The organism is Nonomuraea maritima (assembly GCF_900100395.1).
Classification (GTDB): domain Bacteria; phylum Actinomycetota; class Actinomycetes; order Streptosporangiales; family Streptosporangiaceae; genus Nonomuraea; species Nonomuraea maritima.
On the sequence record NZ_FNFB01000032.1, the window covers coordinates 1 to 83,914 of the forward strand.

Consider the following 83,914-nt stretch of genomic DNA (forward strand, 5'->3'; position numbering starts at 1 on the left):
CCTTGGCCAACCGCCGGCCGGAGCCGTCCATCACCTCCACGTCGTGGTGGTCTTCGGCCCAGTCATCACCCACGAACAGTCGCAACGGTCCTCCCGTTCTCGATGCCGATCACCTTCAGCAGCCTGCGGGAGAACCATCAGCGACCTAATCAAGCAGTGCTCACGCCTCTGCGGGCGGGCACGACATCCCATCAGCGATCAACTCTCCCGGCCGACCGGCAGGGGCACGGTCTTTCACCAGGACTCGATGTCCAGGAACCCAGAGTGCTCACCTGTCAGCGGCTACCACCAGGAGTCTGCCGGATGGCTTACTCCCAGAACTGATTAGGACCCACCGCCACGGAAGACCCGCCGTCAAGAAGGGGACCGCTGTAGGCGGAGGGGGTGTCAGCGTGGGTGGTAGTTGATCGTCTCGATGGGCCATTGGGTGGACAGCCAGGTTGAGATGGCTTTGTACAGGGGTGCGTCCAGGTGGGCTCGGTCGGCTCGGACCCAGGAATGCACGTTGGTGTGGGTGCCGGTTCGGGAGGGGTAGATGTAGACGCATCCGATCACCTCACCGCCGTCCGGATCGAGGACGGTGTAGGTGAAGCCGCGACGCCGGGCGAAGTCTTTCGCGTGGCGCTGGAGGTCGGCGAGGTTCGCCTCCAGGGTCATGCCGCCCGCTGGAGGCCAATTCCCGTACGGAAAGCCCGGGGTGGTGGTGCGGATGTGCTCGATGCTGCTCATCCAGGCGGCGTGATCGGAAGCGTTGTGCTGAGGGCCCAGGGGTTCCAGGCGGAACTGTGGCGTGACCAGGTGCGGGGGGACGGTGAAATCGTCAGGGACGAAGGCACGATCGGTCATGAGGCGGAGGCTACGCGGCTGCACGCGTGGCCGCATCCGAATATGGTCCCGCTCGCTATCCGGCCCGTCCGGATTTCGGCGAGAGAACTCCGTTTCCGTTGGAGAAGTCACCGCTGTTGATGACATTTCCAACGCTGTAGTACTGGTTGCTGCCGGTGGACGTTCCGGAATTCAGCGGACCGCTGACGGTCGTCGGCGAATCACGGCTGGGCGAGTTGTAGGAGATCACCCGATCGTCGAACATCGTTTCGAGCCCCCGTCCGAGCAACCGCATTTCGCGTGGCGTGTCGGCCGACGCTCCGGCCTGGACGGCGAAAGCCAAGCCGCATACGACCGACGCGACAACGGTGATCCGTACGAACACCTTCACCATGTCCCCCCTTCACGAAGCTCGACCGTAGCAGCGGACGGCCGGAAGAATACGTAGCGTCGCCCGTCACTGCACGGCTTCGGTTCGGCGCAGGATCTCGTCCACGACGTGCGCGAGCGGCACGGTGGCGTCGACGGGGACGCCGTTCCTCGGGACGTCTTCTTTCGTCCGGTGCAGTCGCACGATGAGTTCGCGCTCCGCTTTCCTGCTCCCCCACTCGCCTTCCAACCGCTGGTCGAGTCGCCGGTGCAACGTGTCGAGGTCGACTTCCAGCACGAAAACCCCGTCGAACACATGAATGAACCGGGAGAAGTTCCTGGAACCGCCACAGAAGAATGTCACCGGCCTGTCGCGGTCGGCGACCAGGGCAAGTACCTTGTCCACCCGCCAGAGGTGGTTCTCGTGCGTCAGTCCGCTCGTCGGCACACCCGTTACCGGATCGCCCTGATAGGCCAATTCGAAGTCGCCGTCGACGGCGTGATGGCCGCGCCGCCGTAATTCCTTGCAGACCGACGTCTTGCCGGTGCCGGAAACTCCTTCGATCAAGTAGTTCCTGATGCCCATGGATGGAGGGTTCCTTCGCGGCCAGGTTTATGCCAGGATCACCGGCTGCCAGTCGGGCACCTCGTGGTAGCGCCGCAGCTCGGCCAGGCCCGACAGGATGCCGCCCCACGCCGCGTACGGCGGACGCGACTCGTCGAACCCGCTCTGCACCAGCGTCAGCCGCGTCTTACCGCCCGACCCCTCGAGCTCCCACGTGCCGACCCCTGCGCCGCCCCAGTCGATTGAGAACTTACGGTCGGGCACCAGGTCGACCACCTTGGCCGGATTGGGGTCGTTGGCGAGGCCGCCCATCGCGAACCGGCCGCCCACGTGCGGCTCGATCTCGATCGGGAAGCCGAACCACCGCGTGACGGTCTCCGAGTCGGTCAGCGAGGTGAACACCGTGGCCGGCTCGGCGTCGATCACAACGGAAGCCCGCAGGTCGGTGGCGGTGTAGTCGACCCTGGGCGTCAGCTCGCGGCCCTCGCAGTGCTCGGCCAGGTTGGCCAGCGCCTGGCCCCAGTACGTCTCGAGCACCCCGCGGATGCTCTTACCGGTGATGACGTCCTGGAAGTCGAAGTGCGTCTGCGACACGGTGACGATCGTCGCGTCGCCGTCGGCCTCGACGCTCAGCTCGGAGGTCGTCTCCTCGCCGTCGAGCAGCCAGGCGAAGCGGATCGTACGCTCGTCCGTGTGCAGCGGCCGCTGGTGCGGCGCGTCGCCCTCCGGCGTCGTACGTCCCAGAAGGCATACCGCTCGGGGAGGTCCACCTCGGCGTGCTCGGCCAGCCAGACGCGCATGGCCGCCGGGTCGGTCAGCGCCTGTCGCACCTCCTTGACGGGCGCGGCGACGCGGGCACGGATGGTCATGGGCTCACTCATCGTCTCGTACTCCTTCTGGCTGTTGATCGGCTTTGGGGTAGCAGGCGACCGCGAGCTTGAACGCGTCGCCTTCGGCTCCGCCGTATCGGGTGAACAGGTCTTGGAGCAGGCCCTGCAGATCGTTGAGGAAGTCCTGCCGGTGTTCGGGACGTACGTGGATCTCGCCCGACAGCCCGATGGACGGGAGTTCCGGCGCGTTCCTGTCGAGGGCGGCGACGTCGGCCTGCACCTCTTCCATGAGGTCGAGCAGGTAGCCGAGGCTCAGCTCGTCGCGCGCCCGGCGCAGCCCGATCCGGCCGACCAGGCGAGGCGACAGCCAGTACGAGCGGGCGCCGGCCTGGTAGATGCCCTCGTGGATGCCGCGCACCTTCCGCTCGGCCACCTGGTCGACCAGCCCGGCTTCCACCAGGCGTTTGACGTGGTAGTAGACCCGCTGCGGGGTCTGCCCGAGCCGCTCGGCAACCTCTGAGCAGGTGCGCGGCTCGGCGAGCTGCCGCAGCACCTCCACGCGCTGCGGCTTGAGCAGTGCCTCGGCCTGCTCGATCTCTTCCAGGTACAGGACGTCTCTCATCGCAAAAACAATCCTTTACGTAAAAAGCCTTTTTGTCAATGGGTCACGAAAAAGCGCCGCCCGAGAGGGGCGGCGCGGCGGGTACGGGGCGTGGGCAGGCGGGGATCACGTGTGGCGCGCGCCCGTCACGACAGGGGGTCAGGGCCAGGAGCTGTCCTGGTCGGGGTCGCCGCCGTCGGCGAGGAGGCGGAGGTCGGACTCGACCATCATGGCCACCAGCTCGTCGAACGACACCCGCGGCTCCCAGCCGAGCTGCGTGCGCGCCTTCTTCGGATCGGCGCACAGCAGGTCCACCTCGGCGGGCCGGTGCAGCTTCTGGTCGGTCACCACGTACTGCTCCCAGTCGAGGCCGACGGCGTCGAAGGCGGCCTCGGCGAGCTCGCGCACCGACTTCATGTGCCCGGTGCCGATCACGTAGTCCTCGGGTACGTCGGCCTGCAGCATCAGGTGCATGGCCTTGACGTAGTCGCCGGCGTACCCCCAATCGCGCCGGGCCTCCAGGTTGCCGAGGCGCAGTTCGGTGGCCATGCCGAGCTTGATGCGGGCCACCGCGAGCGACACCTTCCTGGTGACGAACTCGGCCCCGCGCCGCGGCGACTCGTGGTTGAACAGGATGCCGGAGACGGCGTACATGCCGTAGGACTCGCGGTAGTTCTGGGTGAGGAAGTGTCCGTACGCCTTGGCTACCCCGTACGGCGAGCGCGGGTGGAACGCGGTGCGCTCGTTCTGCGGAGTCTCGGTGACCTGGCCGAACATCTCAGACGACGAAGCCTGATAAAAGCGGATCTGTCCGGACGGCGCCGCAGCCCCGCGCGACACTCCGGAACACACCCGGATGGCCTCCAGCATCCGCAGGACGCCCATCCCGGTCACCTCGGCCGTGAGCTCCGCCTGCTCCCACGACATGGGCACGAACGAGATCGCCCCCAGGTTGTAGACCTCGTCAGGCCGAACACGTTCCACGGCGGAGATCAGTGACCCCTGGTCCAGCAGGTCGCCGCGGACCACCTGCACGTCGGAGAGCAGCTTGCGCATCCGGGAGACGCGCGGGTTCGCCTGCCCCCGGGCCAGCCCCCACACCTCGTACCCCTGATCGAGCAGGTGCTCCGCCAAGTACGAGCCGTCCTGGCCGGTGATGCCGGTGATCAGAGCACGCCTGGCCAAGGATCCTCCAAATATCGCCTTCCGCATCCCTTTGGGACGGGAATGTACAACCAAGCGCCTCGACGGGACACCAAAGCCTGATAGAACGCGTTCCACCGAACCACGCTCGGTTACGGTAACGTCGCAGTTCGCGCCGCATATGACCGGCGTTGTGGACAATTCCAGCAGACCTACCGAGTGGTAGCCTTCTCGGACTAAGGTCATCTTTCACGGTACACGCCCGGCTCAGGGCCATACCGGCGGAGAAAGGGGTGTCCGTGCAGGAGCGAACGCTGCGGATCGCGCTGCTGTCCTACCGCAGCAAGCCCACCTGTGGCGGACAGGGTGTCTACCTCCGCCACGTGAGCCGCGAGCTGGTAGCGCTCGGGCACCACGTCGAGGTCTTCTCCGGCCAGCCCTACCCCGAACTGGACGAGGGCGTCATCCTGCGGAAGGTCCCGAGCCTCGACCTCTACCGCGACGAGGACCCGTTCAGGACGCCGAAGCTGCACGAGTACCGCGACTGGATCGACCTGCTCGAGGTCGGCACCATGTGGACCGCCGGCTTCCCCGAGCCGCTGACGTTCACCCTGCGCGCGTACCGCGAGCTGAAGAAGAGGGTCGGCGACTTCGACGTCGTCCAGGACAACCAGACCCTCGGCTACGGCCTGCTCGGCATCCAGAAGCTGTTCCCGGTGGTCGGCACCATCCACCACCCCATCAGCGTCGACCGCCGCATCGAGCTCGAAGCCGCGCAGGGCGCCAAGAGGCTCTCCATGCGCCGCTGGTACGGCTTCGTGAAGATGCAGTCACGCGTCGCCCCCCGGCTGAGCCCCATCCTGACCGTCAGCGAGTCGTCGCTGGCCGACATCCACCGCGACTTCAACGTCCCGCAGGCCAACATGCGCCTGATCCCGCTCGGCGTCGACACCCGCTACTTCCACCCCCGCCCCGACAAGCCGCGCCGCAAGGGCTCGATCGTGGCCGTGGCCAGCGCCGACTCCCCGATGAAGGGCGTCGCCACGCTGCTGCGGGCGGTGGCGAAGCTGGCCACCGAACGCGACGTCAACCTCACCGTCGTCAGCAAGCCCACCCCGGGCGGCCCGACCGAGCAGCTCGTCCAGGAGCTCTCGCTGCACGACCGCGTACGGTTCGTGCACGGCATCTCGGACGACGAGCTGGGCGAGCTCATCGCCACCTCCGAGATCTCCGTCGTGCCCAGCCTCTACGAGGGCTTCTCGCTGCCCGCCGTGGAGCACATGGCCTGCGCCACCCCGCTGATCGCCAGCAACACGGGGGCGCTGCCCGAGGTCGTGGGCGACGCGGCCGTGCAGGTGCCGCCGGGCGACGCCGAGGAACTGGCCGCGGCGCTGCGCCGGCTGCACGACTCGCCCGAGGAGCGCGAGCGCCTCGGCCGGGCCGGATACGACCGCGTCATGGAGCGCTACACCTGGAACGTCGTCGCGAAGCGAACCGTCGAGGCGTACCACGAGGCCATCGCGGCCCGGACCAAGCGCTGAACCGAAACCCCCCGACCGCGCCGAATCGCGAGGAGAGAGCTACCAAGTGCTGACCGTGGACTTCGACCGGCTGCCCGTCGGCCCCGGCGTGCGCGTACTCGACCTGGGTTGCGGCGGCGGCCGGCACGCCTTCGAGGTGCTGCGCCGCGGGGGCGACGTCGTCGCCTTCGACATGGACCAGTCCGAGCTCGACAGCGTGACGGCCATGTTCGCGGCGATGGAGAAGGAAGGCGAGGTGCCGCCCGGCGCCGCCGGGCGGACCGTCCAGGGCACGGCGCTGGACATGCCGTTCGAGGACGGCGGCTTCGACCGCGTCATCGCGGCCGAGGTGCTGGAGCACATCCCCGACGACATGGCGGCCATGCGGGAGATCTTCCGCGTGCTCAAGCCGGGCGGAACGGCCGCGGTGACCGTCCCGAGCTTCCTGCCGGAACGCATCTGCTGGGCGCTGGACGAGGCGTACCACACCGCGCCCGGCGGGCACGTGCGCATCTACACGCTGGCCGAGCTGTCGGCCAAGCTGAAGTCGGTCGGGTTCGAGATCGGCCCGCACCACCACGCCCACGGGCTGCACGCGCCGTACTGGTGGATCAAGTGCGCGGTCGGGGTCAACAACGACGGCCACCCGCTGGCGAAGGCGTACCACGAGCTGCTGGTGTGGGACATCATGAAGCGGCCGGCGGCCACCCGCATCGCCGAGAGCCTGCTCAACCCGATCATCGGCAAGAGCGTGGTCCTCTACGTCCGCAAGCCATGATCTCGCGCGAGCAGGTCGCGCGAACGGCCGAGAGCATCGCGGCGATCCAGCAGGAAGACGGCGGCGTGCCGTGGCCCGAGGGCCACGTGGACGCCTGGAACCACGTCGAGTGCCTGATGGCCATGTCCGTCGCGGGCCTGCGGGAGCCGGTGCGCCGCGGCTACGCCTGGCTGGCCCGCCACCAGCGCGACGACGGCTCGTGGCCGATGAAGCTGATCGACGGCGCGCCCGCCGAGCGCGGCGGTGAGACCAACCACGCCGCGTACGTCGCCGCCGGGATCTGGCACCACCACCTCGTCACCGGCGACCAGCGCTTCACCGAGGAGAGCTGGCCGATGGTCAAGGCCGCGCTCGACTTCGTGGTGGACATGCAGACCGAGCGCGGCGAGATCGTGTGGGAGCGCGACGCGGAGGGCACGCCCGCCACGTACGCGCTGCTCACCGGCTGCTCCTCGATCCACCAGGGGCTGCGCTGCGGCGTACGGCTGGCCGACCACCTGGGCGACCCGCAGCCGCACTGGGAGCTGGCCGCCGACCGGCTGGCGCACGTGCTGAACGACCACCCCGAGGCGTTCGCCGACAAGAGCCGCTTCTCGATGGACTGGTACTACCCGGTGCTCGGCGGCGCGGTGCGCGGCCGGCGGGCGGCCGAACTGCTCGAACGCGAGTGGGACACGTTCGTGGTGCCGGGGCTCGGCATCCGGTGCGTGTCCGACCAGCCGTGGGTGACCGGGGCCGAGACGTGCGAGCTGGTGCTGGCGCTCGACGCCGTGGGGGACAGGGAGCGGGCGCTCGCGCTGTTCGCCGACATGCAGCACCTGCGGCACGAGGACGGCTCGTACTGGACGGGCTGGCAGTTCGTGAACCGCCGGCACTTCCCGCACGAGCGCTCCGGCTACACCGCGGCCGCGGTCGTCCTGGCCGCCGACGCGCTGTTCGGGTACTCCCCCGGCTCGGGACTGTTCCGCGACGTCGACGGCGCCTGCGTCTCCGACCCGGACGTGTGCGGCTGCGCCGCCGGTACGGGAGGCCGGCTGCCCCCGAACGCGGCCGACGAGATCCTCTGACGTCAGGCCTCGAAGACAAGCGCTTTTGCGGGTTCTTTGCCGGGGAAATCCGGTGTGCCGCCGGTCAGCCGCGCAAGAGGGTCACTAGCTTCGTGGGTGGCCGTACGAGGCGTCTTCGGGGGAAGCGTGGGCGACACGGGCACAACATCGTTCTTGGACCAGGGCAGGACCGAGCCGACACTGTCCCCACCGCGGGGGCTGCGGAGGTTGCTGGCCAAGGATCCACTGGAGTCCGACCTGAGCCGCCGCCGCTTCCGGCTCCGGGGCGGGCCCGTCCGGTCGGTCTTCATCGCGGCGGAGCGGTCGTACGTGCTCGGCTTCAACGCGGTGATGTCACGCGAGATCGAGAAGGTCGAGGAACTGCCGGAGGACCAGCGGCACTTCGGTTACGAGGGCGCGGCCGCGGGCTGCACCGTGCTCGACCTGCTCACCATGACCCGGGGCCGGCGCCTTCACGAGCTACTGGCCGGCCCCGCCCAGCATCACCGCCACGCCGCCTACCTGGGCGCCGGCCGCGCGTACGCGCAGCTGCGGCTGCGCCCGGTACGCGGGGCCCGCGGGGCCCATCCGCTGCTGCGCTGGCTCGCCGTGGACGGCTTCGGGTTCCAGTGGAGCCTGTCCAGGGCGGACCGCATGATCGGTGAGCGGACGATGCCCGATCTGCTCACGCGGGCCCACTGCGCGGTGTTCGACCAGGGGCTCGGCCGCCTGCTCTGGTACCACGACTGCGGCTCGCCCGACGACGTCGCCGCCAGGATCGGCGCGTACCCGCCGTCGCGGCGGGCCGATCTGTGGAGCGGGGTCGGGTTCGCCGCGACGTACACCGGCGGGGCCGAGCCCGACGAGCTGTGGTGGCTGACCGAGCAGGCGGCGGCCGACGGGTTCCGCGCCTACCTGGCGCAGGGGTGCGCGTTCGCGGTGTCGGCCCGGATGCGCGCCGGGACGGTGCCCGGCCACGTGGAGCGGGCCGTGCCGATCCTGGCGGGCGCCGAGCCCGACGAGGCCGCCTCGTGGACGGACCGGGCACTCATCGCGCTCGGGCACGAGGCGCACACCCACGAGGACTTCCAGAGCTGGCAGAGCCAGATCCGCCGCGCCTGGACCCGCCGCCACCACCACCACTAGACGTCAGACGCGCTCCAGCACGCGGAGGGAGCCCGTCACGGACACCTCGGTGAACTTCCCCGACTCCAGCGCCCGCAGGTAGACGCGGTACGGCGCCTGTCCGCCGTCGGCCGGGTCGGGGTAGATGTCGTGGAAGACCAGCGCGCCGCCGGTCATGACGTGCGGCGACCAGCCCTCGTAGTCGAGCGTGACGGGCTCCTCGGAGTGACCGCCGTCGATGAAGAGCATGCCGAGCGGCGTGTTCCAGAGCCCGGCGACGCGCTCGGACCTGCCGACGATCGCGATCACCTCCTCCTCCAGCCCGGCCGCGGCGATCGTCGCGCGGAACACCGGCAGGGAGTCCATCTTCCCGAAGCGGAGGTCGACCAGGGTGGGGTCGTGGTAGGCCCAGCCCGGCTGGATCTCCTCTGAGCCGCGGTGGTGGTCGACGGTGAGCACCACGGACCCGGCCTGCCGCGCGGCCGCGCCGAGGTAGACGGCCGACTTTCCGCAGTAGGTGCCGATCTCGCAGATGGGGCCGAGTTCGCCGTAGCGGCAGGCCGTCTCGTACAGGGCGAGGCCCTCGTCGTCCGGCATGAAACCCTTGGCGTTCCTGGCCGCGTACAGCAGCTCCGGCGGCATCGTCATGGGCATGCACCCTAGCCCAACCGAATAACATTCCGGCGGGCTCTTGCCGGGCCGTTCTGCAACCTGTTCTACTTGGCACGTGAATCAGCGCGCTCGCATCTCGATGTCGGACGACGACGTCACCTCCTTCCTGGAGGGCTCACGCAAGCTGCAGCTCGCGACCATCAACCCGGACGGCACGCCGCACCTCGTGACCATGTTCCACGCCCTGAGCGAGGGACGGATCGCGTTCTGGACGTACGCCAAGTCCCAGAAGGCCCGCAACCTCGAGCGCGACCCGCGCGTGAGCTGCCTGGCCGAGGCCGGCGACGAGTACACCGAGCTGCGCGGCGTCCTCGTGTACGGCACGGCGCGCCCCGTGGGGTCCCGTGACGGCGTCCTCGCCGTCGGCATGGCCATCGCCCGCCGGATGACGCCCGGCGTGCCGGACGAGCTGCTCCTGCCGTACGTCGAGAAGACCGGGCTCAAGCGGCTCGCCTACGTCGTCGAGAGCACCAAAGTGGTCTCATGGGATCACAGGAGGCTCACATGAAAGTCAGTGTGGACGAGCTGGTCTGCGAGGCCAACGGCGTGTGCGCGGGGCTCGCACCCGAGGTGTTCGAGCTGGACGACGACGACCAGCTGCACATCCTTCTTCCCGAACCACCCCCCGAACTGCGGGACCACGTCCGCCACGCGGTCAGGTCCTGCCCCAAAGCCGCTCTCTCGCTTGTGGAACGACCCTGACCCCGGGTACGAGGAGGAATCCATGCGCGCCGCGATCCTGCACGCCGTAGGCAGCGACAAACTCGACATCCGCGATGATGTCACCCTGGCTCCGGTCGGGCCGGCCGACATCCGGGTCCGGATCAGGGCCACCGGCGTCTGCCACTCCGACCTGTCGGCCATGTCGGGCGTGCTGCCCATGCCCGTACCGCTGATCCCCGGACACGAGGGCGCGGGTGAGGTGGTGGAGGTCGGCGAGCACGTCACCGCGCTCGCGCCGGGCGACCACGTGGTGATCAGTTGGACGCCGGCCTGCGGCGCCTGCGACTCGTGCACGCGCGGGCAGCCGTACCTGTGCAAGCGGTACCTGATGGAGTCGTTCACCAAGGGCAACTTCCGCTTCGGCGGCGACGGCGCGACGGCGTTCGGGATGGCCGGGTGCGGCACCTGGGCCGAGGAGATCGTGGTGCCCGCGCACGCCGGGATCAAGATCGACGACGACGTCCCGTGGGAGGTCGCGGCCCTCATCGGCTGCGGCATCACCACCGGCGTCGGCGCGGTCTTCAACACCGCGAAGGTACGCCCGGGCTCCACGGTCGCGGTGATCGGCTGCGGCGGCGTCGGCCTGTCGGTGATCCAGGGCGCGCGCATCTCCGGCGCCAGGACGATCCTCGCGGTCGATCCCCTGGAGTCGAAGCACGAGCTGGCCAGGAAGGTCGGGGCCACCCACGCGGTGACGCCCGACCAGGTGCCCGGCGCGATCGCCGAGCTCACCGGCGGCGCCGGCTTCGACTACGGCTTCGAGGTGGTCGGCAAGGCCGCCACCATCCAGAGCGCGTGGCAGATCACCCGGTCGGGCGGCGACGTCATCGTGGTGGGTGCGGGCGCCATGGACGACATGGTGTCGTTCTCGGCGTTCAGCCTGCTGTTCGAGGGCAAGAACCTGCTGTCCAGCCTGTACGGCGAGTCCGACGTGCGGCACGACTTCCCGTACTTCGCCAAGCTGTACAAGGCCGGGCTGCTCGACCTCGAATCCATGATCAGCGCCCGCATCCGCCTCGGCGACCTCAACGACGCGGTGGCGGCCCTGCGCGGCGGCGAGGCCCTGCGTCAGATCGTCCTCATCGACTAGTCAGCGCCGGTCGGGCGAGCCGCCTCAAGCTCTGGGCAGCTTGAGGCGGCCCTGGGCTGCTCTGGCGGCTCGCCCGATCGCGCGTCACATCACGCCGGTTCGACCGGCATCCACAGCTCGCACGTCGCGCTGCTGAAGTCGGCGGCGCGCTCCAGGACTGCGACGATCGACGGTCCCGGCCGCAACCGCCACGGGTTGGACGGGAACCACTCGGTCGCGGTCGCGGCCCAGGCCGTCTGCAGCGCCTGCGGATACGGCCCTGAGGTGCGGAAGACCGCCCACATGCCGGCCCGCACCTCGATGGCGTCGAGGTCGCCGGGCTGCGGCGTCTCCTGGGAGACGGCCACCCCGTGCAGGTACGTCAGCTCGGTGCCCTCGGGGGCGTCGGGGTCGATGTCGTCGGTGACCTGCAGCAGCCCGCCAGGCTCTGCGTCGCCGAGGTCCTTCAGCCGTTGGTGCTCCTCCTGCGGCAGCGCGGCGATGTGCCGCTGGATGTGCGGGTTGACGCCCTGGTAGATGAGCGGGACGCGGGTCGCGTGCCCGATCAGCCGGAACGCGGGGCGTTCGACGATGCGGGTGTCCATGGGGATGCTCCCTTCGACGGTCAGGCGGAACCTGAGCTGCGGTTGTGTGCGAAGGGGGCCTCCGTCGCGGCGCACGTCACCAGGACCGGCGCCGTGGACGGCGCGGAACGCGCGTCCGAACGCCTCGGCCGAGCCGTACCCGTACCGGACGGCGATGCTCAGCAGATCGTCCGCACCCCGGACGACGTCGGCGGCGGCGACCGTCATACGGCGCCGGCGCACGTACTCCGACAGGGGCATGCCGGCCAGCGACGAGAACATCCGGCGCAGGTGGTACTCGGTCGTGCCGAGCTCCCTGGCCAGCGCGTGCACGTCGAGCTCCTCACCGAGATGCTCCTCGACGAGGCTGACCAGCCGGTTGAGCGCTGAGATCACAGGCCCTCCTTCCGTCCTCAACCCTGCCGAAGAACCCCCCGACCGTACCCGACCACCGAGAACCGTTCCGATCAGGCGCCCGTACGCACTTGTCCGGATATGGACACGCGCGAAGGCCAACCGAACGGACTTTTGGAACGTCCCATTGCGTCATTCTCTCTAGTCTCAGGAGTGTCGCCATGGGTTACCCGCCTCAACCGCCGTACGGATACGGCCCCGCCGCTCCGCCGCCGCGCCAGAGCAACACGGGTTTGATCCTCTTGCTGGCGATCGGTCTCCCGCTGTTGCTTTTGGGAGGGTGCGGGGCTGTCGTGTTGGTGGTGGCGAACGCCGGCCAGGAAGCGGTGCGGGAAAGAGTGGCGGTGCTGGAGGCGGAACCGCCGACCATGGTGCTGCCGTCCCACCCGCCTGCGTCGCCGCCTCCCACCGCGGGGCAGCAGTCGACCACGGCGGCCGTTGGCGGCTCTCTCACGCTGGCGGGCAACGACCCTGGTCTCAAGGTGACAGTGACGGTGGCACGGGTTGTGGACCGTGCCACGCCGGAGCGGTTCTCACAACCTGACACCGGTAAGAGGCTCGTCGCCGTCGAGGTGACGCTGCAGAACTCCGGTCAGGCGGTCTATGACGACTCTCCCTCGAACGGAGCGATCCTCATCGACGGGGAAGGCCAGCAGTACCGGACCACTCTGCGTACCGTGCAGGAAGGGCAAGGTCTCGGCGGGGGTGTCACCATCAACACGGGCGACATCCGCAAGGGAGTGATCGTGTTCGAGCTGCCCGAGTCGGCGAGCCCGGCGAAGTTCCAGTTCACCTTGAACAGCGGGTTCGCCGACCAGACGGGCGAGTGGACGCTCGCGTGAAGGCGAGACGCCTCTCGCGGTGAGCCGCGAGAGGCGTCGGACGGGGTGGTGGGGGTTTACGTCGTGGAGAAGGCGGCGTCGAAGGCCGTGGTGGGCGGGGTGATGGAGTTGAGCTTGCGGATGTAGCCCAGGGCCTCCTTGGCGCCGTCAAGACGGTCCATGCCGGCGTCCTCCCACTCGACCGAGATCGGGCCCTCGTACCCGATCGCGTTGAGGGCGCGGAAGCAGTCCTCCCACGGGACGTCGCCGCGGCCGGTCGAGACGAAGTCCCAGCCCCGGCGCATGTCGGCCCACGGCAGGTGCGACGACAGGCGGCCCCTGCGGCCGTCGCCGACGCGCATCTTGGTGTCCTTGCAGTCGACGTGGTAGATGCGGTCCTTGAAGTCGAGGATGAACCCGACGGGGTCGATGTCCTGCCACACCATGTGGGACGGGTCCCAGTTGAGGCCGAACGCGGGCCGGTGGCCGACGGCCTCCAGCGCGCGCACGGTCGTGTGGTAGTCGTAGGCGATCTCGCTCGGGTGCACCTCGTGCGCGAACCGCACGCCGACCTCGTCGAAGACGTCGAGGATCGGGTTCCAGCGGTCGGCGAAGTCCTGGTAGCCGGCGTCGACCATCGAGGCGGGCACCGGCGGGAACATCGCGACGGTGTGCCAGATCGACGATCCGGTGAAGCCGACGACGGTGTCGACGCCCAGCAGCGCCGCCGCCCTGGCGGTGTTCTTCAGGTCCTCGGCCGCGGCCTGGCGCACCGACTCGGGGTCGCCCGAGCCCCAGATGCGGGCCGGCAGGATGGCCTTGTGCCGCTCGTCGATGGGGTGGTCGCAGACCGCCTGGCCGACCAGGTGGTTGGAGATCGTCCAGACCTTGAGGCCGTGCTTGTCGAGCTGGGCGCGCTTCTGCTCGACGTACGACGGGTCGTTCACCGCCTGGTCGACGTCGAAGTGGTCACCCGAGCAGGAGATCTCGAGTCCGTCGTAACCCCACTCGGCGGCGAGCCGGCACACCTCCTCGAACGGCAGGTCGGCCCACTGCCCGGTGTACAACGTGACAGGTCTCATCAATCCTCCACAGTGGTGTAACGGCTGCCCTCAGCCGCGCTGCGCTCGACCGCCTCCAGCACCCGCTGCACGCGCAGCCCGTCGGCGAACGACGGCGTGGGGTCGACGCCGGTGGCGACCGCTTCCAGGAAATCTCTGATCTCGTGGGTGAAGGTGTGCTCGTAGCCGAGGCCGTGCCCCGGGGGCCACCAGGCGCCGACGTACGGGTGGTCGGGCTCGGTGACGAGGATCCGTTCGAAGCCGCCCCCGCCCGCGCTGAACCACAGCTCGTTCATGGCCTCGAAGTCGAACGCCAGGCTGCCCAGCGAGCCGTTGATCTCGATGCGCATCGCGTTCTTGCGCCCGGCGGCGAACCGGGTGGCCTCGAACGAGGCCAGGCCGCCGCCCGACAGCCGCCCGATGAACAGGGCCGCGTCGTCGACGGTGACCTCGCCCTTCTCGCTGGACGCGGTGGCGCCGAGCCCGGCCGAGGCGGCCGCGAGCGGGCGTTCCTTGATGAACGTCTCCGTCAGCGCCGAGACGCCGAGGATGCTCTCGCCGGTGATGAACTGGGCGGCGTCGATGATGTGGGAGCCGATGTCGCCGAGCGCACCGGCGCCCGCCTTGTCCTTCTGCAGCCGCCACACCAGCGGGAACTCGGGGTCGACGATCCAGTCCTGCAGATAGGCGGCGCGCACGTGCCTGATCTCGCCGAGCCGGCCCTCCTCGACGTACCGGCGGGCGAGCGCGATCGCGGGCACCCGCCGGTAGTTGAAGGCCACCATGCTCTTGCCCGGCGCCGCGGCGGCCGCGGCCGCCATGATCTCGGCCTCGGCCACGGTGTTGGCCAGCGGCTTCTCACAGAGGACGTGCTTGCCGGCCTCCAGCGCGGCGATGGCGATCTCCGCGTGGGAGTCACCGGGCGTGCAGATGTCGACGATCTGCACGTCGTCGCGCTTGACCAGCTCTCTCCAGTCTGTCTCGACGGCGGCCCAGCCGAGCTGCGCCGCGGCGGCCTCCGTGTGCTCCTTGGACCTGCCCGCGATGGCCGCCATGCGCGGCCGCAGCGGCAGGTCGAAGAAGGCGCTGACGCTGCGCCAGGCCTGGGAGTGGACGCGGCCCATGAAGGCGTAGCCCACCATTCCCACGCCGATGGTGGTGTTGTCTGACATGCAACCCCCGATCAGGATTCGAAGCCGAGTGACATGTAGTCCGCGACGTTGTCCTTGGTGATGGTCTCCGACGCGAGCGTGATCGACTGCGGCACCTGCTTCTCCAGCAGATCACTCATGCCCTTCCCCTGTGCTATCAGACGGGCGAGCTTGATCGCGGAGGAGGCCATGGTCGGGCTGTAGGTCACGGTCGCCTGCAGCACGGACGTCCCCGACTGGATCTCGCGCATCGCGTTCGCCGAGCCGGCGCCGCCGACCATGATGAACTCGCTGCGGTTCGCCTCCTTGATGGCGGCGAGCACGCCGACGCCCTGGTCGTCGTCGTGGTTCCACATCGCGTCGATCTTGCTGTGCGCCTGGAGCAGCGACGTGGCCACCTCGTTGCCGGTCTCGACGGTGAACGCCGCGTCCTGCTTCGCGGTGACGCTGAAGCCGTACTCCTTCAACGCGTCCGCGAAGCCCTGGCTGCGCTCCTGGGTGAGCGGGAGCGTGGCGATGCCCTGGATCTCAACGATCACGGGGTTGGACACGTTCTTCGACTTCAGCTGCTCGCCGATGTAGTGGCCGGCGGCCACGCCCATGCCGTAGTTGTCGCCGCCGATCCACGTCCGGTACGCGAGCTTGTTCGGGAAGACCCGGTCGAGGTTGACGACGGGGATGCCGGCGGCGGTCGCCTGTAACGCGACCTGGTTGAGCTGCTGGCCGTCGTTGGGCAGGATCACCAGCGCGTTCACCTTGGCCGCGATGAGCGACTCGACCGCGGAGATCTGCTGGTTGATGTCGTTCGTCGGCTCGACGGGTTTGAACTCGACATCGGAGTACTGCTTGGCGGCCGTCTCGGCGTTCTTGGCGATGGCGGCGATCCAGCCGTGGTCGGCCGCGGGGGCCGAGAAGCCGATCACCACCCGGTCGCCTGGCTGGTCGTTGCCGCCGGCCGCCGCCGTGGGCGCGGGGGCCGAGCTCGTGGGCGCGGCCGCGGGCTCGTTGCTCGTGCAACCCGCCGCAAGGAGGGCTGCTCCGCCGACGAGGAATCCCCGGCGCGCGACGTTCTCGCTCATGGTGCTCTCTCCTTCAAGTTCCGCCGCTGGAGAAGGACGGCGATGACGATGATCAGGCCTTTGGCGATCAGCTGGTCGCTGGTGTTGAGGCCGTTGAGAATGAACAGGTTGGTGATGAGCGTGAAGATCAGCAGACCCAGGATCGAGCCGATGATCGTCCCGCGGCCCCCGGTGAGCAGCGTGCCGCCGATGATGACGGCGGCGATGGCGTCGAGTTCGTACAGGTCGCCGTGGGTGGACGACCCCGTCGTCGTACGCGCCATGATGATGATGGCTGCGATGCCGCAGCACAGCCCCGACAGTGCGTAGAGCAGCATCGTGTGCCGGCGCACGTCGATGCCTGCCAGGCGGGCGGCCTCGGGGTTGCCCCCGACGGCGTAGGTCCGCCGCCCGAACGTCGTGCGGTTGAGCAGCACCCAGCCGAGCACCACGACGAGCGCGAAGATGTAGACCAGCAGCGGGATGCCGAGCACGCGCGTGGTCGACAGGTCCACCAGGGCGGAGTTCTCCGGCTGGATGAGCTGCGTCTTGCGGTCGGACATGCGCTGCGCGAGGCCGCGCGCGGCCACGAGCATGGCGAGGGTGGCGATGAACGGCACCAGCCGCCCGTAGGCGATGAGCCAGCCGGTGACCAGCCCGGCCCCGGTGCCGACGATGACGGCGCAGATCGCCATCACCACCGGACCGTACGACTGGGTGGCGAGCGTCGTCGCCCAGACCGAGGCGAGCGCCATGACCGCGCCGACCGACAGGTCGATGCCGCCGCCGATGATCACGAACGTGGCGCCGACGGTGATGACGCCGATCGTGGCGGCCAGCGACAGGATGCTGATCAGGTTGGAGGCCGTGGCGAAGTTGTCCGGGCGGGTGACCAGACCGACGACGACCAGGATCGCCAGCGCTCCGATCAGCCCCACGTGGCGCATCTCGCCGAGGCCGCGCAGTGCCGGAACTGTCGCGCCGAGGGGGCCGGCGCGCCCCTCGCCCACTGGCGCCTGCGATTTCGTGGGCTCGCTCATCACGCCGCCTCCCCATTCATGATCATGTCCAGTACGCGGTGCTCGTCCAGTTCCGTCGCCGCGCCCTCGTGGATGACCCGGCCCTCGCGCAGCACGAGCACCCGGTCGGCGAGGCCGAGCACCTCGGGCACCTCGCTGGAGACCAGCAGCACGCCGATGCCCTTCTTCGCCAGGTCGTGGATCACCGCGTACAGCTCGGCCCTGGCGCCCACGTCGACGCCCCGGGTGGGCTCGTCGAGCAGGAGCAGCCGGCGGCTGCCGAGCAGCCAGCGGGCGAGCACGGCCTTCTGCTGGTTGCCGCCTGACAGGGTGCGGATCGGGCGTTCGGGGTCGGGCGGCCGGATGTCGAGCAGGTCGGCCAGCCTGCGGGCCTCCGCACGCTCGCGCCCGCGGTCGAGCCAGCCGAGCCTGGCGAACTCCGGCAGCGTGCCGAGCGTGATGTTGGCGGTGACGCTCTGGTCGAGGAGCAGGGCCTGCGCCTTGCGCTCCTCGGGGGCCAGGCCCATGCCGTTCCTGACCGTGCCGACGACGCCGCGCCGCACCGATCTGCCGGAGAGCAGGACGCTGCCGGAGGCGGGACGGGCGCCGTAGACGGCCTCGAGGATCTCCGACCGGCCGGAGCCGACGAGCCCGGCCAGGCCGACGATCTCGCCCGCCCGCACGGAGAACGACACGTCGGAGAAGACGCCCGGCGCGCTCAGGTTCTCCACGCGCAGCACCTCCTCGCCTGGCTCGCGGCCCTGCCTGGGCGGGAAGACGTACTCGACGTTGCGGCCGGTCATCAGGGAGACGATCTGGGACGTCGGCGTGTCGCGGGCGGGCAGGCCGACGGCGACCGTACGGCCGTCCTTCAGCACGGTGACCCGGTCGCCGATCTCGCGGATCTCCTCCAGGCGGTGGGAGATGTACACCACGGCCACGCCCTCGGCGGTGAGCTCGCGGATGATCCGGAAGAGGTTGGCGACCTCGTCGTGGGCCAGGGCGGCGGACGGCTCGTCCATGATGATCACGCGGGCCTTGTGGGAGAGCGCGCGGGCCATCGAGACGACCTGCTTGGCGGCCGGCGAGAGCCGTCCGACCTCGGTCGCCGGGCGGATCTCCGGATGCCCGAGGCGGGCGAGCACCTGTGCGGCGGCGCGGTTGGCGGCGGCCCGGTTGACGAACCCCAGGCGGGCGTGCTCGTGGCCGAGGAAGATGTTCTCGGCCACGCTGAGCCCGTCGACGAGGTCGAGCTCCTGGTAGATGGTGGCGAAGCCCAGTCTGATGGCGTCGATCGGGCTGCCGGGGCGCACGACCGCTCCGTCGAAGGTGATCGTGCCCTCGTCCGGCTGGTGCGCGCCGGCCAGGACCTTGATCAGAGTCGACTTGCCGGCGCCGTTCTGGCCGAGCAGGCAGTGCACCTCTCCGGCCCGTACGTCGAGGTCGACTCCGTCCAGCGCGCGAACGCCGGGGAACTGCTTGACGATGCCTTGCATGACCAGCATCGGGAGGTCCCTTTCAGGCGGTCGGTCAGGCGTTGACGATGCGGTTGATGTTCTCGGGTGACAGGTAGTGCTCGATCGCGAGGATCCCCGCGCCGAGCGTGGCGGCGTTGATCCCCGTACGGCTCGGCGTGATGGTGAGGTGGTTCGTGGCCAGCGGGAGCGACCTGCGGTAGACCGTCTCCCTGATGCCGGCCAGAAGGTGCTCGTGCACCCGCGACAGCGCGCCGCCGATCACGATGACCTCGGGGTTGAAGAAGTTGACGAGGCTGGCGAGCACCTCGCCGATGAGCCGGCCGGCCTCGCGGACTAGCCGCAGCGCCTGGGTGTTGCCCGCCTGCACGAGCTCGACCACGTCGCCGCCTGACTCGGCGGGCAGGCCCAGCTCGGTCAGCCGGCGGGCGATGGCGGCGCCGCCGGCGACGGCTTCGAGGCAGGCGCTGTTGCCGCACCGGCAGCCGGCGTTGTCGTGGCCGCTGACCCGGATGTGGCCGATGTCGCCGGCCGAGCCCTGGGCGCCCCGGTGGAGCCGGCCCTCGGCCATGATGCCGCAGCCGATGCCGGTGCCGACCTTGACGAACAGCAGGTGGGCGGCCTCGGGGAAGGCGCCCCGGTGCTCGCCGAGCGCCATGACGTTGACGTCGTTGTCGACCAGGACCTCCACGCCCTCGAAGTACTCGGGGACGGGGTAGTCGTTCCAGCCGGGCATGATCGGCGGGTTGTTCGGCCGCCCGGTGGCGAACTCGACCGGGCCTGGCACCCCCATGCCGAGGGCCCGTAGCGCCTTGCGCGGCCTGCCGACCTGGGCGAGCAGGTGGTCGATCCGCTGGTCGACGTGGGCGAGCACGGTCTCTGGGCCCTCGCCGATCAACAGGCTGTCCTCGCACTCGGCGAGCACGCTGCCGGAGATGTCCATGAGGGCGATCCGGCAGTGCGTGGCGCCCAGGTCGACGCCGGCGAAGGCGTGGTCCTCGGTCTGCAGGCGCAGCTGACGCGGCGGACGGCCGCCGGTCGACTCGCCGCTCTCGGTCTCCTCGATGAGCCCGCGCTCGATGAGCGCGTCCACACGCTGGGAGATCGTGGATCTGGCCAGGCCGGTGAGCCTCGCGAGATCGGATCGGGTCGTCGCGGAGCCCGCGCTGATGAGCGTCAGCACGTCGCCGGCAGAGCCCGGCTGGGGGGTCATGCCGCGAGAATAAGATCACCGATGCGGCAATTCAAGGGGTTACATCGACCAAACTCCCAGAACTTCCGCCGAAGATCGAACAAACCTCTGACTCGGGCCGTGGATATATGGTCATCCGCTCCGTCCGGGCGGCGGTGGACGTACCCGGAAAAGAGCAGGTCCCCGCCGCTGGGGCGGCGGGGACGGGCGCGCTCTAGAGCATCGCCTTCAGGGAGTCGGTGGCCGACTGGACGTACGGCTGCTCGGCCATCACCGACTGCCAGTTGTCGGCGATCGCCTCGGGCGTGAGGTCGTCGGTCTTCCAGCCGGGCCCCTCGGCGACGAAGACGCGGGCCACCCGCCCGGCGCCGACGCTGAACACCTCGCCGCTCACCTCGCACGACTCGTGCACGAGGTACGCGACCAGGGCGCTGACCCGCTCGGGCGTGAACTTCGCCTCGAACTCGGCAGGGAGCAGCGACTCGGTCATCCGGGTCCAGGCGATGGGCGCGATGGCGTTGGCCCTGATGCCGTTGCGCGCGCCCTCGATGGCGATCGTCTTGGTGAGGCCGACCAGGCCCATCTTGGCGGTGGAGTAGTTGGCCTGGCCGAAGTTGCCGAACAGGCCCGCCGGGCTCGTCGTGTTGACGACCCGCCCGTACCCGGCCGCCTTCATCAGCGGGTACGCGGCCTGGCTGACGAGGTAGGAGCCGCGGACGTGGACGGCGAGCACGCTGTCGAAGTCCTCGACCGTCATCTTGCCGAGCGACCGGTCGCGCAGGATGCCCGCGTTGTTGACGACGATGTCCACCCGCCCGAAGGCGTCGACGGCGGCCTGGACGACGGCCCGCGCGCCTTCCGGGGTGGATATGTCGTCGGTGCTGGCGACCGCCTGGCCGCCGTTCTTCGTGATGAGACCGGCGACCTCGGCGGCGGGCCCGGCGGAGGCTCCGCTGCCGTCGAGCGCGCCCCCGAGGTCGTTGACGACGACCTTGGCGCCCCGTTCCGCGAGCAGCAGGGCGTGGGACCTGCCGAGTCCGTGCCCGGCGCCCGTGATGATCGCGACCCTGTCATCGAACCGCAGCATCGAACCTCCCACAGGAGAACATCATTCTGGTACGAGTACGATAACCGCCCTCATCCCAGGCGCCACAGGTCCGGCTCGCCCGGTTCCCTGACCACCCGCCCCTTGGCCTCCAGCCAGACCAGGTGCGCCAGTGTCTCGTTGTTGGCCGAGCGGCGCATGTACGGCGGGATCGTCTCCCACGGGCGCGACCAGGTGAGCCGCGTGGCGACCGTCCAGCAGTCGATCCCGTCGTGGGCGCCGACGACCCGCTCGACCTCGGCCAGCCGCTCGTCGTGGTGCGCCGTCACGTAGTCGACCCGCTCGGTCAGCTCCAGGAACCGGTACTCGTGCGCGGGCAGCACCTCGTCCACCTCCAGCTTGCGCACGACGGCCAGCGAGTCGAGGTAGTCGGCGAGCGGGTTCGGGCCGGACTGCGGGTGCACCGCCACCATGGGCGTGATCTTCGCCAGCACGTGGTCGCCGGAGAACAGCAGCCGCCGCCCGGGCGAGACGAAGCACAGGTGGCCGGGCGAGTGGCCGGGCGTCCACAGGGCCCTGAGGTCCCAGCCGGGCAGCCGCAGCTCCTCGCCGTCCTCGACGAGCCGGTCGGGCGTCGCCATGGACACCATCCGCCGGATCATCATCGAGGCGCCCGCCAGCTCCTCCAGCGTCGCGGGCGGGACGCCGCAGCGCAGCAGCAGCGTGCGCTCCCTGGCGACCAGGGTGTCGACGGCCTCGTCGTCGTAGCGGTCGCGGAGCAGGCGGGCGTCGGCGGGGTGCAGCGCGATCCACGCGCCCGACGCCTCGCGCACGCGCCCCGCGAGGCCGTAGTGGTCGGGGTGGATGTGGGTGACGAGCACGCCCTTGACGTCGGTCACCGCGTACCCGGTCACGCCCAGGCCGGCGACGAGCGCGTCGTACGCCTCGTCGGTGTTCCATCCGGCGTCGATGATCGCCACACCGTCGGGGAGTTCCAGGGCGTAGACGAGCACGTACCGGAGGGGGTTGATCGGGATGGGCACCGGGATGGACCACAGCCCGGGGCGCACCTGCTCGACGTCGGGGAACCCGCCCCCGGTCCACGCGTCCCGCTGGGCCTCACTGGCCGGGGTCACTACGAATTTCGCCACGTACCGAATATAGTTCTGCACCCGGATCGCGCGGCACCCGGCCCAAGGGCATGCGGAAGAACAGGCCCGCGGACGCGAGCACGACCATCGCGGTGACCGCCCAGGCGGCGACGAGGCCCGCACCGGAGGCCAGGGCGCCGAGACCGAGGTTGGCCGCCGCCGCCCCCGCCTGCAGCGACAACGAGCTCGTCGATGAGACGGTGTTGCGCTCGGCCGAGGTCACCGCCCGGTGGGTCAGCTCCAGGCAGAGCAGCCCGGTCACCGAGACCCCGGCGAACAGCGCGACGTACGCGAGCGCCGTGCCGGCCAGCGCGGCGGGGCCGTCCAGTCCCGCGGTCGCGGCGAGCGCGCCGACGGACAGCGCGGTCATGACGGTGCCCGCGACGGCGCCCCGCGCCGAACCGCCGGCCGCCCGCGCCACCCGGGGGGCGAGTGCGCTGCCGAACGCGCTCCCGGCGAACCCGAGCGCCGCGACCACGGCGTAGGCCAGGCCGCCGCGCTCGGCCGTACCCGCCAGCGCGGCCAGCCGGCCCGGCGTGAGCAGCTCGACGGACGTCAGCACCACCCCGGAGGCCGCGGCGGCGAGCGTCAGCCGGCGCAGCACGGCGCCGCGGACGGCCAGCCGCACGCCCCCGGCCACGGTGGCGGGCACGCCGCGCAGCACGCCGGCGAGCGAACGCCGCTCTCGTGCCGGCGCCGGCAGCGCGAACACCACGACGACCAGCAGGACGGCCGCCGCCACCGCCCCCAGCAGGGGCGGGGCCGCGAGGGGGAACATCACCGATCTCGGCACCAGCAGCGGGGCCGCGCCGCCCGCCAGCACACCGAGGCACAGCGCCACAGACCCGCTCGCGCTGCCCCTGGCCAGGCCGGGCTTGAGATCGGCGCCGGGACCCTCGGCGCGGTGGAGCGTGTCGACGTACCAGGAGTCGGCCGGGCCACTGGACAGCGCCCTGGCCACGCCCATGAGCACGTTGCTCACCAGGAACATCCCGAAATTTGTGAACATGGTCATCAACGCGAGCCCGGCCACGGTGAACGCGGCCGAGGCCGCCAGGACCACCCTGGGGCCGATGACGTCGGCGAGCCCGCCCGTGGGCAGTTCGAGGCCGACCGTCACGATCGAGTACGCGGTCACGGCGACCCCGATCTCGCTCAGCGTCAGCCCGCGCTCGGTCATCAACAGCACCATGGAGGCCAACATGAGCCCCGGCGGCAACCAGGTCAGGAAACTGACGACCAGGTACCGCCGTAAGGCCGAACGCGCGCTCACGCCGCCCGTCACGCCTGTTCCTCGGGGCGGCGGGGGAGGCCGCCGATCCAAAGGTGGACCTGCCGGGCGTCCGGGTCGCCCGCGTGGCGGGCGGCCAGCTCGGCCAGCACCTCCCCGGCCCGGGCCATGAACTCGCCCAGCGCGGCCGGGGGCAGCTCGTGGAGGTGGTCGCTCATGCCGGCCACCTCCACCCACCCGGGCTCCCAGTCGCTCTCGTCGAACTCCTGGACGGCGTGCGCGAGCTCGTCGACCTGTCGCAGCCGCATGATCCGGACCGCTTCCCTGCCCTCGGCCGTGCCGGACAGCTCGCGGCTGTTCCACGAGGTGTAGCGATGGCGGGCCCGCCAGCGGCGCTCGCGGCCGTCGTGCCGGTCGGCGTCCTCCTCGATGAAGCCGTACTTGAACAGCTCGCGCAGGTGATAGCTGGTCGAGCCGGAGCTCTCCCCCGTCCTGCGGCCGAGCTCGCTGGCGGTGGCCGGGCCGTCGGCGCGCAGCAGGCCGAGCAGCCGCACCCTCAGCGGATGGGCGACCACTCTGAGGACCTGCGGATCACTGATCTCGTAGCTGTACTCCATGCGACCCGACCCTAGACCGCAAAGGCAATTTTGCAAAGGGAATTCTGCTGTTCCGCGGCTTCTAGACTGTGGGGATGCTCGACGACATCTGGGTGGACGACTCCGTCCTCGCGCTGCGACCCGACTTCGCGGTGCTGGTCATGACCGCGCACGGCCTGCGCAACGGGCCGAGCGACGACCGCTCCCGCGCCTGGCTGACCGCGGCCTCCGCGTGCGAGGTCCAGACGGAGAAGATCGACGCGTGGAAGGACGCCTACCGCGCCTTCGGGGCCAAGCCGCAGCGCACCCGCCCCTCGGTCGACGCGCTCACCCGCCGGATGCCGCTGCCGGAGATCAACCGGGCCGTCGACGCGTACAACTCGATCAGCGTCAGGCACGCGCTGCCCATCGGCGGGGAAGACCTCGACCGCTACGTCGGCCCGGCGCGGCTGGTCAGGGCGAGCGGCGACGAGGCATCGGAGGAGGCGCTGGGGCAGCCCGAGCCAGGCGAGGTCATCTGGCGCGACGACGCCGGGGTCACCTGCAGGCGGTGGAACTGGCGCCAGGTGGCGCGCACCCGCCTCACCGAGGAGACCACCAACGCGATCTTCATGCTCGAGCGCCTGGAGCCGATGTCGCTGGAGGAGCTGAAGCAGGCGGGCGAGGAGCTCGCCGACCTGCTGGCCGAACTGTCCCCTGAGGTGCGCATCACCAGCAGACTCCTGCTGAACGGGAACTAAACCCAAGGTATGAGCGTTGATACGAAACAGTAATAAAGGCCGCACCACCGGGCTTGACGAGCAGGACGTGACCTCGCACGTCAGTCCTGGCAGGATCGTTCGGGGCGGCACGGGCGCTTCTGCGCGCGGTGCCGCTGCGGGCGAGTAGCCTTGGACAGGTTCTCTAACATCAACGCCGATCTGCGGAAGAGGGCGATTTCCGCCGTGTCGTCTGAGTCGTCGCGGACAAACCCGCTGGCAAGCTTCGGTCAGAACGAATGGCTTGTCGACGAGCTGTACCAGAAGTACCTCCAAGATCCCGAGTCTGTCGACAAGGCCTGGTGGAACTTCTTCGCTGACTACAACCCTGATTACGGACCGGGCCGGACCCCGGTCAGGGAGGCGGCGAACGGCACAGTCACCGCTCCCTCTCCCGCTCCCCCTGCTCCACCCCAGCCGGCGCCGCCGAAGGCTCCCGCTGCCCCGGCCGCCGAGAAGCCGAAGCAGCCCGCCACCCCGGCCCCCAAGGGCGCCGAGGAGGTCAAGCTGCGCGGCGCGGCGGCCCGCACGGCCGCCAACATGGACATGTCGCTGTCGGTCCCGACCGCGACCAGCGTCCGTGCCATCCCGGCGAAGCTGCTCATCGACAACCGCATCGTGATCAACAATCACCTCAAGCGGGGTCGTGGCGGCAAGGTCTCCTTCACCCACCTGATCGGTTTCGCGATCGTCAAGGCGCTGAAGGCCATGCCGGAGATGAACCACTCCTACACGGAGGTCGACGGCAAGCCGACGCTGGTCAAGCCCGAGCACGTGGGCTTCGGCCTGGCGATCGACGTGCAGAAGGGCAACGGCGAGCGCCAGCTCCTCGTGCCGTCCATCAAGGCCGCGGAAGAGATGGACTTCCGGCAGTTCTGGATGGCCTACGAGGAGGTCGTCCGCAAGGCTCGCGCCGGCAAGCTCGCCGTCGACGACTTCGCCGGCACGACCATCTCGCTGACCAACCCGGGCACGATCGGCACCGTCCACTCCGTGCCGCGTCTCATGCCCGGTCAGGGCACGATCATCGGCGTCGGCGCGATGGAGTACCCGGCCGAGTACCAGGGCGCCTCGCCCGACACGCTCTCGCGCCTGGCTGTCTCCAAGGTCATGACGCTGACCAGCACCTACGACCACCGGATCATCCAGGGCGCCCAGTCGGGCGACTTCCTGCGCCAGATCCACCGGCTGCTGCTCGGCGAGGACGGCTTCTACGACGAGGTCTTCGAGTCGCTGCGCATCCCGTACGAGCCGGTCCGGTGGGTGCAGGACATCTCGGCGTCCCACGACGACGACGTGGCCAAGTCCGCGCGCGTGATCGAGCTGATCCACGCCTACCGCGTACGCGGCCATCTCATGGCCGAGACCGACCCGCTCGAGTACAAGCAGCGCAAGCACCCCGACCTCGACATCCAGTCGCACGGCCTGACGCTGTGGGACCTCGAGCGTGAGTTCGCCACCGGCGGTTTCGGCGGCCGCCCGCTGATGAAGCTGCGCGAGATCCTCGGCGTGCTGCGCGACTCCTACTGCCGTACGGTCGGCATCGAGTACATGCACATCCAGAACCCCGAGGAACGGGCCTGGATCCAGGCGCGGGTGGAGAAGCCGCACGCCTCTCCCGAGCGCGCCGAACAGCTCAACATCCTCAGCCGGCTCAACACGGCCGAGGCGTTCGAGACCTTCCTGCAGACGAAGTTCGTCGGCCAGAAGCGCTTCTCGCTCGAGGGCGGCGAGTCCCTGATCCCGCTGCTCGACTCGGTGATCAGCGACGCCGCCGACGAAGACCTCGACGAGGTCGTCATCGGCATGGCCCACCGCGGTCGCCTCAACGTGCTGGCCAACATCGTGGGCAAGTCGTACGCCCAGATCTTCGGCGAGTTCGAGGGCAACATCGACCCGCGTACGGCGCACGGCTCCGGCGACGTGAAGTACCACCTCGGCGCCGCGGGCACGTTCACCGCGCCGAGCGGCAAGACGATCACCGCCTCCGTGGTCGCCAACCCCTCCCACCTGGAGGCGGTCGACCCGGTGCTGGAGGGCGTCGTCCGCGCCAAGCAGGACCTCCTGGAGCGCGGCGAGGAGGGCTTCACCGTCCTGCCGGTGCTCGTCCACGGTGACGCGGCCTTCGCCGGCCAGGGTGTCGTGGCCGAGACGCTCAACCTGTCGCAGCTGCGCGGCTACCGCACCGGCGGCACCGTGCACGTGGTCGTCAACAACCAGGTGGGCTTCACCACCTCGCCGGCCTCGTCCCGCTCGTCGGTCTACGCGACCGACGTGGCGCGGATGATCCAGGCGCCGATCTTCCACGTCAACGGCGACGACCCCGAGGCCGTGGTGCGCGTGGGCCAGCTGGCCTACGAGTACCGCCAGACGTTCCGCAAGGACGTCGTCATCGACCTCATCTGCTACCGCCGCCGCGGCCACAACGAGGGCGACAACCCCGCCTTCACCCAGCCGCTGATGTACGACCTCATCGACGCCAAGCGCTCGACCCGCAAGCTCTACACCGAGGCGCTGATCGGCCGGGGCGACATCACGGTCGAGGAGGCCGAGCAGGCGCTGCGCGACTACCAGGCCAAGCTCGAGCAGGCGTTCACCGAGGTCCGCGAGGCGGCCAAGAAGCCTCAGGAGGCCGCCGCCATGCGCGTGCCGCCGACCGAGGTGGTCAAGTGGACGCACTCCGAGACGCCGACGGCGATCAGCCACGAGGCACTCAAGCGCATCGTCGACACCCAGCTCAACCTGCCCGAGGGCTTCACGGTCCACCCACGTCTCGCGCCGGTGCTGCAGCGCCGCGGCCAGATGGTCGAGCACGACACGATCGACTGGGCGATGGGCGAGACGCTGGCGTTCGGCTCGCTGCTGCTCGACGGCCACCCGGTGCGCCTGGTCGGCCAGGACTCCCGGCGCGGCACGTTCACCCAGCGCCACGCCGTGCTGGTCGACCGCATGACGGGCGCCGAGCACACGCCGCTCAAGGCCTTCAACGAGGGCACGACGAAGTTCTACGTCTACGACTCCCTGCTGAGCGAGTACGCCGCGCTCGGCTTCGAGTACGGCTACAGCTTCGTCCGCCCCGACGCGCTGGTCCTCTGGGAGGCGCAGTTCGGCGACTTCGTCAACGGCGCCCAGACGATCATCGACGAGTTCATCTCGTCGGGCGAGCAGAAGTGGGGGCAGAAGTCCTCGGTCGTGCTGCTGCTGCCGCACGGCTTCGAGGGCCAGGGCCCCGACCACTCCTCCGCCCGCATCGAGCGGTTCCTCCAGGTCTGCGCGCAGGACAACATGACCGTCGCGCAGCCGACCACTCCGGCCAACTACTTCCACCTGCTGCGCTGGCAGGTCGAGTCCGAGCGGCGCAAGCCGATGGTGGTCTTCACGCCGAAGTGGCTGCTGCGGCACAAGGCGGCAACGTCGAAGTCGTCCGACTTCACCTCGGGCACCTTCCAGCCGGTGCTCGGTGACACGACGGTCGACCCGGCCAAGGTCACCAAGGTCGTGCTGACCTCGGGCAAGCTCTACTACGAGCTGGCCGCGCAGCGCGACAAGCTGGACCGCGGCGACGTCGCGATCGTCCGGCTGGAGCGGCTCTACCCGTTCCCGACCGACGAGCTGGCCGCCGAGCTGGGCCGCTACGGCGACCAGGTGCAGCTGCTCTGGGCGCAGGACGAGCCGGTCAACATGGGCCCGTGGCCCTACCTGACGCTCAAGATGGCGGAAGACCCGCAGGCGCTGGGCGGCCGCCCGGTGACGCGGGTGTCGCGCCGGCCCAACAGCTCTCCGGCTACGGGCTCGCACAGCACCCACGACCAGGAGCTCGAGGAGATCCTGGGGCAGATCTTCGCCTGAAGCCGTCCATGAGCGAGCCCCCGGCCCGGCGGCCGGGGGCTCGCCCGTTTCCTGGCAGGCTGAAGCCAGGCATGTTCTCGCGGAAGGAAAGAAAGAGCGATGTACTTCACCGATCGGGGGATCGAGGAGCTCGTCGAGCGGCGCGGCGAGGAGGAGGTCAGCCTCCTGTGGCTCGGTGAGCGCCTGCGCGAGTTCGTCGACCTGAACCCCGAGTTCGAGACGCCGGTCGAGCGCCTGGCCACCTGGCTGGCCCGCCTCGACGACGAGGACGACGACTGACGGAGCCGGTCCCGTCGAAGCCCTATCGCGATACATCTTGAGTTTGCCGCGAACACGACATATCGTGTTCATGGCAGGGGGCGTATCCCCAGAAAGGGCGACGATCATGCAGCGGACCATCGACCGGCCAGAACACCTGACCTTCCCTGACGTGGCGTCACTCGACGTCCGCATCGTTTCCGGCCGCCTCGACGTGCTGGCCGGCGACGGGCCTCCCACGCTGGAGGTCACCGACGTCGACTCGGTCTCCCCGCTCGTCGTCACCTACGACGAGGAGACCAAGGAGCTCACCGTCGCCTACCGCGACCTCACCTGGGACGGCATGCTCGGCTGGCTGCGGCGCGACCGGCGCCGTACGGTGCTGTCGATCTCCGTGCCGAAGACCTGCAAGGTCAAGGCCGGCGTGGTGTCGGCCCCCGCGGTGGTCGCCGGCTTCGAGCGGACCACGCAGGTCAAGAGCGTCTCGGGCGACATCGTGCTCGACGGGGTCAGCGGCGACGTGAGCGCCACCACCGCCTCCGGGGCCGTCGAGAGCCGGTCGATGGCGGGCGACCTGTCGTTCAACAGCGTGTCGGGCGACCTCACGGTGGCCGACGGCACGCCGCGCCGGCTGCGCGCCAAGACGGTCTCCGGCCGCATCATGACCGACCTCACGCTCCGGCCGACCTCGCACGTGACCTTGAACAGCGTCTCCGGTGACATCCTGGTCAGGCTCCCCGAGCACGCCGAGGCCGACGTCAGCGTCAAGGCCACCTCCGGCAGGCTGGTGAGCGCGTTCGAGGAAGTGTTCCACACGAATGGCCCCGGCTCGAGATCGATGGCGGGGCGACTGGGCGGCGGCATGGCCGCGCTGTCGGCCATGACGGTCAGCGGCGATGTCACGCTGCTCAAGAGGGAGAGGAAATGAGCCCTGTCTTCGGTCACGGCCGCCTGCGGCTGTACCTGCTGAAGCTCCTGGAGGAGAGCCCCCGTCACGGGTACGAGGTCATCCGGCTGCTCCAGGACCGCTTCCTCGGTGTCTACTCGCCCTCCCCTGGCACGATCTACCCGCGCCTGGCCCGCCTGGAGGAGGAGGGCCTCGTGACCCACGAGGTCGTCAAGGGCAAGAAGGTGTTCTCGATCACCGACAAGGGCCGCGAGGAACTCAACGCCCGGCTCGACGAGCTCGACGACCTGGAGCAGGAGATCTCCGCGTCCGTCCGCGACATCGCGCGCGAGGTCAAGGAGGACGTGCGCGACACGGTCCGGTCGCTGCGCGACGAGCTGACGAGGATGGCCAAGGACGTCCGTTCTGGCGCGGGCGAGGAGAGCCGCCGGCTGCGCCAGACACAGGACGACCTCAAGCGGCTGCGCGACCAGCAGAAGATGCAGTGGATGGAGTCCGCCGTCCACTGGCAGGACGAGGGCGAGCGGCTGAGCGGCGAGTGGCGCCGGATCTGGTCGGAGGTGTGGTCGACGCTCGGCGGCGCGCCGCCCAACCGGGCGGATCTGGACGCCCAGCTCGGCGAGCTGCTGGCCGACTTCGTCGCCTCGGCGCGAGAGGAGGCGTCCGACGCCCGGCTGACCCCGGCGAAGCTGGCGGAGCTGCGGACGACGCTCGACGAGGCGGCCACCCGCGTCCGCACCATCCTCGAACGCTGAGACCGGCCCCCGGGCGGTCGCCCTGGAGGCCGGCCCGGCGGCTCAGCGGGTGAAGACGATCTTTCCGAAGACGTCGCCCTCGGCCATGGCCGCGAACCCGTCGCGCGCCTCGGTCATCGGCAGCACGCGGTCGATCTCGGGTCGCAGCCCGGTCTGCTCGAGGAACACCGCGAGCCGCCCGAGCTGGTCGCGGGTGCCCATGGTGGAGCCGATCACCGACAGCTGCAGGAAGAAGACCCGGTTGAGGTCGGCGGGCGGGGCGGCTCCGCTGGTGGCGCCGCAGACGACGATGCGCCCGCCCGGTTTGAGTGACTTGAGCGAGTGGTCCCAGGTGGCCTGCCCGACGGTCTCCATGACGGCGTCCACCCGCTCGGGCAGCCGCGCGCCGGGCTCGAAGACCTGGTCGGCGCCGAGCTGCCGGGCCCGCTCGCGCTTGGCCTCCGTCCGGCTGGTGGCCCACATCCGGTAACCGGCGGCGCGACCGAGCGCGATCAGCGCGGTGGCGACCCCGCCGCCCGCGCCCTGCACCAGCACGGTGGAGCCGGGCTGCAGCCCGGCCTTGTCGAACAGCATCCGGTACGCGGTCAGCCACGCCGTCGGCAGGCAGGCCGCGTGCTCGAAGCTGAGCCCCGCGGGCTTGGGCACCAGGTTGCCGCGCGGAACGGCGACCCGGTCGGCGAACGTGCCGTCGTACACCTCCGACAGCAGCGACCGCCTGGGGTCGAGCGTCTCGTCACCGCCGGAACCGATCACGGCGTGCACGATGACCTCGTTGCCGTCCTCGTCGACGCCGGCGGCGTCGCAGCCGAGCACGATGGGCAGGCGGTCCTTCCTGATGCCGACGCCCTTGAGCGTCCACAGGTCGTGGTGGTTGAGCGCGGCGGCGCGGACGGTGACCGTCGTCCAGCCGTCCGGGGGCTCGGGATCGGGGTGCTCGCCGAGGGTCAGTCCGGCGAGCGGGTTGTCGGGGTCGGTCTGTGTGGCGGTTACCGCGAACATGGCCGCACCCTACTTCAGGGTGATCGATTCGCCGACGACCGCGGGCCGCCTCATTTCAACGTGACGCGGATGCTCTTGACGGCCTTCTCCCGGAACTCCTCGGGGCCCGAGGCCACCACCAGCACGTTCCCCCGGCACGCCATGTCAGCCCACTGGCGGCGTCCCTCGCTCTCGCCGGGCGGGCGGAACTCCTTGCCGCACGTGGGCGTGGGCGCGAGCATCACCGTCTTGCCGGCCCCTCCCCCGAACCACAGCTGCGGCCCGACCGGCTCGCCGCGTTCGATCTCTCCTGGCTTGGCGAGCCGTACTCCCTCACCGGCCGACAGCACGAGGTAGCCCTCCTTGGTGACGTCGCCCTTGAGGTTCTCGGCGGCGGTCACCCGCTGGTCGAACGTGAGGCCCTGGCCCCGGTCGTACATGGCGAGCCGCCACGAGCCGAACGAGAACAGCAGCACCTGCCCGTACGCGCCGGCCTGCCGGGGCCACAAGGTGACGTTGGGGGCGTAGTTGCGGATCGGCTCGCCGCCGCGGGTGATCTCGACCTCGCCACCGTACGGGGCGATGAGCTGCCGGTGCCGGCCCTCGACCCACATGCCCTGGAACGGCCGCGAGCCCAGCTCGTCGATGTTGAGCTCGGCGGGGTAGCGCACCTCGGCGCGGGTGCCGTCGGGGAACACCACCGGCAGCACCTCGTCGCCGCCCTTGGCGGTGGCGGCGATGGTGAGGTTGTTGGGCGGGGCGTCGATGCGGGTGAGCGACCTGATCGGCGCCGGCACCTGCCGCGTCGTCACTTCCGCGGCGGCCGGATCGGCGGGCGCCGGATCGACGTCGGCCGGGGCCGCGACCGGGTCGCGGCTGGCGAGCAGGCTGACGGCAGGAATCAACAGGAGCGCGAGGACCACCGCCAGTCCGATCCAGCGGCGCCGGCCGTCGCGCTCGCCTGCCTCGATCACGTCGAACTCTTTCGCCACGACGTTCCTCGCCGAGTAGTGCCGGCTTGCGCCCTTGGCGTCCAGTTCAGTTGACCGGCGGCCTCCCGCGCAAGACCTGGGGCCGGAGAATTCGTCACGATATCTCCACTGGAGTGCCGGGACGCGGGTGATGAGCGGCACCGGCGTGGGCCGAGCGCCAGGCGGACAACCCCGGTGCCGCCGGGCTTCCCGGCCGTGGAGTGACCAGCGGTGAACGCCGTTACCGGTGATTCTCACTGCGCTTCATCAGGTCGCCGACCTGGGGAGATGCCGATTGAGAATACATGCGTATTCGCTATTTCGATACCGGGTCATGCTTTTTCGCATTGTTTCCTGGCCGGTGTATTGCGCCCTTCATTAACGTTCCGAGCGTTTTCCTGGCCCACCGGGGCGCCGTACCCCGCTCTGGGCCGCCGAAAGCCGAGAGGAGCTCCATGTACCCCCGAGCAAGGCGCATCGCGACCCCGCTCGCCGGCCTCGCGGCCGTCGCCCTGACCGCGGGAGCGGTCAGCGGCGCGGCGAGCGCGGCCGCACCCTCCGACACCGTCTCCAGGAACGCGGCGACCCCCGCCGAACAGGCGATCCAGTTCTGGACGCCCGACCGCATCCAGAAGGCCACCGACTACGACGCCGCCCTCGACATCTCGACCGAGGGCCTCAAGGCCCGCGCCGACAAGCCCGACGGCCCTCCAGGATCGGTGCCGCCGATCGGCGCGCAGAAAGGCTCGTCCACGAAGAGCAAGCAGGTGAGCCTGCCCAACACGGTCGGCCGCGTGTTCTTCACGCTGCCGCGGACCGACCCCCGCAACCCGAAGAACTGGCGGTACTGCTCGGCCACCTCGGTGCAGGGCAAGTACCGCAACCTCGTGGCGACCTCCGCCCACTGTGTGTACGACACCAAGCAGAACACCTTCTACGACAACTGGGTGTTCATCCCGTCGTACTGGGACGGCGACAACGCCTGGAACGGCAAGGCGCCGTACGGCATCTACGCCGCCAGGACCTTCAACGCCCACGACGACTTCGTGGTGAAGGAGGACTACGACTACGACTACGCCTTCGTCAACGTCCACAACGGGATCAAGGTCCAGTGGGAGAAGGTCGGCGGCCGCTGGAAGTGGACCAAGAAGAACGTCGGCCGGCTGGGCGACAACGTCGGCGGCCAGGGCTTCACCTGGAACAGGAACCCGAAGGCGAACGTGTTCTCCTTCGGGTACCCGGCCGGTGAGCACCCCGACGGCGACAAGCCGTACACCGGCCGCACGATGAAGTGGTGCTACGGCACGACCAAGCCGATGCCGGAGGCCCAGAAGTACAACCTGCAGGAGCACGTCGGCTTCAAGTGCGCCTTCACCGCGGGTGCCAGCGGTGGACCGTTCCTGTACCAGTACAAGAACGCCTCGCGCACCGGCTACCTCGTCGGCGTGAACAGCATCGCCTGGGACACCGACGGCAACGACCGCTACGACCACATCTCCTCGCCGTACTTCAACGGCGACACCTACACGGTCTACAAGGCCGCGGCCAACCGGTGGACCGGCAACATGCCGTGATCGACCGGCCCCCGCAGGCCCCGGTTCCCTCTGGGAGCCGGGGCCTTCCCCCGATGTTCCCAGGATGTTCCCAGGCGGGGGAATAACGTGGCGTACGCCACTGGATCGGTCCCGAAAGCGTTGGGGAATGACGGGATATTGCGCGCGCACTACCCGCCAGAAATCGGCCCTGACCTGCGGGAACGCTAGTCAGGTAATGATCATTTTCGGCGCCCTGGAGCCAGAGACTCACGTCGCTCTTATCGTTCGTCCGCCACTCTAGATCAGGTAACGAATCTCTCTACGAGCTGCAATAGAGCCTTCCCATCTGGAAAAATCCTCCCTTACGACCCAAAAGAAAGGCAATTCATGATCTCCCGAGCCAGGCGCCTCGCGGCCGTCGCCATCGGCGGCGCGCTGCTGTGGCTGCCTGCTCTCACGGGGATCGCCCACGCCGCGCCATCGAAGGTGTACGCCGTCCCGCTGGCCAAGACCGCCGCGGACGTCAAGAGGGTCGCCGAGTACTGGAAGCCCGACCGGCTCAAGCTGGCCGACAAGTACACCCCCGCCACCCCCGGAGCCTCCGGCAGGAACGGCTCGGCCGCCGCGGGCACCGGCGCCCCGACCTCCGTCGCCTCGGTCAGCAAGACACTGGCCGCGCAGAGCGTGGCCGCCGTGGCGCCGCGCACGGGCACCGCCCAGACCATGGGGAAGGTCTTCTTCCGGTTCGGCGACAAGGAGTACTGGTGCTCCGGCAGCGCGGTCGCGGCCAAGAACCGCAGCGTCGTCGCCACAGCCGGCCACTGCGCGTACGACGCCCGTCAGACCAGGGCCGCCGACTACTGGATCTTCGTCCCCAACCCCGGCCCCCACGGTGAGACGCCCGAGGGCATCTACGTGGGCGCCTCGATCAGCATGCACGAGGACTGGGTCGGCAAGGGCGACTACGACTACGACTACGCGTTCGTGACCGTGCACCGGGGATTCACCTGGACCGCCAAGGACGGCGACTACGTCATGACCGACGCCGGCAGGCTCCAGGACAACGTGGGCGGGCTCGGCATCGAGCTGAACAAGAAGCCGGGCACGTACACGGTGGCCCCGTTCGGCTATCCGGCGGGGGCGCAGCCCAACGGCAGGACTCCGTTCAACGGCAGGACGCTGGCCAAGTGCCCGGCCGGCCCCACCCACTTCAGGGAAGCGCCCACCCGCGACGTGCAGAAGGGCGTCGAGCTGCGGCCGTGCGACTTCAGCGCGGGCGCCAGCGGCGGCCCCTGGGTGATCGGGTACGACGACACCCGCCGGCTCGGGCTGCTCAACGGCGTCGTCAGCCTGACGTGGCGGAACCCGGCGGGCTACTACGAATCGGTGTCGTCCCCGTACTTCGACACCGTCACCGGAGAGGTCTACCGGCGGGCCGCCGGACTCACCACCCCGTCGAAAGTGACCTAAGTCACGGCAACCGGGCAGTCACGAGGAGTGATCAGCCAGTTCTTCATCTCGGAACGGTCACGGCCGCCGGTTGGAACGTTCGACAGGTACGTCCGCGGATTCCCGGACCAAGGGCACACTGTAGGTTCCGGGCTGTCCGTTTGCTGAGTTACGGAGGTGCGTGACGTGCCTCCGGTCAGCGCAACCTGGAGTTAGCTTGCAGCGAATCCTTCTCCCCGCCGGTGGTGCCCTCCTGGTCACCGGTCTGATCGCCTCCGGACTGTCCGGCACGGCCGCCCAGGCCGCCGCCCGGGTCGCGCACGACCCGATGGCGCGCAGCAACGCCGAGGCCGTCTCCGTCGCCTCTTTCTGGCTCGCCTCGAACGGCGCCGCCCTCCGCCGGGCGACCCAGTACACCTGGGACTCGAAGGAGGTCCGCAAGGTCGTCTCCAAGGGCGGCTACAGCCCTGACGGCCGTCCCGGCATCGCCGCCCCGATCGGCGGGTCGAGGCCGACCGGCTCCGCCCAGAACGTCAACCTGCCCAAGACCGTCGGCAAGGTGTTCTTCGTCGACGGCTCCGGCAGGTACCGCTGGTGCACGGCCACCGCTATCCAGTCGAACTACCGCAACCTGGTCGCCACGGCCGGCCACTGCGTGTACGACACCGACAGCAACGCCCCGACCCTGGACAAGTGGGTCTTCGTCCCCGGCTACTACCAGGGCAAGGCCCCGTTCGGCATCTATGTGGGCAAGCAGGCCTTCACCCACTACGACTTCGACGTCTACGAGGACTACGACCGCGACTACGCGTTCGTGACCGTCTACAACGGCATCATGTTCAACGGCGTCAAGCGGGTCAGCGGCAGGGAGTACGCGCGGTTCACCGGGCCGAAGCGCTCGTGGGGCGGGCGTAACTACATCCTGCTGTCGAAGGACGCGGGTCGCCTCGGCGACAACGTGGGCGGGCAGGGCGTCGCCTGGAACCAGCCCACCGGTAAGCCCGTACGCACCTTCGGCTACCCGGCGGCGCCGCACCCCGACGGCGACAAGCCGTACAGCGGCGTGACGCCGAAGTACTGCTACGGCCGGCCCTCCGGCAAGAGCGTCGGCGCGCCCTGGCTCAAGATCAACGAGCATGTGGGCCTCAAGTGCGCCGTGACGCCCGGCTACGACGGCGGACCCTGGCTGCTCAACTACAGCAACGCCAAGCGTCTCGGCTACGTGAACGGTGTGACCAGCACGTTCGCCGACCAGGACGGCAACGACCGGATCGACCTCATCACCTCGCCGTACTTCGACGGGGAGACGGCGTCGGTCTACAACGCGGCCCGCAACGTCGCGTCCGGCAAGATCGTCGGCCCGCACGGCGAGCTGTACAGGTAAGCCCTACCAGGGGAAAGCGAGGGCCTCCGGCACCATGCCGGGGGCCCTCGCCTTGTTCCCGGCACGGGCGCTACCGGCCGATCGGAGCAATTTAGACGGAGATAGTTCCCATCCGGTTCCTGTGATCTGAGGCACATTTGACCGACTACGGTATGTGGCGCGCCGCTAACGACACTTTCGTCCCGGCAACAACATCACCGGCACACACTGCAAAAACGTGATTTGTTGATCACTCGCCGCGAAAAGGTCTGACATGTCACGGAATGGTAACGCCGCCAGAGGGCCTTACCGGATGCGTCAAACCGGGTTCCACCTGCGGAGATCACCACGCTATGTTCCTTGCTATCCCTTTACTGACGCATGGGACGCCCGTTGCGACCCACGACAGACCAAGGAGCAGTTCCCTTGAAGCGCATCCTCATCCCCGCCGGTGGCGTCGTCATGGCCACCGGTCTTCTGGCCGCCGGCCTGGCCGGCACCGCCACCGCTGACACGGTCGTCGCCAAGGACACCATGGCGTCCTCCGCCGCCAACGCGAAGGCCATCGCGCAGTTCTGGGCGGAGAACAACGGTGCTGCCCTGAAGGCCGCCAAGGAGTCGAACGTCTGGGACAACTCCGACGTCGCCAAGCTGCAGAGCAAGGGTGGCTACAGCTCCGACACCAAGCCGGGCTCCACCGCGCCGATCGGCCAGGAGAAGAAGACCACCACCAAGGTCCAGAACGTCAACATGCCGAAGACCATCGGCAAGGTGTTCTTCGTCAACAGCAAGGGCGAGAAGAAGTGGTGCTCCGCCACTTCGATCCAGTCGAAGTACCGCAACCTGGTCGCCACGGCCGGCCACTGCGTCTACGACACCGCCACCAACTCGGATGTCATGGACAAGTGGGTCTTCGTCCCCGGTTACTACCAGGGCAAGTCTCCGTTCGGCATCTACGTCGGCAAGCAGGCCTTCACCCACTACGACTTCGACGTCTACGAGGACTACGACCGCGACTACGCGTTCGTGACCGTCTACAACGGCGTCAAGCTCGACGGTGGCCAGTCCAAGCAGGTCTCCAAGGCCGAGTTCGACAAGTACGAGGGCGTCAAGGACGCCAAGGACGTCGAGATCACCCGCGAGGAGTTCCGTCGCGGCAAGCTCGACCCCACCTCCACCGAGGCGTACTGGGCCAAGCGCGGCAGCAAGGCCGAGCTGACCGGCCCCGACTACCCCGGCGCCGAGGTCATCAAGGTCGAGGTCACCGAGGGCGTGTGGAAGCAGGCCCGGGTCGGCAAGGGCAACGGGCGCAAGTTCGGCACGCCGATCACCGAGATCGTGACCGAGAGCCAGGCCGTCGCCTACGCCAAGAAGCAGGACCGGCACTTCGACCTGGGCGAGCGCTGGCCGACCCCCACCAAGGAGTACCCGGCGACGGTCAGCAAGGACCGTCGGGGCAACTACACCATCACCCACTACTACGTGCAGCAGTGGCAGAAGCCCGGCTCCGACACGAAGTACTACAAGACCGTCTTCTACATCGTCGAGGGCTTCGCCAAGGACGCGGGCCGTCTCGGTGACAACGTGGGCGGCCAGGGCTTCGCGTGGAACCAGCCGACGGGCAAGTACGTCCGCGTGTTCGGCTACCCGGCCGCGCCGCACCCCGACGGCAACAAGAACTACACGGGCGTCACGCCCAAGTGGTGCTACGGCAAGACGAGCTCCAAGCTGCAGGGCTCGGCCGCCAAGAAGATCGAGGAGCACGTCGCCCTCAAGTGCGCCATGACCGAGGGCGCCGACGGTGGTCCGTGGCTGTACAAGTACAGCAACGCCAAGCGCCTCGGCTACGTCAACGGTGTCATCAGCACCTTCAACGACCAGGACGGCAACGGCCGGGTCGACTACATCTCCTCGCCGTACTTCGACGGTGAGACCAACACCGTCTACAAGGCCGCCTCGGCCGCGTGGTCCGGCAAGATTGTCTGAGTGACGCTCAGCGATCGGTTCTGAACCGTTCGTGCTCGCGTGACATGGAAAGGGCCCGGCAGCTGCCGGGCCCTTTCGCTTTTCTTCAGAAAGTGTTGGGCGCTTGGACGCACGGAGCGCCCGGACGGTGCCATCAAGCCGATGTGATCTGCGTCACATACGCCTCGGAGCAGGGATCGGCCGGCCACCTGGCTCCCGCCGGCCCTCTCGGCGACGCGCTCATGTTGATCAGGGCAAACGGCCAGAAGCCCGACCAACAACGCCTCCCGGGCATCAGCCGTTTAAACATCACAGGACGGTAACGGCCCGACATGTCGCATCTTTCCCCTCAAAGCAGCTACCCGGGATCAAGATCGACACTGTATGTTCCTGGCTATCCCTTTACTGACGCATGGGACGCAAGAGGCGTTCCACGACAGCGCAAGGAGTTACCCGTGAAGCGCATTCTCCTCCCGGCCGGTGGCGCCATTCTGGCCACTGGTCTTCTGGCTGCCGGCCTCGCCGGCACCGCCCAGGCCGACGGCAAGGTCGCGTCCGACGCCCTCGCGGCGAACGCTGCCAAGGCCGCCGAGACCCTGGACTTCTGGACCAAGTCCGACAACGCGGCGCTCAAGGGCGCTGTGGCCTTCAACCCCGACACCCTCGAGGTCGCCAAGATCCAGAGTGGTGGCTCCTACTCCGCCGACACGAAGCCGGGCACCACGGCTCCGATCGGCGAGGAGAAGAAGACCACGGTCAAGGTTCAGAACGTCAACCTGCCGAAGACGATCGGCAAGGTCTTCTTCGAGGGCCGCGACGGCAAGCTGTACTGGTGCTCCGGTACCTCGATCCAGTCGCAGTACCGCAACCTGGTCGCCACGGCCGGTCACTGCGTGTACGACATCGCGGCGAACGACGAGGTCGTGTCGCGCTGGGTCTTCGTCCCCGGTTACTACCAGGGCAAGGCTCCGTTCGGCATCTACGTGGGTAAGCAGGCCTTCACCCACTACGACTTCGACATCTACGAGGACTTCGACCGCGACTACGCCTTCGTCACCGTCTACGACGGCATCGGCGGCGTGCTCAACAAGCCGAAGCAGGTCACCAAGGCCGAGTACGACAAGTACGAGGGCCAGAAGGAGGCCAAGGAGGTCGAGGTCTCCAAGGCTGAGTTCGACAAGGGCCGTCTCGACCCGAAGACCACGGACTTCTACTCCTTCAAGTGGGGCCGCGGCGACCAGAACGTTGGTCCGGACTACCCCGGTGCCGAGGTCGGCAAGGACGAAGTCTCGAAGAAGGACTACTACGACGCCCGGATCGGCAAGGGCAACGGTTACCGGTTCGGTGAGCCCCTCACCGAGAACGTGACCGAGCGCGAGGCCAAGCTCTACAAGTACAAGGGCGGCAAGGGCGACATCCACGAGGACCGCGCCGGCAACTGGACCATCACGCGCTACTTCGTGCAGAAGTGGGTCAAGCCGGGCTCCGCGCCCAAGTTCATCCGCACCGACTTCTACATCTTCGTCAACGAGGTGAAGAGCGTTGGTCGCCTCGGCGACAACGTCGGTGGCCAGGGTGTCGCGTGGAACCAGCCGACCGGCAAGTACGTCCGCACCTTCGGTTACCCCTACGGCCCGCACCTGGACGGCAACCGTCCTTACACCGGTGTGACGCCGAAGTGGTGCTACGGCAAGACCGCGAGCAAGGTTCTGACCATCCCGTCCAAGAAGGTCGAGGAGCAGCAGAGCCTGAAGTGCGCCGTGACCGCCGGTTACGACGGTGGCCCGTGGCTGTACAACTACAGCAACGCCAAGCGTCTCGGCTACGTCAACGGTGTCACCAGCCTCATCGCTGACACCGACAAGAACAACCGCTACGACACGATCACCTCGGCGATCTTCGACGGCGAGGCTGCTGCGATCTACAAGGCCGCTGCGGCCACGTACTCCGGCAAGCTCGTCCCGTAGTTCGCTGGATCGTTGAACGAGCGACTCGTTCTTCGGCAGTAGAGCAACAAACCAAAGGGCTCGGCATCCAGCCGGGCCCTTTGGCCTTTCTGCGCCCTTTCAGCTGAGAAAGCTGTGAATATCGTGAAGATCCACGCCACTGTTATGTCTGTGCCGATAGGGTCTTTACGCCCGTTTTGACAACCGTGGAGCCCTCCGTGAAGCGCCTGCTCATCCCCCTTGCCGCAGCCAGCCTGAGCGCCGCCGCCCTCGCCATTCCCGCCGGTGCCGCCCCCAGCTGGGCCACCGACGACCTCACCCCCAAGCCCGCCGACGCCTACGGCGTGGCCGACTTCTGGAACAAGTCCAACGGCGCCGCCCTGCGCAAGGCCACCCAGTACACCCTGGACACCAAGGTCGTGCCGAAGCTGGTCCACGCCAAGACCACCGACACGACCGACGGCAAGCCGGGCATGACCGGCCCGTCCACGACGGCGAAGCCGACCGCGTCCAAGAACGTGAACCTGCCCAAGACCATCGGCAAGGTGTTCTTCCAGGACAAGGACGGCGAGTACCACTGGTGCTCGGCCACCTCCATCCAGTCCCAGTACCGCAACCTGGTCGCCACCGCCGGCCACTGCGTCTTCGAGGCCGGCAGCAAGGAGGACGTCTACGACAAGTGGGTGTTCGTCCCCGGCTACTACCAGGGCAAGGCCCCGTACGGCATCTACGTCGGCGCGTACGCCTTCACCGCCTACGACCTCGACCTCTACGACGACTACGACGGCGACTTCGCCTTTGTCGCCGTCCACAACGGTGTGAGCCTGGCCGCCGAGAAGCAGGTGTCGGCCAAGGAGTACAAGGAGTGGGCCGGCGACAAGTGGATCAAGCCGCGCGAGATCGACGAGAAGGAGTTCCGCTCGTGCCTGCTGAACCTCGGCGAGTGCTGGTCCGAGGGCAAGGACACGAAGGCTGACCTCGTCGGCCCCGACCACCCCGAGGCCGTCCTCGAGAAGATCGAGGTCAACGCGACCAAGTACAAGTACGCGAAGGTCGGCAAGGGCCAGGGCTTCAAGTTCGGCGAGCCCGAGGTCGAGCAGGTCACCGAGGCCGAGTGGCGCGCGTACAAGGGCCTGGGCACGAGGAGCACCGGCCCTGACAAGGCCGGCAACTACACGATCACCCACTACTACACCCAGCAGTGGGTCAAGCCCGGCACCGCGCGCAAGTACTTCGCGCCGATCTACGTCATCGGCATCGCCAAGGACATGGGTCGCCTCGGCGACGTTGTCGGTGGTCAGGGTGTCGCCTGGAACCAGCCGCTCGGCCAGTCGGTGACCGTCTTCGGCTACCCCGGCGCCGCCCACCCCGACGGCGACAAGCCGTACACGGGCGTCACGCCGAAGTGGTGCGCGGGCAAGACCAGCACGAAGAGCTGGCAGGTCAACACGTTCCGGGTCGAGACCCACCAGGTGCTGAAGTGCTCCATGACCGGCGGCGCCGACGGCGGCCCCTGGCTCATGAAGTACGACAACAACAAGCGCACCGGCTACGTCAACGGCGTGACGAGCATGTTCCACGACTACGACGGCAACGAGCGCATCGACTACGTCAGCTCGGCCATCTTCGACGGCGAGACCGCCGACGTCTACAAGAAGGCCAACCTGGCGCAGACGAAGTCGATCGTCGGCCCCAACGGCGAGCTGCTCAAGTAGCCTGCCGAGCACGTACGAGCACGGCCCGGGCCACAAGGCCCGGGCCGTTTCGCGTCTCAGACGGCCGTGAGTTCCCGCAGCCGCCGCACCGGCCGCTCGTTGCGGTAGGGGTGCAGCCGCCGCCGTAGGTCGGCGGCGTACGAGCGCGACCGTACCGACTGCAGACCGCCCGCGAGCGCCAGCGCGTCGTTCACGGCCGTGCAGGCCTCCTCCAGCTCCCCGCACTGCAGGAGGCCGGCCGCGAGCAGCGACAGGTTGAACATCCGCCCCCGGACGTAGCGGCCGTCCATGTCGAGCGAGCGGCGCGCCTGCTCGACGGTGCGCCTGCCGTCGCCGAGGTCGCGGAAGCAGTGGGCGAACTTCGCCGACAGGTACGCCTCGTCGAAGTAGCTGAGCCACGGGGGCTCCTTGTCGGGCTTGCGCGCGGCGAAGGCGCGCTCGGCCGCATTCAGCGAGGCCGAGCAGGCGCGCGCGTCACCGAGCCCGGCGTGCGCGTGCGCCTCCAGGACGTGCGCGGACGACTGCAGCGTCTTGATCCCCGCCGTCCGGGCCGCCAGCTGGGATGCCCTGGCGAGGTCGAGCGCGTGAGCCGGCTGGCCCATGTAGATCGCCTGGTGGGCCATGCCCGCCAGGATCTCACCGCCCAGGGTGTGGTCGCCCGCTCCCCTGGCCAGGCTGAGCGCCTGGATGAGGTAGCGCTGGGCGAGGCCGTGCTGCTCCATGTCGTAGGCCATCCAGCCCGCGAGCCGGGTCAGCTCGGCCGCCGCCGCGGCCAGCTCCTTGCCGGTGGCCGTGCTGTACGAGCCGTCCTTCAGCAACGGGGAGACCGCGGTGTCGAGGTACTTGACCACCGAGTTGCGCACCCGGCCGCTGCCGAAGCGGTTGTCGAGCTCGCCGAAGGAACGAGTGACCTCTTTGATCGCGGTGATGTCGGAGTGGCCCACCCGTCGCGAGCCGTCGCCGCCCACGTCGGGCCCTGGCGGCGACGTCAGCCAGCGCATCGCGCCGACGGAGCCCGCTCCTATCGCGAACGTCGAGTCGACCAGGAATTTTCGTCTCTCCACATCGGCCCGCCACAACGCCGTCACGGTCGTGATCCCCTCCTGCCACGTGTGCGTGAACTCCTGGCCGAGATCGAGGGGGGTGCAGGGGGCGGGCATCCCCAGGTGTTCGGGGGTGACCGATCTGCCCAGCCGTAACGCGAAGACCTCGGCGAGCAAGGACGGGACGGGATCGCGTGGCCGCTGGCCCCCGATCCACCGAAGTACGGAGCTGTGGTCGTACTTGAGGCCCGGGGTGCCGCGTGCGGCTCCGAGGTGGTTGAGACACCTGGCCAGTCCTTTGTGAGAAAAGCCCGCCTCCGCGATGAGCTGCTGCAGCAGGTGGTTCGGCTCGCGTTCCATCGCTCTCCTCGTCACAGGAGTCGGCGCCCATGCCCTTACAGAGAGCTACTTTTATAGCACGTTCAGTAAAGGCTTTACGAAGCTTTTCCCAAGACCCCTCTCTCGGAATGGCCGAAGCGCCTACCCAAAATTGGGCAAACAAACCTCAAAAAATGACACGCCGGGGACACCCTCACAAAAGGCATCCCCGGCGCGTGAAGCGTCAAATGCGCGCGACACCGTCCGCGCGGGCCTGGGCGGCCACGGCCGCGCTCACGGCGGGCGCCACACGGTCGTCGAACGGGCTCGGGATCACGTACGTCGCCGACAGGTCGTCGCCCACCACGGCGGCGAGCGCGTCGGCCGCGGCCACCTTCATGTTCTCGGTGATGGCGGCCGCCCGGACGTCGAGAGCCCCGCGGAACACACCGGGGAAGGCGAGCACGTTGTTGATCTGGTTGGGGAAGTCGGAACGCCCGGTGGCCACGACTTCCGCGTACTTGGCGGCCACCTCCGGGTGGATCTCCGGCGTGGGGTTCGACAGCGCGAACACGATCGCCCCCGGAGCCATGGCGGCGACGGCGGTCTCCGACAGGGTCGAGCCCGACAGTCCCACGAACACGTCGGCGCCCTCCAGGGCCTCCTCCGTGGAGCCGGTGTGCCTGGCCCTGTTGGTGTCGCGGGCCAGGGCCTGCTTGACCCCGTTGAGGCCCTCACGGCCCTCGTAGATCATGCCCTTGGAGTCGGAGACGGCGATGTCGCCGATGCCGGCCTCCAGCAGGATGCGGGTCACGGCGACGCCAGAGGCGCCCGCTCCTGCCACCACGGCCCGCAGGTCGCCGAGCGGGCGGCCGGTCAGGCGGGCCGCGTTCCGCAGCGCCGCGAGCACCACGATGGCGGTGCCGTGCTGGTCGTCGTGGAAGACGGGGATGTCGAGCCGCTCGCGCAGCCGGGCCTCGACCTCGAAGCAGCGGGGCGCGCTGATGTCCTCGAGGTTGACGCCGCCGAACGAGGGCGCGAGCCGGGCCACGGTCTCGACGAGCGCGTCGACGTCGGTGCAGTCGAGGCAGAGCGGGACGGCGTCGACGCCCGCGAACTCCTTGAACAGCAGCGCCTTGCCCTCCATGACGGGCATGGCGGCCGACGGGCCGATGTCGCCGAGGCCGAGCACGGCGGTACCGTCGGTGACCACGGCGACGACGTTGGAGACCCAGGTGTAGTCGTGGGCGAGCGCCGGGTTCTCGGCGATGGCGCTGCAGACGCGCGCGACGCCCGGCGTGTAGGCCAGGGCGAGGTCGTCGGCGTCGCGGACCGGAACGGTGGAGCGAACCTCGATCTTGCCGCCGCGGTGCAGCGGGAAGGCCGGGTCGAGGTCGAGATTTCGGGCGGAGGAAGAATCGGGCATGGATGCCACAGCGACCCCTGTCACTATCGGAGCGGAAGAACCTTGTGCCGACGCGCGCGAGCGGTCTGGCCTCGGTAGCTGCCAGATTCCCCTCGGTGAACGTCTGAGGGGGTTCGGGGGTCACCCGTGTGCTGATTCTGCCATATGGACAGGCGGGGCCGTACTGAAGCCGTTCCGTTGACGCATCGTTAAACGCCCGATGACGGACCGCAGCAAAACGCCCCTTAAACTGCACAAAGCGTAAGTTTTCTGGCTTTTCACTTCGAGGAGGCCGTACATGGCCCTCAGCCCCAAGGGCCGCCGTGGTTTCACCGCCGGCGCGCTCGCTCTCACCGCCGCGCTCGCGCTGGCCGCCTGCGGCAGTGACGGCGGCTCCAGCACCACCAGCGCGAGCGCCCCCGCGGAAGCAGGCGGAGTCAAGCTGGTACACCCAGGCAAGCTCACGGTCTGCACGAATATTCCTTACGAGCCGTTCCAGTTCAAGGACGACAGCGGCAAGATCGTCGGGTTCGACGTGGACATCGTCGACCTCGCCGCGAAGAAGCTCGGCGTGACCCAGGACATCGTCGACATCGACTTCGCCGTCATCAAGAGCGGCGCGGCGATGGCGACGGGCAAGTGCGACGTGGCCGCCGCCGGCATGACGATCACGCCCGAACGCCAGCAGAACATCGACTTCTCCGTCCCCTACTTCGACGCCACCCAGGCGCTGCTCGCCAAGAAGGGCACCGGAGCGAAGTCCCTCGACGACGTCAAGGCCAAGGGTCTCAAGCTGGGCGCTCAGGCCAGCACGACCGGCCTCGACTACGTCAAGAAGGCCGGGTTCGACCCGACCGAGTACGCCGACTCCGCCAAGGAGCTGCTGGCCCTGCAGGCCGGCCAGGCCGACGTGATCGTGCAGGACCTCCCGGTCGTCCTCACCTGGCTGAAGAAGCCGGAGATCGCCGAGAAGTACGAGATGATCGCCAGCCTCGACACCGGCGAGCAGTACGGCATCGGTCTGAAGAAGAACGCCGACCCGGTCCTGCTCAAGACCATCAACGACGAGATCACCAAGGCCAAGTCCGACGGCGCCTACGAGCAGATCTTCGTGAAGTGGTTCGGCAAGAAGCCCGGCGAGCTGGGCTGATCCATGGCCGACCAGCCGATGACGGCTGAGCCTGCCCGCGCCAGGCTCAGCCCCCGCAAGAAGCAACGGATCAGCCGCGGCGTCCAGTACGTCGTCCTGCTCGCGGTGCTCGTCGCCGTCGTCCTGTACGCCGACTGGGGCAGCCTGGCGCAGAACTTCGCCAAGCCGGACGTGGCGGGGCACGCCCTGCCCGACCTGTTCACCGTCGCGCTGCGGAACACGATCATCTACGCCGTCGGCGGATTCGTCTGCTCCTTCCTGCTGGGCCTGCTGCTGGCGCTCATGAAGCTCTCGCAGGTCCGGCCGTACCGGTGGATCTCGACCATCTACATCGAGATCTTCCGCGGCCTGCCCGCCCTGCTGATCTTCCTGCTGATCACGTTCCTGCCGCTGGCGCTGCCCGGCTTCGAGGTGCCGGGCGGCACGTACGGACAGGGCATACTCGGGCTCGGTCTGGTGGGCGCCGCCTACCAGGCCGAGGTCTTCCGGGCCGGTCTGCAGGCCGTGCCGAAGGGACAGGTCGAGGCCGCCAGGTCGCTCGGCATGTCGGCCACCAGGGCACAGATCACCGTGGTGATCCCCCAGGCGATCCGCATGGTCATCCCGCCGACCACCAACCAGTTCGTCGCCCTGCTCAAGGACTCGTCGCTGGTGCTGTTCCTCGGCGTCTCCGGCGAGTACGTCGAGCTGGCCAAGTTCGGCAACGACCTGGCCTCCCAGTACGCCAACGCCACACCGATCATGGTCGCGGGCCTGACGTACCTGATCGTCACCATCCCGCTGGGATACCTCGCGTCCCGGCTGGAGGGACGTAAGGGGAGGACACGATGACGCACGCCATCGAACTGCAGGACCTGCACAAGTACTTCGGCAGGAACGAGGTGCTCAAGGGCATCGACATGACCGTGGACACCGGCCAGGTGGTCTGCGTCATCGGCCCGTCGGGCTCGGGCAAGTCGACCCTGCTGCGCTGCGTCAACCTGCTGGAGCAGCCGACCAGGGGCAAGGTGTTCGTCCAGGGCGTCGAGGTGACCGACCCCGACGTCGACATCGACGCCGTACGCCGCCACATCGGCATGGTCTTCCAGCAGTTCAACCTCTTCCCGCACATGACCGTGCTGCAGAACGTCATGATCGCCCAGCAGCGGGTGCTCAAGCGCGGCAAGAGCGAGGCCGAGGCCATCGCCCGCGAGAACCTCGAGAAGGTCGGCGTCGGCGCCAAGTGCGACGCCCTCCCGGGGCAGCTCTCGGGCGGTCAGCAGCAGCGGGTGGCCATCGCCAGGGCCCTGGCGATGAACCCCAACCTGATGCTGTTCGACGAGCCCACCTCCGCGCTCGACCCCGAGCTCGTCGGCGACGTGCTCGCCGTCATGCGCCAGCTCGCCGAGGAGGGGATGACCATGCTCGTGGTCACCCACGAGATGGGCTTCGCGCGCCAGGTGGCCGACCGCGTGGTGTTCATGGACGGCGGCGTCGTCGTCGAGGACGGCGACGCGGCACAGGTCATCGGCGATCCCCAGCAGGAACGCACCCGCGCCTTCCTGCACCGCGTCCTGCACCCGGAGGACTGACGCGTCCGGGGCGGGGCGCCTACGGACACACGCGCCCCGCCCCGGACGCGCCACGGGCCGCACAGAAAAGCCACCCGCGGGAAAGGCCGCCCGCGTGTAATACTCGGGCATGGATCTCACCTCTTACGCCGAGTGGGCGGTGCGGCTGGTCAACGATCCACGGCCGGCGCCCGGGCTGCGGCGCCTGCGCGACGAGCTGGCATCGGTGTTCGACGCCGCCGGCGACGACCGGGCCGTGGCGGGCCGCCTGAACGCCCTCCTCGAGCGCTATCCCGTACGCCCCCAGCTGTCCGACCACGACGGTCACGGCTGGCACCTGCACCTGGCCGAGGACCCGGCCGCGACCGCCGTGATGGGCCTCGCCGCGGTCGTCGCCGAGCACGGGGCCGACCGGCTCGGCCGCTGCCGTGAGCCGCGCTGCGGACAGGCGTTCCTCGACACCTCCTCCAACCGCTCGCGCCGCTACTGCTCGGCCCGCTGCGCCAGCCGCGCCAACGTGGCGGCCTTCCGCGCCCGCCGCAGGAACGCCTCATGAGACCGCCCGCTCACCGCTCCGACGGGGCCCGCCTGCGCCGCGGCGGCCAGTAACGCAGCACCACCCGGCCCACGATGTCGTTCACCGGGCCGAAGTCCCAGCTGTCGCGGCGTCCCGGGGCCCGCTGGTTGTCGCTCTCGAGCCACCACCCGTCGTCGCCGCGCCACTGCGCCCGTTTCACGATGAGCCGGTCAGGGTCTCCTGGCAGCCTGGCCACCACGAGGTCCCCCGGACGCACCATCGCCCCCTGGCGCACCAGCAGCCAGTCGCCCGGCTGGAGCGCGGGGCGCATGGAATCGCCTTCGACGCGTACTCTCATGGGCCGCAGCCCCCTCCTCCACCGCCGTAGGGACGCGAGTAAGGTCAGTTGTGGACCAAGCTGATTCAGCATCCAGGAAGGACCTCTGATGCTCGCACGACTGCTACGACCCAAGCATGTCGCAACCGCTCACTGCGACCTGCCCTGCGGGGTGTACGACCCCGCCCAGGCCCGCATCGAGGCCGAGTCGGTCAAGGCGATCATGGAGAAGTACGGAGCGAACGAGGACCCGGTCTTCCGGGCCCGCGCGCTGACCATCAAGGAGGAGCGCGCCGAGCTCGTCAAGCACCACCTGTGGGTGCTGTGGACCGACTACTTCAAGCCGCCGCACCTCGAGCAGTACCCCCAGCTTCACCAGCTTTTCTGGGACGCCACCAAGCTCGCCGGCGCCGCCGGCGCCAAGGGCACGGTCGACGTCGCGAAGGCGGAGGACCTGCTCGGCAAGATCGACGAGATCTCCAAGATTTTCTGGGAGACCAAGGCGGCCTAAAACCGTCGGAAAGGCTCTGTGCGACCACGCGGTCGCGCAGAGCCTTTTCTGTTGAGGGCGCGTCTGATTCGTCCAAGCACCGCTCAGGGGCGGTAAGTTGCAGTCAGCGTCGGATACGCGAGGAGGAACGTGACCGAGGAAACCGAGACGCGCGCGGAGGGCGTGGCCGGCATCCGCGATGTGGTGAGCATCAGGCTCCCCGCCGCGAGCGCCTACCTGTCTGTGCTGCGTACGGCTACCGCCGGCCTGGCTGCGCGGCTTGACTTCACCCTGGACGAGATCGAAGACCTGCGGATCGCGGTCGACGAGGCGTGCGCCATGCTGCTGGGCGAGGCGGTGCCGGGCACCGACCTGACCGCGGAGTTCGAGCTTTCGGGGCAGGAGATGCAGGTCAGGGTCGAGGTGGCGACCGTGGGCAGCTCCGCGCCGAAACGAGATGACTTCGCCTGGATGGTCCTGACCGCGTTGGCCGACGACGTCGACGCGGTGAGCGACTCACCCGATCGCATGGCGATCGTCCTGCGCAAGCGCCGAGGCGCGGCCCAGAAATCGGCGGGGCCGGCGTGACGGAAAGGACTGGAGCCATGGCCACCAGCGAACACGCCGTTCCCGACAGGGTGCGTGCCCGCCAGCTCTTCGCCGAGCTGGCCGAGCTGGGCCCCGAAGAGCCGCGCCGCCAGCGCATCAGGGACGAGCTGGTCGAGCTTCACCTTCCCCTCGTCGAATACCTGGCCCGCCGGTTCCGCAACAGGGGCGAGTGGCTCGACGACCTCACCCAGGTCGCCACGATCGGTCTGATCAAGTCCATCGACCGCTTCGACCTCAACCGCGGCGTCGAGTTCTCCACGTACGCCACGCCGACCATCGTCGGTGAGATCAAGCGGCACTTCCGCGACAAGGGCTGGGCGGTGCGGGTGCCGCGGCGCCTGCAGGAGCTCAAGCTGTCGCTCACCAAGGCGATCAGCGACCTGTCGCAGCGCGAGGGGCGCGCCCCGACCGTGGCCGAGCTGGCCTCCTACCTCAAGATGACCGAGGAAGAGGTGCTGGAGGGCCTGGAGTCGGCCAACGCCTACTCCACCGTGTCGCTCGACGCGCCCGACTCGGGCGACGACGACGCCCCGGCCGTGTCCGACTCGCTCGGCATCGTCGACGAGTCGCTCGAGGGCGTCGAATACCGCGAGTCGCTCAAGCCGCTGCTCGAACGGCTGCCGCCGCGCGAGAAGCGCATCCTGTTGCTGCGGTTCTTCGGCAACATGACGCAGTCGCAGATCGCGACCGAGCTCGGCATCTCGCAGATGCACGTCTCGCGCCTGCTGGCCCGCACGCTGGCCCAGCTGCGCGAGGGCCTGACGGCCGAAGACTGACTCAGCCGTCACCGTAGAGAGCGCGGGTGGTGGGAGGCGCGAGCAGTGTCGCGATTCCCGCCACGGCGACGACGGCCAGCGGCACACCGAGTTGCGGCCAGCCCGACTGGACGAGGGTGAAGGCGACCGGGAGCAGGAAGATCTGCGCCAGCACGGCCGGTGACCTGCCCCACCGCTCCGCCCGGAACAACCCACCACCGGCGACCCACAGCAGACCGGCGCCGACCAGCAGCGCGAACACCGCCTCGGCGAGTGCGGTCGTCAGATCGTCCGGCTTGCCCGTCAGCGTCTGCACGGCCGCGTAGACGCCGAGACCGGCGGCGACGAGGCCTTCCAGCGCGACGATCCCTGCGGCGACGAAGAGGGTGGGCGGGCGTCCTTTCACGTCCGTACCCTATCGCCCGGAGCGGGCGGTCCGTGAGGCGGCGAACCGAGAACCCCACATACGGGACGATCGGCTTGATTGTGGACGACATCGATTGGCTACGCTGGGCGCTATGCGCGCAATGCTGCTGGTCAACCCCACGGCGACGACGACGAACGCCCGTACGCGTGACGTGCTGATCCGCGCACTCGGCGCGGCCGTGGACCTCACCGTCGAGGAGACCCGCTACCGCGGGCACGCCGCCCGCCTGGCGGCCACGGCGCGGGCCAAGGGGTACGACGTGGTGGCGGTGCTGGGCGGCGACGGGACGATCAACGAGACCGTCAACGGCCTGCTCAACCCGGTGGGCGGCGGTGAGCTGCCGGCACCACCCAGCGACGATCCGAGCCTCGGGCGGCCAGGGCTCATGGTGATCCCCGGCGGCAGCGCGAACGTCTTCGCCCGCGCGCTCGGCCTGCCGAACGACCCGGTCGAGTCGACCAGCGTGGTGCTGGAGGCGCTGCGCGAGAACCGGCGCCGGACCGTCGGCCTCGGCCAGGCGCTGTGGGAGGGGCAGAGCCGCTATTTCACGTTCTGCTCGGGCATGGGGTACGACGCCGAGGTTGTGCGGGCCGTGGAGGGCCTGCGGGGGTCCGGGCGCAAAGCCACGCCGACCCGCTATGTGAACACGGCTCTACGGCACTATCTGGCCACGGACAAGCGGCATCCGGCGATGACGCTCACCGGCCCCGGCATCCCGACGGCCCACGGGATGTTCATGGCGATCATCTCCAACACCTCCCCGTGGACGTACGTCGGCCCGCGGCCCGTGCGCCCGACGCCGTGGGCGAGCTTCGAGACGGGGCTCGACGTGCTCGGGCTGCGCCGCATGGGCCCGGTCGCGGTCGCGTCGATGATCCGGCAGATGCTCACGGTCAGTGACACCCTTCCGGTGGGCCGGCACCTCGTGCAGCTGCACGACGAGGCCGAGTTCACGCTCACGGCCGCCCGCCCCGTGGCCTTCCAGCTGGACGGCGACTACCTGGGCGAACGCGAGAGCGTGACGTTCCGCTCTACCCCCAACGCGTTACAAGTCCTGGTCTAGCCGGTTACATCCGGTCATTGTGTGACGCATCCGACATCCATATGCGGGAAAACATCGCGCCAACCCTCTTGCGTGCACTCTGCGTGGCTGACAGTCTCATCTTGGACGTCGGAACGTAGGACCTTTAACAACCCCAAAGGGAAAGCGCCCGGCGATCAAGCGGACATCCCCCCGTGTCCTGACCAGGGACGCGGGTAATTGTTCGCCGTAGTTAGTGAAACCTTTCACAAAGTAGTAGCCGTACGGAGCCGACCAGAGGCTCCATCTACTAAGGAGTGGACGCATGGACTGGCGCCACCGAGCTGCCTGCCGTGACGTGGACCCCGAGCTGTTCTTCCCGATCGGCAACTCCGGCCCCGCCCTCATGCAGATCGAAGAGGCCAAGCAGGTCTGCCGTTCCTGTTCGGCCGTCGAGTCGTGTCTGAAGTGGGCACTGGAGTCCGGCCAGGACGCCGGCGTCTGGGGCGGCCTCAGCGAGGACGAGCGCCGGGCACTGAAGCGTCGCTCCGCGCGCGCCCGCGCGCGTGCCACCGCCTGAACCGGTACGCCTGGCAGCACGTAGGCACCCCCCAAACAGGCACCTCGCGCCGCACCCTCAGCAGGGTGGAAGCGGGATGGACAGGTCGGCCACGGTGCCGCCCTGCGGCCTCGGCTCTATCGTGAGCCGGCCGGACAGTTCCCCCTCCACGAGCGTGCGCACGATCTGCAGCCCCAGGCTGGTCGAGCTGTCGAGCTCGAAACCTTCGGGAAGCCCCGCACCGTCGTCCCAGACCGTCACGTTCAGCCGTTCGAGAACCGTCTCGACGACGACCTCCAGCCGCTTCGGGCGCCCGTGCTGCAACGCGTTCTGCAGCAGCTCGGTGAGCGCCATCGCCAGCGGCGTCGCGATCAGCGACGGCAGCACCCCGAACTCCCCGACCCGTCGAGGCGTCAACGCCACCTCGGGCGAGGACACCTCGCCTGCCATCGCGATCACGCGATCGGCGATCTCGTCGAAGTTCACGAACTCCTCGGGCGCGTGCGACAGGGTCTCGTGCACGATCGCGATCGACCCCACCCGTCGCACGGCCTCCTCCAGCGCCTCGCGGCCCTCGGGCACCCGCAGCCGCCTCGCCTGAAGCCTGAGCAGGGCCGCGACGGTCTGCAGGTTGTTCTTCACCCGGTGGTGGATCTCGCGGATGGTGGCGTCCTTGGTCATCAGCTCACGCTCGCGCCGCCGCAGCTCGGTGACGTCCCTGATGAGGACGAGAGCGCCGATGCGGCCCCCGCCGACGATCAGGGGGATCGCCCTGAGCTGCACGATCGTTCCGCCCGACTCGACCTCAGTCTCCTTGGCCGCGCGTCCGCTGGCCACGATCATGAGGTCTTCGTTGATCGGCTCGTCGGAATAGCACAGCGCCGCCGTGACGCGGCCGAGCTCCGCGCCCACCAGGTCGGCGTGCAGGCCTAGCCGCCGGTAGGCCGACAGGGCGTTCGGGGAGGCGTACGTCACCCGTCCGGCGCGGTCGAGCCGGAGCAGCCCGTCGCCGACGCGCGGCGAACGGACCAGGATCGGCTCCTCCCCCGAGAACGGGAAGCGGCCCTCGGCCACCATCTGCGCGAGGTCGGACGCGCTCTGCAGGTAGGTCAGCTCCAGCCTGGACGGCGTGCGCGCCGACGACAGGTTGGTCGAGCGCTGGATGACCCCGAGGAAGCGGGCGGCTCCGCCCTCGACCGCGCGGCGCACCGGGATCGTCTCTTCCCTGACCGGCACGCCCGTGGACCAGTCGGGATCGCCCTCGCGGCAGATGCGGCGCTCGTTCCACGCGGTGTCGATGAGCGGCCGCTCGCCCTTGGCCGCGATGGTGCCGACGATGTCGTCGTGGTAGACGGTCGGGCCGGTCGTGGGCCGCATCTGCGCGATCGCGATCCAGCCGGTCTCTCCGAGCAGCGGGGCCCACAGGACGAGGTCGGCGAAGGAGAGGTCGGCGAGCAGCTGCCAGTCGGAGACCAGCGAGTGCAGCCAGTCGAGATCGGCCCCGTCGAGCGCGGTGTGGCGGGCTACGAGGTCGCTGAGAGTCGGCACGTCTGCATCATGCGTGGTTTTGCCGCCGACAACCAAACCGGCGCTCTGGAAAATGTACTCGTTTGACCACACACCGGACATCAGGGCAGAGTCCTGATGAGGCGGGCATGACTCCGTACGCGGAAGAACGCGAGCCCGCGGACTCGACAGGACCTCCCCCGAGATCTCACAGTGTGGGGAGCATCACACCTACGCGGCCGCCCCCGGGAGGTGATCCACACGAGCAGGTCGTTCGCCCTCGACACGACGCGTCGCCGGGCCTCGGTTGCCAGGTCACGGCCAGCTGTGGATATTCTTCACCATCAACCTGAGCATCCCGGAGTCGCGCGTGCCCACGCCCGTACGCGACCGGCGCCGGTGAGCCGCCCCAGACCGCGGTTGACCGCTCGGGGCGAAGTGAGTTCCGATGATCTCGCGGTGACCAGACACGCCCTCACCGCCGTGGCAGAAGTGAAGGTGAGCGCGTGACAGACGACGGCCCCCGCGTTCCGAAGTACTACGACGTCAAACGCAGCCTGCTCGAACTCACCAAGAGCCTGCCGGCGGGCACGGCACTGCCGCCCGAACGCACGCTCGCCGTACGGTTCGAGACCTCGCGCACGACGGTCAGGCAGGCGCTCACCGAGCTGGTGGTCGAGGGGCGGCTGCTGCGCATCCAGGGCAAGGGCACGTTCGTGGCCCAGCCGAAGGTGGCGCAGGTGCTGCAGCTGACCTCCTACATCGGCGACCTGCGCACGGCCGGCCTCGAACCGGACACCAAGATCCTCGAGATCGGCTACATCACCGCCGACGAGGCGCTGGCGCGCCGGCTCGCCATCAACCCCGGCGGCCGGGTGCTGCGCATCCACCGCCTGCGGCTGGCCAACGGCGAACCCGTCTCGATAGACACCACCCACCTGTCCGCCCGCCGCTTCCCCCGGCTGCGGCGCGAACTGGAGGTGCACGCGTCGCTGTACGAGACGCTGCACAACGCCTACAACGTCCGGCTGACGGACGCCGAGGAGATCATCGAGACCGTCCTCGCGACCCCGTACGACGCCAAGGCGCTCGGCGTGGACGTCGGGCTGCCCATGCTGCTGCTCACCCGGCACGCCTTCGACGCCGACGGCAACCCCGTCGAGTGGGCGCAGTCCCTCTACCGCGGCGACCGCTACAAATTCGTCACCCGGCTTCGCCGTCCGTAGCTCTCGACCTCTCTAGGCTGAGGGGATGAGCGTTCTGGTCGTCACCGGCACCGACGGCGGCGTGGGCAAGACCGTGGTGACGGCGGCGGTGGTGGCGCTCGCGCTCGCGCGCGGTTCCACGGCCGCCGTGGTCAAGCCCGCCCAGACCGGAGTGGCGGCCGGTGAGCCCGGCGACGTCGACCAGGTGATCCGGCTGTCCGGGGCCGCCACCACGTTCGAGCTGAGCCGGTTCCCCGACCCGCTGTCGCCCGCCGCGGCCGCCCGGGCCTCCGGGATGCCGCCCGTGTCGGCGGCGGGCGTCGTGGCGCGGGTGCGGGAGCTCGCGGAGAGCAACCGGCTGGTGGTCGTCGACGGCACCGGCGGGCTGCTCGAACGCTACGACGACGACGGCACCACGATCGCCGACCTGGCCCGCGCGCTGCAGGCCCAGGTGCTCGTGGCCGTACGGGCCGGGCGCGGCACCGTCAATCACACGGCGCTGACCCTGGAGGCGCTCGCGCACCGCGGGCTCGACCTCGCGGGCATCGTGATCGGACGCTGGCCGCAGGCGCCCGGCCTCGCCGAGCGGAGCAGCGTCGCCGACCTCGAGATGCTGGCCGCCCGGCCCCTGGCCGGCGCCCTCCCCGACGGAGCAGGCCACCTCCCCCGGCCCGCCTTCACCGAAGCAGCCCGCAAGTCACTCGGCGCCACGTTGGGCGGCACCTTCGACCCCTCCACCTTCCGCCACCACCACAGCGCCTGACCCGCGGCAGCGGACGACGAGGGGGCGCCTGCTCCCCCAGCGACGTCACCCCGACGCAGAAGATCACCGCCGACGCCCCCGTCCCCCGACGACACCGCACGGCCTCGTGCGGAAGCGGTACAGCGGGCGCCCACTCCCCCGAGCGACCTCACCTCGGCGCGGCGGACCACCAAGGGTTGAAGGTCTGTTTACCGGGGTGACTGGTTGGTAGGTTCCCGGCATGGAGTCTGCGAAGCACGCCGGTGACGCCGCCGTCGCCGTGTCCAAGGCCTATGGCGTCGAGACCATGTTCACCCTGTCGGGAGGGCACGTCTTCCCGCTCTACGACGGCGCGGTCCACGAGGGCATGCGCCTCGTCGATGTCCGACACGAGCAGAGCGCTGTCTTCGCCGCCGAGGCGACCGCCCGGCTGACCAGGAAACCCGGGCTGGCCGTGCTGACGGCCGGGCCCGGCATCACCAACGGCGTCAGCGGCGTCGCCACCGCCCACTTCAACGGCTCGCCGGTGGTCGTGCTGGGCGGACGGGCCCCCAAGTCGCGCTGGGGCAGCGGCGCCCTGCAGGAGATGGACCACCCGCCGCTGCTGGAACCGATCACGAAGCTGTCGTTCACCGCCGCCGGCGCCGACTCCGTCGGCCAGGACGTCGAGTCGGCCTTCCGCACGGCCCTCGCGCCCCACCGCGGCCCGGTGTTCCTCGACTTCTACATGGACCACCTGTTCTCCCCCGCGCCGATCCACGAGGTGCGCACGCAGACGCCCTCGCCGCTGGAGCCCGACCCCGCCGACGTGTCCGCCGTCGCCCGGCTGATCGCCGAGGCCGAGCGCCCGGTCATCGTCTACGGCTCCGACGTGTGGATGGACCGCGCCGAGGAGGCCGCCCGCGACTTCGCCGAGACCTGGCGGCTGCCGGTCATCCCCAACGGCCAGGGCCGCGGCATCCTGCCGTCCGGGCACGACCTGCTCGTCACCCGCGCCCGCGGCATCGCCTTCGGCCAGGCCGACCTGGTCATCGTCGTCGGCACGCCGCTCGACTTCCGCCTCGGCTACGGCTGGTTCGGCGGCAAGGACGGCGCGCCGCTCGCCCGCGTCGTGCACATCGCCGACGCGCCCTCGCAGCTCGCCACCCACATGCAGCCGTCCGCCACCGCCGCGGGCGACCTGTCGGTGGTGCTGTGGAGCCTCGGCACGGCCTGCGCCGACGCGGGGGTCAAGCCCGACAGGTACGCGCCCTGGGTGTCCAGGCTGTCGGAGGCCGCCACGGCGGCCATCGCCGGCGACGCCGAGCTGCTCGCCTCCGACTCCGACCCGATCCACCCCATGCGCGTGTACGGCGAGCTCGCCAAGGTCCTGGACGACGACGCCGTGGTGATCGGCGACGGCGGCGACTTCGTCTCGTACGCGGGCAAGTACGTCGAGCCGAAGCAGCCGGGCAACTGGCTCGACCCAGGCCCGTACGGCTGCCTCGGCACCGGCCTCGGCTACGCCATCGCCGCCCGCCTGGCCCGGCCGTTCTCACAGGTGGTGCTGCTGCTCGGCGACGGCGCCGCCGGCTTCTCCCTGATGGACGTCGACACGCTCGTCCGCCACAAGCTGCCGGTCGTCATGGTCTGCGGCAACAACGGCATCTGGGGCCTGGAGAAGCACCCCATGCAGCTGCTGTACGGCTACGACGTGGCCGCCGAGCTGCAGCCGCAGTGCCGCTACGACCAGGTCGTGACCGCGCTCGGCGGTGGCGGCGAGCTCGTCACGAAGCCGTCGGAGATCGGTCCGGCGCTGCGCAGGGCGTTCGACTCGGGCATCCCGTACATGGTGAACATCGCGACCGACCCGCAGGTCGCCTACCCCCGCAACACGACGGGGGTGTGACGGCACCATTTGGGTCGTCCGCAGCGCTCCGGCTTTCTGGCCGGAGCGCGTCAGGGCTTCTTGGTCTGCGCCGCCGTGGGGGTCGGGCTGGGCGGCGGGGCGTCCTCGGGGCAGATGCCGTCGACGACGAACACCGTGACCGTCTTGCCCGGGTCGAGCCGCGTCCCGGCGGCCGGCGTCGACTTGACGATCTTGCCGCAGCGCATGCCGTTGCGAGTGGAGGTCTGGTCGACCGGCTGGTATTCGAGCCCGACCTTCTCGATCTCCTTCGCGCCGATCAGGAAGGGCAGGCCGACGACCTTGGGCACGGCGACCTTCTTGTCCGTGGGGGACGGGCTCGTCGTCGGGCTCTTGGTCGGCGACGGGCTGTTCGTCGGTGTGGCCGACGGGGTGGTGGTCGGCGTACTGGAGGGCGTGTCGTTGGGCTTCGGCGACTCTTCGGACTCCCTGGGCGGGCGCGGGTTCTCCGTGGGCTTGGGCGGACGGTTCTCCTGATGCGTCGGCTCAGCCGTGGGCTCCGGCGCCTCAGTCGGCTTGGTCTTCGTGGGGTCGGGCTTGGGAGGCTTGGTGACCTTGTCCTCGTTGCCCACCACGTCGATGCTCGACGTCGGGGTCGGCTGCCCCGAGCCGGGGAAGCCGGTCAGGGCGACCGCGGTCGCGCCCGCGCCGAGCACCATGGCCGCCGCGATGGCCGCGATGAGCCCCGTCCGGCGCGAGCCCCTGCCCGCCGCCCGGCGGCCCCCGCGCCGCTCGGCCAGCGTGGTGTCCTGCTGCGCCATCCGGGCGCCCGTCTCGTACGGGCTCGCCGGCTGGGGAGTCTGGTGCTGGTTCTGGTACGCGGCCGGCGGCGGGGCCATGGTGGCCCCCGTGGACGGCGCGACGGGCAGGGCCGGCGGCTCGGGCACGGCGGGCACCTGACCGGATGCGATCGCGCGGGCGGCCTCGCTCATCGCCCGCGCGCTCTGGAAGCGCCTGGCCGGGTCTTTGGACAGGGCGATGTCGACCAGCGCGCGCACCGCCTGCGGGATCTCCTGCGGCAGTGGCGGCGGGGCCTCGCGGATGTGCTTGAGCGCGATCGTGACGGGGCTGTCGCCGTCGAACGGCCGCTGCCCCACCAGGCACTCGTACGCGACCACACCGAGCGCGTAGATGTCGACGGCGGGCGTGACGGGCGCGCCCTCTGCCTGTTCGGGGGCGCAGTAGGCGGCGGTGCCGAGGACCATGCCGGCGTCGGTGAGCCGGTTGGCCAGGTCGGAGCGGGCGATGCCGAAGTCGGTGAGCACCAGCGTGCCGTCGCGCTGGACGAGCAGGTTGCCCGGCTTGACGTCGCGGTGGACGATGCCCTGGTCGTGGACGGCCTGGAGCGCGGAGGCGGCCTGGGAGATGAGTTCCATGGCGGCCTGCGGAGGGATGCGGCCGAGCCGGCCGAGCAGGCGGTCGAGCGGTTCGCCGTCGACGAACTTCATCACCAGGTAGACGGTGTCGCCGCTGACGCCGTAGTCGTAGACGTCGACCACGCCGGAGTGGTTGATCGTCGCCATGGCCCGCGCCTCGCCCTGGAAGCGGGCGACGAAGCCGGGGTCCTGCATGCGGCCTGGGAGCAGCACTTTGACGGCGACGGTGCGCGCGAGGACGACGTCCTCTCCACGCCACACCTCGCCCATGCCACCGGCGCCGATGCGGGTGTCCAGTCGATACCGACCCGCCAGCGTCGTCCCTTGGGCCACCATGATTCCCCCGCTACCCCCCTGCCTCTGTACCTCTCCCGCCGCGCGGTTCTCCAACAAAGCGAAGTTTTGTCGCAACGAGGTCACACAGTGGTCACGGAACTAGGAGTGCGTGCCACCCTCTCGGCCCACATGCCACTAAAACTGCCTCAAGCGTACAAAACCTATCCTGTGGCCTTGCCCCTCTGCTTGTCCGCGTTTCCCGAAGATCGACGATGGTGTGAGTACGCTCACTCCATGACGCTCGTTCCAGGGCTGCGCGCCCAGTTGGTGATCGCTGTCGAGATGGAGGACACCGCCAAGAAGGTGGGCAGCGGAGACGTGCCCGTGCTCGCCACCCCGCGCCTGCTCGCGCTGGCGGAAGCGGCGACCGTACGAGCGGTCGAACGGCACCTCACGCCGGGCCGGACGTCCGTCGGCACCCGGGTCGAGCTCGAACACCTGGCCGCCAGCCCGCTCGGGTCGCGGGTGCAGGTCGGCGTCGAACTGATCGAGATCGACGGACGGCGGCTGGTCTTCGCGTTCGAGGCCCACGACGATCACTCTGTCGTGGGCAAGGGCACGATCGAACGCGTGGTGGTCGACCGTGCCCGCTTTCTCGCCGCGAGCGAACGCCGCCGCTGAGACCGGCTACTCGATGACGGCGATCAGGTCGCCTTCCTGGACCACGTCGCCCTCGGCGACCTTCAGCTGGGCCACCACGCCGTCGTCCTCGGCGAGCACCGGGATCTCCATCTTCATCGACTCCAGGATGACGAGCGTGTCACCGTCGGAAACCGTGTCACCCTCGGCGACGACGACCTTCCAGACGTTCGCCACCATCTCAGCGCGTACCTCAGCCACCGTGACTCTCCTCTTCGAAATGGTTCAACAATCTCATGTCGGCTAGGCGCGCATGCGCGCGACCAGGCCGGTGTCGTAGTCGCCGGTGACGAACTGCGCGTTCTCCAGCAGCTCGGCGCAGAACGGCAGGTTGTTCTTGGGCCCTTCGACGGCGAACTCCGCCACCGCCTTGCGCCCCTTCTCCAGCGCCTCGGCGCGGTCGGCGCCGTACACGCAGAGCTTGGCCATCATAGGGTCGTAGAACGGGGTGACGGTGTTGCCGAGCTCATATCCGGAGTCGACGCGAACGCCGTCGCCCGTGGGCTCGTCCCAGACGGTGATGACGCCGGGGCCGGGGAAGAACCGCTTCGGGTCTTCGGCGTAGACGCGGAACTCGATCGCGTGCCCGCGCGGCTCGGCCGGCACCTCGGGGCTCTCGCCCGCGGCGACGCGCAGCTGCAGCTCGACCAGGTCGAGCCCGGTGACCAGCTCGGTGACGGGGTGCTCGACCTGCAGCCGGGTGTTCATCTCCAGGAACACGAAGTCCTGCTTGTCGGCGTCGACGAGGCACTCGACCGTGCCCGCGCCGAGGTAGCCGACGGCCTCGCCGGCGCGCACCGCGGCCGCCAGCATGCGCTCGCGCAGCTCGGGCGTGATGCCCGGCGACGGCGACTCCTCGACGACCTTCTGGTGGCGGCGCTGCACCGAGCAGTCGCGCTCGCCCAGCGCCAGCACCCTGCCGTCGGGCAGGCCGAGGATCTGCACCTCGACGTGGCGGGCCCGCTCGATGTACCGCTCGAGCAGGACGGCCGGGCCGTCGAGCGCGTCGCCGGAGAACCGCGAAGCCGCCCGCGCGGCCTGCTCGTACGCCTTCGCCAGGCCGTCCTCGTCGTGCGCCACGCTCATGCCGATGCCACCGCCGCCGCCCGCGGTCTTGACCATGACTGGGTAGCCGATCTGCTCGGCGGCCTTCAGCGCGAGCGACAGGTCGGTGACCGGCTCGCGGGTGCCCGCGGCGACCGGAACGCCGGCCGCCTCCATGAGGTTACGCGCGTTGATCTTGTCGCCCATCTTGTCGATGGCCTCGGGCGACGGCCCGATCCACACCATCCCGGCGTCGATCACGGCCCGGGCGAACGCGGTGTTCTCCGACAGGAAGCCGTAGCCGGGGTGGATCGCCCGCGCCCCGGTCGCCCGCGCCGCCTCCAGCACCTTGGCGACGTCGAGGTAGCTCTGCGCCGGGGCCGCCGGGCCGAGCAGCACCGCCTCGTCGGCCTCGCGGACGAACGGCAGGTCGGCGTCGGCCTCCGAGTAGACCGCGACAGCGCGCAAGCCCATGCGCTTGACCGTGCGGATGATCCGCCGCGCGATCTCGCCTCGGTTGGCGATCAGGACAGGTCCGAACGTCTCAGTTAGCACGCCGACCACCTTAAGGCCGGCACCGCCTTGACCCCTTTCCCCCGAAAGCACCGATCCGGCGAGTCCGATCTGTAGGAACCCCACAAAGGTGATCGCCGGGAAGCCCGGGTGACATCCGGCGGGCTGTGGAGCTCAGACGCGTCCGCGGTCGATCACGCGCCCCAGCGCCTCGATCACATGAGGATCGTAGGTGTTGCCGGACGCCGACCGGATGCGGTCGAGCGCCGCGCCGCCGCGGTCGCGGTCGGTCGAGGGCCCCACGAGGTCGTCGTAGGCGTTGGCCACCTTGATGATGCGGCTGGCCAGCGGCGGGTCGTCGGTGATCGGGTCGCACTGCCGCCGGACGATCTCGGCCACCCGGTCGAGCACCCCCGTCTGCTTGATCACCTCGGCGCCCAGCTCGGCGATGCTGCGGGCCTGGTCGGGCTCGGTCAGCACGGTCGCGCCGCCCGGGATGGGGTCGTGCAGCGACAGCTGGCCGATGTCGTGCATGAGAGCGGCGTACTCGAGTTCGAGCAGCTCGGGCTCGGCCAGGCCGAGCTCGCGGCCGACGGCCACCGCCAGGCGGCTGACGCGGCGCGAGTGGCCCGGCTCGACGTAGCCGCCGACCTCGGTGACGCGCGACAGGGCGCGTACGGTCTGCAGGTAGGTGGCGCGGATGCCGGCGTACTTGCGGAAGGCCACCTGCGTGACCAGCAGCGGCGCGGCGAAGACCAGCAGCGCCACGAGGTCCATGCTGTGCGTGGCGAGCGCCAGCAGCACGCCGGACGAGGCCACGGCCACGCCCAGCGGGAACGCCATGGTGAACTCGTCGCGCACGGCCACGCGGAACGCCGTACGGACCTGCTCGGCGCGCAGGAGCGCGGCGATCAGCACGTCGACGAGCAGCGCCACGGTGATCAGCCCGACCATGACCGCGAGCGCGGGCCACCACGTGCTGGTGGGCGGCTTGGTCAGTTCGTACAGCGGGTCGGCCAGCGGCCGGAACGCGAACGCCAGCAGCGCGCCGGTGAGCAGGCGCCGCGCCATCGCGTCGAGGCGCGGCGGACGGCCCACCGCCAGGTGCGGCAGCGCGCCCGCGGCCATGCCGGCCGCGATCACGGCGACGACCTGGAGCGCCGAGTGGCGCAGCGGGTTCTGGCTGAGGTCGAGCAGCAGCGTGTAGCCGAGCGCGGCGGCGGCCCCGATCGGCGCGACCTCCCGGTTGCCCGGCATGGTCAGCCTGGCCAGCTCGCCGACCGCGATCAGGGCGCCGAACCCGACGGCGATCTCGGGCCGGTCGAGCCCCTCGGCGGCGGTGTGCGCCACCCCCGCCAGCGCGACCAGCCCGGCCGCGCAGATGAGCAGCAGCTGCCCGGAGTCGAGCCGGCGCAGCACCGTGCCGAACGACCGATCGGTACGCCGCCGGACGCGTTCCGTCGTGATCATGGCCCCGTCACGACCTGGATGGGCATCGTCGGGTCGTCGTGGTCCTTGAGTGCGGTCGTGGCGACCTCGGGCGGCGGCGGGTCGACGCGCCGCGGCGGCTGCCACGGCTCATGTTCGAGCGCCCGGACGAACGCCGCGACCATCACCGGGTCGAAATGGGTGCCCGCGCACTTGCGCAGCTCGGCCACGGCCACCTCGACCGGCCGGGCGCCGCGGTAGGAGCGGTCGGACGTCATGGAGTCGAACGCGTCGGCCACCGCGATCACCTTGGCGAACTCGGGGATCTCGTCGCCGGCCAGGCCCATCGGGTAGCCGGTGCCGTCGTGCTTCTCGTGATGGTGCATGATGCCGGCGTACGCCTCGTCGAGGAACCCGATGCCGCGCACGATCTCCAGCCCGCGCATCGGGTGGAGCTGGATCGCGGCGAACTCCTCCTCGGTGAGCGGGCCGTCCTTCTGCAGCACTTTCGTGGGGACGCCGAGCTTGCCGACATCGTGCAGCATGCCCGCGTAGCGGATCGCGCGCACCCGTTCCATGCCCATGCCGATCTCTTGGGCGATCATGGACGAGGCGTGCGAGACCCGCGTGCAGTGGCCCCTGGTGTAGTAGTCCTTCGTCTCCACCGCCTGGCAGAGCGCGGCGATGGTGGCGTCGTAGGAGCGCTGCTGGGCGTGGTACTGGCCGAACGCCCACCGCGCCACGAACAGCGGCACCAGCACCAGCACCGCCGAGATCGACGCCACCGTGGCCCACAGCCCCGCCACGAGCAGGCCGAAGGTGCCGTACCCCAGGTAGGACAGCAGGAACTGGCCGAGGCCGCGCACCGGCACCTCGGCCGGCCGCACCCGCGTGGCCAGCGCGACGATCGTGAGGATCAACGCGATGTTGAGCACCACGAACACGGCGGTGGCCGCCGCGTACGGGCCGATGAGGTCGTCGAAGGCGTTGACCTGCGGCACCCCCACCTGCCCGTCGAGCGCCACGTAGACCCATCCGGCCGCGTAGCCGCAGATGGCGAACTGGGCGCCGTTGAACAGCCGTTTGACGAGGGGCAGCCCCGGCCGCACGCTCAGCACGGCGGTGAGCCCGACCAGGGCCGCGCCGTCGGGGCCGAGCAGCACCACCGCGGCGAGCGAGGCCGAGAAGCTGACCGACACCGCGAACTGCTCGACGTTGAGCAGCGTCGGCATCGACTCGCACACCAGGAACAGCAGGGCGAGCACCAGCAGGACGTCGAGGTCCACCGTGGCCACCGGCATGCCGGAGACGGCCACGCCACGTACGACAAGAGCGGCCGCCGCGCCGATCACGGCGGCCAGGTAGACCCTCGCGGGCCACGGCAGATCACGCATTGCGGCCCCCCACAACGATCAGGTCCAGGACACTCCGGGCGGCACCACCGGGCCGAACATCATGACCACGGGGGTGACCAGCACGACGGCCATGAGCACCCGGGCGACCAACGTCTTCAACATCCGCGCCTCCACGTCGACTTTGGGAATCACGCTACAGAAGACGACGTGGCCGGACGGGCGGAGTCGGAAATCGCAAGCAAAGCGTAATCAAGCCACTACTTGTGGCGATGACCTGCGGCCCAGTCGACGGTGATCTTGAGGCCGGCCGCGAGATCGACGCGCGGCTGCCACCCGAGCCCCTCGTGGGCGTGCGCCGGGTCGACCGCCATCGCGGGCAGGTCGCCGAGGCGCGGCGGCGCGAAACCGGGCTTGTCGGGCGCTCCCGCCGCGTCGGCGATCAGGGAGTGCAGGCGCCGGTCGGTGGTCTGGATGCCGGTGCCGAGGTTGAACCTGCGGCCGTCGCCCTCCTGCCCGCAGGCCCGCGCGAAGGCGTCGACCACGTCGTCGACGAAGATGTAGTCGCGGGTCTGGGAGCCGTCGCCGTAGACGACCGTGGGCGTGCCGTTGAGCAGGGCGTCGGTGAAGATCGCCACCACGCCCGCCTCGCCCTCCGGCGACTGGCGGGGGCCGTACACGTTGGACAGCACCAGCGTGGTGTATTCGATGCCGTGCAGCGCCCGGAACGCCGACAGGTAGGTCTCGCCGCTCAGCTTGGCCGCCGCGTACGGCGAGCGCGGGTCGGTCGGGGCGTCGCCGGGCACCGGGATCGCCGCCGGGCGCCCGTAGACGGCCACCGACGAGGCGAACACGACCTTGCGCGTACGGGCCTCGCGAGCCGCGGCGAGCACGGACGTCGTGCCCTGGACGTTGACCCGGGCGTCGTGCACCGGGTCGGCCACGCTCTTGCGCACGCTGATCTGCGCGGCCAGGTGGCACACGACCTCGGGCTGCCGCTCCGCCATCAGGGACGGCAGCTCGGGGTCGAGGATGTCGAGCACGTGCAGCCGGAAGTGGTCGCTCGTCTGCGCCGCGGCCAGGTTCTCGGCCTTGCCCGATGACAGGTCGTCGACCACGTCGACCTCGTGCCCGTCGGACAGCAGACGATCGACGAGATTCGACCCGATGAACCCGGCACCCCCGGTGACCAACACGCGCATGGCGTTGATCCTAGTCGGCGGCGAGCTCGGATCTCACTTCCGCGATGCGCGCGAGCACCTTCGAGCGGAGGTCGGACGGGACCGGGTCGCAGCCGCAGTGCTTGGCCACGAGCGCCTTGATGGCCTTGTCGAGGTCGTACTCCTGCAGGCAGGGGCTGCACTCGTCGAGGTGCACGCGGATCTCTGCGACGTCGTCTGCGGTCAGCTCGCCGTCGAGATAGGCGTAGACCTTCTCCAGCACTTCGCTGCAGTCGGTGTCGTGCGGCTGGCCACAGCTCATTTCGATCCCTCCGCCGGGACGAGGCCACGCTCGCGGGCGTAGTCCTCCAGGAGACCCCGCAGCTGCCTGCGCCCCCTGTGCAGTCTCGACATCACGGTGCCGATCGGCGTGCCCATGATGTCGGCGATCTCTTTGTAGGGGAAGCCTTCGACGTCGGCCAGGTAGACCGCGATCCGGAACTCCTCCGGCAGAGCCGCGAGCGCCTGCTTGATGTCACCGTCGGGCAGGTGCTCCAGCGCCTCCACCTCGGCGGACTTCAGCCCGCCCGAGGTGTGGGACTCGGCCCGCGCGAGCTGCCAGTCCTCGATCTCCTCGGTGCCGGACTGCTTCGGCTCCCGCTGCTTCTTGCGGTAGCTGTTGATGAAGGTGTTGGTGAGGATCCGGTAGAGCCACGCCTTGAGGTTGGTGCCTTCCTGGAACTGATGGAACGACGCGAACGCCTTGGCGAAGGTCTCCTGCAGCAGGTCCTCCGCGTCCGCGGGATTTCGGGTCATCCGGAGCGCAGCGGAGTAGAGCTGTTCGAGATACGGCATGACGTCGCGCTCGAATCGCTCGCCTCGCTGCTCCAGAGTCTCCGCGCCTGTCGCGGGCACCGGACCCACCCCCCTAAGATCACCGGTGGCCGACTGTAGCGGTACACCGTACTCAGGGGAGGATACCCGCTGGCCCACGACATCTCCGTCGGTGGGTTGAGGGCTGAGCAACGTGAGCATGCTCGTCGCAACACACCCGCGGCCTTGTCTGTTCCCGCAAGATAGAAGGTACGAAGGACCCGGTGCGGGGAACGTCATAACGTACCGGCTGGTAGCCCTTTACCCGGAACCCAGGAGTCGCGTGTGCTGCCCATTCCGGCCGAGGAACTGAACGGCTCAGGAACGCTCGGGCCGTACTGGACGTTCTACCGCGCCGTCGCCGCCGAACAACTCAACCGCTGGCTTCCCGCCGAACCCTCCGTGGTGCTCGACCTGTCCGGCGGGCGCGGGCGATCGTCGGGGCAGGCCGCCAGGGCCGGGCACCGGGTGATCGAGGTGCTCGACTTCCGCCGCACCATCTCCCCGGCAGAGGCCCACTCCCCGTTGCACGACGCGGGCCGTGTCCGGCACATCCGCGCCGACGACCTCGCGTTCCTGCCCGACGGATGCGTCGACGCGGTGCTCGCCGAGGAGCGGGCGCTGTCGATCGAGCTGATGGCCGAGTCGGCGATGAACGACGTCGCACGGGTGCTGCGGCCCGGCGGGCGGGCGCTGGTGTGCGTCGACTCGCTGGTGCTGGGCATGGCGATCCTGGCCGAGCAGGGTCAGTGGCAGCACCTGCGGCAGACGGGCGAGGTCATGCTCGTGCCGTGGCCCGACGGCAGCATCACGCGCTGCTTCAGCAGCACGCAGCTGCGCGAGCTGCTCGTCGGCGCCGGGCTGGAGGTCGAGTGGATGCGGCCGCGTACGGTGCTGTCGCCGTCCACGGTCGACCACGTGCTGGGCTCCGACGCGCGGGCGCTCAGCTACCTGGTGCGCACCGAGCTGGAGGCGCATCCGAACGACGACGACACCGTCGGCATCCACCTGGTCGCGAGCGCCCGCAAGAGCGGCTGACCGTCCCTGGGTTCAGCGGCGGCGTTCGCGCTTTCCCTGGCACTGGACGCAGCGCGCCGCGTCGGGACGGGCCTCGAGACGGCCCTCCGGCACCTGCCGGCGGCAGTCGACGCACAGGCCGTACACGCCTTCCTCGACCCGCTTGAGCGCCTCGATCACGGCGCGGCGCTGGGTGGTGGCCACGGTGAGCATCGCCTGAGCCCGGTCGGCGTCGGTCAGGTCGGAGCCGGCGTCGGCCGTCGAGCGGTCACGTACGGCGACGGGGTCGCCCCGAAGCACCCCGATCGACCTGTCGAGTTCGGCGAGCATCCCTTCCAGTCGCGTACGAGCGGTCGTGACGTCCACGACTCCGCACCTCCGGGTAAGTGAAGCCGCGGCATGGACTTCCCCGGATGTCCAGCCCGGTGTGGAATTGGGGGGAATCACTCAGCGACGCCGCTCCGTGGGTAAAGGAGTGGCATCGCTTTCCTCACCGGATGCCCAACTCTTCGTGTTTTTACACCTCAGAAAAGGGCCGTCTCCTCTGACTCGGGGAGAGCTTTGACCAAGTCCGGGCCATTGTTGCGGACGTTGTTGACGTCGGTCGAGACGGGATAGGCGGTGAGCCGCCCCATCTCCGGGCTCGCCAGCATCCGCGCGGCCTCGCCGGTGTCGGTCAGCTTGGGGTCGAGCCACTCGGCCCAGCGGGAGCGCTCGATCATCATCGGCATCCTGTCGTGGATGCGGCCCAGGCCGTCCTCGGCGTCGGTGGTGATGACGGTGCAGGTCACCAGCCACTTGAGCGGGTCGTCGTCGGCGCGCGAGGCGTCTTTCCAGAACTCGTACAGGCCCGCCATGGCCAGCACCCCGCCGTCGGACGGGTGGATGAAGTACGGCTGCTTCTTCTTCTCGCCCTCAACCGGCATCCACTCGAAGTAGCCGTCGGCCGGCAGCAGGCACCTGCGTTTGGCGAACGCCTGCCGGAACGACGGCTTCTCGGCCAGCGTCTCGGCCCTGGCGTTGATCAGCCGTGACCCGATCGACGGGTCCTTCGCCCAGGCGGGCACGAGACCCCACCGCACGATCCTGAGCTGCCGCACCGCCCGCTCGGCCTCCTTGGGTACGCGGCTCAGCACGGCGTAGACGTTCTTGGTGGGGGCGACGTTGTAGTCGGCGCCGAGCTCCTGCTCGGGGTCGCCGTCCTGCTCGACCTCGAACTCCTCGAGCAGTTCGTGCTTCTTGCGCGCCGACGCGTATCTACCGCACATGCCCCCACCCTGCCACGTCGCCCGCCCATCCGCCCGTGGCAGTCGTCCACAGGCTGCGACCGCCTCGTGGCACGGCCAGTAGTCTTTGACCATGTCCGCCACCACGTCATCCAGTTCGGCGACACCGCCCGCCCAGCTCTGGCCGGCGCCGACGGCGACCGGTCCGGTGACCGCCACCGTCCAGCTGCCCGGCTCCAAGTCGGTGACCAACCGCGCGCTGCTCCTCGCCGCCCTCGCCGACGGCCCCGGGGTCGTACGGCAGGCGCTGCGCAGCCGTGACGCCGACCTGATGGTGTCGGCGCTGCGGGCGCTCGGCGCGAGCCTCACCGCCTCCGGCGAAAGCGCCGCGGGGGTCGACTGGCACGTGACGCCCGGCCCGATCCGGGGCGGGGTGAGCATCGACGCCGGCCTCGCCGGTACGGTCATGCGGTTCGTCCCGCCGGTGGCCGCCCTCGCCGACGGCCCGGTGTCGTTCGACGGCGACGCCCACGCGCGCAAGCGGCCGATGGGGCCCATCCTCGACGCGTTGCGCGCGCTCGGTGCGCACATCGACAACGACGCCCTGCCGTTCACGATCAGCGGGCCGCTGACCGGCGGCGAGGTGACGATCGACGCCTCGGGCTCGTCCCAGTTCGTGTCGGGGCTGCTGCTGACGGCGGCGAGGTTCGACAAGGGCGTCACCATCCGCCACGTCGGCCCGCCGGTGCCGTCCCAGCCGCACATCGAGATGACCGTCGAGATGCTGCGGGCGGCGGGCGTCACGGTAGACGACAGCGAGCGCGACGCGTGGCGCGTCCTGCCCGGCCCGATCGCGGCCAGAGACATGACCGTCGAGCCCGACCTGTCCAACGCCGCCCCCTTCCTCGCGGCTGCGCTCGTGACGGGCGGCTCGGTGACGATCCCGTCCTGGCCGGAGCAGACCACGCAGGCGGGCGACGCCCTGCGCGGGCTGCTCGCCTCGATGGGCGCCGCGGTGTCCCGCGAGGCCGGCTCCGAGCTGGTGGTCACGGGCTCGGGCGAGGTCCGCGGCATCGACGCCGACCTGCACGAGGTGGGCGAGCTGACCCCGACGATCGCGGCCCTCGCGGCGCTCGCGACGACGCCGAGCCGCATCAGGGGCGTGAGCCACCTGCGCGGCCACGAGACCGACCGCCTGGCCGCGCTCGCCACCGAGATCAACCGGCTCGGCGGCGACGCCGAGGAGACCGCCGACGGGCTGATCGTCCGTCCGCGCGCACTCCACGGCGGTGTTTTCCACAGCTACGACGACCACCGCATGGCCACCGCAGGCGCTGTGATAGGCCTCGCGGTGCCCGGCGTCCAGGTGGAGAATGTCGCCACCACGGCCAAGACCCTGCCCGAGTTCGTCCAGATGTGGACGGCGATGCTGACGGGAAGTGAGCGTATGGGAGCGGACCGCTGAGCAAGCGGCAGTACGACGAGGACGACGTAAGGGTCAGGCCGGGCAAGGGGTCGCGGCCGCGCACCCGCATCCGTCCTGCGCACGAGGACGCCGTCGAGGGTTTCGTGGTGGCGGTCGACCGGGGCCGGTACACCACGCTGGTCGAGCCCGAGCCGTCGAGGGGCTCCAAGCGCAAGGGGCCGCAGCGCCGGCTCGTGGTCGCCATGAAGGCCCGCGAGCTGGGGCGCAAGGGCATCGTCGTGGGCGACCGGGTGGCCCTGGTCGGCGACGTGTCCGGCCGTCCCGACACGCTGGCCCGGGTCGTACGCGTGGAGCCGCGCACGTCGATGCTGCGCCGCTCGGCCGACGACACCGATGACACCGACGGCATCGAGCGCCCGATCGTGGCCAACGCCGACCAGCTCGTCATCGTCACCGCGCTGGCCGATCCGCCGCCGCGGCCCCGCATGATCGACCGCATCCTGGTGGCGGCGTTCGACGCCGAGATCGACACGCTGCTCTGCCTCACCAAGTCCGACCTTGCGCCGCCAGAAGAGCTGGTGTCGCTGTACGAGCCGCTGGGCGTCCCGCACGTCGTGGTGCACAAGGGCGGGTCGCTCGACGAGCTGCGCGACCACCTCGTGGGGCGCCTCAGCGTGCTCGTCGGGCATTCGGGCGTGGGCAAGTCGACCCTGGTCAACGCGCTCGTGCCGGACGCCAACCGGGCCGTCTCCCACGTCAACGCGGTCACCGGGCGCGGCCGCCACACGTCCACCTCGGCCATGGCCCTCGAGCTTCCCGAGGGCGGCTGGATCATCGACACCCCCGGCGTACGCAGCTTCGGCCTGGCCCACGTGTCGGTCGAGACGGTGCTTGCAGGCTTCCCCGACCTGGTGGAGGGCACGGTCGACTGCCCGAAGGGCTGCACCCACCTGGGCGACGACTGCGCTCTCGACGCGTGGGTGGCGGCCGGCAACGCCGACCCCCACCGCCTCGAGTCGCTACGCCGTCTTCTCGCCAGTCGCGAGGGCGGGGCCGACGACGTCCGCCGCGACCCCGACCCCACGACCTGAGCGCCCCGCGTCACCGCGCGCGCGGGCATGACGGCTGAGCTGGAGGACGCTCACGCCGAACATCAGCACTCCCAGCGGGACGTGCAGGGTCAGCACGTGCGCGATGCCCAGCGCCACCTGTGCCAGGGTGAGCGCCAGGAAGCCGGCCGCGTGCGCGATGGGCCTGGGCGATCCGCCGCCCGGCCGCCAGACGAGGATCGCGGTGATCACGTGCACCACCGCCACGGTGAACACCGTGTACGCCGCGGCGCTGTGCAGGACGTGTCCGCTGGGCGAGGACAGCAGCAGCCCCGCGGTGATCGGGGCGAGGAAGACGGCCACGGTTTGCAGGGCGATCACGATACGCAGGTACACGGGTTGCTCCTCAATGTCGGGCTGGATGATGTCCCCGAGGTCCGACGACGCAGGAGCCGGATATGTCAGGCGTCCTGACATTTCGATGAGCTGCCTCGTCGGACGGGCGAGACAGCCGCGCGAGAGGGAGCCCGATGACCACCCCGTCCGATGACAGCTTGAGCGTGATCATGAGCGAGCGACGGCAGCTGATCAACCTCGCATACCGGCTGCTGGGGTCGCTGGCCGAGGCCGAGGACGTCGTCCAGGAGACGTACGCCCGCTGGTACGCCATGCCGCGGTCGCAGCAGGAGAGCATCGCCTCCCCGGGCGCCTGGCTGACGAAGGTCGCCGGTCGCATCTGCCTCGACCTGCTGGGCTCGGCGCGGGCCCGGCGTGAGCGTTACGTGGGTGAGTGGGTCCCTGAGCCGCTGCCCGGACGTACGGGGTCGATCGACGACCCGGCCGACCGCGTGACTCTCGACGAGTCGGTCAACATGGCCTTCCTCGTCGTGCTCGAATCGATGACCCCGGCCGAGCGGGTGGCGTTCGTCCTGCACGACGTCTTCCGGTACTCCTTCGCCGAGGTGGCCGACATCGTGGGCCGTACGCCTGCGGCGTGCCGTCAGCTGGCCTCGTCCGCCCGCCACCGTGTCCGCGAGGCGCGCGCCTCCGTCAGCCCCGCGGCCGAGCAGGCCGCCGTCGTCCGGCGCTTCAAGCAGGCATGGGAGGCCAAGGACATCGCGGCGCTCGTCGGCCTGCTCGACCCGGAGGCCAGGGCGATCACCGACAGCGGCGGCCAGGTCAACGCGGCGCTCCGCCCGTTCGAGGGCGGCGAGCGGATCGCGCGCTACGCCGTCGAGATCGCCGACCGGGTGCCCGGCATGACGATCGAGGAATGCTCGGTGAACGGCCGGCCCGGCCTGGTGGCGCGGCGGGACGGCGTGACCGTGACGGTGGTGGCCTTCGAGGTCGCGGACGGGCGGATCACCCGCCTGTGGGGGATCCGCAACCCCGACAAACTCCGGCTGTGGGGGTGAGCCCTTCAGCGGCGCTGGGGGCGGAGGGACCACGCGCCGGGTGGGCGCGAACCTGTCAGGGGCGGTTGGGGCGGAGGGTCCAGGTGATCGAGAGGGTGGCGACCGGGACGCCCTCCGCGTCGGTCATGTCCACGGCGACGTCGAACACCGGCCGCTCGCCCGCGTCGAGCCGTCCCAGCACGTCCTCCCGCTCCGCGAGGAGCCGCGCCTCCGCGCGGATCCCGCCCGTCGCGAGCTTGCGGAAATCGATGGTGGCCGTCGTCGGCAGCGGTACGACGCGCGCCAACTGGTCGCCGAACACCGACAGCACGGCCGCCCCTGACGCCGTCTCCGCGAGCGTGAACAGAACGCCCGCGTGCGGCCCGCCCACGTGGTTGTGCAGGTCCTCACGGTCGGGCACGTGGCACACCGCCCGCCCTTCGGAAACGGCGTCGAAAACGACCCCGAGAGTTCGGGCGAACGGGACACTTTCCCACAGCAACTCGCCGATATCTGTTGACATGGTGGACATGCTACTGGCGGGTAACTGGAATACGTGTTACCAGAAAAGGTGCGTTGGCCACTGATGTCGAAATAAGCGACACGGTAGCGTGGGCGACCGTGCAGGGTTATAACGACGATCTTCGTCTCGCGCATGTCATGGCGGACGCCGCCGATGACCTGACCATGCGGCGCTTCAAGGCGGTCGACCTCAAGGTCGAGACCAAGCCCGATCTCACGCCGGTCAGCGACGCCGACCGGGCGGTGGAGGAGAACATCCGGGGCACGCTGCGCCGGGCCAGGCCGCGCGACGCGGTCGTCGGCGAGGAGTTCGGCGAGACCGGACGGGGCGCCCGTTCGTGGATCGTCGACCCCATCGACGGCACCAAGAACTACGTGCGCGGCGTCCCCGTGTGGGCCACGCTGATCGCCCTCATGGAGTACGGCAAGGTCGTCGTCGGCCTGGTGTCGGCTCCCGCGCTCGGCAAGCGCTGGTGGGCGGCCTCCGGCGGCGGCGCGTGGACCGGCAAGAGCCTCACGAAGGCCACCCGCATGCGCGTGTCGTCGGTGTCGTCCCTGGAGGACGCCTCGTTCTCGTACTCGAGCCTCGGGGGCTGGGAGAAGGCCGGCAAGCTGGACAACTTCCTCGACCTGACCCGCTCCTGCTGGCGGACCCGCGCGTACGGCGACTTCTGGTCGCACATGATGGTCGCCGAGGGCGCGGCCGAGTTGTCGGCCGAGCCGGAGCTGTCCCCGTGGGACATGGCGGCCCTCACCGTGATCGTCGAGGAGGCCGGCGGCGTCTGGACCGACGTCGCCGGCGTGCGGGGCCTCGAGGGCGGCAGCCTGGTCTGCACGAACGGCGTCCTGCACGACGAGGTGATCAACCGCCTCAACGGCACCTCCATCATGGGCTAGGCGCGCGGCCCTGCCTTCGCCATGATGTCGGCCGCGGCGGCGGCCAGCTCGCTTTCGTCGGTGATGGTCACGTTGCCCTCGTACGTCACCCCGGCGGGCGGGTCATCGTGCCCGAGCGGGTCGGCGTCCCAGATGTTGCCCCGGTAGACGACGTTCTCCAGCGGCGGCGCGACGTGCAGCACGGCGGTGTTGTCGGCCCGCAGCACGACGTTCTCCTCGACGGTGACCCAGCTGGCGCCGTAGTCGGTGTAGAGCGCGAAGTTGTACGGCGTGACCGTGTCGGTGATCACGTTGCCCCGCACCACCGCCCCGTCGGCGTCCGATGCGCCCTGTGCCCCCGACAGGTAGACGCCGCCCCCGTCGGCCAGCGCCTGCATGGTGCCGGCGGTGCGGTTGCACAGGATGCGGGTGCCCCGGCCAGGACCGGCGACGATGCCGCAGTGGGGCACGTCGGCGATCTCGTTGTGGGCGACGACGCAGTCGTGCGTGCCGGTCACGGCGATGCCCGGCGATCCGCTGTACTCCAGCCCCACCTCCCGCACCCGGTTGTCCTCGATCGTGGCCCGCCGGCTGCCCGACACCACGATCGCCCCGGCGGACAGCGTGTCGAAGCCGCAGCCGCGTACGGTGAGGTCCGCGCCGCCCGTCACGCCCAGCGCCGAGGCCCCGAGCCGGGTGAACCGGCAGCCCTCGACGACCACCCCGGACGTGTCCTCGAACGTCACACAGGCCGGAATCGTGACGGAACTCGCGGGATACGTCACGAATGCGTCGTCGCCCAGCATCGCCCGTTCGACGGCGCCGCCCTCGTAGAAACCGCTGCCGTGGTAGTGCGGGAACCCTTCGGGGCGTCCCGGCCGCAACCAGGTGGCGTCGGAGAACACGAGCCCGCTGAACGTCACGTCCCGCGCCCCCACGACCCTGACCAGCGTCTCCAGGACCGGCGCCACCACGACCGTCCGTTCTGGGTCCTCGCCCGGCCGCGGCAGGTACCGCAGCACATGGTCACCAGGGCGGGACCGGTCGAGCACGAAGGTGCCCGGCTCGGTGAGGAAGCCGGCGTCGTTCTCGATCCTGGTCGGCAGGCCGGGGCCGCGCGACGACACGCCCTGCCAGCTGGAGTCGTACAGCTTCATGGCCAGCTCGAAGCCCGGCCCGGCCATGGTGATCACCGTCTCGCCGTCCTGCTCCGCGACGGAGCCCACCGGCAGGCGGGCCTCCGTCCACGGGTAGACGCCGCGGTGGACGAACTCGACGTCACCAGGGCTGTGCCAGCCGAGCGGGACGTCGGTGACGTACCCGGTCGGGGTCTGGACCGGCGTGCCAGGCAGGCCGTCGCGGGACGCGCGGGACACCCGGCGGCCGTCGACCGTGAGCTGGCGGGTCTCCAGGTCGCCCACCTCGGCGGCCCAGACGCCGTCCTGCTCCCGCCATCCGGTGATCCGCCGGCCGCCGCTGATCACGGCCTCCTCGCCGCCGTACGCGCGGTAGACCGTGCCGGAGTCGGCCTCGGTGAGCTCCAAGGGCCGGTCGAGGACGTGCACACCGCCCCTCAGATGGACGACGACGCCGCCGGTGGCCGCGCGGGCGGCGGACCGGGCGCGTTCGAGCGTGGCGAACGGACGCTCGACCGAGCCCGGCCAGGAGTCGTCCCCCGAGACCGCGACATGGAGCTGAAGCATGCTGAGCCCTCCTGTTTATTGGGTAAACTGATTCGTACACCATAAACAAGAGAGGCGCCAATGACGCAGGACAGAGCCGCGGACCCCGACGACGTGGTCGAGCTGCTGTGGCGCGAACGCGAGCCCCGGCCGGGCCTCACCCTCGACCGGATCGTCCGCACCGCCATCGATCTCGCCGACGCGGAGGGGCTGGAGGGCCTGTCCATGCGCAAGGTGGCCGACCGCCTCGGCTTCACCACCATGTCCCTCTACCGCCACGTCCCCAGCCGCACCCACCTGATAGACCTCATGCGCGACGAGGTCCTGACCCCCCGCCACGCCGAGAACCCCGACCACCCTCACCACCTCCAAGACCCCGAGGGACGCACGGGCGGTGACTGGCGCGCCCGTCTGGAGGAGGTCGCCCGTGAGGGCTGGGAGCTGCGCCGGCGGCACCCGTGGCTGGCCGAGATCCGCGGCACCCGCCACGTCCCTGGCCCCAACGCGGTCGCCCGCTACGACGAGCTGCTCGCCGCACTGACCGGCACCGCGCTGCGCCCCTCCGAGGTCATCGCCGCCGCGAACCTGATCGGCCGCTTCCTCGACGCCGAGGCCCTGCTCCTCGTCGAGACCAGGAGTGAGGAGCGCCGCAGCGGCGTGTCGGAGGAGGAGTGGTGGGGCGCCCGCGACTCCCTGTACGAGCGCCTCGACCGCTACCCGGCGCTCACCCACCTGTGGGAGTCGGGCGGCTGGGACACCCCGGAGGACTCCTTCGAGTTCGGCCTCGCCCGCCTCCTCGACGGCATCGAGGCCCTCGTCCGCCGTCGTGACGAAATCCGTGACGAAACTTGCCGGGAATGCGGCGCACCGATCACCCCCGCCGACTCCGGCCGCCCCCGCGTCTACTGCTCCCGGGCGTGCCGCCAGCGCGCGTACCGAAAGCGGGCCACCTAGAGCGCCGACACCCGCCGCACCGCGTCCATCAGACTGTCGCGGTACCCACCACCGAAGAGCACCACGTGCACGAGCAGCGGATGCAGCTGGTGCAGCGGCACCCGCTCCCGCCACCCTTCCGCGAGCGGAAACGCCTCCCGGTACGCCCCCAGCACCCGGTCGAGGTACGGCAGCCCGAACAGGGCGAGCATCGCGAGGTCGGTCTCCCGGTGCCCGCCGTGGGCGGCGGGATCGATCAGCACGCCCGACCCGCCCGACCACAGCACGTTCCCGCTCCACAGGTCACCGTGGATCCGCGCCGGCGGCTCCGCGGGCCCCGCGACCTCAGCGATCCGATCCACCGCCCGCTCGACCAGCACGACGTCCGACGCGGGCAGCCGCGCCATCCGCAGGAACGGCAGCACCCGGCGCGCGGCGTAGAACGTGGGCCAGTCGTCGACCGGCGCGTTGTCCATCGGCAACGTCGCGATGAACCCCGGCCACGGCGCCCCGAAGCCCGGCGCGCCCGCCCGGTGCAGCCGCGCCAGCGCCCGCCCGAACGTCTCCGCGGCCGCCGGCGTGGGCGGCTCCTCGCACACCCAGGACAGCACGAGCCGGTCCCGCCCCACCTCGACGACCTCGGGAACGTCCACGACCTCCCCCAGCCAGCGCAGCCCGGCAGCCTCGGAGGCGAAGGCATCCGAGGCCGCGCCGGTCTTCACGAAGACCTCGCGCCCGTCGTCCAGCACGCCCCGCCGCAGCCGCCGGCCGTGGGACCCGCCGAGGTCCTCAGCCGATCTCATCGGCGATGTGCTTGGCCACGCCCTCCGCGGCCGCCTCGACCAGCGCGAGCACCTCCTCGAACCCCTCCAGGCCCCCGTAGTACGGGTCGGGCACCTCCGCGCCCTCGGGGGCGGCCGGGTCGAAGGAGCGGAACAGCTCCACCTCCACCTCCTCCGACGTGAGGCGGCGCAGCGTCGCGACGTTGTCACGATCCATGGCCAGGACCAGGTCGTAGCGGTCGAACCAGTCGCGGGTGAACTGCCGAGCCCGGTGGACGGACCCGTCGTAGCCGTGCTGGGCGAGGATCCGCAGGGCCCGTTCATCCATGGGGTCGCCCGCGTGCCAGCCGCCCGTACCCGCGCTCTCCACGGTGACGCGGTCGCCCAGCCCGCGGTCCTCGAGCGTCTTCCTGAGGACGACCTCGGCCATCGGCGACCGGCAGATGTTGCCCATGCACACTACGCAAACGCGATAAGTCATAACACCCATCATGAGGGTGACCTGGTGCGTTCACCGAACGTTCACCCGTGGCAGGGGCTCCGAGTCACCTTCGGCCCATAGCTTCATGGCGACTAAGGACCAAGTGGGAGGAACCCAACCGTGAAGTATGCAGGCCGGCTCGCCGCCGTCGCCCTCGTCGGCGCGCTCTCGCTCGCTGCGTGCGGCACAGACAACAACACCGAGGCGGGCGCCGGCACGACGGCCGCCGCCTCCGCGGGCACCGACGCGGGCCTGAGCGGCACCATCAACGCCGCCGGCTCCTCGGCCCAGGCCAACGCGATCACCGAGTGGACGAAGAACTTCACGGCCACGAACCCCGGTGTCACCCTGAACTACCAGCCCAGCGGCTCGGGCGCGGGTGTGCAGTCGTTCATCCAGGGCACCATCGCCTTCGCCGGTTCCGACTCGGCGCTGAAGCCGGAAGAGGCCCCCCAGGCCGACGAGCGCTGCAAGACCGGCAAGGCCATCAACATCCCGATGGTGACCGGCCCCGTCGCGGTGGTCTACAACCTGCCCGGCGTCGACGGCCTCAACCTGTCCCCCAAGACGCTGGCCGGCATCTTCAACAGCCAGATCACCAAGTGGGACGACGCCGCCATCAAGGCCGAGAACCCCGACGCCCAGCTGCCCTCCACCCCGATCCAGGCGTTCCACCGCTCGGACGAGTCGGGCACCAGCGACAACTTCACCAAGTTCCTCAAGGCCACCGCCGCTGACGGCTGGCCGTACGAGCCGGCCAAGGCCTGGCCCGCCGAGGCCAAGGGCCAGGGCTCCAAGGGCTCCGACGGCATCGCCTCCTCGGTGAAGGACACGGAGGGCGCCATCAGCTACGTCGAGCTCTCGTACGCCGAGAACTCCCAGCTGCAGAAGGCCAAGGTCGCCAACGGCTCCGGCGAGTTCGTCGAGCTCACCCCGGAGAGCGCGGCCAAGACCGTCGGCACCGCCGAGATCAAGGGCACCGGCAACGACCTCGCCCTGTCGATCGACTACAACACCAAGACCGCGGGCGCGTACCCGATCGTCCTGGTGACCTACGAGATCACCTGCGAGCAGGGCCTGCCGGCCGAGGAGTCGAAGCTCGTCAAGAGCTTCCTCACCTACACCGCCAGCGACGAGGGCCAGGCGGCGCTGACCGAGCTGGGCTACGCCCCGCTCGCCGGCGACCTCCTCACCAAGGTCCGCGCCTCTGTCGAGGCCATCTCCTAAGACCCCATGACGACGACACACGTTCGTACCCGTCGAGGCGGGCCGGCCAGGCGCCGGTCCGCCTCGCGGCGCAGCCGCGGTGAAGCGCCCTTCCGCTTCCTGTCCACGGCGGCGGGCGTCCTCCTGCTGGCGATCATGGCGGCCATCGCCGTGTTCCTCATCAGCGAGGCCATCCCCGCCCTGCGGGCCAACCAGGCCAACTTCTTCACGGAGCTGACCTGGAACCCCAACAGCGAGAAGTCCTTCGGCATCGCCGCTCTCGCTTTCGGCACCGTCCTCAGTTCGGCGCTCGCGCTGCTCATCGCCACGCCGATCGCCGTCGGTGTGGCGCTGTTCATCTCCCACTACGCGCCCCGCCGGCTCGCCGCCCCGCTCGGCTACCTCGTCGACCTGCTCGCCGCCGTCCCCAGCGTCGTCTACGGCCTGTGGGGCGTGACGTTCCTCGTGCCGCTGCTGCGCACCCCGTCGCAGTGGCTGAACGAGACGTTCGGCTGGTTCCCCCTGTTCGGCGGCGAGGGCATCATCGGCGGCAAGACGATGATCGCCGGCGCCGTCGTCCTGGCCATCATGATCCTGCCGATCATCGCGGCCATCGCGCGCGAGGTCTTTCTCCAGGCCCCGCGGATGAACGAGGAGGCGGCCCTCGCCCTGGGCGCCACCCGCTGGGAGATGATCAGGATGGCCGTGCTGCCGTTCGGCCGGCCCGGCATCGTCAGCGCCGCGATGCTCGGACTCGGCCGCGCCATGGGCGAGACCATCGCCGTCGCCCTGATCTTCCCGGCGACCTTCGACATCACCATCCAGATTCTCACCCCGCACGCCAACAGCATCGCCGCGAACATCGCCAACGGCTTCGGCGAGGCCAACGACATCGGCCGGGGCGCCCTGATCGCCTCCGGCCTGGTGCTGTTCGTCATCACGCTGCTGGTCAACATGGCCGCGCGCATGGTGATCAACCGCCGTAAGGAGCACGCGAGGGCCGGCGCATGACGACCATCCAACACATCTCCACCAGCCGGCGCATCAAGGACCGGGTCGTCCAAGGCCTGGTCTATCTTGCGTTCCTCCTGGCTGTCGTACCGCTCGTCTCCGTGCTGTGGCTCGTCATCAGCAACGGCCTGGGCCGTTTCGACCTGGAGTTCCTTACCCACTCCATGAACGGCATCGGCGCCAGGGACGCCGGCGGCGGCGCCTACCACGCGATCATCGGCACGCTGGAGCAGGTGCTGCTGGCGGGCGTCATCTCGGTCCCGATCGGCCTGCTCACCGCGATCTACCTGGTCGAGTACGGCAACAAGGGCCGGCTGAGCCGGGCCATCAGCTTCTTCGTCGACGTCATGACCGGCATCCCCTCCGTGGTCGCCGGTCTGTTCGTTTTCGCGTTCTGGATCCTCTTCCTCGGCCTCGACTTCTCCGGCTGGGCGGGCGCTCTCGCGCTGTCCATCCTGATGATGCCGACCGTCGTCCGGTCCGCGGAGGAGATGCTCCGGCTCGTTCCCAACGACCTGCGCGAGGCCTCGTACGCGCTGGGCGTGGCCAAGTGGCGCACGATCGTCAAGGTCGTGCTGCCGACGGCGTTCACCGGCATCATCACCGGCGTCATGCTGGCCGTCGCCCGCGTCGCCGGCGAGACCGCTCCCCTGCTGATGACGGTGTTCTTCACCAACTCCATCAACACCGACCCGTTCAGCGGGCCGCAGATGGGGCTTCCCCTCTTCGTCTTCGACCAGGCGGCGCGTCCCAACGACACCGCCGTCGACCGGGCGTGGACCGGAGCCCTCACCCTGATCCTGATCGTCATGCTGCTCAACCTGGTGGCGCGCCTGATCGCGCGGTGGCGCTCGCCCGCCAGGGGCCGATAGGGGGTAATCACCACAATGTCCAAGCAGATCCAGGTCTCGGGACTGGACGCGTACTACGGGTCGCACAAGGCGATCGAGGACGTGTCGATGACCATCGAGCCCCGCTCGATCACCGCCTTCATCGGCCCGTCGGGCTGCGGCAAGTCGACGTTCCTGCGCACGCTCAACCGCATGCACGAGGTGATCCCCGGCGCGCGGGTCGACGGCAAGGTGCTGCTCGACGGCGAGGACCTCTACGCTCCCACCGTGGAGCCCGTCTCCGTCCGCCGGATGATCGGCATGGTCTTCCAGCGCCCCAACCCGTTCCCCACGATGTCGATCTACGAGAACGTCGCCGCCGGCCTGCGCCTCAACGGCCGCGTCAGCAAGTCCACGATGGACGGCATCGTCGAGGAGTCGCTGAAGGGCGCCAACCTCTGGAACGAGGTCAAGGACCGCCTCAACAAGCCCGGCGCGGGCCTGTCAGGCGGTCAGCAGCAGCGGCTCTGCATCGCCCGGGCCATCGCGGTCAGGCCGCAGGTCCTGCTCATGGACGAGCCCTGCTCGGCCCTCGACCCGATCTCGACGCTGGCCATCGAGGACCTCATGGCCAAGCTCAAGGACGAGTTCACGATCGTCATCGTGACCCACAACATGCAGCAGGCCGCCCGCGTCAGCGACCGTACGGCCTTCTTCAACCTGGCCGCGCAGGGCAAACCCGGCAAGGTCATCGAGATGGACGAGACGTCCCGCATGTTCACTAATCCATCCCAGAAAGCCACCGAGGATTACATCACCGGGCGCTTCGGCTGATGACCCACCTGCAGGTGACATCCACGATGAACGGGGACACGAGGACCAAGCCCATCCTGCTCATCGCCGACCCCGACCGCGCCATCGTGCAGGAGCTGGCCACCGCCCTCGAACAGGAGGGCGTGGCCGTCTCCGGCGCCTCCGACGGCGCCCAGGGGCTGCTGCAGGCCGGCGCCCTGCAGCCGGACGTCGTGCTCGTCTCGGCCACCCTGCCGGTCATCGACGCGGTGGAGTTCGTCCGTGCCGTACGGCTGGCGCGCCCCGTACCCGTCCTGATCGGTGTCGGCGAGGGACACGCCGAGCAGGCCGTACGCGCGCTCGGCGCGGGCGCCGCCGCCTGCGTGGCACGCCCCTACCGCGTGCCCGAGCTGTTGCCGTTCGTCCAGGCGGCCTCGCCAGAGTCGCGCAAGCTCCTGACCGTCGGCGGCGTGGAGCTCGACGTCAACGCCTACCAGGTACGCGTGGACGGCCAGGCCGTGCACCTGCCGCTGCGCGAGTTCGAGCTCCTGCAGTACCTGATGCGCAACGCCGACCGCACGGTCACCCGCGAACAGATCATGCGCCACGTCTGGCACGCGGCCGCGAACACCTCGACCAACACGATCGCGGTGCACGTCAAGCGCCTGCGCGCCCGCCTGGGCGACGAGGACGACCAGCTCATCCAGACCGTCCGCGGAGTCGGCTACCGCCTCGTCACCCCCACGAGTTCCGCCAGATCCGCCTAACCCCCGACTACACCACCCCCGTCGCGCTCCTCACCTGGTGCACTCCCAAGGACCGCGACGGCGTAGTCACCCCCACAGCCCGGAGCTCATACCGGACCACGGCACAACCCACCGACGACACCTCCAACCGTCACACCCCCCAGGACTCCCCACGCTGCTGGACCGCGGCAACGCAGCCACACCCACCAACCCCGACCAGACCCACCCCGGACCACAGCCACGCCGCACGACCCACGTCTCACCACGGCCCGCGCCGAACCACCGCCACGCGGCACGACCCACGCTCACCACGGCCCGCGCCGGACCATGACGCACGCTCACCACTGCCCAGCGCTGGGACGGCCCGAACGAGCCGGCCGTTCGTCACACCCTCATCCGGACAGCCGGCACCGCCGACACCCCGGCCCTGACCCCGTGGCCGGCGATGGGTGACGGGCGCTCCCAACGACGCTGACCGCAGCAACTGTGTCCCTCAATCTCAACTCCCGGACGCAGCCGCCCACCCGCTGCAAGCTGCCCTCCGAGCTCCACCCGTGCCTGAGCCGCACCTAACCGCCCCACAGGCTTCCTGGCTCCTGACAGCACCTGATCGCCCACAGGCATCCTGACTCCTGGCAGCACAAGCCCGCACAGAGGCTCGCCTGCACTCCGAAGCGCGCGCTTCAGCCCGAACACCCGGCCCGCCACGGCACCCCGTCCACGCCACCGCAGTCGGCCAGCAGCACGACGGCCCGTACCCGACCATCAACCCCACCGCAGTCGGCCAGCAGCGCGATGGCCCGCACCCGACGATCAACCCCGCTAGAGAGTGTCTGACAAACGATCTACATGCACTGTTGAATGTCGGTCGTGGTGCGACGTGGTGAGCTGACGGACAAGGCGTGGGCACGTATCGAGCCGCTGCTGCCGGCGATGGACGGCCGGGGCCGTCCTTGGCGTGATCACCGGCAGGTGATCGACGGCATTTTGTGGCGGTTGCGGACCGGCGCGCCGTGGCGGGACATTCCCGAGCGGTACGGGCCCTGGCAGACCTGCTACGAGCGGTTCAAACGCTGGGAACAGGACGGCACCTGGGCGCGGCTGCTGGAGGAGATGCAGGTCAAGGACGACTCGATCGGCCAGGTCGAGTTCACCGTCAGCATCGAC

Annotated in this window: 86 protein-coding genes; 44 read left to right on the top strand and 42 right to left on the bottom strand. The window is 69.7% G+C overall.

Annotated features, from left to right (window positions below):
• Window positions 1–387: 387 nt before the first annotated feature.
• The 7 genes from BLR04_RS33080 to BLR04_RS33100 form a co-directional block, all read right to left on the bottom strand.
• Window positions 388–846 (bottom strand): GNAT family N-acetyltransferase, encoded by a 459-nt coding sequence (locus BLR04_RS33080; RefSeq protein WP_090772756.1) that lies wholly within the window; start codon window positions 844–846, stop codon window positions 388–390.
• A gap of 55 nt (window positions 847–901) precedes the next feature.
• Window positions 902–1,219, bottom strand: coding sequence for a hypothetical protein (locus BLR04_RS40100; protein ID WP_143022326.1), 318 nt, complete (start codon window positions 1,217–1,219; stop codon window positions 902–904).
• 63 nt (window positions 1,220–1,282) lie between these two features.
• Window positions 1,283–1,780 carry an AAA family ATPase gene (locus tag BLR04_RS33085; protein ID WP_090772759.1) on the bottom strand — a complete coding sequence of 166 codons (498 nt, stop codon included), beginning with the start codon at window positions 1,778–1,780 and terminating at the stop codon, window positions 1,283–1,285.
• 27 nt (window positions 1,781–1,807) lie between these two features.
• Window positions 1,808–2,353: an SRPBCC family protein gene (locus BLR04_RS33090; protein WP_245740811.1), complete on the bottom strand. Its 546-nt coding sequence runs from the start codon at window positions 2,351–2,353 to the stop codon at window positions 1,808–1,810.
• 35 nt (window positions 2,354–2,388) lie between these two features.
• Window positions 2,389–2,640 (bottom strand): SRPBCC family protein, encoded by a 252-nt coding sequence (locus BLR04_RS42060; protein WP_245740813.1) that lies wholly within the window; start codon window positions 2,638–2,640, stop codon window positions 2,389–2,391.
• Window positions 2,633–3,211, bottom strand: coding sequence for a transcriptional regulator (locus tag BLR04_RS33095; protein ID WP_090772761.1), 579 nt, complete (start codon window positions 3,209–3,211; stop codon window positions 2,633–2,635). The genes BLR04_RS42060 and BLR04_RS33095 overlap by 8 nt, the downstream gene beginning before the upstream one ends.
• Window positions 3,212–3,349: 138 nt before the next feature.
• Window positions 3,350–4,375, bottom strand: a complete 1,026-nt coding sequence (locus BLR04_RS33100) for a GDP-mannose 4,6-dehydratase (RefSeq protein WP_090772763.1) — start codon at window positions 4,373–4,375, stop codon at window positions 3,350–3,352.
• Between the two features lie 251 nt (window positions 4,376–4,626).
• On the opposite strand from BLR04_RS33100, the gene BLR04_RS33105 reads away from it, so the two are divergent.
• From BLR04_RS33105 to BLR04_RS33120, 4 genes are all read left to right on the top strand, one after another.
• On the top strand, window positions 4,627–5,874 hold the full coding sequence (locus tag BLR04_RS33105) for a glycosyltransferase family 4 protein (RefSeq protein WP_090772765.1): 1,248 nt from the start codon (window positions 4,627–4,629) through the stop codon (window positions 5,872–5,874).
• Between the two features lie 46 nt (window positions 5,875–5,920).
• A complete protein-coding gene (locus BLR04_RS33110; protein ID WP_176903398.1) occupies window positions 5,921–6,631 on the top strand; it encodes a class I SAM-dependent methyltransferase in 711 nt (236 codons plus the stop codon).
• Entirely contained in the window at window positions 6,628–7,698 is a 1,071-nt protein-coding gene (locus BLR04_RS33115) for a glycoside hydrolase family 15 protein (protein WP_090772767.1), read from the top strand. Before BLR04_RS33110 ends, BLR04_RS33115 begins: the two co-directional genes overlap by 4 nt.
• A gap of 153 nt (window positions 7,699–7,851) precedes the next feature.
• Window positions 7,852–8,823: a DUF1702 family protein gene (locus BLR04_RS33120; protein WP_176903399.1), complete on the top strand. Its 972-nt coding sequence runs from the start codon at window positions 7,852–7,854 to the stop codon at window positions 8,821–8,823.
• Window positions 8,824–8,826: 3 nt separating this feature from the next.
• On the opposite strand, the gene BLR04_RS33125 is transcribed toward BLR04_RS33120, so the two are convergent.
• On the bottom strand, window positions 8,827–9,456 hold the full coding sequence (locus BLR04_RS33125; RefSeq protein ID WP_090772771.1) for a class I SAM-dependent methyltransferase: 630 nt from the start codon (window positions 9,454–9,456) through the stop codon (window positions 8,827–8,829).
• A gap of 73 nt (window positions 9,457–9,529) precedes the next feature.
• Between BLR04_RS33125 and BLR04_RS33130 the strand changes: the two genes are divergently transcribed.
• Genes BLR04_RS33130 through BLR04_RS33140 form a run of 3 tightly spaced genes read left to right on the top strand, consistent with a single transcriptional unit; the run spans window position 9,530 to window position 11,287 of the window.
• Complete coding sequence (locus tag BLR04_RS33130; RefSeq protein ID WP_090772773.1) at window positions 9,530–9,982, top strand: pyridoxamine 5'-phosphate oxidase family protein; 453 nt, start codon at window positions 9,530–9,532, stop codon at window positions 9,980–9,982.
• On the top strand, window positions 9,979–10,176 hold the full coding sequence (locus BLR04_RS33135) for a ferredoxin (protein ID WP_090772775.1): 198 nt from the start codon (window positions 9,979–9,981) through the stop codon (window positions 10,174–10,176). The genes BLR04_RS33130 and BLR04_RS33135 overlap by 4 nt, the downstream gene beginning before the upstream one ends.
• Before the next feature lie 22 nt (window positions 10,177–10,198).
• Complete coding sequence (locus BLR04_RS33140) at window positions 10,199–11,287, top strand: Zn-dependent alcohol dehydrogenase (protein ID WP_090772777.1); 1,089 nt, start codon at window positions 10,199–10,201, stop codon at window positions 11,285–11,287.
• Window positions 11,288–11,376: 89 nt separating this feature from the next.
• Here the strand turns inward: BLR04_RS33140 and BLR04_RS33145 are convergent, their stop codons facing one another.
• Window positions 11,377–12,246 (bottom strand): AraC family transcriptional regulator, encoded by an 870-nt coding sequence (locus BLR04_RS33145; protein ID WP_090772779.1) that lies wholly within the window; start codon window positions 12,244–12,246, stop codon window positions 11,377–11,379.
• 179 nt (window positions 12,247–12,425) lie between these two features.
• On the opposite strand from BLR04_RS33145, the gene BLR04_RS33150 reads away from it, so the two are divergent.
• Window positions 12,426–13,106: a DUF4352 domain-containing protein gene (locus BLR04_RS33150; RefSeq protein WP_090772781.1), complete on the top strand. Its 681-nt coding sequence runs from the start codon at window positions 12,426–12,428 to the stop codon at window positions 13,104–13,106.
• Window positions 13,107–13,162: 56 nt separating this feature from the next.
• Here BLR04_RS33150 and BLR04_RS33155 read toward each other — a convergent pair whose 3' ends face one another.
• From BLR04_RS33155 to BLR04_RS33200, 10 genes are all read right to left on the bottom strand, one after another.
• Window positions 13,163–14,170, bottom strand: a complete 1,008-nt coding sequence (locus tag BLR04_RS33155) for a sugar phosphate isomerase/epimerase family protein (protein WP_090772783.1) — start codon at window positions 14,168–14,170, stop codon at window positions 13,163–13,165.
• Complete coding sequence (locus tag BLR04_RS33160) at window positions 14,167–15,318, bottom strand: Gfo/Idh/MocA family protein (protein WP_090772785.1); 1,152 nt, start codon at window positions 15,316–15,318, stop codon at window positions 14,167–14,169. Before BLR04_RS33160 ends, BLR04_RS33155 begins: the two co-directional genes overlap by 4 nt.
• A gap of 11 nt (window positions 15,319–15,329) precedes the next feature.
• Window positions 15,330–16,376, bottom strand: coding sequence for an ABC transporter substrate-binding protein (locus BLR04_RS33165; protein ID WP_090772787.1), 1,047 nt, complete (start codon window positions 16,374–16,376; stop codon window positions 15,330–15,332).
• Window positions 16,373–17,395: an ABC transporter permease gene (locus tag BLR04_RS33170; protein ID WP_176903400.1), complete on the bottom strand. Its 1,023-nt coding sequence runs from the start codon at window positions 17,393–17,395 to the stop codon at window positions 16,373–16,375. Before BLR04_RS33170 ends, BLR04_RS33165 begins: the two co-directional genes overlap by 4 nt.
• Window positions 17,395–18,879 (bottom strand): sugar ABC transporter ATP-binding protein, encoded by a 1,485-nt coding sequence (locus BLR04_RS33175; RefSeq protein WP_218129261.1) that lies wholly within the window; start codon window positions 18,877–18,879, stop codon window positions 17,395–17,397. Before BLR04_RS33175 ends, BLR04_RS33170 begins: the two co-directional genes overlap by 1 nt.
• A gap of 25 nt (window positions 18,880–18,904) precedes the next feature.
• The gene (locus BLR04_RS33180) at window positions 18,905–20,062 is read right to left on the bottom strand and encodes an ROK family transcriptional regulator (RefSeq protein WP_090772792.1); all 1,158 of its coding nucleotides are present in this window, start codon (window positions 20,060–20,062) and stop codon (window positions 18,905–18,907) included.
• A gap of 193 nt (window positions 20,063–20,255) precedes the next feature.
• Window positions 20,256–21,128: an SDR family oxidoreductase gene (locus BLR04_RS33185; protein ID WP_090772794.1), complete on the bottom strand. Its 873-nt coding sequence runs from the start codon at window positions 21,126–21,128 to the stop codon at window positions 20,256–20,258.
• A 50-nt stretch (window positions 21,129–21,178) separates the two neighbouring features.
• A complete protein-coding gene (locus BLR04_RS33190) occupies window positions 21,179–22,237 on the bottom strand; it encodes an MBL fold metallo-hydrolase (RefSeq protein WP_090772796.1) in 1,059 nt (352 codons plus the stop codon).
• The gene (locus BLR04_RS33195) at window positions 22,206–23,522 is read right to left on the bottom strand and encodes an MFS transporter (protein WP_090772798.1); all 1,317 of its coding nucleotides are present in this window, start codon (window positions 23,520–23,522) and stop codon (window positions 22,206–22,208) included. Before BLR04_RS33195 ends, BLR04_RS33190 begins: the two co-directional genes overlap by 32 nt.
• Window positions 23,519–24,085: a helix-turn-helix domain-containing protein gene (locus BLR04_RS33200; protein ID WP_090772800.1), complete on the bottom strand. Its 567-nt coding sequence runs from the start codon at window positions 24,083–24,085 to the stop codon at window positions 23,519–23,521. The genes BLR04_RS33195 and BLR04_RS33200 overlap by 4 nt, the downstream gene beginning before the upstream one ends.
• 74 nt (window positions 24,086–24,159) lie before the next feature.
• Between BLR04_RS33200 and BLR04_RS33205 the strand changes: the two genes are divergently transcribed.
• The 5 genes from BLR04_RS33205 to BLR04_RS33225 all read left to right on the top strand — a co-directional run bounded on the left by BLR04_RS33205 (window position 24,160) and on the right by BLR04_RS33225 (window position 30,591).
• Window positions 24,160–24,804, top strand: coding sequence for a B3/B4 domain-containing protein (locus BLR04_RS33205; protein WP_090772803.1), 645 nt, complete (start codon window positions 24,160–24,162; stop codon window positions 24,802–24,804).
• 204 nt (window positions 24,805–25,008) lie between these two features.
• Window positions 25,009–28,671: a multifunctional oxoglutarate decarboxylase/oxoglutarate dehydrogenase thiamine pyrophosphate-binding subunit/dihydrolipoyllysine-residue succinyltransferase subunit gene (locus BLR04_RS33210; protein WP_090772806.1), complete on the top strand. Its 3,663-nt coding sequence runs from the start codon at window positions 25,009–25,011 to the stop codon at window positions 28,669–28,671.
• Window positions 28,672–28,770: 99 nt separating this feature from the next.
• Window positions 28,771–28,950, top strand: a complete 180-nt coding sequence (locus BLR04_RS33215; protein WP_090772809.1) for a DUF6104 family protein — start codon at window positions 28,771–28,773, stop codon at window positions 28,948–28,950.
• 106 nt (window positions 28,951–29,056) lie between these two features.
• Window positions 29,057–29,857 (top strand): DUF4097 family beta strand repeat-containing protein, encoded by an 801-nt coding sequence (locus BLR04_RS33220; protein ID WP_090772811.1) that lies wholly within the window; start codon window positions 29,057–29,059, stop codon window positions 29,855–29,857.
• Window positions 29,854–30,591: a PadR family transcriptional regulator gene (locus BLR04_RS33225; protein ID WP_090772813.1), complete on the top strand. Its 738-nt coding sequence runs from the start codon at window positions 29,854–29,856 to the stop codon at window positions 30,589–30,591. The genes BLR04_RS33220 and BLR04_RS33225 overlap by 4 nt, the downstream gene beginning before the upstream one ends.
• Before the next feature lie 42 nt (window positions 30,592–30,633).
• Here the strand turns inward: BLR04_RS33225 and BLR04_RS33230 are convergent, their stop codons facing one another.
• On the bottom strand, window positions 30,634–31,590 hold the full coding sequence (locus BLR04_RS33230; RefSeq protein ID WP_090772815.1) for a zinc-binding dehydrogenase: 957 nt from the start codon (window positions 31,588–31,590) through the stop codon (window positions 30,634–30,636).
• A gap of 50 nt (window positions 31,591–31,640) precedes the next feature.
• Window positions 31,641–32,561 (bottom strand): hypothetical protein, encoded by a 921-nt coding sequence (locus BLR04_RS33235; RefSeq protein ID WP_090772817.1) that lies wholly within the window; start codon window positions 32,559–32,561, stop codon window positions 31,641–31,643.
• A gap of 434 nt (window positions 32,562–32,995) precedes the next feature.
• Here BLR04_RS33235 and BLR04_RS33240 point away from each other — a divergent pair, with 434 nt between their 5' ends.
• The 6 genes from BLR04_RS33240 (at window position 32,996) to BLR04_RS33265 (ending at window position 42,513) form a co-directional block, all read left to right on the top strand.
• Window positions 32,996–34,114 carry a trypsin-like serine peptidase gene (locus BLR04_RS33240; protein ID WP_090772819.1) on the top strand — a complete coding sequence of 373 codons (1,119 nt, stop codon included), beginning with the start codon at window positions 32,996–32,998 and terminating at the stop codon, window positions 34,112–34,114.
• Window positions 34,115–34,462: 348 nt separating this feature from the next.
• Window positions 34,463–35,545: a trypsin-like serine peptidase gene (locus BLR04_RS33245; RefSeq protein WP_090772821.1), complete on the top strand. Its 1,083-nt coding sequence runs from the start codon at window positions 34,463–34,465 to the stop codon at window positions 35,543–35,545.
• 196 nt (window positions 35,546–35,741) lie between these two features.
• Entirely contained in the window at window positions 35,742–36,908 is a 1,167-nt protein-coding gene (locus BLR04_RS33250) for a trypsin-like serine peptidase (protein ID WP_090772822.1), read from the top strand.
• Window positions 36,909–37,313: 405 nt separating this feature from the next.
• Window positions 37,314–38,873: a trypsin-like serine peptidase gene (locus BLR04_RS33255; RefSeq protein ID WP_090772824.1), complete on the top strand. Its 1,560-nt coding sequence runs from the start codon at window positions 37,314–37,316 to the stop codon at window positions 38,871–38,873.
• Between the two features lie 434 nt (window positions 38,874–39,307).
• Window positions 39,308–40,819: a trypsin-like serine peptidase gene (locus tag BLR04_RS33260; protein WP_090772826.1), complete on the top strand. Its 1,512-nt coding sequence runs from the start codon at window positions 39,308–39,310 to the stop codon at window positions 40,817–40,819.
• Window positions 40,820–41,016: 197 nt separating this feature from the next.
• Window positions 41,017–42,513, top strand: a complete 1,497-nt coding sequence (locus BLR04_RS33265) for a trypsin-like serine peptidase (RefSeq protein WP_090772918.1) — start codon at window positions 41,017–41,019, stop codon at window positions 42,511–42,513.
• Between the two features lie 56 nt (window positions 42,514–42,569).
• Here the strand turns inward: BLR04_RS33265 and BLR04_RS33270 are convergent, their stop codons facing one another.
• Together BLR04_RS33270 and BLR04_RS33275 are read right to left on the bottom strand one after the other, a co-directional pair.
• The gene (locus BLR04_RS33270; RefSeq protein WP_090772828.1) at window positions 42,570–43,916 is read right to left on the bottom strand and encodes an NsdA family TPR-like regulatory protein; all 1,347 of its coding nucleotides are present in this window, start codon (window positions 43,914–43,916) and stop codon (window positions 42,570–42,572) included.
• A gap of 202 nt (window positions 43,917–44,118) precedes the next feature.
• Window positions 44,119–45,300, bottom strand: coding sequence for an NAD(P)-dependent malic enzyme (locus BLR04_RS33275; RefSeq protein ID WP_090772830.1), 1,182 nt, complete (start codon window positions 45,298–45,300; stop codon window positions 44,119–44,121).
• Between the two features lie 277 nt (window positions 45,301–45,577).
• Between BLR04_RS33275 and BLR04_RS33280 the strand changes: the two genes are divergently transcribed.
• The 4 genes from BLR04_RS33280 (at window position 45,578) to BLR04_RS33295 (ending at window position 48,535) form a co-directional block, all read left to right on the top strand.
• On the top strand, window positions 45,578–46,429 hold the full coding sequence (locus BLR04_RS33280) for an ABC transporter substrate-binding protein (protein ID WP_090772832.1): 852 nt from the start codon (window positions 45,578–45,580) through the stop codon (window positions 46,427–46,429).
• A 3-nt stretch (window positions 46,430–46,432) separates the two neighbouring features.
• A complete protein-coding gene (locus tag BLR04_RS33285; RefSeq protein WP_090772833.1) occupies window positions 46,433–47,260 on the top strand; it encodes an amino acid ABC transporter permease in 828 nt (275 codons plus the stop codon).
• Entirely contained in the window at window positions 47,257–48,000 is a 744-nt protein-coding gene (locus BLR04_RS33290; RefSeq protein WP_090772835.1) for an amino acid ABC transporter ATP-binding protein, read from the top strand. Before BLR04_RS33285 ends, BLR04_RS33290 begins: the two co-directional genes overlap by 4 nt.
• 109 nt (window positions 48,001–48,109) lie before the next feature.
• A complete protein-coding gene (locus BLR04_RS33295) occupies window positions 48,110–48,535 on the top strand; it encodes a CGNR zinc finger domain-containing protein (protein ID WP_090772837.1) in 426 nt (141 codons plus the stop codon).
• A 10-nt stretch (window positions 48,536–48,545) separates the two neighbouring features.
• On the opposite strand, the gene BLR04_RS33300 is transcribed toward BLR04_RS33295, so the two are convergent.
• Window positions 48,546–48,854 carry a S24 family peptidase gene (locus BLR04_RS33300; protein ID WP_090772839.1) on the bottom strand — a complete coding sequence of 103 codons (309 nt, stop codon included), beginning with the start codon at window positions 48,852–48,854 and terminating at the stop codon, window positions 48,546–48,548.
• 88 nt (window positions 48,855–48,942) lie between these two features.
• Between BLR04_RS33300 and sodN the strand changes: the two genes are divergently transcribed.
• The 3 genes from sodN (at window position 48,943) to BLR04_RS33315 (ending at window position 50,708) form a co-directional block, all read left to right on the top strand.
• On the top strand, window positions 48,943–49,344 hold the full coding sequence (gene sodN, locus BLR04_RS33305; protein WP_090772841.1) for a superoxide dismutase, Ni: 402 nt from the start codon (window positions 48,943–48,945) through the stop codon (window positions 49,342–49,344).
• A 129-nt stretch (window positions 49,345–49,473) separates the two neighbouring features.
• The gene (locus BLR04_RS33310; RefSeq protein ID WP_090772843.1) at window positions 49,474–49,911 is read left to right on the top strand and encodes an ATP-binding protein; all 438 of its coding nucleotides are present in this window, start codon (window positions 49,474–49,476) and stop codon (window positions 49,909–49,911) included.
• A gap of 17 nt (window positions 49,912–49,928) precedes the next feature.
• Window positions 49,929–50,708 carry an RNA polymerase sigma factor SigF gene (locus BLR04_RS33315; protein WP_020544159.1) on the top strand — a complete coding sequence of 260 codons (780 nt, stop codon included), beginning with the start codon at window positions 49,929–49,931 and terminating at the stop codon, window positions 50,706–50,708.
• 1 nt (window position 50,709) lies between these two features.
• Here the strand turns inward: BLR04_RS33315 and BLR04_RS33320 are convergent, their stop codons facing one another.
• The gene (locus tag BLR04_RS33320; RefSeq protein WP_090772847.1) at window positions 50,710–51,093 is read right to left on the bottom strand and encodes a hypothetical protein; all 384 of its coding nucleotides are present in this window, start codon (window positions 51,091–51,093) and stop codon (window positions 50,710–50,712) included.
• Window positions 51,094–51,205: 112 nt separating this feature from the next.
• Here BLR04_RS33320 and BLR04_RS33325 point away from each other — a divergent pair, with 112 nt between their 5' ends.
• Together BLR04_RS33325 and BLR04_RS33330 are read left to right on the top strand one after the other, a co-directional pair.
• Window positions 51,206–52,177 (top strand): diacylglycerol/lipid kinase family protein, encoded by a 972-nt coding sequence (locus BLR04_RS33325; protein WP_090772849.1) that lies wholly within the window; start codon window positions 51,206–51,208, stop codon window positions 52,175–52,177.
• Between the two features lie 283 nt (window positions 52,178–52,460).
• On the top strand, window positions 52,461–52,715 hold the full coding sequence (locus BLR04_RS33330; protein ID WP_090772851.1) for a WhiB family transcriptional regulator: 255 nt from the start codon (window positions 52,461–52,463) through the stop codon (window positions 52,713–52,715).
• A gap of 57 nt (window positions 52,716–52,772) precedes the next feature.
• Here BLR04_RS33330 and BLR04_RS33335 read toward each other — a convergent pair whose 3' ends face one another.
• Window positions 52,773–54,242: a PAS domain-containing sensor histidine kinase gene (locus BLR04_RS33335; protein ID WP_090772853.1), complete on the bottom strand. Its 1,470-nt coding sequence runs from the start codon at window positions 54,240–54,242 to the stop codon at window positions 52,773–52,775.
• Between the two features lie 464 nt (window positions 54,243–54,706).
• Between BLR04_RS33335 and BLR04_RS33340 the strand changes: the two genes are divergently transcribed.
• The 3 genes from BLR04_RS33340 to BLR04_RS33350 all read left to right on the top strand — a co-directional run bounded on the left by BLR04_RS33340 (window position 54,707) and on the right by BLR04_RS33350 (window position 58,035).
• Entirely contained in the window at window positions 54,707–55,426 is a 720-nt protein-coding gene (locus tag BLR04_RS33340; RefSeq protein ID WP_090772855.1) for a GntR family transcriptional regulator, read from the top strand.
• A gap of 25 nt (window positions 55,427–55,451) precedes the next feature.
• A complete protein-coding gene (gene bioD, locus BLR04_RS33345; RefSeq protein ID WP_090772857.1) occupies window positions 55,452–56,168 on the top strand; it encodes a dethiobiotin synthase in 717 nt (238 codons plus the stop codon).
• A 220-nt stretch (window positions 56,169–56,388) separates the two neighbouring features.
• Window positions 56,389–58,035: an acetolactate synthase gene (locus tag BLR04_RS33350; RefSeq protein WP_090772859.1), complete on the top strand. Its 1,647-nt coding sequence runs from the start codon at window positions 56,389–56,391 to the stop codon at window positions 58,033–58,035.
• 50 nt (window positions 58,036–58,085) lie between these two features.
• On the opposite strand, the gene BLR04_RS33365 is transcribed toward BLR04_RS33350, so the two are convergent.
• Window positions 58,086–59,765 carry a serine/threonine-protein kinase gene (locus tag BLR04_RS33365; RefSeq protein ID WP_176903402.1) on the bottom strand — a complete coding sequence of 560 codons (1,680 nt, stop codon included), beginning with the start codon at window positions 59,763–59,765 and terminating at the stop codon, window positions 58,086–58,088.
• 234 nt (window positions 59,766–59,999) lie between these two features.
• Here BLR04_RS33365 and BLR04_RS33370 point away from each other — a divergent pair, with 234 nt between their 5' ends.
• Window positions 60,000–60,386, top strand: coding sequence for a thioesterase family protein (locus BLR04_RS33370; RefSeq protein WP_090772865.1), 387 nt, complete (start codon window positions 60,000–60,002; stop codon window positions 60,384–60,386).
• Window positions 60,387–60,392: 6 nt separating this feature from the next.
• Here BLR04_RS33370 and BLR04_RS42065 read toward each other — a convergent pair whose 3' ends face one another.
• From BLR04_RS42065 to BLR04_RS33405, 7 genes are all read right to left on the bottom strand, one after another.
• On the bottom strand, window positions 60,393–60,605 hold the full coding sequence (locus BLR04_RS42065) for a biotin/lipoyl-binding carrier protein (protein ID WP_143022328.1): 213 nt from the start codon (window positions 60,603–60,605) through the stop codon (window positions 60,393–60,395).
• Window positions 60,606–60,647: 42 nt separating this feature from the next.
• Window positions 60,648–62,003 (bottom strand): acetyl-CoA carboxylase biotin carboxylase subunit, encoded by a 1,356-nt coding sequence (locus BLR04_RS33380; protein ID WP_245740814.1) that lies wholly within the window; start codon window positions 62,001–62,003, stop codon window positions 60,648–60,650.
• A gap of 132 nt (window positions 62,004–62,135) precedes the next feature.
• Entirely contained in the window at window positions 62,136–63,431 is a 1,296-nt protein-coding gene (locus BLR04_RS33385; protein ID WP_090772871.1) for an HD-GYP domain-containing protein, read from the bottom strand.
• On the bottom strand, window positions 63,428–64,783 hold the full coding sequence (locus BLR04_RS33390; RefSeq protein ID WP_090772873.1) for an HD-GYP domain-containing protein: 1,356 nt from the start codon (window positions 64,781–64,783) through the stop codon (window positions 63,428–63,430). The genes BLR04_RS33385 and BLR04_RS33390 overlap by 4 nt, the downstream gene beginning before the upstream one ends.
• A gap of 218 nt (window positions 64,784–65,001) precedes the next feature.
• Window positions 65,002–65,943 (bottom strand): NAD-dependent epimerase/dehydratase family protein, encoded by a 942-nt coding sequence (locus tag BLR04_RS33395; RefSeq protein WP_090772875.1) that lies wholly within the window; start codon window positions 65,941–65,943, stop codon window positions 65,002–65,004.
• A gap of 10 nt (window positions 65,944–65,953) precedes the next feature.
• Entirely contained in the window at window positions 65,954–66,223 is a 270-nt protein-coding gene (gene rsrA / locus BLR04_RS33400) for a mycothiol system anti-sigma-R factor (protein WP_090772877.1), read from the bottom strand.
• Window positions 66,220–66,825 carry a sigma-70 family RNA polymerase sigma factor gene (locus BLR04_RS33405; RefSeq protein ID WP_090772879.1) on the bottom strand — a complete coding sequence of 202 codons (606 nt, stop codon included), beginning with the start codon at window positions 66,823–66,825 and terminating at the stop codon, window positions 66,220–66,222. Before BLR04_RS33405 ends, rsrA begins: the two co-directional genes overlap by 4 nt.
• A gap of 234 nt (window positions 66,826–67,059) precedes the next feature.
• On the opposite strand from BLR04_RS33405, the gene BLR04_RS33410 reads away from it, so the two are divergent.
• Window positions 67,060–67,812, top strand: a complete 753-nt coding sequence (locus BLR04_RS33410; RefSeq protein ID WP_090772881.1) for a class I SAM-dependent methyltransferase — start codon at window positions 67,060–67,062, stop codon at window positions 67,810–67,812.
• A 12-nt stretch (window positions 67,813–67,824) separates the two neighbouring features.
• On the opposite strand, the gene BLR04_RS33415 is transcribed toward BLR04_RS33410, so the two are convergent.
• Window positions 67,825–68,157: a TraR/DksA family transcriptional regulator gene (locus BLR04_RS33415; protein WP_090772883.1), complete on the bottom strand. Its 333-nt coding sequence runs from the start codon at window positions 68,155–68,157 to the stop codon at window positions 67,825–67,827.
• 158 nt (window positions 68,158–68,315) lie between these two features.
• Window positions 68,316–69,059, bottom strand: coding sequence for an SOS response-associated peptidase (locus tag BLR04_RS33420; RefSeq protein WP_090772885.1), 744 nt, complete (start codon window positions 69,057–69,059; stop codon window positions 68,316–68,318).
• 91 nt (window positions 69,060–69,150) lie between these two features.
• Here BLR04_RS33420 and aroA point away from each other — a divergent pair, with 91 nt between their 5' ends.
• Window positions 69,151–70,482: a 3-phosphoshikimate 1-carboxyvinyltransferase gene (aroA, locus tag BLR04_RS33425; protein WP_090772886.1), complete on the top strand. Its 1,332-nt coding sequence runs from the start codon at window positions 69,151–69,153 to the stop codon at window positions 70,480–70,482.
• Window positions 70,479–71,534, top strand: a complete 1,056-nt coding sequence (gene rsgA / locus BLR04_RS33430) for a ribosome small subunit-dependent GTPase A (RefSeq protein ID WP_090772888.1) — start codon at window positions 70,479–70,481, stop codon at window positions 71,532–71,534. Before aroA ends, rsgA begins: the two co-directional genes overlap by 4 nt.
• On the opposite strand, the gene BLR04_RS33435 is transcribed toward rsgA, so the two are convergent.
• Entirely contained in the window at window positions 71,463–71,888 is a 426-nt protein-coding gene (locus BLR04_RS33435; RefSeq protein WP_218129262.1) for a hypothetical protein, read from the bottom strand. The two genes, rsgA and BLR04_RS33435, sit on opposite strands and share 72 nt — an antisense overlap.
• A gap of 134 nt (window positions 71,889–72,022) precedes the next feature.
• Here BLR04_RS33435 and sigJ point away from each other — a divergent pair, with 134 nt between their 5' ends.
• Window positions 72,023–72,907, top strand: a complete 885-nt coding sequence (gene sigJ / locus BLR04_RS33440) for an RNA polymerase sigma factor SigJ (protein WP_090772890.1) — start codon at window positions 72,023–72,025, stop codon at window positions 72,905–72,907.
• 55 nt (window positions 72,908–72,962) lie between these two features.
• On the opposite strand, the gene BLR04_RS33445 is transcribed toward sigJ, so the two are convergent.
• The gene (locus BLR04_RS33445) at window positions 72,963–73,409 is read right to left on the bottom strand and encodes a DUF4442 domain-containing protein (protein WP_218129263.1); all 447 of its coding nucleotides are present in this window, start codon (window positions 73,407–73,409) and stop codon (window positions 72,963–72,965) included.
• 98 nt (window positions 73,410–73,507) lie between these two features.
• On the opposite strand from BLR04_RS33445, the gene hisN reads away from it, so the two are divergent.
• A complete protein-coding gene (gene hisN, locus BLR04_RS33450) occupies window positions 73,508–74,305 on the top strand; it encodes a histidinol-phosphatase (protein WP_090772894.1) in 798 nt (265 codons plus the stop codon).
• Here hisN and BLR04_RS33455 read toward each other — a convergent pair.
• The gene (locus BLR04_RS33455) at window positions 74,302–75,987 is read right to left on the bottom strand and encodes a right-handed parallel beta-helix repeat-containing protein (protein WP_090772896.1); all 1,686 of its coding nucleotides are present in this window, start codon (window positions 75,985–75,987) and stop codon (window positions 74,302–74,304) included. The two genes, hisN and BLR04_RS33455, sit on opposite strands and share 4 nt — an antisense overlap.
• Before the next feature lie 60 nt (window positions 75,988–76,047).
• On the opposite strand from BLR04_RS33455, the gene BLR04_RS33460 reads away from it, so the two are divergent.
• The gene (locus tag BLR04_RS33460) at window positions 76,048–76,920 is read left to right on the top strand and encodes a TetR/AcrR family transcriptional regulator (RefSeq protein ID WP_090772898.1); all 873 of its coding nucleotides are present in this window, start codon (window positions 76,048–76,050) and stop codon (window positions 76,918–76,920) included.
• On the opposite strand, the gene BLR04_RS33465 is transcribed toward BLR04_RS33460, so the two are convergent.
• On the bottom strand, window positions 76,917–77,702 hold the full coding sequence (locus tag BLR04_RS33465) for a fructosamine kinase family protein (RefSeq protein ID WP_090772900.1): 786 nt from the start codon (window positions 77,700–77,702) through the stop codon (window positions 76,917–76,919). The genes BLR04_RS33460 and BLR04_RS33465 overlap by 4 nt on opposite strands.
• Complete coding sequence (locus BLR04_RS33470) at window positions 77,689–78,135, bottom strand: low molecular weight protein-tyrosine-phosphatase (RefSeq protein WP_218129264.1); 447 nt, start codon at window positions 78,133–78,135, stop codon at window positions 77,689–77,691. The genes BLR04_RS33465 and BLR04_RS33470 overlap by 14 nt, the downstream gene beginning before the upstream one ends.
• A 147-nt stretch (window positions 78,136–78,282) precedes the next feature.
• On the opposite strand from BLR04_RS33470, the gene pstS reads away from it, so the two are divergent.
• Genes pstS through BLR04_RS33495 form a run of 5 tightly spaced genes read left to right on the top strand, consistent with a single transcriptional unit; the run spans window position 78,283 to window position 82,768 of the window.
• The gene (pstS, locus tag BLR04_RS33475) at window positions 78,283–79,389 is read left to right on the top strand and encodes a phosphate ABC transporter substrate-binding protein PstS (RefSeq protein ID WP_090772904.1); all 1,107 of its coding nucleotides are present in this window, start codon (window positions 78,283–78,285) and stop codon (window positions 79,387–79,389) included.
• Window positions 79,390–79,395: 6 nt separating this feature from the next.
• On the top strand, window positions 79,396–80,379 hold the full coding sequence (gene pstC / locus BLR04_RS33480; RefSeq protein ID WP_090772906.1) for a phosphate ABC transporter permease subunit PstC: 984 nt from the start codon (window positions 79,396–79,398) through the stop codon (window positions 80,377–80,379).
• Entirely contained in the window at window positions 80,376–81,251 is an 876-nt protein-coding gene (gene pstA / locus BLR04_RS33485) for a phosphate ABC transporter permease PstA (RefSeq protein WP_090772908.1), read from the top strand. Before pstC ends, pstA begins: the two co-directional genes overlap by 4 nt.
• A gap of 15 nt (window positions 81,252–81,266) precedes the next feature.
• On the top strand, window positions 81,267–82,043 hold the full coding sequence (gene pstB, locus BLR04_RS33490; protein ID WP_090772910.1) for a phosphate ABC transporter ATP-binding protein PstB: 777 nt from the start codon (window positions 81,267–81,269) through the stop codon (window positions 82,041–82,043).
• A 26-nt stretch (window positions 82,044–82,069) separates the two neighbouring features.
• Window positions 82,070–82,768 carry a response regulator transcription factor gene (locus tag BLR04_RS33495; RefSeq protein WP_245740816.1) on the top strand — a complete coding sequence of 233 codons (699 nt, stop codon included), beginning with the start codon at window positions 82,070–82,072 and terminating at the stop codon, window positions 82,766–82,768.
• A 662-nt stretch (window positions 82,769–83,430) separates the two neighbouring features.
• Here BLR04_RS33495 and BLR04_RS42500 read toward each other — a convergent pair.
• Window positions 83,431–83,553, bottom strand: a complete 123-nt coding sequence (locus BLR04_RS42500) for a hypothetical protein (RefSeq protein WP_281191774.1) — start codon at window positions 83,551–83,553, stop codon at window positions 83,431–83,433.
• 64 nt (window positions 83,554–83,617) lie between these two features.
• Here BLR04_RS42500 and BLR04_RS33500 point away from each other — a divergent pair.
• On the top strand, window positions 83,618–83,914 hold a 297-nt coding region (locus BLR04_RS33500; RefSeq protein ID WP_143022195.1), incomplete at its 3' end, for an IS5 family transposase.

Coding starts and splice junctions, on each gene's coding strand:
- BLR04_RS33080 (WP_090772756.1), bottom strand. CDS start 846: ATGACCGATCGTGCCTTCGTCCCTGACGATTTCACCGTCCCCCCGCAC.
- BLR04_RS40100 (WP_143022326.1), bottom strand. CDS start 1,219: ATGGTGAAGGTGTTCGTACGGATCACCGTTGTCGCGTCGGTCGTATGC.
- BLR04_RS33085 (WP_090772759.1), bottom strand. CDS start 1,780: ATGGGCATCAGGAACTACTTGATCGAAGGAGTTTCCGGCACCGGCAAG.
- BLR04_RS42060 (WP_245740813.1), bottom strand. CDS start 2,640: ATGAGTGAGCCCATGACCATCCGTGCCCGCGTCGCCGCGCCCGTCAAG.
- BLR04_RS33095 (WP_090772761.1), bottom strand. CDS start 3,211: ATGAGAGACGTCCTGTACCTGGAAGAGATCGAGCAGGCCGAGGCACTG.
- BLR04_RS33115 (WP_090772767.1), top strand. CDS start 6,628: ATGATCTCGCGCGAGCAGGTCGCGCGAACGGCCGAGAGCATCGCGGCG.
- BLR04_RS33125 (WP_090772771.1), bottom strand. CDS start 9,456: ATGCCCATGACGATGCCGCCGGAGCTGCTGTACGCGGCCAGGAACGCC.
- BLR04_RS33135 (WP_090772775.1), top strand. CDS start 9,979: ATGAAAGTCAGTGTGGACGAGCTGGTCTGCGAGGCCAACGGCGTGTGC.
- BLR04_RS33140 (WP_090772777.1), top strand. CDS start 10,199: ATGCGCGCCGCGATCCTGCACGCCGTAGGCAGCGACAAACTCGACATC.
- BLR04_RS33150 (WP_090772781.1), top strand. CDS start 12,426: ATGGGTTACCCGCCTCAACCGCCGTACGGATACGGCCCCGCCGCTCCG.
- BLR04_RS33160 (WP_090772785.1), bottom strand. CDS start 15,318: ATGTCAGACAACACCACCATCGGCGTGGGAATGGTGGGCTACGCCTTC.
- BLR04_RS33165 (WP_090772787.1), bottom strand. CDS start 16,376: ATGAGCGAGAACGTCGCGCGCCGGGGATTCCTCGTCGGCGGAGCAGCC.
- BLR04_RS33170 (WP_176903400.1), bottom strand. CDS start 17,395: ATGAGCGAGCCCACGAAATCGCAGGCGCCAGTGGGCGAGGGGCGCGCC.
- BLR04_RS33175 (WP_218129261.1), bottom strand. CDS start 18,879: ATGCTGGTCATGCAAGGCATCGTCAAGCAGTTCCCCGGCGTTCGCGCG.
- BLR04_RS33180 (WP_090772792.1), bottom strand. CDS start 20,062: ATGACCCCCCAGCCGGGCTCTGCCGGCGACGTGCTGACGCTCATCAGC.
- BLR04_RS33185 (WP_090772794.1), bottom strand. CDS start 21,128: ATGCTGCGGTTCGATGACAGGGTCGCGATCATCACGGGCGCCGGGCAC.
- BLR04_RS33200 (WP_090772800.1), bottom strand. CDS start 24,085: ATGGAGTACAGCTACGAGATCAGTGATCCGCAGGTCCTCAGAGTGGTC.
- BLR04_RS33205 (WP_090772803.1), top strand. CDS start 24,160: ATGCTCGACGACATCTGGGTGGACGACTCCGTCCTCGCGCTGCGACCC.
- BLR04_RS33215 (WP_090772809.1), top strand. CDS start 28,771: ATGTACTTCACCGATCGGGGGATCGAGGAGCTCGTCGAGCGGCGCGGC.
- BLR04_RS33220 (WP_090772811.1), top strand. CDS start 29,057: ATGCAGCGGACCATCGACCGGCCAGAACACCTGACCTTCCCTGACGTG.
- BLR04_RS33225 (WP_090772813.1), top strand. CDS start 29,854: ATGAGCCCTGTCTTCGGTCACGGCCGCCTGCGGCTGTACCTGCTGAAG.
- BLR04_RS33230 (WP_090772815.1), bottom strand. CDS start 31,590: ATGTTCGCGGTAACCGCCACACAGACCGACCCCGACAACCCGCTCGCC.
- BLR04_RS33240 (WP_090772819.1), top strand. CDS start 32,996: ATGTACCCCCGAGCAAGGCGCATCGCGACCCCGCTCGCCGGCCTCGCG.
- BLR04_RS33245 (WP_090772821.1), top strand. CDS start 34,463: ATGATCTCCCGAGCCAGGCGCCTCGCGGCCGTCGCCATCGGCGGCGCG.
- BLR04_RS33270 (WP_090772828.1), bottom strand. CDS start 43,916: ATGGAACGCGAGCCGAACCACCTGCTGCAGCAGCTCATCGCGGAGGCG.
- BLR04_RS33275 (WP_090772830.1), bottom strand. CDS start 45,300: ATGCCCGATTCTTCCTCCGCCCGAAATCTCGACCTCGACCCGGCCTTC.
- BLR04_RS33280 (WP_090772832.1), top strand. CDS start 45,578: ATGGCCCTCAGCCCCAAGGGCCGCCGTGGTTTCACCGCCGGCGCGCTC.
- BLR04_RS33285 (WP_090772833.1), top strand. CDS start 46,433: ATGGCCGACCAGCCGATGACGGCTGAGCCTGCCCGCGCCAGGCTCAGC.
- BLR04_RS33290 (WP_090772835.1), top strand. CDS start 47,257: ATGACGCACGCCATCGAACTGCAGGACCTGCACAAGTACTTCGGCAGG.
- BLR04_RS33295 (WP_090772837.1), top strand. CDS start 48,110: ATGGATCTCACCTCTTACGCCGAGTGGGCGGTGCGGCTGGTCAACGAT.
- BLR04_RS33300 (WP_090772839.1), bottom strand. CDS start 48,854: ATGAGAGTACGCGTCGAAGGCGATTCCATGCGCCCCGCGCTCCAGCCG.
- sodN (WP_090772841.1), top strand. CDS start 48,943: ATGCTCGCACGACTGCTACGACCCAAGCATGTCGCAACCGCTCACTGC.
- BLR04_RS33315 (WP_020544159.1), top strand. CDS start 49,929: ATGGCCACCAGCGAACACGCCGTTCCCGACAGGGTGCGTGCCCGCCAG.
- BLR04_RS33325 (WP_090772849.1), top strand. CDS start 51,206: ATGCGCGCAATGCTGCTGGTCAACCCCACGGCGACGACGACGAACGCC.
- BLR04_RS33330 (WP_090772851.1), top strand. CDS start 52,461: ATGGACTGGCGCCACCGAGCTGCCTGCCGTGACGTGGACCCCGAGCTG.
- bioD (WP_090772857.1), top strand. CDS start 55,452: ATGAGCGTTCTGGTCGTCACCGGCACCGACGGCGGCGTGGGCAAGACC.
- BLR04_RS33350 (WP_090772859.1), top strand. CDS start 56,389: ATGGAGTCTGCGAAGCACGCCGGTGACGCCGCCGTCGCCGTGTCCAAG.
- BLR04_RS33365 (WP_176903402.1), bottom strand. CDS start 59,765: ATGGTGGCCCAAGGGACGACGCTGGCGGGTCGGTATCGACTGGACACC.
- BLR04_RS33370 (WP_090772865.1), top strand. CDS start 60,000: ATGACGCTCGTTCCAGGGCTGCGCGCCCAGTTGGTGATCGCTGTCGAG.
- BLR04_RS33385 (WP_090772871.1), bottom strand. CDS start 63,431: ATGATCACGACGGAACGCGTCCGGCGGCGTACCGATCGGTCGTTCGGC.
- BLR04_RS33390 (WP_090772873.1), bottom strand. CDS start 64,783: ATGCGTGATCTGCCGTGGCCCGCGAGGGTCTACCTGGCCGCCGTGATC.
- BLR04_RS33395 (WP_090772875.1), bottom strand. CDS start 65,943: ATGCGCGTGTTGGTCACCGGGGGTGCCGGGTTCATCGGGTCGAATCTC.
- rsrA (WP_090772877.1), bottom strand. CDS start 66,223: ATGAGCTGTGGCCAGCCGCACGACACCGACTGCAGCGAAGTGCTGGAG.
- BLR04_RS33420 (WP_090772885.1), bottom strand. CDS start 69,059: ATGTGCGGTAGATACGCGTCGGCGCGCAAGAAGCACGAACTGCTCGAG.
- aroA (WP_090772886.1), top strand. CDS start 69,151: ATGTCCGCCACCACGTCATCCAGTTCGGCGACACCGCCCGCCCAGCTC.
- sigJ (WP_090772890.1), top strand. CDS start 72,023: ATGACCACCCCGTCCGATGACAGCTTGAGCGTGATCATGAGCGAGCGA.
- BLR04_RS33445 (WP_218129263.1), bottom strand. CDS start 73,409: ATGTCAACAGATATCGGCGAGTTGCTGTGGGAAAGTGTCCCGTTCGCC.
- BLR04_RS33455 (WP_090772896.1), bottom strand. CDS start 75,987: ATGCTTCAGCTCCATGTCGCGGTCTCGGGGGACGACTCCTGGCCGGGC.
- BLR04_RS33460 (WP_090772898.1), top strand. CDS start 76,048: ATGACGCAGGACAGAGCCGCGGACCCCGACGACGTGGTCGAGCTGCTG.
- BLR04_RS33465 (WP_090772900.1), bottom strand. CDS start 77,702: ATGAGATCGGCTGAGGACCTCGGCGGGTCCCACGGCCGGCGGCTGCGG.
- BLR04_RS33470 (WP_218129264.1), bottom strand. CDS start 78,135: ATGGGCAACATCTGCCGGTCGCCGATGGCCGAGGTCGTCCTCAGGAAG.
- pstC (WP_090772906.1), top strand. CDS start 79,396: ATGACGACGACACACGTTCGTACCCGTCGAGGCGGGCCGGCCAGGCGC.
- pstA (WP_090772908.1), top strand. CDS start 80,376: ATGACGACCATCCAACACATCTCCACCAGCCGGCGCATCAAGGACCGG.
- pstB (WP_090772910.1), top strand. CDS start 81,267: ATGTCCAAGCAGATCCAGGTCTCGGGACTGGACGCGTACTACGGGTCG.
- BLR04_RS33495 (WP_245740816.1), top strand. CDS start 82,070: ATGAACGGGGACACGAGGACCAAGCCCATCCTGCTCATCGCCGACCCC.